General features: G+C 72.9%; 105 protein-coding genes and 2 pseudogenes (1 of these 107 running past the window's edge). 50 read left to right on the top strand and 57 right to left on the bottom strand.

Translation table 11 applies throughout. The features are described from left to right. Positions 1 to 118: 118 nt before the first annotated feature. The 5 genes from DV20_RS11635 to DV20_RS11615 form a co-directional block, all read right to left on the bottom strand. Entirely contained in the window at positions 119 to 406 is a 288-nt protein-coding gene (locus tag DV20_RS11635; protein WP_043779265.1) for a type VII secretion target, read from the bottom strand. After that, positions 403 to 1,641 carry a PPE domain-containing protein gene (locus tag DV20_RS11630; RefSeq protein ID WP_043779263.1) on the bottom strand — a complete coding sequence of 413 codons (1,239 nt, stop codon included), beginning with the start codon at positions 1,639 to 1,641 and terminating at the stop codon, positions 403 to 405. The genes DV20_RS11635 and DV20_RS11630 overlap by 4 nt, the downstream gene beginning before the upstream one ends. After that, complete coding sequence (locus DV20_RS43035) at positions 1,634 to 2,071, bottom strand: hypothetical protein (protein ID WP_152603673.1); 438 nt, start codon at positions 2,069 to 2,071, stop codon at positions 1,634 to 1,636. Before DV20_RS43035 ends, DV20_RS11630 begins: the two co-directional genes overlap by 8 nt. 122 nt (positions 2,072 to 2,193) lie before the next feature. Further along, entirely contained in the window at positions 2,194 to 2,907 is a 714-nt protein-coding gene (locus DV20_RS11620) for an alpha/beta fold hydrolase (protein ID WP_043779260.1), read from the bottom strand. A gap of 23 nt (positions 2,908 to 2,930) precedes the next feature. Continuing rightward, entirely contained in the window at positions 2,931 to 3,896 is a 966-nt protein-coding gene (locus DV20_RS11615) for an alpha/beta hydrolase (protein ID WP_043779259.1), read from the bottom strand. Positions 3,897 to 4,042: 146 nt separating this feature from the next. Between DV20_RS11615 and DV20_RS11610 the strand changes: the two genes are divergently transcribed. Continuing rightward, entirely contained in the window at positions 4,043 to 5,647 is a 1,605-nt protein-coding gene (locus tag DV20_RS11610) for an MFS transporter (RefSeq protein ID WP_051735904.1), read from the top strand. Next, positions 5,644 to 7,392 (top strand): thiamine pyrophosphate-dependent enzyme, encoded by a 1,749-nt coding sequence (locus DV20_RS11605; RefSeq protein WP_043779257.1) that lies wholly within the window; start codon positions 5,644 to 5,646, stop codon positions 7,390 to 7,392. The genes DV20_RS11610 and DV20_RS11605 overlap by 4 nt, the downstream gene beginning before the upstream one ends. A 6-nt stretch (positions 7,393 to 7,398) precedes the next feature. Here the strand turns inward: DV20_RS11605 and DV20_RS11600 are convergent, their stop codons facing one another. Beyond that, positions 7,399 to 10,164 (bottom strand): helix-turn-helix transcriptional regulator, encoded by a 2,766-nt coding sequence (locus tag DV20_RS11600; RefSeq protein ID WP_043779255.1) that lies wholly within the window; start codon positions 10,162 to 10,164, stop codon positions 7,399 to 7,401. Positions 10,165 to 10,282: 118 nt separating this feature from the next. Between DV20_RS11600 and DV20_RS11595 the strand changes: the two genes are divergently transcribed. Further along, positions 10,283 to 11,269, top strand: a complete 987-nt coding sequence (locus tag DV20_RS11595) for an alpha/beta hydrolase (protein WP_043779254.1) — start codon at positions 10,283 to 10,285, stop codon at positions 11,267 to 11,269. Positions 11,270 to 11,473: 204 nt separating this feature from the next. Here the strand turns inward: DV20_RS11595 and DV20_RS11590 are convergent, their stop codons facing one another. The 3 genes from DV20_RS11590 to DV20_RS11580 all read right to left on the bottom strand — a co-directional run bounded on the left by DV20_RS11590 (position 11,474) and on the right by DV20_RS11580 (position 15,169). After that, positions 11,474 to 12,922, bottom strand: coding sequence for an arabinofuranosidase catalytic domain-containing protein (locus DV20_RS11590; protein ID WP_084093425.1), 1,449 nt, complete (start codon positions 12,920 to 12,922; stop codon positions 11,474 to 11,476). Between the two features lie 386 nt (positions 12,923 to 13,308). Further along, a complete protein-coding gene (locus DV20_RS11585; RefSeq protein ID WP_043779468.1) occupies positions 13,309 to 14,097 on the bottom strand; it encodes a hypothetical protein in 789 nt (262 codons plus the stop codon). 73 nt (positions 14,098 to 14,170) lie between these two features. Further along, entirely contained in the window at positions 14,171 to 15,169 is a 999-nt protein-coding gene (locus tag DV20_RS11580) for an Acg family FMN-binding oxidoreductase (RefSeq protein WP_200876397.1), read from the bottom strand. Positions 15,170 to 15,343: 174 nt separating this feature from the next. Between DV20_RS11580 and DV20_RS11575 the strand changes: the two genes are divergently transcribed. Further along, positions 15,344 to 17,038 (top strand): sensor histidine kinase, encoded by a 1,695-nt coding sequence (locus DV20_RS11575; RefSeq protein WP_051735903.1) that lies wholly within the window; start codon positions 15,344 to 15,346, stop codon positions 17,036 to 17,038. A 297-nt stretch (positions 17,039 to 17,335) separates the two neighbouring features. After that, positions 17,336 to 17,971 (top strand): CBS domain-containing protein, encoded by a 636-nt coding sequence (locus DV20_RS11570; protein WP_043779253.1) that lies wholly within the window; start codon positions 17,336 to 17,338, stop codon positions 17,969 to 17,971. Positions 17,972 to 18,153: 182 nt separating this feature from the next. Here DV20_RS11570 and DV20_RS11565 read toward each other — a convergent pair whose 3' ends face one another. The 4 genes from DV20_RS11565 to DV20_RS11550 form a co-directional block, all read right to left on the bottom strand. Beyond that, complete coding sequence (locus DV20_RS11565) at positions 18,154 to 19,806, bottom strand: SulP family inorganic anion transporter (protein WP_043779252.1); 1,653 nt, start codon at positions 19,804 to 19,806, stop codon at positions 18,154 to 18,156. Further along, the gene (locus tag DV20_RS11560) at positions 19,803 to 20,213 is read right to left on the bottom strand and encodes an ArsR/SmtB family transcription factor (RefSeq protein ID WP_043779250.1); all 411 of its coding nucleotides are present in this window, start codon (positions 20,211 to 20,213) and stop codon (positions 19,803 to 19,805) included. Before DV20_RS11560 ends, DV20_RS11565 begins: the two co-directional genes overlap by 4 nt. Positions 20,214 to 20,526: 313 nt before the next feature. Beyond that, entirely contained in the window at positions 20,527 to 21,564 is a 1,038-nt protein-coding gene (locus DV20_RS11555; protein WP_043779249.1) for a zinc-dependent alcohol dehydrogenase family protein, read from the bottom strand. Positions 21,565 to 21,631: 67 nt separating this feature from the next. After that, the gene (locus DV20_RS11550; protein ID WP_043779243.1) at positions 21,632 to 22,228 is read right to left on the bottom strand and encodes a DoxX family membrane protein; all 597 of its coding nucleotides are present in this window, start codon (positions 22,226 to 22,228) and stop codon (positions 21,632 to 21,634) included. Positions 22,229 to 22,440: 212 nt separating this feature from the next. Between DV20_RS11550 and DV20_RS11545 the strand changes: the two genes are divergently transcribed. Then, positions 22,441 to 23,274 (top strand): universal stress protein, encoded by an 834-nt coding sequence (locus DV20_RS11545; RefSeq protein ID WP_043779241.1) that lies wholly within the window; start codon positions 22,441 to 22,443, stop codon positions 23,272 to 23,274. Between the two features lie 177 nt (positions 23,275 to 23,451). Further along, positions 23,452 to 24,201 carry a DUF899 domain-containing protein gene (locus DV20_RS11540; RefSeq protein WP_084093424.1) on the top strand — a complete coding sequence of 250 codons (750 nt, stop codon included), beginning with the start codon at positions 23,452 to 23,454 and terminating at the stop codon, positions 24,199 to 24,201. Positions 24,202 to 24,254: 53 nt separating this feature from the next. On the opposite strand, the gene DV20_RS11535 is transcribed toward DV20_RS11540, so the two are convergent. Further along, positions 24,255 to 25,733 carry a non-reducing end alpha-L-arabinofuranosidase family hydrolase gene (locus DV20_RS11535; RefSeq protein ID WP_043779238.1) on the bottom strand — a complete coding sequence of 493 codons (1,479 nt, stop codon included), beginning with the start codon at positions 25,731 to 25,733 and terminating at the stop codon, positions 24,255 to 24,257. 343 nt (positions 25,734 to 26,076) lie between these two features. Between DV20_RS11535 and DV20_RS11530 the strand changes: the two genes are divergently transcribed. The 4 genes from DV20_RS11530 to DV20_RS11515 all read left to right on the top strand — a co-directional run bounded on the left by DV20_RS11530 (position 26,077) and on the right by DV20_RS11515 (position 28,460). After that, the gene (locus DV20_RS11530; protein WP_043779236.1) at positions 26,077 to 26,283 is read left to right on the top strand and encodes a hypothetical protein; all 207 of its coding nucleotides are present in this window, start codon (positions 26,077 to 26,079) and stop codon (positions 26,281 to 26,283) included. 137 nt (positions 26,284 to 26,420) lie between these two features. Further along, entirely contained in the window at positions 26,421 to 26,951 is a 531-nt protein-coding gene (locus tag DV20_RS11525; RefSeq protein WP_043779235.1) for a SigE family RNA polymerase sigma factor, read from the top strand. Positions 26,952 to 27,101: 150 nt separating this feature from the next. Next, a complete protein-coding gene (locus DV20_RS11520; protein ID WP_235190791.1) occupies positions 27,102 to 27,731 on the top strand; it encodes a hypothetical protein in 630 nt (209 codons plus the stop codon). Positions 27,732 to 27,800: 69 nt separating this feature from the next. Beyond that, positions 27,801 to 28,460, top strand: a complete 660-nt coding sequence (locus DV20_RS11515; RefSeq protein WP_051735902.1) for a TetR/AcrR family transcriptional regulator — start codon at positions 27,801 to 27,803, stop codon at positions 28,458 to 28,460. Here DV20_RS11515 and DV20_RS11510 read toward each other — a convergent pair. Beyond that, on the bottom strand, positions 28,411 to 29,319 hold the full coding sequence (locus DV20_RS11510) for a LysR family transcriptional regulator (protein WP_043779232.1): 909 nt from the start codon (positions 29,317 to 29,319) through the stop codon (positions 28,411 to 28,413). The genes DV20_RS11515 and DV20_RS11510 overlap by 50 nt on opposite strands. A 115-nt stretch (positions 29,320 to 29,434) precedes the next feature. Between DV20_RS11510 and DV20_RS11505 the strand changes: the two genes are divergently transcribed. Then, on the top strand, positions 29,435 to 30,529 hold the full coding sequence (locus DV20_RS11505; RefSeq protein ID WP_043779227.1) for a tartrate dehydrogenase: 1,095 nt from the start codon (positions 29,435 to 29,437) through the stop codon (positions 30,527 to 30,529). A gap of 290 nt (positions 30,530 to 30,819) precedes the next feature. Here DV20_RS11505 and DV20_RS11500 read toward each other — a convergent pair whose 3' ends face one another. Next, positions 30,820 to 31,557, bottom strand: a complete 738-nt coding sequence (locus tag DV20_RS11500; protein WP_043779225.1) for a GntR family transcriptional regulator — start codon at positions 31,555 to 31,557, stop codon at positions 30,820 to 30,822. A gap of 78 nt (positions 31,558 to 31,635) precedes the next feature. Between DV20_RS11500 and DV20_RS11495 the strand changes: the two genes are divergently transcribed. The 5 genes from DV20_RS11495 to DV20_RS11475 are packed head-to-tail and all read left to right on the top strand — an operon-like array spanning position 31,636 to position 36,313. Further along, positions 31,636 to 32,898: an MFS transporter gene (locus DV20_RS11495; RefSeq protein ID WP_043779224.1), complete on the top strand. Its 1,263-nt coding sequence runs from the start codon at positions 31,636 to 31,638 to the stop codon at positions 32,896 to 32,898. After that, complete coding sequence (locus DV20_RS11490; RefSeq protein WP_043779222.1) at positions 32,895 to 33,836, top strand: NAD(P)-dependent oxidoreductase; 942 nt, start codon at positions 32,895 to 32,897, stop codon at positions 33,834 to 33,836. The genes DV20_RS11495 and DV20_RS11490 overlap by 4 nt, the downstream gene beginning before the upstream one ends. 5 nt (positions 33,837 to 33,841) lie before the next feature. Then, positions 33,842 to 35,203 (top strand): acyclic terpene utilization AtuA family protein, encoded by a 1,362-nt coding sequence (locus DV20_RS11485; RefSeq protein WP_043779221.1) that lies wholly within the window; start codon positions 33,842 to 33,844, stop codon positions 35,201 to 35,203. Further along, on the top strand, positions 35,196 to 35,510 hold the full coding sequence (locus DV20_RS11480) for a DUF4387 domain-containing protein (RefSeq protein WP_043779219.1): 315 nt from the start codon (positions 35,196 to 35,198) through the stop codon (positions 35,508 to 35,510). Before DV20_RS11485 ends, DV20_RS11480 begins: the two co-directional genes overlap by 8 nt. After that, entirely contained in the window at positions 35,507 to 36,313 is an 807-nt protein-coding gene (locus DV20_RS11475; protein WP_043779218.1) for a hypothetical protein, read from the top strand. Before DV20_RS11480 ends, DV20_RS11475 begins: the two co-directional genes overlap by 4 nt. 92 nt (positions 36,314 to 36,405) lie before the next feature. On the opposite strand, the gene DV20_RS11470 is transcribed toward DV20_RS11475, so the two are convergent. The 3 genes and pseudogenes from DV20_RS11470 to DV20_RS46145 form a co-directional block, all read right to left on the bottom strand. Beyond that, positions 36,406 to 37,041 carry an isochorismatase family protein gene (locus tag DV20_RS11470; protein ID WP_051735901.1) on the bottom strand — a complete coding sequence of 212 codons (636 nt, stop codon included), beginning with the start codon at positions 37,039 to 37,041 and terminating at the stop codon, positions 36,406 to 36,408. Continuing rightward, a complete protein-coding gene (locus DV20_RS46150) occupies positions 37,038 to 37,235 on the bottom strand; it encodes a hypothetical protein (RefSeq protein WP_200876396.1) in 198 nt (65 codons plus the stop codon). Before DV20_RS46150 ends, DV20_RS11470 begins: the two co-directional genes overlap by 4 nt. Continuing rightward, positions 37,235 to 38,082, bottom strand: a pseudogene (locus DV20_RS46145) (LLM class flavin-dependent oxidoreductase). Before DV20_RS46145 ends, DV20_RS46150 begins: the two are co-directional and overlap by 1 nt. Positions 38,083 to 38,177: 95 nt before the next feature. Between DV20_RS46145 and DV20_RS11455 the strand changes: the two are divergent. Next, positions 38,178 to 38,819, top strand: coding sequence for a TetR/AcrR family transcriptional regulator (locus DV20_RS11455; protein ID WP_043779215.1), 642 nt, complete (start codon positions 38,178 to 38,180; stop codon positions 38,817 to 38,819). Positions 38,820 to 38,848: 29 nt separating this feature from the next. Here DV20_RS11455 and DV20_RS11450 read toward each other — a convergent pair whose 3' ends face one another. From DV20_RS11450 to DV20_RS11405, 10 genes are all read right to left on the bottom strand, one after another. Beyond that, positions 38,849 to 40,303, bottom strand: coding sequence for a PP2C family protein-serine/threonine phosphatase (locus DV20_RS11450; protein WP_051735897.1), 1,455 nt, complete (start codon positions 40,301 to 40,303; stop codon positions 38,849 to 38,851). A 13-nt stretch (positions 40,304 to 40,316) separates the two neighbouring features. Further along, positions 40,317 to 41,072, bottom strand: coding sequence for a GAF domain-containing protein (locus DV20_RS11445; protein ID WP_043779211.1), 756 nt, complete (start codon positions 41,070 to 41,072; stop codon positions 40,317 to 40,319). Between the two features lie 382 nt (positions 41,073 to 41,454). Next, positions 41,455 to 41,868 (bottom strand): STAS domain-containing protein, encoded by a 414-nt coding sequence (locus tag DV20_RS11440; RefSeq protein WP_051735924.1) that lies wholly within the window; start codon positions 41,866 to 41,868, stop codon positions 41,455 to 41,457. Positions 41,869 to 42,075: 207 nt separating this feature from the next. Beyond that, positions 42,076 to 42,951, bottom strand: a complete 876-nt coding sequence (locus DV20_RS11435; protein ID WP_043779208.1) for a fumarylacetoacetate hydrolase family protein — start codon at positions 42,949 to 42,951, stop codon at positions 42,076 to 42,078. Between the two features lie 70 nt (positions 42,952 to 43,021). Then, complete coding sequence (gene melA, locus DV20_RS11430) at positions 43,022 to 44,332, bottom strand: alpha-glucosidase/alpha-galactosidase (RefSeq protein WP_043779205.1); 1,311 nt, start codon at positions 44,330 to 44,332, stop codon at positions 43,022 to 43,024. Positions 44,333 to 44,365: 33 nt separating this feature from the next. Continuing rightward, positions 44,366 to 45,256 (bottom strand): carbohydrate ABC transporter permease, encoded by an 891-nt coding sequence (locus DV20_RS11425; RefSeq protein WP_043779203.1) that lies wholly within the window; start codon positions 45,254 to 45,256, stop codon positions 44,366 to 44,368. Next, the gene (locus DV20_RS11420) at positions 45,253 to 46,167 is read right to left on the bottom strand and encodes a carbohydrate ABC transporter permease (RefSeq protein WP_043779202.1); all 915 of its coding nucleotides are present in this window, start codon (positions 46,165 to 46,167) and stop codon (positions 45,253 to 45,255) included. Before DV20_RS11420 ends, DV20_RS11425 begins: the two co-directional genes overlap by 4 nt. Positions 46,168 to 46,176: 9 nt before the next feature. Next, the gene (locus tag DV20_RS11415; protein ID WP_043779200.1) at positions 46,177 to 47,442 is read right to left on the bottom strand and encodes an ABC transporter substrate-binding protein; all 1,266 of its coding nucleotides are present in this window, start codon (positions 47,440 to 47,442) and stop codon (positions 46,177 to 46,179) included. A gap of 206 nt (positions 47,443 to 47,648) precedes the next feature. Continuing rightward, on the bottom strand, positions 47,649 to 48,464 hold the full coding sequence (locus DV20_RS11410; RefSeq protein WP_043779199.1) for an endo alpha-1,4 polygalactosaminidase: 816 nt from the start codon (positions 48,462 to 48,464) through the stop codon (positions 47,649 to 47,651). A 91-nt stretch (positions 48,465 to 48,555) separates the two neighbouring features. Beyond that, positions 48,556 to 49,362 carry a DeoR/GlpR family DNA-binding transcription regulator gene (locus DV20_RS11405; RefSeq protein ID WP_043779198.1) on the bottom strand — a complete coding sequence of 269 codons (807 nt, stop codon included), beginning with the start codon at positions 49,360 to 49,362 and terminating at the stop codon, positions 48,556 to 48,558. A gap of 127 nt (positions 49,363 to 49,489) precedes the next feature. Between DV20_RS11405 and DV20_RS11400 the strand changes: the two genes are divergently transcribed. The 5 genes from DV20_RS11400 to DV20_RS11380 are packed head-to-tail and all read left to right on the top strand — an operon-like array spanning position 49,490 to position 54,231. Beyond that, positions 49,490 to 50,620: an SIS domain-containing protein gene (locus tag DV20_RS11400; RefSeq protein ID WP_043779196.1), complete on the top strand. Its 1,131-nt coding sequence runs from the start codon at positions 49,490 to 49,492 to the stop codon at positions 50,618 to 50,620. Position 50,621: 1 nt separating this feature from the next. Next, positions 50,622 to 51,578, top strand: coding sequence for an N-acetylglucosamine kinase (locus tag DV20_RS11395; protein ID WP_043779192.1), 957 nt, complete (start codon positions 50,622 to 50,624; stop codon positions 51,576 to 51,578). 9 nt (positions 51,579 to 51,587) lie between these two features. Further along, complete coding sequence (locus tag DV20_RS11390) at positions 51,588 to 52,499, top strand: DMT family transporter (RefSeq protein ID WP_043779190.1); 912 nt, start codon at positions 51,588 to 51,590, stop codon at positions 52,497 to 52,499. Beyond that, positions 52,496 to 53,410 carry a 1-phosphofructokinase family hexose kinase gene (locus DV20_RS11385; RefSeq protein ID WP_043779188.1) on the top strand — a complete coding sequence of 305 codons (915 nt, stop codon included), beginning with the start codon at positions 52,496 to 52,498 and terminating at the stop codon, positions 53,408 to 53,410. Before DV20_RS11390 ends, DV20_RS11385 begins: the two co-directional genes overlap by 4 nt. Continuing rightward, on the top strand, positions 53,407 to 54,231 hold the full coding sequence (locus DV20_RS11380) for a class II fructose-bisphosphate aldolase (RefSeq protein WP_043779185.1): 825 nt from the start codon (positions 53,407 to 53,409) through the stop codon (positions 54,229 to 54,231). Before DV20_RS11385 ends, DV20_RS11380 begins: the two co-directional genes overlap by 4 nt. 283 nt (positions 54,232 to 54,514) lie before the next feature. Here the strand turns inward: DV20_RS11380 and DV20_RS11375 are convergent, their stop codons facing one another. Next, the gene (locus DV20_RS11375; RefSeq protein ID WP_043779183.1) at positions 54,515 to 55,672 is read right to left on the bottom strand and encodes a mandelate racemase/muconate lactonizing enzyme family protein; all 1,158 of its coding nucleotides are present in this window, start codon (positions 55,670 to 55,672) and stop codon (positions 54,515 to 54,517) included. Between the two features lie 72 nt (positions 55,673 to 55,744). Between DV20_RS11375 and DV20_RS11370 the strand changes: the two genes are divergently transcribed. The 4 genes from DV20_RS11370 to DV20_RS11360 all read left to right on the top strand — a co-directional run bounded on the left by DV20_RS11370 (position 55,745) and on the right by DV20_RS11360 (position 60,225). Further along, positions 55,745 to 56,491, top strand: a complete 747-nt coding sequence (locus DV20_RS11370; RefSeq protein ID WP_235190790.1) for a FadR/GntR family transcriptional regulator — start codon at positions 55,745 to 55,747, stop codon at positions 56,489 to 56,491. A gap of 49 nt (positions 56,492 to 56,540) precedes the next feature. Continuing rightward, positions 56,541 to 56,690: a hypothetical protein gene (locus tag DV20_RS45475; protein WP_160169711.1), complete on the top strand. Its 150-nt coding sequence runs from the start codon at positions 56,541 to 56,543 to the stop codon at positions 56,688 to 56,690. Positions 56,691 to 56,782: 92 nt separating this feature from the next. Further along, a complete protein-coding gene (locus DV20_RS11365; RefSeq protein WP_043779448.1) occupies positions 56,783 to 58,207 on the top strand; it encodes an extracellular solute-binding protein in 1,425 nt (474 codons plus the stop codon). Next, positions 58,204 to 60,225, top strand: a complete 2,022-nt coding sequence (locus tag DV20_RS11360; protein ID WP_043779181.1) for an ABC transporter permease — start codon at positions 58,204 to 58,206, stop codon at positions 60,223 to 60,225. The genes DV20_RS11365 and DV20_RS11360 overlap by 4 nt, the downstream gene beginning before the upstream one ends. Positions 60,226 to 60,237: 12 nt before the next feature. Here the strand turns inward: DV20_RS11360 and DV20_RS11355 are convergent, their stop codons facing one another. Continuing rightward, entirely contained in the window at positions 60,238 to 60,978 is a 741-nt protein-coding gene (locus DV20_RS11355; RefSeq protein ID WP_043779178.1) for a ribonuclease activity regulator RraA, read from the bottom strand. Between the two features lie 141 nt (positions 60,979 to 61,119). After that, complete coding sequence (locus DV20_RS11350) at positions 61,120 to 63,801, bottom strand: glycoside hydrolase family 9 protein (protein ID WP_043779176.1); 2,682 nt, start codon at positions 63,799 to 63,801, stop codon at positions 61,120 to 61,122. Between the two features lie 301 nt (positions 63,802 to 64,102). Between DV20_RS11350 and DV20_RS11345 the strand changes: the two genes are divergently transcribed. Continuing rightward, positions 64,103 to 64,681: a hypothetical protein gene (locus DV20_RS11345; protein ID WP_043779174.1), complete on the top strand. Its 579-nt coding sequence runs from the start codon at positions 64,103 to 64,105 to the stop codon at positions 64,679 to 64,681. A 48-nt stretch (positions 64,682 to 64,729) separates the two neighbouring features. On the opposite strand, the gene DV20_RS11340 is transcribed toward DV20_RS11345, so the two are convergent. The 4 genes from DV20_RS11340 to DV20_RS11325 form a co-directional block, all read right to left on the bottom strand. After that, on the bottom strand, positions 64,730 to 64,942 hold the full coding sequence (locus DV20_RS11340) for a three-helix bundle dimerization domain-containing protein (protein ID WP_043779171.1): 213 nt from the start codon (positions 64,940 to 64,942) through the stop codon (positions 64,730 to 64,732). 231 nt (positions 64,943 to 65,173) lie between these two features. Next, positions 65,174 to 65,491 carry a hypothetical protein gene (locus tag DV20_RS11335; protein WP_043779169.1) on the bottom strand — a complete coding sequence of 106 codons (318 nt, stop codon included), beginning with the start codon at positions 65,489 to 65,491 and terminating at the stop codon, positions 65,174 to 65,176. 92 nt (positions 65,492 to 65,583) lie between these two features. Continuing rightward, positions 65,584 to 65,931 (bottom strand): hypothetical protein, encoded by a 348-nt coding sequence (locus tag DV20_RS11330; RefSeq protein WP_043779447.1) that lies wholly within the window; start codon positions 65,929 to 65,931, stop codon positions 65,584 to 65,586. 127 nt (positions 65,932 to 66,058) lie between these two features. Next, positions 66,059 to 66,721: a hypothetical protein gene (locus DV20_RS11325; RefSeq protein ID WP_043779167.1), complete on the bottom strand. Its 663-nt coding sequence runs from the start codon at positions 66,719 to 66,721 to the stop codon at positions 66,059 to 66,061. 76 nt (positions 66,722 to 66,797) lie between these two features. On the opposite strand from DV20_RS11325, the gene DV20_RS11320 reads away from it, so the two are divergent. Then, entirely contained in the window at positions 66,798 to 68,741 is a 1,944-nt protein-coding gene (locus tag DV20_RS11320) for an ATP-binding protein (RefSeq protein ID WP_051735896.1), read from the top strand. 158 nt (positions 68,742 to 68,899) lie between these two features. Here DV20_RS11320 and DV20_RS11315 read toward each other — a convergent pair whose 3' ends face one another. Next, positions 68,900 to 69,730, bottom strand: coding sequence for a MerR family transcriptional regulator (locus DV20_RS11315; protein WP_051735895.1), 831 nt, complete (start codon positions 69,728 to 69,730; stop codon positions 68,900 to 68,902). 166 nt (positions 69,731 to 69,896) lie between these two features. On the opposite strand from DV20_RS11315, the gene DV20_RS11310 reads away from it, so the two are divergent. Then, positions 69,897 to 70,118, top strand: a complete 222-nt coding sequence (locus tag DV20_RS11310; RefSeq protein WP_051735922.1) for a hypothetical protein — start codon at positions 69,897 to 69,899, stop codon at positions 70,116 to 70,118. 163 nt (positions 70,119 to 70,281) lie between these two features. On the opposite strand, the gene DV20_RS11305 is transcribed toward DV20_RS11310, so the two are convergent. Then, the gene (locus tag DV20_RS11305; protein WP_235190789.1) at positions 70,282 to 70,995 is read right to left on the bottom strand and encodes a TetR family transcriptional regulator; all 714 of its coding nucleotides are present in this window, start codon (positions 70,993 to 70,995) and stop codon (positions 70,282 to 70,284) included. A gap of 75 nt (positions 70,996 to 71,070) precedes the next feature. On the opposite strand from DV20_RS11305, the gene DV20_RS11300 reads away from it, so the two are divergent. Continuing rightward, entirely contained in the window at positions 71,071 to 71,556 is a 486-nt protein-coding gene (locus tag DV20_RS11300; protein WP_043779165.1) for an SRPBCC family protein, read from the top strand. Positions 71,557 to 71,665: 109 nt separating this feature from the next. Here DV20_RS11300 and DV20_RS11295 read toward each other — a convergent pair whose 3' ends face one another. Then, positions 71,666 to 72,202 (bottom strand): helix-turn-helix domain-containing protein, encoded by a 537-nt coding sequence (locus DV20_RS11295; protein WP_043779163.1) that lies wholly within the window; start codon positions 72,200 to 72,202, stop codon positions 71,666 to 71,668. Positions 72,203 to 72,257: 55 nt separating this feature from the next. On the opposite strand from DV20_RS11295, the gene DV20_RS11290 reads away from it, so the two are divergent. The 6 genes from DV20_RS11290 to DV20_RS11265 all read left to right on the top strand — a co-directional run bounded on the left by DV20_RS11290 (position 72,258) and on the right by DV20_RS11265 (position 80,734). Then, on the top strand, positions 72,258 to 73,433 hold the full coding sequence (locus tag DV20_RS11290; RefSeq protein WP_043779443.1) for an alpha/beta hydrolase family protein: 1,176 nt from the start codon (positions 72,258 to 72,260) through the stop codon (positions 73,431 to 73,433). Between the two features lie 563 nt (positions 73,434 to 73,996). After that, on the top strand, positions 73,997 to 75,277 hold the full coding sequence (locus DV20_RS11285) for an activator-dependent family glycosyltransferase (RefSeq protein WP_043779162.1): 1,281 nt from the start codon (positions 73,997 to 73,999) through the stop codon (positions 75,275 to 75,277). Between the two features lie 43 nt (positions 75,278 to 75,320). Next, complete coding sequence (gene rfbA, locus DV20_RS11280) at positions 75,321 to 76,202, top strand: glucose-1-phosphate thymidylyltransferase RfbA (RefSeq protein WP_043779159.1); 882 nt, start codon at positions 75,321 to 75,323, stop codon at positions 76,200 to 76,202. Between the two features lie 70 nt (positions 76,203 to 76,272). Beyond that, positions 76,273 to 77,370: a class I adenylate-forming enzyme family protein gene (locus DV20_RS11275; protein WP_043779157.1), complete on the top strand. Its 1,098-nt coding sequence runs from the start codon at positions 76,273 to 76,275 to the stop codon at positions 77,368 to 77,370. 14 nt (positions 77,371 to 77,384) lie between these two features. After that, entirely contained in the window at positions 77,385 to 78,899 is a 1,515-nt protein-coding gene (locus tag DV20_RS11270; protein ID WP_051735894.1) for an aromatic amino acid ammonia-lyase, read from the top strand. Continuing rightward, positions 78,896 to 80,734, top strand: a complete 1,839-nt coding sequence (locus DV20_RS11265) for an ABC transporter ATP-binding protein (protein WP_084093422.1) — start codon at positions 78,896 to 78,898, stop codon at positions 80,732 to 80,734. The genes DV20_RS11270 and DV20_RS11265 overlap by 4 nt, the downstream gene beginning before the upstream one ends. Positions 80,735 to 80,803: 69 nt before the next feature. Here the strand turns inward: DV20_RS11265 and DV20_RS46485 are convergent. The 6 genes and pseudogenes from DV20_RS46485 to DV20_RS46135 all read right to left on the bottom strand — a co-directional run. Then, positions 80,804 to 81,062 (bottom strand): annotated as a pseudogene (locus DV20_RS46485) (transposase); the annotation flags it as partial. Positions 81,063 to 81,206: 144 nt separating this feature from the next. After that, on the bottom strand, positions 81,207 to 82,649 hold the full coding sequence (locus DV20_RS11255; protein ID WP_043779156.1) for a glycoside hydrolase family protein: 1,443 nt from the start codon (positions 82,647 to 82,649) through the stop codon (positions 81,207 to 81,209). A gap of 18 nt (positions 82,650 to 82,667) precedes the next feature. Continuing rightward, on the bottom strand, positions 82,668 to 83,936 hold the full coding sequence (locus DV20_RS11250; protein ID WP_043779155.1) for an activator-dependent family glycosyltransferase: 1,269 nt from the start codon (positions 83,934 to 83,936) through the stop codon (positions 82,668 to 82,670). Between the two features lie 29 nt (positions 83,937 to 83,965). Continuing rightward, positions 83,966 to 85,255: an activator-dependent family glycosyltransferase gene (locus DV20_RS11245; protein ID WP_043779154.1), complete on the bottom strand. Its 1,290-nt coding sequence runs from the start codon at positions 85,253 to 85,255 to the stop codon at positions 83,966 to 83,968. Between the two features lie 58 nt (positions 85,256 to 85,313). Next, positions 85,314 to 86,309 carry an NAD-dependent epimerase/dehydratase family protein gene (locus DV20_RS11240; protein WP_051735893.1) on the bottom strand — a complete coding sequence of 332 codons (996 nt, stop codon included), beginning with the start codon at positions 86,307 to 86,309 and terminating at the stop codon, positions 85,314 to 85,316. A gap of 14 nt (positions 86,310 to 86,323) precedes the next feature. Next, entirely contained in the window at positions 86,324 to 86,608 is a 285-nt protein-coding gene (locus DV20_RS46135) for a hypothetical protein (RefSeq protein ID WP_051735892.1), read from the bottom strand. Positions 86,609 to 86,888: 280 nt separating this feature from the next. On the opposite strand from DV20_RS46135, the gene DV20_RS11235 reads away from it, so the two are divergent. From DV20_RS11235 to rfbB, 5 genes are all read left to right on the top strand, one after another. Then, positions 86,889 to 88,115 carry a class I SAM-dependent methyltransferase gene (locus DV20_RS11235; RefSeq protein ID WP_043779152.1) on the top strand — a complete coding sequence of 409 codons (1,227 nt, stop codon included), beginning with the start codon at positions 86,889 to 86,891 and terminating at the stop codon, positions 88,113 to 88,115. A 63-nt stretch (positions 88,116 to 88,178) separates the two neighbouring features. Continuing rightward, a complete protein-coding gene (locus DV20_RS11230) occupies positions 88,179 to 89,288 on the top strand; it encodes a DegT/DnrJ/EryC1/StrS family aminotransferase (RefSeq protein WP_043779151.1) in 1,110 nt (369 codons plus the stop codon). Between the two features lie 51 nt (positions 89,289 to 89,339). Further along, positions 89,340 to 90,692, top strand: coding sequence for an NDP-hexose 2,3-dehydratase family protein (locus tag DV20_RS11225; protein ID WP_084093420.1), 1,353 nt, complete (start codon positions 89,340 to 89,342; stop codon positions 90,690 to 90,692). Between the two features lie 31 nt (positions 90,693 to 90,723). Continuing rightward, positions 90,724 to 91,335, top strand: coding sequence for a dTDP-4-dehydrorhamnose 3,5-epimerase family protein (locus tag DV20_RS11220; RefSeq protein ID WP_043779150.1), 612 nt, complete (start codon positions 90,724 to 90,726; stop codon positions 91,333 to 91,335). Positions 91,336 to 91,379: 44 nt separating this feature from the next. After that, entirely contained in the window at positions 91,380 to 92,381 is a 1,002-nt protein-coding gene (gene rfbB, locus DV20_RS11215) for a dTDP-glucose 4,6-dehydratase (RefSeq protein WP_043779149.1), read from the top strand. A gap of 91 nt (positions 92,382 to 92,472) precedes the next feature. Here the strand turns inward: rfbB and DV20_RS11210 are convergent, their stop codons facing one another. Further along, entirely contained in the window at positions 92,473 to 93,123 is a 651-nt protein-coding gene (locus DV20_RS11210) for an LmbU family transcriptional regulator (protein WP_326938474.1), read from the bottom strand. 153 nt (positions 93,124 to 93,276) lie between these two features. On the opposite strand from DV20_RS11210, the gene DV20_RS11205 reads away from it, so the two are divergent. The 6 genes from DV20_RS11205 to DV20_RS44830 all read left to right on the top strand — a co-directional run bounded on the left by DV20_RS11205 (position 93,277) and on the right by DV20_RS44830 (position 96,914). After that, a complete protein-coding gene (locus DV20_RS11205) occupies positions 93,277 to 93,720 on the top strand; it encodes a helix-turn-helix domain-containing protein (RefSeq protein ID WP_043779147.1) in 444 nt (147 codons plus the stop codon). An 85-nt stretch (positions 93,721 to 93,805) separates the two neighbouring features. Continuing rightward, positions 93,806 to 94,288, top strand: coding sequence for a hypothetical protein (locus DV20_RS11200; protein WP_043779146.1), 483 nt, complete (start codon positions 93,806 to 93,808; stop codon positions 94,286 to 94,288). 4 nt (positions 94,289 to 94,292) lie between these two features. Then, the gene (locus DV20_RS11195) at positions 94,293 to 95,501 is read left to right on the top strand and encodes an MAB_1171c family putative transporter (RefSeq protein ID WP_043779145.1); all 1,209 of its coding nucleotides are present in this window, start codon (positions 94,293 to 94,295) and stop codon (positions 95,499 to 95,501) included. A gap of 20 nt (positions 95,502 to 95,521) precedes the next feature. Next, on the top strand, positions 95,522 to 96,445 hold the full coding sequence (locus DV20_RS11190; protein WP_235190788.1) for a hypothetical protein: 924 nt from the start codon (positions 95,522 to 95,524) through the stop codon (positions 96,443 to 96,445). Continuing rightward, entirely contained in the window at positions 96,409 to 96,606 is a 198-nt protein-coding gene (locus tag DV20_RS46480) for a helix-turn-helix domain-containing protein (RefSeq protein WP_235190787.1), read from the top strand. Before DV20_RS11190 ends, DV20_RS46480 begins: the two co-directional genes overlap by 37 nt. Then, the gene (locus tag DV20_RS44830; RefSeq protein ID WP_152603671.1) at positions 96,597 to 96,914 is read left to right on the top strand and encodes a hypothetical protein; all 318 of its coding nucleotides are present in this window, start codon (positions 96,597 to 96,599) and stop codon (positions 96,912 to 96,914) included. Before DV20_RS46480 ends, DV20_RS44830 begins: the two co-directional genes overlap by 10 nt. Here the strand turns inward: DV20_RS44830 and DV20_RS11185 are convergent. Beyond that, positions 96,863 to 98,473, bottom strand: a complete 1,611-nt coding sequence (locus DV20_RS11185; RefSeq protein ID WP_051735891.1) for a long-chain-fatty-acid--CoA ligase — start codon at positions 98,471 to 98,473, stop codon at positions 96,863 to 96,865. The genes DV20_RS44830 and DV20_RS11185 overlap by 52 nt on opposite strands. 116 nt (positions 98,474 to 98,589) lie before the next feature. Between DV20_RS11185 and DV20_RS11180 the strand changes: the two genes are divergently transcribed. After that, positions 98,590 to 99,363 (top strand): maleylpyruvate isomerase family mycothiol-dependent enzyme, encoded by a 774-nt coding sequence (locus tag DV20_RS11180; RefSeq protein WP_043779144.1) that lies wholly within the window; start codon positions 98,590 to 98,592, stop codon positions 99,361 to 99,363. A 227-nt stretch (positions 99,364 to 99,590) separates the two neighbouring features. Here DV20_RS11180 and DV20_RS11175 read toward each other — a convergent pair whose 3' ends face one another. Genes DV20_RS11175 through DV20_RS11160 form a run of 4 tightly spaced genes read right to left on the bottom strand, consistent with a single transcriptional unit; the run spans position 99,591 to position 103,812 of the window. Continuing rightward, positions 99,591 to 100,763 (bottom strand): mandelate racemase/muconate lactonizing enzyme family protein, encoded by a 1,173-nt coding sequence (locus DV20_RS11175; RefSeq protein ID WP_043779142.1) that lies wholly within the window; start codon positions 100,761 to 100,763, stop codon positions 99,591 to 99,593. A gap of 1 nt (position 100,764) precedes the next feature. Next, positions 100,765 to 101,592, bottom strand: coding sequence for a carbohydrate ABC transporter permease (locus DV20_RS11170; RefSeq protein WP_043779140.1), 828 nt, complete (start codon positions 101,590 to 101,592; stop codon positions 100,765 to 100,767). Beyond that, positions 101,592 to 102,539 carry a carbohydrate ABC transporter permease gene (locus DV20_RS11165; protein ID WP_235190786.1) on the bottom strand — a complete coding sequence of 316 codons (948 nt, stop codon included), beginning with the start codon at positions 102,537 to 102,539 and terminating at the stop codon, positions 101,592 to 101,594. Before DV20_RS11165 ends, DV20_RS11170 begins: the two co-directional genes overlap by 1 nt. 4 nt (positions 102,540 to 102,543) lie before the next feature. Beyond that, the gene (locus DV20_RS11160; protein ID WP_043779139.1) at positions 102,544 to 103,812 is read right to left on the bottom strand and encodes an ABC transporter substrate-binding protein; all 1,269 of its coding nucleotides are present in this window, start codon (positions 103,810 to 103,812) and stop codon (positions 102,544 to 102,546) included. A gap of 153 nt (positions 103,813 to 103,965) precedes the next feature. Between DV20_RS11160 and DV20_RS11155 the strand changes: the two genes are divergently transcribed. Further along, positions 103,966 to 104,724, top strand: a complete 759-nt coding sequence (locus DV20_RS11155) for a FadR/GntR family transcriptional regulator (protein ID WP_084093419.1) — start codon at positions 103,966 to 103,968, stop codon at positions 104,722 to 104,724. 220 nt (positions 104,725 to 104,944) lie between these two features. Here the strand turns inward: DV20_RS11155 and DV20_RS11150 are convergent, their stop codons facing one another. The 6 genes in view from DV20_RS11150 to DV20_RS11125 are tightly spaced (at most 27 nt apart) and all read right to left on the bottom strand, a layout consistent with a single transcriptional unit that may run on beyond the window. Further along, positions 104,945 to 106,141 (bottom strand): glycosyltransferase, encoded by a 1,197-nt coding sequence (locus DV20_RS11150; protein WP_043779137.1) that lies wholly within the window; start codon positions 106,139 to 106,141, stop codon positions 104,945 to 104,947. Beyond that, a complete protein-coding gene (locus DV20_RS11145) occupies positions 106,138 to 107,601 on the bottom strand; it encodes a serine hydrolase domain-containing protein (RefSeq protein ID WP_200876399.1) in 1,464 nt (487 codons plus the stop codon). Before DV20_RS11145 ends, DV20_RS11150 begins: the two co-directional genes overlap by 4 nt. A gap of 2 nt (positions 107,602 to 107,603) precedes the next feature. Then, positions 107,604 to 108,284, bottom strand: coding sequence for a glycosyltransferase family protein (locus DV20_RS11140; protein ID WP_043779134.1), 681 nt, complete (start codon positions 108,282 to 108,284; stop codon positions 107,604 to 107,606). Beyond that, a complete protein-coding gene (locus tag DV20_RS11135) occupies positions 108,281 to 109,486 on the bottom strand; it encodes a cytochrome P450 family protein (RefSeq protein ID WP_043779132.1) in 1,206 nt (401 codons plus the stop codon). The genes DV20_RS11140 and DV20_RS11135 overlap by 4 nt, the downstream gene beginning before the upstream one ends. Positions 109,487 to 109,513: 27 nt before the next feature. Further along, positions 109,514 to 110,386: a TauD/TfdA dioxygenase family protein gene (locus tag DV20_RS11130; RefSeq protein WP_043779130.1), complete on the bottom strand. Its 873-nt coding sequence runs from the start codon at positions 110,384 to 110,386 to the stop codon at positions 109,514 to 109,516. Positions 110,387 to 110,409: 23 nt separating this feature from the next. Next, positions 110,410 to 112,833: the 3' portion of an AMP-binding protein gene (locus DV20_RS11125; protein ID WP_043779128.1), read on the bottom strand. 6,192 nt of this gene lie beyond the right edge of the window; only the last 2,424 of its 8,616 coding nucleotides appear in the window; its start codon lies off the right edge, out of view — the gene reads right to left on this strand; its stop codon occupies positions 110,410 to 110,412.

Raw genomic sequence — 112,833 nt, 5'->3', positions numbered from 1 at the left:
CGGGCCGGCGATGGCGCGGCCCGGTCGGCCGGAGGTCGGGCGGTTGAGCGCCTGCGTCGGTGCGGCGAGGGCACGCTCCAACTCGAAGAAGGCCGGGCGGCCCGGCTCGTGGTTCCGGTCAGCCATCGGCTCGGCCCAGCTGCTCGGCCGCGGTGGTATCCGTTGTGCGGTAAGCCTTCGCGGCCGTCCGGACGTCCGCGGCCGCGCCGGTGAAGTCCGTTTCCACCGCCCGTATCCTGCCGGACCACTCGGCGGCCAGCGCTGCGAGTGCCGTGGCGATCGGGGGTGGGCCGGGGTTGGCCGGTGCCTCCAGGGAGTCCGCAGCCGCGCGGTACTCGGCCGCCGTGTCCTCCAGGCGGCGCGCCAATGCCTCGAGGGCCGACGGGTCTGCGTGGAAGCCGGTCATTCGCCGAACACCGGGGGGTATGCCGGGGGGAGGTCGTCGAGGAGGTCGTAGCCCTTCGCGTACTTGTCGCGGTGCTCCGTGTCCTCCTCGCGCCGCGTGCCCTGGCCCTGCGGGTACATGCCGTACCCGCCCGCCGTGCCGCGGCCGCCTGGCCCGCCCGGGCCGAAGCCCGGCGCGCCGGGGCCGAACCGTCCCGCTCCGGCTCGGCCGCCTTCGCCGGGCGTGGCGGAGCCCGGCGTTCCGGAGCCCGGCGTTCCGGCCACGGGAACGCCGCCGAAGCCGGGACCGAAGCCAGGACCGAAGCCGGAACCGGCGCCGGCACCGAGACCGGACGGCGAACCCGGCCCGGCGGCGCCGATGACCCCGTCGAGCGCGCCCGGCACCCCGGCGCCGGTGAACGTGGGCGGCAGTGCGGACGCCGTCGCCGTCGAGTCGCCCGGCTCGTCGTGGACGCCTCCGCCCGGCGGGGACGGCTCGGGGGAGCCCCCGTCCGGCGGCGCGGGCGGGGCCGGATCGCCGGGGACCGGCGGCGCGGGCGGGGTCCGGACCACCGGCGGCCGCGGCGCGGGTCCGCCGGTGGTCACCGGCGGAGCCGTGTCGAACTCCGGGGGCAGGCGGTGGCGGACGTCGTGGCTCGCGCTCTCGTACTGTTCCATCACGCGGACGGCCGCGGCCTTGGCGTCGTCGGCTTCCTTCTTCGTCGGCAGCTTGTCGTCGAGGAGCTGGTCCAGCATGTACGTGCCCTCGGGGCCGTCGAGCCGCTTCACCGCGTACCCCTGCCGGAACCACCGCTCGGCCCAGTAGTGCACCGGCTCGGGCATCCGCTGCCGGGCTTCGCTGACCACCGACGTGTACGTGTCGAGGCCGGCGCCGACGCGGTGGGCGTTCTCGCCGACCGTCGCCGCCCAGCCGGTCAGCCGGTCCACCGATTCCGCGGCCTGGTCCGCCGACGGGCCCTGCCACGACTCCCGCAGCTTCCGGACCAGCGCCGACACCTCTTCGGTCGCCGAGCTGACGCCGGCGGCGACTTCCTTCCACCAGGCCGCGTGCTGGTCGAGCTTCGCCGGGACGGCCGACTGCACCATGTCCCACAGTTCGCGGTGCTCGTAGCTGTCCCAGTTGATCCGGCCGAACGTCGCTTCGCGGTTGTTGACGGCCTTCTCCCGCCGGACGCGCCGGGCCCTGGCCCGCTGCCGGGCGGTCGGGGCGTGGTGCGTCGAGTGGAACTCAGGCATCGGCGTCCCCCGCCGGCAGGGCCGCGGCGGCCTCTTCGTCGTGACCCTGGTGCATCGTCACGACCGTGTCGAGCGTCTGCCGCAGGGTCGCGAGCTCGGCCAGGTACGACCGCAGCGCGGCCTGGACGCCGCCGGCCTCGGCGCCGCCGCGCACCGCGAACGAGCGGCGCATCCAGTGGGCGACCGGCCCCTTGCCGTCAGCCAGGCCGGTGTCGAGGGACCGGGCCGTTTCCAGGTGACGGCTCAGCTCGTCGTAGCGCTCGTCGATGGCCCTCTTGACGTCCTCGACCCCGTCGTAGTGGAGTTCGATTCCGCCGCCGCTCGCGGACGAACCGGTCACCGGCCCCGCGATGACCAGCTCGTCCGTCTCGTGCTGCCGCGCCGCGCGCAGCTGCCGCCGCGCGTCGGCCTCGTCGCGCACTGTCGCCATGGAGGTCCTCCCTCGCCACCCAGGCGTCCATCCTCGCCAATGCGCGCCCCGATGAGAAGACCGGCCCACCCGGGTGCACGGGTGGACAGGAAGACTGCACGGGTGGATAGGGCGGGTGGTGCTCAGGACCCGGCCGACCGCACCGCCTCACGGATGACGTCCGCGACCGCCTTCGGGTGGGACAGCATCACCAGGTGCGAGGAGTCCAGCTCGACCTGCTGCATCCCCGCGCGCTGGTAGCCGAACCGCTCCACCTCGGGGTTGATCGTGTGGTCCGCCGTGGACACCACGCCCCAGGCGGGCTTCGTCTTCCACGCCGCGGCCGCGGCGGGCTCGGCGAACGCCGCCGCCGCCAACGGCCGCTGGGAGACCGCGAGGACCTTCGCCAGCTCCGGGTCGACGTCGTGGGCGAAGATCGCCGGGAACTTCGCCACGTCGACCGACACGTCGGTGCCCGGCTCGGCGCCCTCGACCGGGAACGACCTCGTCACCAGGGCCGCGGCCAGGTCGGAGTCGGGGAAGCGGCCCTGCAGCTCGCCGAGGCTTTCGCCTTCTTCGAGGGCGTAGCCGGCCAGGTAGACCAGTGCTCGCACGTTGTCTTCGGCGCCCGCGACCGTGATCACCGCGCCGCCGTAGGAATGTCCGACGAGGACGACCGGGCCGTCGATCTGCCGGACGACCGAGGCGATGTAGGCGGCGTCGCCCGAAAGCGACCGGTTCGGCACCGCCGGGGCGGCCACCGGGATGCCGTCGGCGAGGAGCTCGGGAATCACCTTCGCGAAGCTGGAGGCGTCGGCGAAGGCGCCGTGGACCAGGACGACCGTGGGGGTGGACATGACTGTTCTCCTCGGGGGGCTGTTCAGGGGTGCAGGGCGTCGCGCAGGAATTCGCCCGCCTGACGGGTCGCCGCCTTGGCGGCGTGGGTGTCGCGCAGGGCGTCGAGCATCACGAAGTCGTGGATGATGCCCTGGTAGCGCACGGCCGTGGTGGGGACACCGGCGGCGCGCAGCTTGGCCGCGTAGGCCTCGCCTTCGTCGCGCAGCACGTCGGCCTCGCCGACGATGACCAGCGCCGGCGGCAGCCCGGCCAGCTGCTCGAGCGAGGCGCGCAGGGGGGACGCGGTGATCTCGGCGCGCTCGGCCGGATCGGTCGTGTACTGGTCCCAGAACCAGTGCATGCCTTCGCGGGACAGGAAGTAGCCCTCGGCGAACTGCTCGTAGGACGGCGTGTCGAAGCCCGCGTCGGTGACCGGGTAGAACAGCAGCTGCGCCGCCAGGGCCGGGCCGCCGCGCTGCTTGGCCAGCAGCGTGACGGCGGCGGTCATGTTGCCGCCCACCGAGTCGCCGGCGACGGCGATGCGGCCGGGGTCGATGCCGTGTTCGGCACCGGACGCGGCGATCCACCGCAGCGTGGCGTAGACCTCCTCGATCGCCGTCGGGTACCTGGCTTCGGGGGAGAGGCTGTAGTTCGGGAACACCACGGCCGCGTCCGCGCGGACGGCGAGCTCGCGGATCAGCCGGTCGTGGGTGTGCGCGTTGCCGAAGACCCAGCCGGCGCCGTGGGTGTACAGCACGGCGGGCAGCGTCGCCGCGGCACCACGGGGGCGGACGATCCGCACGGAGAGCTGTCCGCCGGGGCCGCCGGGGATCGTGAGGTCGGTGACGTCGGCGTCGGGGCGTTCGACACCGTCGCCTGCCTGGACGGCGTCGACGGTCTTGCGGCCTTCGACGGGGCCCAGGTCGTAGAGGAACGGGGGCTTGCTCGTCGCTTCCGCGAACTCGCGGGCGGCAGGTTCGAGCACGGGACTGAGGGGGTTTTCCGGCATGGCGCCCACCCTGGTGCACCGGCCCGTCCCGCGGCATCGGTCGGTCGACGCAATCCCGTCCGGCCGCGGCGGACCAGTCGACCGACCGATGCGGGCGCGCCCGGTCCCACGCGACGATCGCCCCCTGCCACCGCGAAGGGAGCCTCATGACCGCGTCCACCGAGACGTCGACCTGGGCGCCGCTGCGCCGGGGCGCGTTCCGGGCGTTGTGGATCGCCTCCTTCGTGAGCAACATCGGCTCCTGGATGCAGACCGTCGGCGCGCAGTGGCTGCTGGTCGACGAACACGGCAGCCCGCTGGTGATCTCGCTCGTGCAAAGCGCTTCGAGCCTGCCGGTGCTCCTGCTCACCCTGCCGGCCGGGGTGGTGGCCGAGTTCGCCGACCGCCGCCGGCTGCTGATCGGCACCCAGGCGTTCCAGGTCGCCACCGGTGCCGCCCTCGCCGTGCTCACGGTCACCGGCACGACGACGCCCGTGCTGCTGCTCGTGTTCACCTTCCTGCTCGGCTGCGGCTCGGCCGCCCAGCTGCCGGCGTACCAGGCGTTCGTCCCCGACCTCGTGCCGCGCGGCGAACTCGCCCAGGCGGCCGCGCTGAGTTCGGTCGGGGTCAACCTGGCCCGTGCCGCCGGGCCCGCGATCGCGGGCCTGCTCGTCACCCGGCTCGGCGTCGGCGGCCTGTTCGCCCTCAACGCCGTGACGTTCGTGGTGTTCGCCCTGGTGCTGCTGCGCTCGCCGTCCCCCGCCCGTGCGCCCGCCGCCCGGCAGGCGTTCCTCGCCGGGATCGAAGCGGGCGGCCGGTACGTCCGGCACGCGCCGGTGGTCCGGCGCATCCTCCTCCGGCTGGTGGTGTTCGCCGTGCCCGCCAACGTGCTGTGGGCGCTGCTGGCCCCGCTGGCGCACGACCGGCTGGGCCTCGGCGCCACCGGCTACGGCCTGCTGCTCGGTGCGGCCGGGATCGGCTCGGTCGGCGGCGCGCTCGTCCTGCCGCGGCTGCGGCGCCGGCTCAGCGCGTCGTGGCTGGTCGCCGGGGCGGGCCTGGTGTTCGGGGTGGCCATGGTCGTGGTCGGCACCGTCCGGTCACCCGCACTCGTGCTGGCCGTGCTCGTGCCCACCGGCGCGGCGTGGATCGCGGTGATCGCCGGGATGAACGCCGCCACGCAGGCGTTCCTGCCCGGCTGGGTTCGCGCCCGGGCGCTGTCGATCTACCAGCTGGTGCTGTTCACCTCGTTCGCCGGGAGCGCGGCGCTGTGGGGCGTGGTGTCGAGCGCGCTCGGGCTGGCCACCACGTTCGTCGTCGCCGGGGTCCTGCTGCTCGCCGGGGCGGCGACCGTGCCCCGGTGGCCGCTGCTCGACGTCGCCACGACCGGCCGGGAGACCGTGTCCTACTGGCCCGACCCCGGTGTCACCCCGGCGCCGGACGTCGAAACCGCACCGGTGCTGGTGTCCCTGCGCTACCGGGTGCGGCCCGAGGAGCGGGCCGGTTTCGTGACCGCGATGGCGGACCTGCGCAACACGCGGCTGCGCACCGGCGGCACCGGCTGGGCGCTCTACCGCGACGCCCGCGACGAAGCCGTCCACGTCGAGCAGTACACCGTCGCGTCCTGGGACGAGCACCGGCGGCAGCACGAGCAGCGCCTCACCGGGCTCGACCAGCGCGTCCAGGAGCGCGTCGAGCAGCACACCGACGGTGCCGCCGAGGTGGCGCACCTGTTCCGCCTGCACCCCGTCAAGAAGGCCGAGGAGCCAACGTGACCCGTACCGCCGCCGACGACCTCGTCGACGTCCTGGTCCAAGCCGGCGTCCGCCGGATCTACGGCCTGGTCGGCGACAGCCTCAACGCGTTCAGCGACGCCATCCGGCGCAGTGGCGGCGCGGCCGCCGGCGGCATCGACTGGGTGCACGTCCACAACGAAGAGGCCGCCGCCTTCGCCGCGTCCGCCGAAGCCCAGCTGACCGGGCGGCTGGCCGTCTGCGCGGGCAGCTGCGGGCCCGGCAACACCCACCTGGTGCAGGGCGTCATGGACGCCCACCGGTCCGGCGCGCCGGTCCTCGTGCTCGCCTCGCACATCGCGTCCCGTCAGATCGGCAGCGGCTACTTCCAGGAGACCGACCCCAAGGCGCTGTTCACGCAGACCGCGCACTACTGCGAGGCCGTGCAGCGGCCGGACCAGCTCGTGCGCGTGTCCCGGCTGGCGATCCAGAACGCCGTCGGCAGGCGCGGGGCCGCGGTCCTGGTGCTGCCGGGTGACGTGCTCGCCGGCCACAGCGCCGGGACCCCGGTGCTCGGGGACCTCGTCCGCGGCCGCCCGGTGCCGGTGCCCGCGCCCGAGGAACTCCGCGTCCTCGCCGGGCACATCGCGGCCGCGGAGAAGGTCGCGATCTTCGCCGGGATCGGCTGTGCCGGCGCCCGCGAAGAGGTGCTCGCCCTGGCCGAGCACCTGCAGGCACCGATCGGGCACACGCTGCGCGGCAAGGACGTGCTCCAGCACGGCAACCCGTTCGACGTCGGCATGACCGGCCTGCTCGGCTACGGCGCCTGCTACCGGGCGCTGCACGAAGCGGACTTGGTGCTGATGCTGGGCACCGACTTCCCCTACGACGACTTCCTGCCCGGTGCCCGCACGATCCAGATCGACATCGACCCCGCCCGTCTCGGCCGCCGGACCCCGCTGGTGCAGGGCGTCGCGGCCGACGTCGGCGCCACCCTGCGCGCCCTGCTGCCGCTGCTCGACCGGCGGACCGACAGCCGGTTCCTGCACGACCTGCTGCACCGCCACGAGCGCGCGCTGGCGCACTCGATCGAGACCTACACCCGCGACCACGGGCAGCGCAGCCCGATCCACCCCGAGTACCTCGCCAGGATCCTCGACGAGACCGCCGCCGACGACGCGGTCTTCACCGTCGACACCGGCATGTGCTGCACCTGGGCCGCCCGCTACCTCACCCCGACCGGGCGGCGCCGGATCCTCGGCTCGTTCGTGCACGGGTCCATGGCCAACGCCCTGCCGATGGCGATCGGCGCGCAGATCGCCGCGCCCGGTCGGCAGGTGGTGTCGCTGTCCGGCGACGGCGGGCTGGCCATGCTGCTGGGCGAGCTGCTCACCGTGAAGACCCACCGGCTACCCGTCAAGGTCGTCGTGTTCGACAACTCCAGCCTCGGCATGGTCCGGCTGGAGATGATGGTCGCGGGCGACCCGCCGTTCGAAACCGACCACGACCCGGTCGACTACGCCGCCCTCGCCGCCGCGGCCGGGTTCCACGCCCGCCGCGTCACCGACCCGGCCGACCTGCGCGCGGCGGTGGCGGACCTGCTCGCCCACGACGGCCCGGCACTGCTGGACGTCGTCACCACACCCGACGCCCTCGAGGTGCCGTCCCACGTCACGCTCGAGGAGGCTCGCGGATTCGCCCTTTCGCTGGGGAAAACCGTGCTCGGCGGCGGCATCGGGCAGGTCTACGAGCTCGCCCGCCGGAACCTCCGCAACATCCCGCGCTGAGCCGGGTCAGCCGTCGAGCAGATCGCGGAGCTGGTGCCGGCCGCTGATCCCGAGCTTGGGGTAGGCGTTGTGCAGGTGGGAGCCGACCGTGCGGGGGGACAGGAACAGCTGCTCGGCGATCTCCCGGTTGCGCAGCCCGCGTGCCGCGAGCCGGACGATCTCCCGCTGCTGTGAGGTCAGGGCCTCCAGGGGATCGGCCTCGACGGGGCCGGCGATCGCGGCCCCGCTGGCCCGCAGCTCGCCGCGCGCCAGGTCGGCGAGCCCGGCGGCCCCGAGCCGGGTGAACGTCTCCAGCGCCGCGGTGAACAGCGGCCGCGCGTCGAGCGGACGGCGTCTCCGGCGCAGCCAGCGGGCGTAGTCCAGCCGGGCCTGGGCCCGCTCGAGCGGCCACTGCTCACCGGCCGGGTCGATGACCGCCAGCCGGTAGCCGCGCTCGACCTCGGCGGCCCGGCCCGCCGTGGCCTCGGCGACCAGCGCGTCGGCGCGGTGCAACAGCAACCGCATCCGGACGCTCGGGTGCTCGCCCAGCCGCGTCCGCACCGCCGCGACCACCTCGGCGGCGTCGGCACCGTGACCGGTGAGCTTGGCGGCGAACGCGAGGTCGGCCACCGAACGGCTGGAGAGGAAGGCGTCGTGCGGGGTCCCGTCCGCGGCGAAGAGCTCGCGCAGGTGCCGGTGGGCGGCCTGGACGTCCCCGGCGTTCAGCGCGGCCAGCCCGGCCGCGCGGCGCAGGCGCAGGTGCGTGAAGAGGTTCTCGGTCAGGTCGATCGACGGCCAGGCCGCGTCCAGCGCCGCGCGGTCCGCCCCCGGCTCTCCGCGCAGGGCGGTCAGTTCGGCGTGCAACGCCTCGGCGTCGACGGCGACGTACCGCAGGTGGTGCACGGCCGCGCACTCCCGCAGCTCCTCGATCAGCTCGCCGGCCTCGGTCCAGCGTCCGGTGGCGATCAGCGCGGAGGTGAACGCCGGACCGCACATCACCACCATGCCGTGCGACCGCCGCGCACCGAGCAAGGTGAACACCTGGCGGAACGCCGTCACGCACCCGTCCGATTCGTCGGCGAACCACGACACGGAACCGAGGCAGAGCAGGCGGACCAGCTCGGCGGGACCGTCGAGCGTCCGGTGCACGGCCGCGCCGGCCCGGCGGAACAGCGCCACGGCCTGTCCGGCGGGGTCGCTCTGCACGAGGATGTTCTCCCGGACCGCGGGCCGCGCGGCGGCGGGCAGGAGCCCGTCCGGGGCACCGTCGTCGCCGGCTTCCGGCCGGGCCAGCAGCTCGGCCACGACGGCGCGGTGCCGCGGCAGGCCGGACTGCACGGCGACGGCGGCCAGAACCGAAAGCAGGGCCAGCGCGGTGCCGCCGTCGCCGGGTCCGTGCTCCAGCAGGGCGGCGTGCAGCAGGTCGAACGCCTCGCGCTGGTGCGCCGACAGCGACAGCGCGTGTCCCGCGCCGGCCGCGGCGACGCCGAGCAGGGCGGGATCATCGGTCAGCCGGACGATCCGGTCGTGCAGCTCTCGGATCCAGACGGGGTCGCCGAAGTTGTCCGCCTCGTGGATGGCCCGCGCGTAGCGGCGAGCCCGATCCCCCGGGTCCGGGGTGCACTCGGCCGCGCGCTCCCACGCCCGGGCGGCCGCGTAGATGCCGCCGCGCTGCCGCGAGAGTTCCGCCGCCTTCTCCAGCTCCGCCGCGACGGACTCGTCCGGCATGATCGCGGCTTCGGCGAGGTGCCAGGCCCGCCGCTCGGGATCGTCGTGCAGCACGGCGGCCAGATCGCGGTGGACGCGGGCCCGCAGCTCGGCGGGCGCGGATTCGTAGGCCGCGGCCCGCACCAGCGGGTGCCGGAACGCCACCCCGCCGGCGGCCACCGTGAGCAGGCCGGCCTCCTCCGCGGGCGTCCAGGCCGACAGGTCGGCGACCCCGGCGGCCGCCATCGTCGTGGCCAGGCCGGCGCCGTCGGCCGCCGCCGCGTACACGGCCAGCCGCCGGGTGCGGTCCGGAAGTCCGTCGAGCCGGCCGGCGTACACGGCCGCCAGGCGCCGATCGCCGCGCAGCGGCCGGCCGGGCAGCACGGAGGTGCCGCCGCGGGCGGCGGCCCGGGCGAGCTCGAGCAACGCCAGTGGGCTGCCGGCCGCCTGCTGCAGCACCTCGAGCCGAACCCGGCCCGTCGGCGCCGAGGGCAGGGAGTCGACGAGCCGGGCCGCCGCGGCGTCGGACAGCGGCTCCAGCGTCAGCGCCGGCACGGCCGCGTCCACACGGACCGGCCGGGCGTGCCCCAGCGCGGCCAGCACCACGGCCAGCCGCTCGGTGGTGAGCCGGCGCAGGACGAACATGAGGACGTCGCAGGAGTCGTCGTCGATCAGCTGGACGTCGTCGACGAGCAGGACGAGCGGCCGCTCCGCGGCCAGCGCGCCGAACAGCGTCAGCACCGCGAGCCGCAGGACAGCGGGGTCCGGGGCGCCCGCGGCGGGCCTGGTGCCCAGCGCGACCTCGACCGCCTCCCGCAGGTGCGCGGCCAGCCCGGCCACCGCGGGCAGCACCGGGCGCAGCAGCTGGTGCAGGCCGGAGAAGGACTGTTCGGCTTCGGCGACGCAGCCCTGCGCGGCCAGCAGCCGGTAGCCGGCTTCCGCGGCGCGGCGGGCCGCCGCGTCCAGCAGCGCGGTCTTCCCCGCGCCGGCGTCGCCGAGCACCAGCAGGGCCCGCGGGCCGGTGCGCGCGTGGACGACGACACCGAGCACCGTGGCGAGTTCGTGGTCCCGGCCGAACAGATCCACCCTTGTCCTCCGAGCTCGCGGTGCCTGCCGCGGCGACTGTAGCCGAGCCGTTCCGCCGTCCCGGCGAGGTGGACGGGCGGTTGTGTCCGATGTCCTAAGATCACCCGGAGGTGAGGCAATGGGAGTCGACCCGCACGACAACGGCGCGGCCGGGCGCGAGGTGGTCCTCGACCCCGTGGTCGAACGCTACGTCCGGGCTTCGGCCACGCCACCGCACCTGCAGCAGCTCGGCCCGGACGACGGGCGGCTCGCCCTGCTGGAAGCCCAGGACGACACGACCGGCGACGAGGCGGTCCCCGCCGAATTCGCGATCGCGCCGATCACGCCCGAGGGCCCGGTCGGCTTCTGGCTCTTCCGGCCCGCCCACCTGACCGGCCTGCTTCCGGTGGTCGTCTACCTGCACGGCGGACGCTGGATGCTGGGCGAGGCCCGCACGCACGGCCGGCTCGTCCGCGACCTCGCCACGATCGCCGGGGCGGCCTTCGTCGTGCCCGAGTACACGCGCACTCCCGAGGCGCGCTATCCCGTGGCCCTCGAAGAGTGCTACGCCCTGGTGGACTGGATCGACGGCAACGCCGGGGGCCTGGACCTCGACGCGTCCCGGCTGGCCGTGGCGGGCGACTGCGCCGGAGCCACCCTCGCCACCGCGCTGACCATGCTCGTCAAGCAGCGCGGCGGACCCCGGATCCGCGCGCAGCTGCTGTACTACCCGCTGACCGATCCGGATTGCGGCAGCGGATCCCACCGCCGGTTCGCCACCGGCTACCTGCTCAGCAGCGGCCAGACGCGCTGGTACTGGCACGAATACGCCGGCCGGCCCGGCGACCTCGACGAACCCACCGCGGCGCCGCTGCGCGCCGACGTGGGTGACCTGTCCGGCCTGCCCCCGGCCCTGGTGATCACCGCCGAGGCGGACGTCGTCCGCGACGAAGCCGAACAGTACGCCCGGCACCTCAGGCGCTCCGGGGTGCCGGTCACCGCCACCCGCTACCTGGGCACCACGCACGACTTCGTCTCACTCAGGGCACTCCGCGACACCCCGGCCGCCCGGGCGGCCGTCCACCAGGGCGGCACTTTCCTCCACGACGCGCTCTGGGGGCGGTGACCACCGGAACCCCCGGTCACCGCGTCGTCGGCGACCGCCCGTACCCCGGAGGCGGCCGGACTCCGGCCACGAGCAACACGCGGCGCCGACGCGGCGGGACCGGCCACTGTGGACTTTACGGGTCGCGTTCCCGCCGCCGCGCCCGGATGGGGTGCCGCATGACGCGCGACCCTTCGTCGACATGACGCGCGGCCCGCTCGGCTGTCACCCGCGCAGGGTCCATTGCTGGTTCGCGCCGCCGTGGCACGGCCAGAGGATGATCTTGGTGCCGGCCGCGGTGCCGCCGCCGTCGGCGTCCAGGCAGAGTCCGGACTGCACGCCGGTGATGGTGCCGTTCGAGCCGACGGTCCACTGCTGGTTCGCCTGGCCGTGGCAGTCCCAGATGATCACCCGCGTGCCGTTGGCGGTGCCCTGGCCGGTGGCGTCGAGGCACTTGGTCCCGTACACCTGGAGCTTCCGGTCGGCGGTGTAGGTCCAGCGCTGCGCGTCGACGCTCCGGCAGTCCGCCAGCTGCACCTGCGTGCCGTTGGCGGTGGACCCGTTCGGCACCTCGACGCACCGGCCGGACCCGCTGCCCGCGATCTGGACGCCCTGCTGCGGGTTGCCGCCTCCGGGCGGGGCGTAGCCGGCGGCGGTGATGTTGGCCTGCACGGTTTCCTCGGTGGCGTTCGACGGGTAGCCGGCGGTCAGGACGCCTTCGTAGAAGGTGCCGGCGCCGGAAACGCTGTTGTCGCCACCGATGCCGAGGAGGATCGCGCCCTGCTTCTTCATCGGGTGGTAGCCGTTGGGCCGCGGCCCGTCGAACACGGTGGACAAGCCACCCGACTGCGCGTTCCCGCTCCGGATGGCCCAGTGGTTCGGCTCGCCCTTGACGACGGCGGTCACGAAGCGGTGGTTGACGCTCGGGTTCGGGTTGTGGCCTGCGTTCACGCCGGAGAACAGGCCCCACTCCAGGTCGGCCATGACCCAGGGACCGGTGCCGTCCCCGTAACCCCACTGCCGGTCGGCTCCGAAGTAGACGGTCTCCATGATGGCGGGCGCGTCGGCCTTGTTGGTCGTTTGCGCGTTGCCGTAGTCGAAGCAGCACCAGTTGTTGTAGTGGACGCCGTCGACGACCGCGTAGATGCCCTCCGGCTGGTCACCGGTCGCGACGCCGTTGGTCTTGTTGTTGCGGTAGCCGGTGCCGGGCGCGATGAAGACGCCGTACGCCTTGTGCCCGCCGACGGTGATCGGGGCCGCGGTCGCGTCGGCGAGGTTGTCCCACCCGCCGGGAGCGGGGCCGGGCCAGGTGCCGGGAGGCGCCTGCGTGAGGTGGTTGCCCCGGCCGGACTGGTCGTAGAGGACGGTGACGAGACACCGGGTGCCGGCGCAGAACGAGTCCTGGGCGGCGGCATCGGCCGCACCGCCAGCGCTGAGCACGCCGATGTCCCGCACGGCGCTGTCGGACGAGCGCTTGACCTGGTAGAGCGGACCGTTGTACGTGCCGTACAGCGCCCGGGTGGTGCTGTGCGCGGCCACGCACGGCGTACCGCCCGCGGCGTAGATGTCGCATGGTCCGGTCGTGGCGGCCTGCGCGGCGGGCGTTCCCCCGCCGACGGCCAGCGCGAAGAGGGTGGCGGCGGCTGCGGCGAGATGGCCGTATCGGCTTGTCATACCCGTCGATACCTTCCGTGCGGTCGGTCGAACCGGTTCGACCGGACGCTACGACTCCGGCGGCGGTCGGTCAACGGCATGGTGCCTCTGTGGCTCCGACCTGCGGCTCGGGCCGGAAAGTTTCACGGCGGGTGCCGGGGCGGGCCCGTCGGCGACCTCAGGAGTGGGTGTGTCGAACCGGTTCGCTGAACTCGGGGTGCGGGGTGTGCGCCCTCCCAGCCGTGGGCCCGGCTCCTTCGCGGCCTCGCTCCGCCCGGCGCCCGGCCCGTCCGGCCGATCGCCTCAGCGCGAGCCCACGCCGGCCACCAGGTCCAAGGTGCGCTCCCGCTCGTTGAGGGACACCACGATCAGGTCGCGCTCGCGTGTCCGGCGGTGGCGCGGTCCGGCTACCGCCGGAACCAGCGCCGCTTCCGCGGGTTCTCCGCGGGGTCGGGGGGCCGCAGTCCCAGATTCCCGGTCAGGAAGAACGTCCCGGTCACGATGTTGCCGGGCGCGGGTGGCCGCTCGAGGACGGTGGGCGCGATCGCGACCCCGAGTTCGATCGCGGCGATGGTGCGGACGCGGATCCGGTGGAACGTCGTGCCGGTCACGGTGTTCACGGGCATTCTGGCTTCGACGACCTCGCCGGCGAACAGCGCGTGGGCGGAGGGCGTCCAGCCGGGGCCGGGGTCCGCGAGCGGGAAACTGCCGGAGGGGATGAAGTGGTCGGCGGCGAACTTCGGCATGTCGTCGTCCTGAGCGGCGTAGAACGCCTCGGCGTCGGCGTGCACGGTGACCTCTTCGGCCAGCGCCGCCAGCACCAGGGATCCGGTCTCGAGCCGTCCGCCGGCGTGGGCGAGGACCGCTCGGTCCTCCAGCTCCACCGCGACGGGACAGACCAGCTGCCCGTCGACGCCGTCGAGGAGCTCGAGCATCGCGGTTTCGTCGTCGACGAGACGGACGTTGCGCACCGGTACCGCGGGCGTCGTGCCGGCCAGGCTCGGCAGGAGGAACTCGACCTCGCCGCCGCGGACCTGCGCGACCAAGCGGGCGCCGGAGGGATCGGTCCAGACGTGCTCGCTGGTCTTCGGGGTGATCGGCCGCGCCGTGCCCGCGCCGATCAGGGAGACCACCCTCTCCGCGAACTCGTCCTCGCTGGTGACACCGATCCCGATCGCCTCGAAGTGGCTGGACACGATCACTCCCCCTGTTTCCCTCGTCCACAGGAGACTAACGGCGGGCGGGAGCGAGGTCATCCGGGTTTGGCGGCTACTCGCCGACCCGCGCATCGACGAGCAGGACGTCCGCCAGGGACCGGCGGGGCGTCCACGGCACCGGCGTGCCCCGGCCCAGCCGCAGCACGATCTGCGGCCACAACCCGCCGCCGAGCAGTTCGCGCAGCTCGGCACGCACCGCGGGGACTTCGACCGGCTGGGAGATGAACGACGCGTCGAGGCCGGCGGCGGTGGCCGTGAGCAGGACCCGCTGCATGGCCTGCCCGGCGCGGAGCTGGTCGAGGCGGGTGTCGTCGAAGGTGCCGATGACCACGACCAGCGGGTCGTCCTCGTCGATCCGGCCGCGCCGGGGGCCGCGCCGGGTGCCGAAGTCCCGGAGGATCCAGCCGCCGTCGTCGGCGGGCATCGCGCCGGCCGCGTAGGCGGGGACGCCGTCGCGGCTGTGGCGGGCGCGTCCGGTCCAGTACCGCCATTCGGCGAGGAACTCCGGATTGCCCAGCTGGACCTGGTGGCTCTTCTGCACCAGTTCGCGGAGCTGCCCGAGCTGATCCGCGTCGAGCCGGGGCAGCCAGGCCTGCTCGGCTTCGGCGGCGTGGCGCAGCTCGGCGACCACGGAGGCGCGGATGGCGGTCGTCTCGAAGGGGGTGCGGTTGGTGTGGCGGCGCGGGATCGCGTCGGCCAGCCGGACGAGCCGCCGGTCGGGTCTGCGGGCGGCGAAGGGCCGGACGAGGGCCAGCTGGGCCGGGTCGTCGCGGCGGGGAAGCAGCGTCGTCGCGGGGTGGGCGCCGAGGGCGTGGATGGCGGTGCGCAGGTTGAACAGCGCGGCCCCGCAGGAGAGCAGCAGTTCCCGGCCGTCCGCGTCCACCACCGGCAGCCCGCGTCCCGGGTCCGCGTGCAGTTCGAGGCCCGCGGGTGTGCAGCGGAACCGCCAGGGCTGCGTGTTGTGCGTCGACGGCGCCAGCGTGGCGGCGCTGATCACCGACTTCACCTGGTCGGAGTCCAGGAGACCGATCGGCCTGATAGCTGATGTCATGTTTTCCCTCGCGCCGCGACACGGCACACTGTGTTCGGAAGGCTCATCGCGACGATCTCTCGGGTCGCCGGGCCTGGGAAAGGGGAAAAGGTCACCAGTGGCGCGAGCGACGCGGAGGTTCCGGGCAGCGTGTCAGTAGGCGAAATCACCGGGGACGGACCCGGCCCCCGGCGGATGGCGGGCACGTTGTCGGGCCTGCGGCTGCGTGAGGTGCTGCGTGACCTGCAGGATCGTATCGAGCTGCTGATCGGTACGCGCGACAAGATGGACGGTCTGCTCGACGCGGTGCTGGCGGTGGCGTCGGGGTTGGAGCTGGATGCGACGTTGCGGCGGATCGTGCAGGCGGCGATGGAGCTGGGCGAGGCCGAGTACGGGGCGCTCGGGGTGCTGGCCGAGGACGGTTCCCTGTCGGAGTTCGTCTACGTCGGCATCGACGACGAGACCCGACGGCTGATCGGTGATCTGCCGACCGGGCACGGGGTGCTGGGCGTGGTGATCGACGAGGCGAAGCCGTTGCGGATGGAGGAGATCTCCGCGCACCCGGCCTCGGTCGGGTTTCCGGCGCACCACCCGCCGATGCATTCGTTCCTCGGGGTGCCGGTGCGGGTGCGGGACGAGGTGTTCGGCCGGCTGTACCTGACCGAGAAGAAGAGCGGGGAGCAGTTCACCGACGACGACGAGGTCGTGGTGCAGGCACTCGCCGCGGCCGCCGGGATCGCGATCGAGAACGCCCACCTCTACGAGCAGGCGCAGGTGCGGCAGCAGTGGCTGGCCGCGACCAGCGAGGTGACCACCGAGCTGCTGGGCGGCGATGACCCGGTCGAGGCGCTGAACCTGATCGCCAGCCGGGCACTCGAGCTGACCGGCTCGGAGATCACGATGCTGGCCCTGCCGAACTCCGGGCGCCTGGACGTCGACGAGGACTGGGGCGAGGACGTCGACGACCTGACGATCACCGTCTGCGCGGGGACCCGCGCGGCGGAGCTGTCGGGAACCCACGTCGACCTCGAAGAAAGCGTCCCCGGGTCGGTGTACCGGGATCGGACGCCGCGCAGCGTGCCCGAGCTGGCGTTGCGTGAGCACCGGTTCGGGCCCGCGCTGGTGGTGCCGTTGCGGGCGGGGGACCGGACGACCGGGGTGCTCATCGCGGCGCGGGAGGTGGGGGCGGGCTCGTTCGAGTCGGCTCAGCTGTCGGTGGTGGCGTCGTTCGCCGATCAGGCGGCGCTGGCGTTGCAGCTGGCGGCGCAGCAGCGGGCGGCCCGGGAGCTGGACGTGCTGGGGGACCGGGACCGGATCGCCCGTGATCTGCACGACCACGTGATCCAGCGGTTGTTCGCGGTCGGGTTGTCGATGCAGAGCACGCAGCGGCGGACGAAGTCCCCGGAGCTGCAGAAGCGGCTCGGTGACAGCATCGAGCAGATGCACGAGATCGTGCAGGAGATCCGCACGGCCATCTTCGACCTGCACGGCGGCGCGGCGGGGGAGACGGGGCTGCGGCTGCGGCACCGGCTGCACGACGCCATCGCCGAGCTCACCGACGACGCGCCGCTCCAGCCCACGGTCAGCATGTCCGGCCCGATCGACACCGTGCCCACCCAGCTGTCGGAGCACGTCGAAGCGGTGGTCCGGGAGGCGGTCAGCAACGCGGTGCGGCACGCGGAGGCCTCGACCGTCTCGGTCTCGGTCGCGGTCAAGGACGATCTGCTGCGGATCCTGGTGGTCGACGACGGCAAGGGACTGGCCGAGGACATCTCGCCGAGCGGACTGGGCAACCTCGGCGACCGCGCCGCGGCGGTCGGCGGCGCGTTCACGCTGGGCAGCGGTCCCGAAGGCGGCCTGAAGGTGGAATGGACGGCGCCGCTGCGCTGAGCCGGAACGACCGGGCGGCTCAGCGAAGACCGGGAAGACGGCGGACGGCGACCGCGGTCACCGCCGAAGTGGTCGCGGCCATCAGCAGGCCGCCGGACGCGCCGATGAGGACCGTCGTGGCGAGGGCTTGCGCCGGTACAACTCCGGGCGGGCCGCGGCGGGGGCCGGGGTGGCTGCCGAAGGTCCCCGGACGCGGGGACGAACGACCGCAGCGACCACCCCTTCGCTGGACCTACCGTCGGGACGCACGGGAACCGCGGAAGTCTGCTCCGCACAGCCCCGACCGGAGGAGTCGACATGACCATCAGCACGGTGTCCGCGGTGATGACCGCCGATCCGATCACCGTCTCCACGAAGACGTCGTTCAAGGACATCGCCCAGCTGCTCACCGGCAACGGGATCAGCGCGGTCGGCGTCCTCGACAAGACGGGCGCGCTCGTCGGCGTCGTCTCCGAAGCCGACCTGCTGCCGCACCTGTGGGACGACCCGAAACCGCGGTGGCGCGACCGCCGGCTGGCCCGCAAGGCGACGGCGTGCACGGCGAAGGACCTGATGACCAGCCCGGCCGTCACCATCGACGCCGAAGAGCCGCTCGCCGTCGCCGCGGCGATGTTCGCCCACACCCGCGTCCGCCGCCTGTTCGTGCTGCGCGACGGCAAGGTGGCCGGCGTACTGGCGCGGCGCGACCTGGTCGGGGTGTTCACCCGGGGCGACGCCGAGCTCGAGCGCGAGGTCACCGAGCGGGTGCTGCGCGACACGCTGAACCTCGGGCCGGACCGCGTGGGCGTCGAGGTGCGGGCCGGTGTGGTGACGGTCGTCGGGCGCGTCGAGCGGCGCAGCGACATCGACCCGGTGACCCGGCTGATCCGCGAGCTGTCCGGGGTGGTCGAGGTCCGCAACCGCCTGGACTACGTCTGGAACGACGTGGCCTGAGCCGAAGCCGGCCACGAGGACCGTGCTGCCCGCGCCGGCGGCGCGAAAGATCGCAGGTCCCCGGCCCCGGACCGAATCCCCTTCGGCTCCGGCGAACAAGGTCGGCTCGTCACCGGCGGCGGCACGGCGTTCGCTGCACCACCGGCTCGGCGTCGCGACCGGGCCTTGCGGGCGAAAGCCGGTCACCCCCGGGCCGCCTCCGTCGCCCACATCACGTGGGATCGGGCGTGGGCGACGGCGTCGTCGAGGTCGGTGAACAGGTGGTTCTCGTGGCGGAGCTTGCCGAGGGCGCCGGTGGCCGTCAGCAGGTGGCGGTGGTGGGGCCGGATTCCCTTGACCAGCACGGTGATGTCGCGGGCTTCCAGTTCTTCGATCGCTTCGCCGAGGGCTCTGGCGCCGGTGGCGTCGAGCAGGTGCAGCCGGGACAGGCGCAGGACGACGACGAGGACGTCGCCGGCCGTTCCGGCGATTTCCGTGAGGAGACGTTCGGAGGCGCCCCAGAACATGGCGCCTTCGAAGCCGAACACCGCGATGTGCTCGTCGCCGGGGGTGGCGGGGCCGGGAAGCGGGTCCCGCCGGGCGTGGGCGGCGCCGGCGAGGTGCCGCAGGGCGAAGAACGCGGCGACGAGCAGGCCGATCTCGACGGCGAGGATGAGGTCCGCGGCGACGGTCACCAGCGCGGTCACGGCGAAGGTAGCCGCGCTGGACCGGCTCGCGTGGACGACCTCGCGGATCGTGGGCAGCGGCACCATCCGCAGGCTGGTGACCATGAGCACCCCCGCCAGCGCGGCCAGCGGGATTCGGGACACGAGCGCGGTGGCGGCGTAGATGACCGCGAGGATCACCAGGGCGTGCGTGACGGCGGCGAGCCGGGTGCGGGCACCGGAACGGACGTTGACCGCGGTGCGGGCGATCGCGCCGGTGGCGGGCATGCCGCCGAAGAGGCCGCTGGCGATCGAGGCCAGCCCCTGGCCGACGAGTTCGCGGTCGGGGCGGGTCGGCCCGACCGGGGGGCCGCCGCGGGTCATCGTCACCGCGACGCGCGCGGACAGCAGGGACTCGATCGCCGCCAGCGCCGCGACCGCGACGACGGCGCCGGTCAGGTCGCCGACGGCGCCGAGGGTGAACGACGGCAGCGTGGGGGTCAGTGTGCTCGGCAGACCGCCGATCCGCGGCAGGGGTGCGTGGACGACCTCGGCGACGACGGTCGCCACGGCGACCGCGAGCAGGGACGCCGGTATCCCGCGGTGCAGCCTGGGCAGCAACAGCATGAGCACCGCCACCAGCGCCACGGTCGCGATCGTCCAGACGGCCGCGGTGCCGCCGGTGACGGCGTGGCCGACGGCGCCGGCCGCCGCCAGGAGCGGGTTCTTCCCCGCCGGCGCGGTCGTGCCGACGGCCGCGGGAACCTGCTGCAGGAAGATGATGCAGGCGATGCCGAGCGTGAAGCCCTCGACGACCGGCCAGGGCAGGAAGCCGACCAGCCGGCCCAGTCGCGCGATCCCCGCGACGAGCACGACCAGGCCGCCGAGGACGGAGACCAGGGCGACCGAGGACGCGCCGTGTGCCGCGACGATCGGGGCGAGGACCACGGCCATCGCGCCGGTCGGCCCGGACACCTGGACCGGTGAGCCGCCGAACACCGCGGCCACGATCCCCGCCACGACGGCGGTGACCAGCCCGGCCGCCGGTCCGGCGCCGGAGCTGACCCCGAAGGCCAGGGCCAGGGGGAGCGCCACGACGCCGACGGTGAGCCCGGCGAGCAGGTCCGCGCGCAGCACGGGCCCGCGCAAGTCGTAGTCGCCGCGGCCCGGCAGCAGATCGCGGGCGTTCACACCCGGGCCGCGATCGCGTCGAGCACGGCCTGGGGACTCGCGCCGGGCAGCGGCGGCAGCTCGCGCGCGGCGCGCAGCTGCTCCGAGCCGGGGCGCAGGCCCGCCATCAGAAACGCCCGTGCCACCACGAGCAGCTCGGCGACCAGGGGTTCGGCGAGCCAGTATTCGACGGCGTTGCCGGTGCGCGACGAGGTGACGACCCGGCTGCGGCGCAGCACGGCGAGGTGCTGGGACAGCTGGGAGGCCTCGCAGCCGGTCACTTCGAGCAGCCGCGTCACCGGCGCGCCCTCGTCCCCGGCGGCGGCGAGCACCTCGAGGACCTGGATCCGCGTGGGGTGGGCCAGGCACTTGAACAGGTCGGCCTTGATCCGGTACAGCGGCTCTGTCGTGCGGGATCTCGCGGGCATGAGCACCTCCTGGATTGATGACTCTATCAATCCATCAATCCACGGCGGCCGGCGGCCCCGCCGTGGTCCGCCGTGGAACCGCGATGCGCGCGCGGCCTGACGACCGGCCCGGCCACCGCCGTGAACACCGGCGCTCAGGACCGTGCACGGGCTCCAGCTCGCCGGCGTGTACTACGGGGTCGGGGTGCTCGGCGCCGGTGCCGACATGCTGCTCGGGGCACGGCGGCCACGGTCATCGCGCACGCGCACTGCCCGGTGGCCGGCCGTCCCCGACGCGATGTCCACACCGGACTGTTTCCTCCGCCGCGTGCGCTCAGCTGCGGAACAGCGCGACCTTCAACGCGTTGCTGTCCTGCGGGTGGGCGAAGACGTCGTAAGCTTCGTCCATGTCGTCGAGCCCGAACCGGTGGGTGACGAACCGGCTGGTGTCCATGCGGCCCGCCGCGAGCATGCGCAGCAGCATCGGCGTGCTGGAGGTGTCGACCAGTCCGGTCGTGATGGTGACGTTCTTGATCCACAGTTCTTCCAGGTGCAGGGTCGCCGGCGCGCCGTGGACGCCGACGTTCGCCACGTGCCCGCCGGGGCGGACCAGTTTTGTGCACAGTTCGAACGTCTCCGGGACGCCGACCGCTTCGATGGCGACGTCCGCGCCGAGCCCGTCGCTCGCTTCGGCGACGGCGGCCGCCGCGTCACGGGGCTGCACGAGCACGTCGGCACCGAAGGACTTCGCCGCGTCCAGCCGGGCGGGTTCCTTGTCCACCACGATGATCCGGCTGGGCGAGAAGAGCTGGGCGTTGGTGATCGCCGCCAGGCCGATCGGTCCGGCGCCGACGAGCACGACGGTGTCGCCCGGCTTGACACCGCCGCTCGAGACGCCGACTTCGTAGGAGGTCGGGACGATGTCGGCCAGCATCAGCGCGGACTCGTCGCTGACCCCGGACGGCAGCACGTACGTCGAGGTGTCGGCGAAGGGGACGCGCGCGTATTCGGCCTGGACGCCGTCGGTGGTGTGGCCGAGGATCCAGCCCCCGCCGCCGAGGCACTGGCCGTAAGCCGCCTGCCGGCAGTACTCGCACCGGCCGCACGCCGAGATGCAGGAGACCAGGACCTTGTCACCGGGTTTGACGGTGGTTACGGCGGTTCCGGTCTCGGTGATCGTGCCGACGGCTTCGTGGCCGAGGATCCGGCCGCGTTCGACCTCGGGGACGTCGCCTTTCAGGATGTGCAGGTCGGTGCCGCAGATGGTGACCGCGTCGATCCGGACGATGGCGTCCGTGGGCGCGGCGAGTTCGGGGTCGGCGTGGTCGGTCCAGCTGCGCCGGCCCGGTCCGTCGTACACGAATGCCTTCATTTTCCTACCTCCCACAGGGGAAAGGGCGCCCGCCGGCCGGCGGGCGCCTGTGGTGCGGGTTCGTTCTTCAGCGCAGCCACGTGCGGTCGCCGACGAGGGTGGCCCAGCGGCGGCCGAGTCCCCAGGTGTTGCCGGCCGCGGTGACGGCGAGGGCGATGAGGACGAGGGCGTAGACGAGGTGGTAGTCGATGATGGGGTTGGTGGAGTGGGTGGCTTCGCCGGTGCTGGTGCTGAGGGCGAAGGGCCATTCGGCGGTCCACATGAGGAGCATCATGAGGGTGCCGGCGGCGGCGCTGAGGCGGAGTCCGATGCCGGCGGTGACGGCGATGCCGATGGCGGCGAGGCCGAGCATGAACAGGGTGTCGGCCCACCAGGTGCCGGCCCAGGCGTGGAACGTCGACTCGAAGGGTCCGACGTGGACGCCGCTGAGGAAGCCTTTGGTGGGGGAGCCGCCGCCGATCCAGGCGCCTTTCGACGGGGTGGCGTAGCCGAGGCCGAAGAGCTTGTCGAGGAACGCCCACAGGAAGACGAACCCGGTGGCGACGCGGAGGACGGCCAGGGACTTCCCGGCGGTGGTGTGCCCGGCGGTGAAGTCGGGGAGTGGGGCCGGCTCGGTGGTGTGGTGACCCGAGGTGGTCTTCTTTTCATCCGGTCGGATGGACATGGGGGAAACCTCCGTTCTTTCGGTGCTGGGCTCAGTCTCGGCCGTCGCGGCGCCGGGGGATGGGGCCGAAGGTCCCCGGTCACGAGGCCCTTGGGCGCCGGTTCGCGAGGATCGGGGGGAAAGGGACCGAAGTCCCCGCGAAGCGGGGCGGAAGCCTCGCGCGGAAAGCGGCGTCCGCCGGTTGACTTCACCGGCGACGAAAGGGGAATCGGATGAGCGAGCCGGTGCTGGTGGTCGGCGTGGACGGCTCGGCGGGAGCGCTCACCGCGCTCCGCTGGGCGGCGGGTGCGGCGCGGGAACGAGGCCGGGGTCTGCGTCTGGTGCACGCGCTGCCGGACCTGCCCGGGCCGTACCCGCGCTCGGACCCGGTGCACGAGCAGCTGCTGGAGGTGGCCGCGGAGGAGGGCGTGCGGATGCTCGCCGATGCCGTCCGGGAAGTTCCGGCGGAGGTCCGGGTGGAGACGGCGCTGCGGCCCGAGCGGCCCGCCGAGGCGCTGCTCGACGAGTCGCACCGCGCGGCGATGGTCGTGCTGGGCACGCCCTTCCTGCGCCCGCTGGGCCGGATCCTGCTCGGATCGGTCTCGGTGGCGCTGGCCGCGCACGCGCGGTGCCCGGTCATCCTCGTGCGGCCGCACGCCGGCGACGACGAGCCACCCGCCGAGGGGCCGGTCGTGGTGGGCGTCGACGGCACGCCGGCGAGCGAAGAGGCGATCGCGATCGCGTTCGAAGAGGCGTCCTGGCGACGGGCCCGGCTGATCGCGCTCCACTGCCGTCCCGGCGTTCGGGGGAAGGCACCCACCGCCGCCGCGGAGGAACTGCTCGCCGAGCGGCTGGCGGGGTGGCCGGAGAAGTACCCGGACGTGGTCGTCGACCGCGTCGTGCGGCCCGGGCGCCCGGCCGAGCGGCTGCTCGACCTCGCCGACCGGGCCCAGCTGCTGGTGGTCGGCAGCCGCGGCTTCGGCGGCCTGGCCCTCGGCTCGACGAGCCAGACGCTGATGTCCTCCGCGCTCTGCCCGGTCGTCGTCGCCCGCGCGCCCGCGAAGTAGCCCCCCATCCGGCGCGGTCAGCCGCGGTCGCCGGAGCGCCGCTCCTGGCCCCGGCGATTCCTTTCGCCCGCCGGCGGAGTCCAAGAGAAGCCCGGACGAGCGGGCCGGTGCGGGCGTCGCTCGGCACCGGCCCCGGCCGCCCGGCCACGAGGATCCGGAATCGAGAGGAAACGCGCGATGAACGTGCCCCCGGTGGTGCCCGCCCCCGAATGGGAGGCCGCCCGGCAGAGGCTGCTGGTCAAGGAAAAAGCCCAGACCCGCGCGCACGACGCGCTGGCCGCCGAGCGGCGCCGGATGCCGTGGATGGCGGTGGAGAAGGACTACCGGTTCGAGGGGCCGGACGGGCCCGTGCGCCTGCTCGACCTGTTCGAAGGGCGCCGCCAGCTGATCGTCTACCGGTTCTTCTTCGAGCCGGGGGTGCACGGCTGGCCCGAGCGGGCCTGTGTCGGTTGCTCGATGATGGCCGACCAGGTCGGCCACCTCGCGCACCTGAACGCCCGGGGCACGACGTACGCGCGCGTGTCGCGGGCGCCGCAGCCGGACATCCGGCGATTGAAGCGGGAAATGGGCTGGGACAGTCCCTGGTACACCCTCACCGACGACTTCGACGCCGATTTCGGGGTGGACCAATGGCACGGCACCAACGCGTTCGTGCGGGACGGCGAGCGGGTGTTCCGCACGTACTTCGTCAACCACCGCGGTGACGAGGCGCTGGGCAGCACCTGGAGCTACCTCGACCTCACCGCGTTCGGGCGGCAGGAGGAGTGGGAGGACTCGCCGGAGGGGTATCCGCGGACCCGGGCGTACGAGTGGTGGCGGCGGCACGACGAGTACGACACGGGGACCGATCCGTGGGAGGGACGCCTCGACGAAAAGGTGGCCGCCACCAAGGCGCACGCCCGCACGTCGGCGGGCGGCGCCTCCTGACGGCGGCGGGCTCGGCCTGGTACCGAGCCCGCCGCGTCATCAGCACGCCACGGTCAGCGCTGCAGCGTCAGCAGGCCGGGGCGGTAAGGCAGGAGGACGTACTCCGTGCCGTCGGAGCGCGGGTCACGCCCCTGGTAGAGCAGCTGCAGGTTGCAGGGGTCGACGGTCTTGGTCTGGTCGGGGTTGGTGCGGACCAGGTCGCCGTGGCTGATGTCGTTGGTCCAGGTGGCGCCGCTGTTGGCCTTGCCCGCGAAGGGATTGCTCTCGGTCGCGGCCTGCGGGGTCCACGAACCGGTCAAGCTGCCGGAGGTGAACGAGCGGAAGTAGCGCCCGTTCCGCCCCTGCGCCTCGACGATCATGAGGTACTGGTTCTGGCCCTGGACCTTGTAGACCTCGACCGCTTCGAACAGGTTCTGCGCCGTGTCGCTCATGATCTTCGTGAAGCTCGAGCCGAAGCTGCCGGGGAAGTTCCCGATCGGCATGGTGGCGCGGTAGATGTTGCCGAGATCGTCGGCGAAGAACAGGTACATGTTCGTGTCGTCGCCGATGATGGTCTGGTCGAGCGGTGCCCCGACCGGGAGGGTGCCGGTGAACAGGGTCTGCGGCGCGGACCAGCCGTTGGGGTTGGTGGGGTCGCTCGAGGTGCGGTAGGAGAAGGTCGGGCCGCCCCACTGGTAGGCCAGGACCCAGACGTTCTTCGGAGCGAAGTAGAACAGCGTCGGCGCGACCGCCCCGATGGTCAACGTGTTCTGGCCGGCGGTGGCCATGTCGGACCAGTTCGTGAAGGGGCTGAAGCTCATCGACTTCCAGCTCTTCGAGGTGTCGGCCGTCGTGGCGTAGACGATGTGCTTGCCGTTGTAGACGACGTTGGTGAAGTCCTTGAGCGCGACCCACCCCGACTTCGGGTTCGCCAGCGGGCCGGTCGACGACCAGCGGTACGTCGACGGCAGCGTGCAGGTGGTGCTGCCCCCGGCGACCTGGACGAGCTGCCACTGCTGGTTGCCGCCGTTCCAGTCGCCGTACTGCACCACACTGGCGCCGTCGGCCGTCGCGGCGCCCTGCACTTCGACCACCTTGGCGCTGGTGCGGTTGACCAGCCGGACGTACCCGCTGCCCGAGTCGGCCAGGCTGAACTGCTGGTTGGTGCCGCCGTTGTCGGTCCACTGCACCACGCTCGCGCCGTCGGCGACCGAGGCGCCCAGCACGTCGGCGAGCTTGCCGGAGTGCCGCGCGCGCAGCTTGTAGTAGCCGCCGCCGGCGTCCACGAACTGGAACTGCTGGTTGGTGGCGTTGGTGCGGGTCCACTGGACGAGGTTGGCGCCGTCGGCGGTGGAGGCGCCGCTGACGTCGAGGGCCTTGCCGCTGTTGCGGTTCAGCAGCACGTACCAGGCGCTGGTGTCCACTGTGGCGGCCGACGCCGACACGGGGGCCATCGTGAGCAGCCCGGCCACGACCGCCACGACCGCCGCCACGGCCGATCCCGGCCGCCACCGGCGGCGCCACCGCGCGGTGCGCGAAAACCCAACCGACATAGCAACTTCCTTTCCTCGACGGGGACCGCCGGCGTGCAGTGTTAGCGTTAACATTTTCCCCCAAGGGGCGGGCTCGAACAGGGGGGTTTGGAGGGGGACGGGGAGCCGACGGGCGGTGCGCCTGAACGCACCAGTGGACTGTGAACGATGGCGTCGACCGCGTCAAGGTGTAACGGGAAGGTTTTCGGAGGAAGTCGCCCGGGAAAACACGGGCCCCGCCGAGGCGTCGCGGAGGGCGGACCGGTCTTCCGGGCCCGGCGGCAACCTTTCCGCGCCCGGCGGCAACTGGGGGGCAGAGCCGAGGCCGGGACGGGCCGGCCCGGCGGACCCGAGGAGTGCTGCGTTGACGAAGACCAGGGCCCGGCACGCCGGTGCCGTGCCACCGGGACGCCGGTACCACCGTGGCCGCCGGGCGGCGATCGCCCTGGCGGTGGGCGTGCCCGCGCTGGTGGTTCCCGCGCTGGTGCTGACGCGGGACGACTCCGATCAGCGGTGGAACCTGGCGAAAGCCGGCAGCGCCGCCGAACCGGCGGCGCCGGGACACGGGTGAATGACGACCGGCAGCAGTACGGCGGGAGTGCCGGCTCCGGCGTCATCACCGGCGTCCGCGCCGGCCGGCCGCGGGTCGCCACTGGTAGGTTGCCGCCTCGGACGGGGGCTCGGGCAGGGAGAGGACAGCCGGGACCGATGCTCCTCGATGACACGTCGGCGGAGTTCCACGACTTCTTCGAACGGCACTACGCCGAGCTGGGGCGGCTGTCCTCCCTGCTGACCGGCGAAGCGGACGTCTCCGACGACCTGGCGGCCGACGCCCTGGTCGCCTTGTGGCAGCGCTGGGACCGGCTGCGCGAGGCCGAGCACCCGCTGGCGTACGCCCGGGGGGTCGTGGCGAACCTGGCCCGGGAACGCGTCCGCGGCGCGACGCGCGAACGCCGCCGGGTCGCGTTGTTCTGGTCGCGGGACCCGCAGCCGGTGGCGGGCCCGGACGTGGCCGCCGTGGTGGACGTGCGGGCGGCCCTGGACCGGCTGCCCTTCGGGAAGCGGGCCTGCGTCGTCCTCCGGCACGCCTTCGACCTGTCGGAAAAGGACACCGCGCGCGCACTGGGCATCTCGGTCGGCGCGGTGAAGGGCCAAACCTCCAAGGGACTGGCCGAACTGGAACGGCTGCTCGGTGCGCGAGCGGCGGGCGACCTGGCCACGGAGAGGGGCACCCGGTGAACGAAGAGATCGGCAGGCGGCTGCGCGAGGCCGCCGGCGCCCACCAGCCCGACCGCGACCGCATGCTGGCCCGGGTGCACCGGGGCATGGCCGGCACCACCGCCCCCCCCCCGGCGGCGGCCGGGCATCGCGAGGTCCTGGCCCAAGGTGGTGCTCGCGGGCTCCGCCGCGGCCGGCGTCCTGGCCGTCGCCGGCTTCGCCGTCGCCGGAAGCGTCCCGGCCGCGCCGGCGCGCCCGGACGGCGAGACCACGCTCGCCGTCCCGAGCCCGGCGCCCAGCTCCCCGCCTTCCGTCACGACCGGTCCGGTGCCGCCGCCCGCCACGGGAAGCCCGAACCGGACGACCACCGGCCGGCCGTCGTCGAGCACCCCGCCCCCGGCCGGCAACCGGGTCTCGGACGGGCCGCTGTCGGCGGAGGGCGCCGTCGACCCGCACAGCACGATCTACTGGGCCCGGAGCACCCTGACCTTCGCCAGCAGCCGGCCCCTGACCGCGCTGGCCGTGGAAGTGCGCATCACGCAGACCGGCGGCGTGCGGAGCACCGGGCAGTGGCAGACCGGGCCCGCCGACGACTTCACCGTCACCGCGCGGGAGAGCGACGGCGCCGTGGTGTACCGCTGGGAGCTCAAGCCGGGCCGGACGATCCCGGCCGCGCAGCAGGTCTTCGCCGTCCAGTACAACCACGCCGCGGGCGTGCGCCGCGCCGAGACCGACAGCTACCGCGTGCGAGCCACCGCCGCCGACGGCGCCCACACGGTCCACGGTGGCTTCACCGCGTAGGCTGCACTAAGCGGAAAGCCATTCCGAAACTTCCGGAAGGCCCTCCCGGTCAGGCGAGCGAGGTGATGTGTGTCCGAGAACGGGGCAGCTCCGGCGCGCCGGCGTCGCGCCGACGCGCGGCGCAACGTCGACGCGTTGATCGAGGCCGCGGGGACCGTCTTCGCCACCTCCGGCGTGGACGCACCGGCGAAGGAGATCACCGACCTGGCCGGGGTGGGGGTCGGCACGCTGTACCGGCACTTCCCGCAGCGCTCCGACCTGGTCAAGGCGGTCGTGGAAAGCGGGATCGACGCCGTCGCCGACGCGGGCCCGGACCTGAGCGCGGCGCACGAGCCGGCGGAGGCGCTCACCCGGTGGATCCACCGCTTCACCGCGCTGCTCGCGACCAAACGCGGACTCGCCGCGGCGCTGCACTCGGGCGATCCGGCCTTCGCGGAACTGCCCGGTTACTTCCTGCGGCGGCTCGGCCCGGCCCTCGCGGTGCTGCTCGACGCCGCGGTGGCCGACGGCACGGTTCGCGACGACATCGGCGCCGAGGACCTCCTGCACGCCCTCGCCCAGCTGTCGCAGCCGGTCCCCGGGCGAGAGCCCGAACTCAACCAGCGCATCGTCGCGGTCTTCATCGACGGTCTGCGCCGCGCAGGCCCGCCACGGCCGCCCGCACGCCGGCCCGGCACGGTCACGGGTGGCCGGCGATCCGGTCCGGCAGCCGTGCGGCGAGGTACCTGAGCAGGTCCGTGATCCGCCGGGGCACGTGGACGTCGCCGGGCAGCAGGGCGTAGATGTCGGCGGGCGGTGTCGGCACGTCGGGCAGGACCCGGACCAGGGTGCCGCCGGCGAGGTGGGACCGGACCTGCCACTCCGAGCGCATGATCACCCCGTGCCCCCGCACCGCCCAGCCGGTCACGACGTCGCCGTCGTTGCTCGACAGGCGGCCGCGCACGCGCACCTGCCGTGGCCTGCGGGCGTCCCCGAACCGCCACAGGGCGAAATCGCCCTCGTTCTCGCGGAGCACGATGCAGTCGTGATCGGTCAGGTCCTCGATCCGCGTCGGCATCCCCCGGCGTTCCACATAGGACGGTGCGGCGCACGGCACGCGGCGGTTCTTCGCCAGCCGGCGCATGCGCAGCGAGGAGTCCGGCGGGGTTCCGACGTGGACGGCCAGGTCGAACTCGCGCCGGTGGGGACGCAGGGGGAGTGCGGACGTGCGGAGCTCGACGCTCAGCTGCGGGTGCCGCGCGCCGAACTCGCCGAGCAGCGGGGCGACGTGGGCGCGGCCGAGGCCGAGGGTGGACTGGACCACGATGGATCCCCGCAGCTCGGCGGAGCGGTGGGTGACGAGGTCCTCGAGCTCGCGCACCTGGTCGAGGATCGTCTCCAGGCGGGCGGCGAACAGCTCGCCCTCGGAGGTCAGCGCGAGCCGGCGCGTGCCGCGGTTCACAAGCCGGGCGTCGAGCCGGCGTTCCAGTGCGCTGAGGCGCTTGCTGACCACCGGGAGCGAGCACTGCAGCTCGCGCGCGGCCGCCGTCAGCGTCTCGCTGGACGCGACGACGTGGAAGAAGCGGAGGTCGTCGATCGGGGTGGTCATCGCGGCACCTGCCTTTCCCTGACCGAAAGGATAGGTTGCCTCAGGCGCTCTTGTCGTGGCGTTCCCCGCGGATCAGGGTGGAAGCGCACCCCCACCGGATCGACAGGAGCACCTCGTGTCCCAGCGTTACCGCATCGCGGTCGTCCCGGGTGACGGCATCGGCCGTGAGGTCGTCCCGGAAGGGCTGCGGTGCCTGGAAGCGGCCGCCGAAGCCCACGGGTTCGAGCTCGAGACCGTCCAGTTCGGATTCGCCTGCGCCGGCTACTGGGCGCGGCACGGCGAGATGCTGCCGCCGGACTGGAAGGACGTGCTCGGCGGCTTCGACGCGATTTTCTTCGGCGCGGTCGGCTGGCCCGAGGTGGTGCCCGACCACGTTTCGCTGTGGGGCAGCCTCCTGCGGTTCCGCCGGGGCTTCGACCAGTACGTCAACCTGCGGCCGGTCCGGCTGCTGCGCGGGGTCCGCGGCCCGTTGCGGGACCACGGGCCCGGGGACATCGACTTCCTGGTCGTCCGCGAGAACACCGAGGGCGAGTACTCCAGCATCGGTGGCCGGATCTTCGAGGGCACCGACCGGGAGACCGTGCTCCAGGAGACGGTGATGACCCGCACCGGCGTCGACCGCGTCCTGCGCTACGCCTTCGACCTCGCCGCCGCCCGGCCGCGCAGGCACCTGACCTGGGCGACCAAGAGCAACGGCATCTCGATCTCCATGCCGTACTGGGACGAGCGCGCGGCCGAGATGGCCACCCGCTACCCCGGAGTCACCGCGGACAAGGACCACATCGACATCCTCGCGGCCAAGTTCGTGCTCCGGCCCCAGGCGTACGACGTCGTCGTGGCCAGCAACCTCTTCGGCGACATCCTGTCCGACCTCGGGCCGGCCTGCACCGGCACGATCGGCATCGCGCCGAGCGCCAACATCAACCCGGACCGCACCTGGCCGAGCCTGTTCGAGCCGGTCCACGGCTCGGCCCCCGACATCGCCGGGCGGGGGATCGCCAACCCGATCGGCCAGATCTGGAGCGGCGCCATGATGCTCGACCACCTCGGCGAGCCGTCCGCCGCCGCCCGGATCGTCGCCGCGATCGAAAGCGTGCTCGACGAGCAGCCCGGCGCCCTCACCCCCGACCTCGGCGGACCGGGAACGACCGAGGGCCTCGGCGCGGCGATCGCCGCGCGGATCGCCGCCGGGCCGCGGGTGACGGCATGAGCGGCTCCGGCCTGGCCGGTTTGGCGGTCCGGCCGGAGCGGTTCCGGGCCGAAGATGGCCGTTGGGTCGCGGGTGGCGGCGCGGCCCGGCTTCGGCCCGGTCGGTCTGGCGGTCCGGCCGGAGCGGTTCCGGGCCGAAGATGGCCGCTGGGTCGCGGGTGGCGGCGTGAGCGGCTTCGGGCTGGCCGGAGCCGGTCCCGGCCGAAGACGGCCGCCGGGACGGCAGCGCGTTCCCCGACACCGGCGGCACCCCGGCGCTGAGCGCCGCCGACCTCGGGCGGGGACGACCGCTCACGTCCGGTCGGCGGTCGCCGGTGTGGCGGGCGCGGCGAGCAGGTCGCTCAGCCCGCCCCGGGCGTCCTCGATGACCAGTGCCTCGGCCGCCGCCGAGTCGCCTGCCCGCAACGCGCGCACGAGCGCCCGGTGGCTCCCGTAGCGATCCAGGCCGAACCGGTCGTCCTCGGCGATGCGCTCGATCAGCCGCGCCCGCCGCTCCGGCCAGGAGAACACCCGCGTCTGGCCGAGCAGGCGCACGAGCACCGGGTTGTGGGCGCACGCCTCGACGCCCTCGTTGAAGCGCTGCATGGCGTCGAGCAGCCGGTCCAGGTGCCGGGCCACCTCCTGCCCGGCCTGCTGCCGTTGCTTGATGACGATCAGCAGGTCGTCGGCTTCGTCGAGCACGGCGTCGAGCTGGTCCAGCTGGGCCGGGGAGGCGTGCCGCGCGGCGAAGCGGGCCACCATGCCCCGCAGGGCCACCTCCACCTCGGCCAGGTCCTGGATCGCGGCGTCCCCGACGGCCGTCACCTGGACCGTCCGCGGTCCGGTGCGCTCGAGGAGGCCGTCCTGCTCGAGGCGCCGGATGGCCTCGCGCACCGGTGTTGGGCTCACCGACAGCCGCTCGGCGAGCCCGCGTTCGGTGACCTTCTGCCCCGGCCGCAGCTCGCCGGTCGTGACCGCGTCGCGGATGGCGCGGTACGCCCGGTCGGCCAGCGTCTCGGCCGTCAGGCCCTTCAACGTCTCACTCGCCATGGCGTCACTGTATCTGCCACAACAAAGCTATTAAGAGTTACTTGACGTTCTTGCTATAGCAAAAGTAGGTTGACCGGCATGACGACGACGTCGAGCACCCGCGCACGGACCGGGCGGATCACGTTCTTCGTCGCTCTGGCGGTCTTCGCGCAGGAGTCGACGTGGAACCTCTACGACTCGCAGGTGCCGCCGCTGCTGCGCGAGCACCTCGGCAGTGCCGCGCTGATCGGCCTGCTGATGGGGATGGACAACGTCCTCGGCATCTTCCTCCAGCCGTGGATGGGCAACCGGTCGGACCGCACGCGGACCTCGTGGGGCCGGCGGATCCCGTACCTCGTCGTCGGCATGCCCGTGGCGGCGCTGCTGTTCCTGCTCATCCCGCACGCCGCGGCGTCGCTCCCGCTGCTGATCCTGACGATGTTCGGCTACGCGCTGGTCGCGAACTCGTTCAAGCCGATCGCCGAATCCCTGCTCCCGGACTTCGTCCCGCCCGAGCGGCGCAGCCGCGCGAACGCGGTCGTCAAGATCGCGGCCAGTCTCACCGTGCTGGTCGCGGCCCTGATCAGCATCTTCCTGATCGACACGTATCCGAAGCTGTCGTTCGCGATCCCCGCGGTCCTGATGGTGGTGTCCCTGGTCGTGCTGGCCGCGAACGTGCGGGACAGCCGGTCGCCGGCCTACCGGAGCGCCGTCGAGGAGGAACGCGAACAGGCCGCACCCACCGCCCGGGTGCGGGACACCGTGCTCGACATCGTCCGGGACCGCGACCGCAGCCGGCTGCTGCTCATCGTGGCGATCCTCCTCTTCGGCGGCGCGTGGGCCGCCTCGCGGGCGCTCATCACGCCCTACGGGATGGAGGTGCTGGGCCTGTCCCGTGGCGAGGCGGGCGGGCTGGCCCTGCCCAGCGGGGTGGCCTTCATCGTGGCCGCCTACCCGGTGGCGAGGCTCGCCGAACGCTTCGGCCGGCTGCGGGTGATGGCCGTCGGGATGACGGTCTTCGCGGCGGGCATGGTGCTCGGCACCGCGGTGGCGACCCCCGCCGGCGTCGTCACCGGCCTCTGCGTGGCCTCCGCGGGAGCCTCCGCGTTCCTGGTCAACGCGGTCGTCGTGCTGTGGAACCTCGCCCCGTCCACCCGCGTGGTCGGGACCTACACCGGGCTCTACACCGTCGGCTGGGTGGGCGGCGGCTTCCTCGGCCCGGCGCTGATCGGCGGCCTGGTCGACCTGACCGGCTGGCCCCTGCTGCTGCTCCACGTCGCGGCCGTCGCGCTCCTCGCCGTGCTGGCGGTCGCGCGCGTCGATGTCCTGCAGCGCCGGTCGGCCACGGGGCGTGCGCTGTGACCGGGCGCGTGCTGATCACCACGGACTACCTGCGTCCCGGCGACGACGTCGACCTGTTCCTGACGCGTGCGGGCCTGGAAACCGTCCACCTGCCCATGACCGGCCGTCGCGATCCCGCGCACCTCGTGACCGCCCTCGCCGGCATCGACGCGGCCCTGGTGGCCAACGAACCGCTGACGGGAGACGTTCTCGCCCGCGCGCCGCGGCTGCGCGTCATCGTGCGGACCGGCGTGGGGTACGACTCCATCGACGTCTCCGCCGCGGCCCGGCTCGGGATCACGGTCAGCACCCTGCCCGGCGTCAACGCCAACGCCGTGGCCGAGTACACCCTCGGCCTGCTGCTCGCGGGGGCCCGGCGGCTCGTGCAGTCCGCTTCCGGGGTGGCGCGGGGGGACTGGCCGCGCGAGGACGGGCACGAACTGCGCGGTTCGACCCTCGGCCTCATCGGCTTCGGGGCCTCGGCGCGGGCGGTGGTCCCGCTGGCACGCGCCTTCCGCATGACCGTCCTCTGCACGTCCCGCCTGCGGGGTCCGGACGTCCGGTTCGTCGAACTGCCCGAGCTACTGTCTACTTCGGACTATGTATCCGTCCACACGGCACTGACCGAGCGGACGCGCGGACTGCTGGACGCTTCGGCGTTCAAGCTGATGAAGCCGGCCGCGTTGCTGGTCAACACCGCCCGAGGCGCGATCGTCGACGAGGATGCGCTGGTCACGGCGGTCCGCACCGGCGAAATCGCGGGCGCGGCGCTCGATGTCGTGCGCGAAGAGCCGCTGCCCGAGGGCAGTCCGCTGCGCGGGGTGCCCGGGATCGTCGTCTATTCCCACCTGGCCGGGCAGACGGCCGAAGCCCGCCGGGCCGCGGGCCGGCGCGGCGCGGAGGAACTGGTCGCCGCCCTCGCGGGCCGGGGCCGGTTCGTGGTCAACGGAGAGAAATGAGGAACATGGAGACAGTGCGCGTCCTGGCGCCGAGCGGCATGCTCGGCGCCGGCTGGGACCACGCGACGGTCGAGCGCGGCATCGCCCTGGGCGCCGACGTCATCAGCATCGACGGCGGGTCCACCGACTCCGGCCCGTACTACCTCGGCGCCGCGACGGCCAAGACGACGGCCAAGGCGGTGGCGCGTGACCTGCGCAGCCTGTTCACGGCCGCCGCGCGCGCGGGGATTCCCGTGATCGTGGGCTCCTGCGGCACGAGCGGGACCGACGCCGGCGTCGACTGGGTCGCCGGGATCGCCGCCGGGGTGCTGGCGGAAGAAGGCCTGGACCTCAGGATCGCCCGGATCTACAGCGAGCAGAACGCCGCCGGCCTAAAGGAGTACCTGGACCGCATCCACCCGTTGCCGCCCCTGGGCGAGCTCGACGCCGAGACCCTCGAAAGCTGCACGCACATCGTCGGGGCGATGGGCCACGAACCGATCGTCGAGGCGCTGCGCGCGGGCGCCCAGGTCGTGCTGGCCGGCCGCGCGACCGACACGGCGGTCGCGGCCGCCTACCCGCTGATGATGGGCATGCCGGCCGGACCCACGTGGCACGCGGCGAAGATCATCGAATGCGGCGGTCAGTGCACGAGCAACCCGCGCGCGGGCGGGGTCCTCGCCACCATCGACGCCGACGGCTTCACCATCGAGCCGCTCGACCCCGCGGTGTCGTGCACGCCGATTTCGGTGGCCGCGCACATGCTCTACGAGACCGCGGACCCGTTCGAAATGCGCGAGCCCGCGGGCACCCTCGACGTCCGGGACGCGCGGTACACGGCGGTCGACGACCGGATCGTCCGCGTCGAGGGTTCGCGGTTCCACGTCGCCGGCCAGTACACGATCAAACTGGAGGGCGCCCGGATCACCGGGTACGAAACGGTGTCGTTCTCGGCGATCCGGGACCCCCGCATCCTCGCGGACGTCGACGCCTGGGCGGAGCTGATGCGCGCGCTGATCGCCCAGCGGGTGCGCCAGACGCTGGAGCTGGCGGACGACGAGTACGCCTTCGACCTCCGGCTCTACGGCCACAACGCGGTGCTGGACGACCTCGAACCCGAGAGCGGGCCACCGCGCGAGGTGGGGGTGATGCTGCTCGTCAACGCCCCGGACCAGGCGACCGCCACGGCGATCGCCAAGGTCGCCAACCCGCTGATGCTGCACCTGCCGGCCCCGGGGATGGACTACCTGCCGAGCCTGGCGTTCCCGTTCTCCCCGGCGGAGATCGAGCGCGGCGCGGCGTACGAGTTCGCGCTGAACCACGTCGTCGACTGCGCCGATCCCGCCGAGCTGTTCCGCACCGAACCGGGGGAGAAGACCCATGCCTGAGCGCACTCTGGCGGATCTCGCCCACGAGGTCCGTTCCAAGAACGCGGGCCCGTTCTGGGTCACCATGGAACTGTTCATGCGCGACGAACAGGGCTACCGCATCGCGGCGGACCTGGTGGACGCGGGGGTGATCGCGCAGCTCTACCGCGTCGACGAAGGCAGCGTCCGGCTGTTCCGGATCCCGTCGCTCAACGTCGTGAAGATCTCCTTCCCGCGCCCGGTCGGCCAGGGCTCGCTCCGGGACCGCGACGTTCATGCGGGACAGCACCACGTTCCGCTCGCCCGCCTGCCGATCGAGCGCTCGTGATCCGGGTCGCGGACCTGCCCGCCACCCACCCCGGCCGCCGGCTGCTGACCAAACGCTCGCCCTTCTTCGCCGCGCCGGGCGAGCCGCGGTGCAGTTACTGCGTCTACGTGCCGACGAGCTGGACCCCGGACGCCGAACTGCCGGTGCTGGTGGCCGTGCACGGCACCGGCCGCAGCGTCGGAGAGCTGCGCGAGGGGTTCATCCCCTTCGCGGAACGCCACCGCCTGATCGTGGTGATCCCGCTGTTCCCGGTCGGCATCGACGATCCGGACGACGTCGACGGCTACAAGCTGCTCGACGCCCACGGCATCCGGTTCGACCTCGTGCTGCTGGACATCCTGGAGCAGGTGCGGTTCCGGTGGAACGCGCGCGTCGGCAGCGTGCTGCTGTGCGGGCACTCCGGCGGTGGCCAGTTCGCCCACCGCTTCCTGTACCTCCACCCGGACCGGGTCGCCGCCGTCGCGGTCGGCGCCCCCGGCGGCGTGACGCTGCTCGACGACTCGCGCGCCTGGCCGGAAGGCACCGGCGACACCCGGCAGCGGTTCGGGGTCACCGTGGATCCCGGCGCGGTCGCCCGGGTGCCGGTCCTGCTCGTCATCGGCGGCGACGACGACGGGCGGGCCGACCTGGCCGCCATGGGCGACCACGGCCACAGCCGGCCGGAACAGCTCGACCGGCTCGCCGAGAGCCTGCGCCGCCACGGCACCGCCGTGGAGAAGGTCGTGGTCCCCGGCGTGGGCCACAGCGCCGCGGGAACACGACCGCCGGTCACCGCTTTCTTCGCCCGTCTTCTGTCCGAATGAGACACCTTGCGAAAGGGGCCCCTGTCCGTACAGCCTGATCTGGAGGGCTTCTCCGACCCCGGATATCGTCCGCCGCCGTACGCCACGACCCGTCAGGAGGCGCTGCGCCCCTGGGCGACGCCGGCGAAGAACGTGCGGCCGCTCATGGTCATCGCGGGCTGGAACTCGCTCATCAGCCGGGTGCGGATCGGCGAGTCCGCGAAGCGGGGTTCCAGCTGGAACTCCGCGGCGATCGACCACCAGGTGACCGGGACGACGCCGGACAGCACCATGCGCTGGATCGCCGTGTCGTGGGCTTCCTTGCTCGTGCTGGCGGTCGCGTCGGCCACCACGTACGTCTCGTAGCCGGCGCGCAGCGCGCCCAGGGCCGTCTGCAGGACACACCCGTCGGTGGCGATCCCGCCGATCAGCAGCCGGCGGCGGCCGGTGGCCTCGACGGCGGCCCGGAAGGCCGGGTCGAGGAACGCGTCGAAGGCGGTCGCGCGCTCGATGACCGGCTGGTCGCCGAGCACGGCGAGCAGCTCGGGGTAGAGCGGCCCGGAGGGCTTGGCCGGCTCGCCGTTGGTGACGACCAGGCCGGCGCCGTAGAGCTTCGCGGTCTTGGCCAGGCCGGCCACGTTGTTCACGTGCTCGCGCAGATCGTGTGAGCGCAGCAGGTTCGCGAAGCCGACGGCGTGGTCGACGAGCACGACGGTCGCGTTGTCGGGAGACAGGGGTTCGAGGTTCATGCCGGTTCCTTCCGGGTGGGATCGATGGCGGCGCGGACGGCGGGGGCGATCTCGCGGCCGAGCCGGTGCACGGACTCGCGCACCCGCCCGGGCGGCAGGCCACCCCAGTCGGCGAGCAGCTGGACGCGGTCGTAGCCGACGACGTCGTGCAGGCGCACGAGCTTCTCCGCCACGTGCTCGGCGGTGCCGATCATCAGCGGCCGGTCCGGTCCGGTGCCGTCGGTGAAGTCCGGCCGCGACACGGCGTACCCGCTCCCGCCGGGCCGCTTGGGCCGCAGGAAGTCGTGGTAGTGGCGGTAGGTCGAGGCCGCCTCCGCCGCGGAGGCCGCGCCGAAGTAGTGCGCGGCGACCCCGACCCGGAGCCGGTCGCCGTGGCCGGCTTGCCGTCCGCGGCGCGGTAGAGGCCGGCCAGCTGCCGCAGGTGGCCGGGGTCGCCGCCCAGGTAGCCGAGGATCAAGGGGAGCCCGAGCGCGCCGGCTCTCGCCACGCTCGACGGTGAGCCGCCCGCGCCGATCCAGACCGGGAGGGACTCGCTGCGCGGCACCACGACCGCCCGGTCCAGCGGCGGCCGATCGCGGCCGCGCCAGGACAGCACGGGTTCCTCGCGCAGCCGCAGCAGCAACGCCAGCTTCTCGGCGAACACTTCGTCGTAGCGCGCGATGTCCACCCCGAACAGCGCGAAGGGTTCCGGGTAGGCGCTGCGCCCGGCGGTGATCTCGGCGCGTCCGCCGCTGAGCAGGTCCAGCGTCGCGAAGTCCTGGTACACCCGGACCGGGTCGTGCACGCTCAGCACCGTCACGCCGCTGGTCAGCCGGATCCGGGTGGCCGCGCGGCCACCGCGGCGAGCACGGGCACGGGCGACGACACGGCGAAGTCCCCGCTGTGGTGCTCGCCGACGCCGAAGACGTCGAGACCTTCCTCGTCGGCCTGCACGCCGAGGTCCACGATCTGCGCGAGGCGGGCGGCTTCGGTCACCTCCCGGCCGTCCACCGTCCGCGGCTGCCGGTCGCCCAGGGTCGCCACGCCGATCTCGACGCTCATCGCCGCTCCCGCCGTCTCGAAAACTGGAAGGGGTCTTCCATTTCCGCTACGGTACGCTATCCGGAAGACCTCTTCCAGATCGGGGTGAGTGAGCCATGGCACCCGGCCCCCGGCGGCCCCGCGCGGACGCGGCGCGCAACCGCCGTCGCCTGCTGGACGCCGCGGCCGCGGCGTTCGGCGAGACCGGCATCGACGTGCCGATGAGCGAGGTGGCCCGGCGCGCCGGCGTCGGCATCGCGACCCTGGCGCGCAACTTCCCGGCGCGCGAAGACCTGATCGCGGCCGTCTTCGGCGCCTCGATGACCGCCTACGCGGACACCGCGGCCGCCGCGGCGGCCGACCCCGACCCGTGGCGGGCGTTCTGCGGCTTCATCGAGTACGTCTGCCGCATCCCGCAGCGGGACCGCGGGTTCGGCCAGGTGCTGACGACGATGTTCCCGGGGGTCGAGGTCCTCGAATCGGAACGCCAGCGCGGCCTGCGCGCGTTCATCCGCCTGGTGCGCCGGGCCAAGGAGGCGGGCGGCCTGCGCCCGGACTTCTCCCCGCACGACCTGCCGTTGATCATGCTGGCCACGGCCGGGGTGACCCGTGCCGGAACCCCGGCACTGGCCGCGGCGGCGGACCGGCTCGTCGGCTTCCTCCTGCAGGCCTGCGCCGCCGGCAACACCGGCCCGCTGCCGGGGCTGCCACCGCCCCGGGAGCTCTACCAGGCCCTGGAAGCCGGCGGACGCGGCTGAGCCAGGCGGGCCGTCGGCCCGCGGAACCGTCAGGGGGTGACGCGGGACGGGCGCGTCCAGCGGGCGAGCAGGACGGTGGCGTCGTCCTGCAGTTCGCCGTTCTGGTGGGCGAGCACGGCTTTCGTGAGCCGGCGGGCGGTTTCCGGTGGCGGGTTGCCCGCGGCGGCCTCGCGGCGCAGGAAGTCCAGCAGGCGCGGTTCGCCGAAGAACTCGCCGGTGTGGTCCCGGGCTTCGGTGATGCCGTCGCTGTAGAGGACCAGCCAGTCCTCCGGTTCCAGCGTCTCCTCGCCGACCCGCAGCTCACCCAGCCCGAGGCCCAGCGGGAGGCACCGGCCCGCGGCCAGCGGCTTGACGATCTTCCCGGCGCGCATGACCAGGGGACGGGGGTGGCCGGCGTTGAGGTAGCGCAGGCGCCCCGTGGTGAGGTCGAGTTCGGCCAGCACGGCCGTCGCGAACGCGGCGTCGCCGAAGTGACCGCCGATGGTCTCGTCGATCAGCCTGGCTTGTTCGAACAGGCCGTGACCGGCCCGGCGGGCGCTGCGGTAGGCGGACAGCGCGGTGGCGGCGATCAGGGCGCTGCGCAGGTCGTGCCCGACCGCGTCCAGCACCAGCAGGCTCGCGGTGGTCTCGGACAGCGCGTAGTCGAAGGCGTCGCCGCTGACGCTGTCCCGGGGTTCGACGACACCGGTCACGACGAAGCTGTCGACGCCGGCGGTCAACGGCGGCAGCAGCGACCACACCAGTTCCGCGTCGACCGTCCGCCGGGTCCGCAGCCGGATCCGGTCCAGTTCGTCCCCGTACTGCGACATCAGCACGACCAGGTGTCCGAGCAGCATGGACAGCCACCGGCACTGGACGCGCAGGCCGGGGTCGTACAGGTCGTCGACCTCGCCGGCCTCGACCTCGAGGACGCCGAGGCGTTCCGCGCCGTCCAGCAGCGGCACCCACAGGCGCGGCCGGCCGGGCGCCTCCGACGGGAGGATCTGGATCTGCCGGAACGCGCGTCCCGCGAGGGTGGTGTCGACGTCGAGCGCCTCGCGTCCCGGCGCGCTGCCGGGGAGGGGGTGCAGGCGGCGCTGGCCGTGATCGACGAGGTAGACGCCGATCCGCACGCCGAGCGCGGTGGCGGCGGCGGCCGTCACGCCGGCCAGCCGGTCGGGTGGGGCGAGTTCGGTGCCCTCCAGCAGCCGCACCAGCGCGGCGAACGGCGCGGTTCTCGGGACGCTGTCCCGGATCTCCCGGCTGAAGCCGGCCCGGTGGGACCAGGTCAGCTCGTCCAGGCGTTCGTTGACGGCGAGGGCGAGGGTGTCGCGTTCCAGCGGTGGCAGGTCGGACAACCCGTGCAGGTAGGCGTCGACGTCGACGAACCCCGTCTCGCCGCCCAGCCCGAAGTACCGCAGCCACAGGTCCTCGACGGACAGCTCGGCCCGGTTGAACGCCAGCGCCAGGCTGCGTTGCTGCTCGGCCTGCCGATCGTCCTTCACGGGAGTCCACCGCTCATCGCAGCCGTCGCACGGTGGACTGGGCCAGGCGCTCGGCGGTGTGGCGGACGGTGGCGCGCTCCTGGCCGGCCAGCTGCGCCAGGGTGAGCAGCGCCGCGCGTTCGTCCACGCGGTCCCGCGCCATGATGATGCCCTTGGCCAGCTCGACGACCTCCCGGCCCCGCAGGGCCTCCGCGACGTGGGCACTGGCGCGCTCGGCGTCCTGGGCGGTCCGCACGTTGCCGATCAGCATGGCCGCCTGCGCCGCGAACATGGTGAGCAGGTGCTCCTCCCGCTCCCCGTAGGCGTGGGGCGGAACGGCGTAGACCTTCAGCGCGCCCAGCGGCTCGGGGCCGGCCACCAGCGGCGCGCTCAACGCCGACCGCAACCCCAGCTCGGCCGCCGGTCGCGACCAGGCAGGCCACCGTTCGTCCACCGCGAGATCGTCGGCTCTGACGACCACCCGGTCCGCCCACGCGGTCAGGCACGGGCCGTGCCCGAGCCGGTACTGCAGCGCGTCGGCCCGCTCGACGACCTCGTCCGTGGCCGCCGCGGTCATCCGCGCACCGTCGCGGTCCAGCAGGCTGAGGCCCGCGCCGGTCGTTCCCGGCACCATCTCGACCGCCAGCGCGGTGATCAGCTTGAGGGCCGTGTCCACCTTCTCGGCCGACAGCAGCAAGCCGGACATCCGCGCGAAGACCGCGGCCAGGTGCCCGGCGGTCAGCTCTTCGATCGCCGGCGGTTCGCTCGCGCGCGGGAGATCCGAGGTCATCGCCGGCGCCTCCCTCCGCGCTCGGGTCTGCTGCCCTGGTCCGGCGCGGCTACCCGGTTTCGCGTCGCTCAACCGGACCAGCTCGGTGCGCGCGGCCGGGCACCGCTGACGGCCGGCTGGGAGGGCCGCGGCCGACGGCGGCACGCGCCCGGTCTCGATGAGGTACGGGGCCTCCAGGCGGCCGACCGGGAAGGGGCACCCGGGTGGACAAGTCGACATGCCGAGCCCCGCGACACCGCCGTGGCAGCCCTGCCGGAAACCGGCCGGGCCGGGCAGCTCGACGACGGCCGCTCGCGGACCCCGTTCCTCGCGGCGCCGCCGTTCGGCCCGACGGCACGTCAGGCCGCGCGCCGTCGACCGCCTTCCGCGCGGGGCGGTGTGGTCAGCCGGCGTTCCAGATGGCCTTCACCTGGCTGACGAATTCGGCCCGGCTGCCCGCGGCGATCGCCCCGACGCGGGTGCGGTAGCAGTCCAGGACCGCGTCGAAGCGGGTGGCGTGCAGGAACTCCCGCACCACCGGCCCGTTGCCGGTGACCACGCGCACGCGCGACGTTCCGGAGCTCTCGTGCACGGTGTGGATCGCCCGCGCACCGGCCACGGACAGGAACGACAGCCCGGACAGGTCCAGGAGCAGCACCTCGGGCGGGTGTTCGGCGGCGAACAGCTGGGCGGCCGCCTGTTCCAGCTTCAGTGCCGTCCCGGCGTCCAGTTCCCCGTAGAGCACCAGGATCACCACGTCGGAATCCCGGTGCGACTGCGCCACTTCCAGACGTTCCGGCCGGAAAGATTCCCTCACGACCGCCACCTCCCCGACCCGCCGCAGGGCCCCTTCGAGAAGTTGTCGGTCATCGCGGACACCGTCCTTGATCAGGGATGCCGGTCGGCCCGATGCGGGCCGTCGTCGGGGGCTACCCGACCCGGCGGCGCGGCAAACCGGCGTTCGCGGGCCGGCTGACCGGCGACGGCCGGCCCGGGACCGGGCGGGCTCGCGGGCGCCGGGCCGTCAGCGGGCGGCGAGCGCGCGGCGCACCTCCTCCGCGCCCAGCACCACGGGGGAGCGCAGCGAGCCGACCTCTTCGATCTCGATCTCGACCACGTCTCCCGGCCGCAGCCCGAGATCGAGGCCCGGGACCACGGATGTGCCCGTCGAGAGCACGGCGCCGTCGGGGAAGTCGTTGTCCCGCCACAGGTATTCGACCAATTCGGCCGGTTTGCGGTTCAGCTGGGCCGTGGCGGATTCGCCGGCGAACACTTCGTGCCCGTCGCGCAGGATGCGCATGCGGAGGGCGAGGGCCAGCGGGTCCGGAACCTCCCACGCCGGCCGCACCCGCGCCGAGACCGCGCACGAACCGGTGTAGATCTTGGCCTGGGGCAGGTAGAGCGGGTTCTCGCCTTCGATGCTGCGGGAGCTGACGTCGTCGACCACCACGTACCCGGCGGTCTCCCCGGCGCCGGTCAGCAGCAGGCCGAGTTCCGGTTCCGGCACGTTGTTGGCCGAATCGGCGCGGATGGCGATCGGCTCGCCGTCGGTGACCACGCGCCACGCGGACGACTTGAAGAACAGCTCCGGCCGCTGGGCGCGGTACACCCGGGCGTAGACGTCCGCGTCGGCGCTCTCCTCACGGCGGGCCTCCTCGGACCGCAGGTACGTCACCCCGGCGGCCCACACCTCCATCCGACCGTCCAGCGGCGGCAGCAGGCGCGCCCCGGCCGCGGACACCGGCTCGCCGGCCGCCTCGACCAGCTCGCGGATCTCCGCCAGAGGGCGGCGCAGCAGGTCGCTCATCGACGGCACCGCGAGCGGCCGCAGCCGCTCGCCGGTGAGCACGCCGACCCGGGCGTCGCCGGTTCCGTCGGTGAATCGCACCAGGTGGCTCATCCCGGACCTCCTCGTTCGGCGGCACTGGACCACGTCCGGTTCCGAACCTACGGAGTGCCCAGCGCGGTGGTCAACGACTGCCGAGGACGGCGTGCAGCCCGGGCTGGAGCCGGTCGCCGTGGGCGCGGACCAGGTCGTCGCACAGCTCGAAGATCCGCTCGACCGGCAGCGCCGCCGCCGTGGCCGGGTCGGTCATCGCCGCGTGGCGGATGTGGTGCGGGTCGTTCTCGACGGCCGCGCGCACCACCAGCTCGTCGACGCTCAGATACGTCCGGTTGAGCGCCGCGAGCTGCGGCGGCAGCGCGCCGATCCGGGTCGGCCGGACGCCGGTGCCGTCGACCAGGCACGGCACCTCGACCACGCCGCCGGACGGCAGGTTCTCGATCAGGCCCCGGTTGACGACGTTGCCGTAGACGGTCCGCGGGGTGCCGGTGACCATGCTGTGGACGATCTGCGGTGCGTATTCGCCCGTGCCTTCCACGGGCAGCGGCTCGTCCGCCGCGAGCGCCCGGCGGGTCCGTTCGTACTCGGCTTCGTTCTCCGCGACGATGCCGAGGTAGTCCCCGATCGGCAACCGCAGGCGCTCGATCTCGGTGTCGTGCTTGAGGTACCAGGGCACGTACTCGGCGGAGTGCTCGCTGGTCTCCGTCGGGTAGTAGCCGAGCCGCCGCAGCATGTCGAACCGGACGCGCCGCCGCAGCTGCCCGTCGGACTCGGCCAGCTCCCGCAGCCGCGGGTAGAGGTCGGCGCCCGCGTGCTCGAACCGCAGCACCCACGCCTGGTGGTTGACGCCGGCCGCGACGTAGGTGACCTCGTCGAACGGCACCCCGACGAGCTCGGCGAGCCCGTGCACGGTCCAGTACACCGAGTGGCACAGCCCGACGACCCGGGTCAGCCCGGTGGCCTCGCTCAGGTACTGGACGTTCATCGCCATCGGGTTCGTGTAGTTCAGCAGCCACGCCCCGGGGCAGACGTCGGCGATGTCGTCCCCGAGCACCTTGAGGAACGGGAACGTCCGCAGCGCGCGGAAGATCCCGCCGATGCCGAGCGTGTCGCCGATGGTCTGGCGCAGGCCGTAGCGCGCCGGGACCTCGAAGTCGGTGCGCGTCGCCGCCGCCATCCCGATCTGGACCATGTTCACGACGAAGTCCGCGCCGGACAGGGCCTCCCGGCGGTCCGCGTGCGCGGTGAGCACCGGTTTGACGCCGCGCGCGGCGGCGATCCGGTGGGCCGCGGCGAGCGCGGTCGCCAGCCGCTCCGGGTCGATGTCGTGCAGGGCGACGCGGACGCCGTCCAGCTCCGGGTAGGCGAACAGGTCGGCCAGGAGGCCCTGGGTGAACACGACGCTGCCCGCGCCGACGAAGGTGATCTTGACAGGCATGGGAATCCGATCGGTGGGGTGCGGGAAAGCGGGTCAGCCCTTGAGCCCGCTGGAGGTGATCGACTGGACGAACGTCTTCTGCGCGCCGAGGAAGGCCAGCAGCACGGGCAGCACGGTGATGACGTTGCCCGCCATCACCGCGGCCCAGTTCGTGTGGTGCTGGCCCTGGAACGTGGTGAGCCCCAGCTGCAGCGTGTAGGTCGTGTCGTGGTTGACCGCGATCAGCGGCCAGGTCAGGTCGTTCCACGTGCTGAGGAACGTCAGCACGGCCACCGTGCTCAGCGCGGGCCGCGACAGCGGCACCACGATGGTGAACAGCACGCGCAGCCGCGAGCAGCCGTCGATCCACGCCGCCTCTTCGAGTTCGCGGGGCAGCGACAGGAAGAACTGGCGCAGCAGGAACACCGCGAACGGCGTCACCAGCGACGGCACGATGAGCGCGCCGAGGGTGTCGATCAGGCCGAGCCGCTTCATCACCAGGAACGTCGGGATCATGGTGAGCTGGAAGGGGATCGCCATCGTCGCGAGCATCAGCGCGAGCAGCGCCCGCGAGCCGGTGAACCGCATCCGCGCGAACGCGTACCCGGCGAGCGTGCCGAACAGCAGGTTCGACACGACGGTCACCGCCGAGACGATCAGCGAGTTCGTGAACCAGCGCAGGAACAGCGCGTTCTCGAGGACGTAGCGGTACCCGGCGAAGTCCACCCGGGACGGCCACAGCGCGGGCGGGAACCGGTTGATCTCGGCGTTGCTCATCACCGAGCTGAGCAGCAGCCACCCCAGGGGCGCCGCGAACACCAGCGCCAGCGGCACGAGCAGCAGGTGCCAGGGGCTGAAGGGCAGCCGGGGCCGGCGCAGCACGGGCAGCGCGGCGCGGGTCGCGGACACGTCGAGCCGGGCGGGCTGGGCCGGCTGTGCCTTCATCGCAGCGCCTTCCCCGGCCGGCGCAGCAGGCGGACGGCGACCACGACCACCAGCAGGGCCAGCGCCAGCACGTAGGCCGACGCCGCGCCGTAGCCGGCGGTGAAGTTCTTGAACGCCTGCTCCCAGACGAAGTAGACGATGACCGTCGTCGAGCCGAGCGGGCCGCCCTTGGTCGTCACGTAGACCAGGTCGAACACCTGCAGCGACGTGATCAGCTGCCACAGCAGCAGGAACACCGTCACCGGGGTGACCGCGGGCAGCGTCACGTGCCGCAGCACGCGCCACGTCCCGGCGCCGTCCAGCCGCGCGGCCTCGACCAGTGACGGCGGGACGTCCTGCAGCGCGGCCAGGTAGACCACGACGCAGAAGCCGGTGCCGCTCCACAGCGTGATGCCGACCAGCACCAGCAGCGCCTGCGCCGGATCGGTCAGGAAGCCCTGCGGCGACACGCCGAGGTGGTGCAGCAGCGCGTTGGCCGCGCCGAACTGCGGGTCGAGGATGAACGAGAAGAGCACGCCCTGGGCCGTGGCCGACAGTACGAACGGGACGAACACGAGCGTCCGGTAGACCCCGACCAGCCGGATGCGCCGGTTCAGCGCCTGCGCCAGCAGGAACCCGAACAGGATGCTGAGCGGGACGTATAACGCCGTATAAAGCGCGGTGTTGCCGACCGCCTGAGCGAAGTGCGGGTCCTGGGCCAGCGCGGCGTAGTTGTCCGGACCGACCCAACGGCTGGGAGTGACGAGGTCATCGGCCTGGAAGGACAGCACCAGCGACCAGGCGACGGGCACCACGCCGAGGCCGAGGATGACGAGCACGGCGGGCGAGATGTAGGCCCAGGCGGTCGCGGTTTCGCGGCGCGGTCCGCGTTGTGTCGGTGGGACGGTGATGGGCCTCGGCAGTCCGGGCATGGCGGCTCCCTATCGCGGAATGATCAGGGCGGCGTTCGCGGCCGCGGCGCAGTCGCGCAGCGCGTCGGCCGGCGTCGCCTGGCCGAGCAGCACGGCGACGATCGCGGTGCCGAGCGCCGCCGACACCTGGGGGTAGGCCGGGTGCACCGGCCGGACGCGGGCGTTCTCCAGCGCGTCGACGAAGACCGGCAGGCCCGGGGTCTCGGTGGTTTTCTCCTGCCACGCGGCCAGTTGCCGCGTCCGGCGGCTCAGCGGCAGGCTGCCCGCGCCGTCGTCCCAGCGGACGTCCTGGGCCGGATCGGCCAGCCAGGCCAGGAAGGTGCGGGCCGCCGCCACGCGTTCCTCGCCGTTGTCGAACAGCGTCCAGGTGTCCGGGCCGGAGACGGTGACCGGACGGCCACTGAAGCTCGGCAGCGGCACGACCGCGTAGTCGATCCCGGCGTCGGTGATGTCGGGCAGCTGCCACGGGCCGGTCGCGACCATCCCGATGTGCCCGGCCTGGAACGCCTGGTACATCTGCTCGCTGCCGGTCTTGGGGTCGAGGTAGACGGCCTTCGCCGCGGCGAGGTCGCGGACGACTTCCAGGGCACGCACGCCCTGGTCGGCGAACCCGATGCCGCGCCCGCCGGCGCCGATCACGTCGCCGCCGAGGTCCCACACCATCGGCCACAGCCGCCAGACGGTGTCCTCGTCACCGGTGGCGGGCCACGCGGTGCCGAAGGTACCGCTGCCCGCGTCGGTGAGCTTCTTCGCCGTTTCGACGAAGGCGGCCCACGTCCAGCCCGCGGCGGGCAGCGGAATCCCGGCCCTCGCGAACAGTTCCTTGTTGCAGACCACGGCCAGGGAGTCGAGCAGCGCCGGGACCGCGCGGACGCGGCCGTTGACGGTGACCGCTTCCCGGGCCGGGGCCCAGAAACCGGGCCCCGCGTCGACGAGGCCGGTGACGTCGACGACGCTCGGGCTGCGCGCCACGCTGGCGAGGTCCGAACCGAACACGTAGGCGATGTCCGGGAACGACCCCGAGGCGAGCGCCGCGGTGATCTTCTGGAGCATCGCGTCGGCGAGGACGCCGCCGCCGAGGTCGACCCGGATCCCGGGGTGGGTCCGGTGGAAGTCCGCGACGAGCTCGTCGAGGACCTTCTTGCCGGTGTCGGTCTGGCCGTGCCAGACCTCGACCGTGACCGGGCCCCCGGCGGACCGCGCCGGGCCGCAGCCGCCCAGCGCGGCACCGAGGGCCAGGCCGCCGGCGCCGCGCAGGAATCCGCGGCGGTCCATCAGCTCGTCTTGCGGGGGAAGGAAAGGATCATCATCGCCGACTCCGGATGATGGTGGGCACGACCCCGCCTCGGACTCTCGCGTCCTGGCGACTCGGTCCGGGCTCGCGGTGGAACCGACATACCGGCTGGGCGTACCTCTGACGTCGGTGCTCCCGACGTGGACAGCAGTAAAGCGAGCGCGATCGAACGTGTCAAGGCGGGCTGTCAGCAGGTCTTGCGGACGTATCCGCTCGTCCCCTGGGGCACAACGTACAGGTCACGCCGGACCATGCTGATCGTGTTCTTCCACTCGGGGCAGCCCTTGCTCATGCCCGAAGCGGTGTACTCGACGTCGACCACGCGGTTGTCGAAGGGACCGGCGTAGTCGGCGCACTCCTCGTACTCGCCGCATTCTTCGGTGACGGCGAAGTCGAGGCCGTTGGCGACCCGGTTGCCGGCCAGCTCTGGGGTGTTCTTCTGGGCGATGGCGAGGTTCTTGCTGTGCGCGCGGGCCGACAGGAGCTTGATGTACTCCTGCGCGTGCGTGGTGGTGAGCAGGTTCCTGGACCGGCTGTAGCTGTCGTAGTTGTCCGGCTCGATCGCCTGGTACCCCTTCGACGCGCACGTGTCGATCCAGCTGCCGACCTTCGCCGCGACCCGGGTGCGCTTGTCGGCGGTACGCAGGTCGAGCAGGGTTTCGTGCCAGTCGGGGTCGACGACCTTGGTGCCGCTGGAATCGCGGAGGAGCAGGTCGCTCGGCCAATCGCCGTCCTGGCCTTCCTGGGCCTGGAAAGCGTTGAGGTAGCAAATGTTGTACTTGCCGCTCGCCGGGGCCGCGGAGACGTCGCGGCTGACGATCTGCACCCCGGACGGCGGGGTGTAGGCGCCGCCGATCTGGTAGTCGAACCCGGCGGCCTTCGGCGGCAGGGTGACCGCGGCCGCGGCCGGGGCGGCGATCGCGGCGAGGGTGCCGGCGGCCAGCGCGCCCGCCGCCGTGAACGAAGCGATGCGGCGGCCGTGGCGGGGGAGAAGACCCTTCATGCGGACTCCATCTTCGTCGGGGCTGTTGTCGGCGAAAGGTAGGCAGCGCGACCACCGCGGTCAACCAAACGCGCATTCCCGATGAGCGTTTTCACCGGTCCTTTCCGGACACCGCTTCGACCACGGTGACCCGGACGCCGGCCCGGCGGATCGCCACAACCGCGTCGGGCGCGGCGGAGGAGTCGGTGATGACTTCGTGCACGTCCTGGATGTCACCCATGCGGGCGAGGGTGGTCCGCCCGAGCTTGCTGCCGTCGGCCAGCACGATCACCCGCCGGGCCCGGCCGAGCATGGCGCGGTTGGTCCGGGCCTCGTTCTCGTCGTGCGTGGTGATGCCCGCCGCCGCGTCGATGCCGTCCACGCCGACGAACGCGGTGCCGACGCTGATCGAGGCCAGCACGTGCTCGGCCCAGGGGCCGACCAGCTCGTAGGACTGGGGCCGGGCGACGCCGCCGACGACGACCAGCTTCAGCCGGGGGTGCAGGGCCAGGTCCATCGCGATGTTCAGCGCGTTCGTGACCACCGTCAGATCCGCGCGACCCGGCAGTTCCCTGGCGAGTTCGCTCGTGGTGGAGCCGCCGGTCAGGGCGATGACGTGCGGTCCGGTCGGCAGCGTGCGGATCGCCGCCTGCACGATGGCGCGTTTGGCGTCCCGGGACCGGCTTTCCCGGTAGGGCGGCGGCACCTCGTTCGTGCGCCCCCGGGGCCGCGCGCCGCCGTGGGTGCGGGTCAGCAGCCGCTGTCCCTCCAGTTTGGCCAGATCGCGCCGCAGCGTGGCGGCGGAGACGCCGAACCGGGCGCTGAGCTCACCCACGTGCAGCTCGCCGGTGTCCGCGAGCACCCGCAGCAGCTCCGAGAGCCGTTCGGCCCGGCTGGTGCGCCTCTTCCGGGTGGACATGGGCCGAGCCTACGACAGCCGGCGAAACGCTCACTCCGAATGCGCGTTTGGACACCGGACCTTGCCCCCGGCCCGGGGCGCGGATGAGTCTCCGGAAGGACGACCCGGAAATCGGAGGCAAGCACCTATGCACAGCAACGGGCGGTTGCCCGGCGACAGCCGGACCGCGCGGGAGATCGAGCAGCAGCCCGCCACCTGGAGCCGGGTGGCCGACGCCGTCCGGCGGGCCCGGCCGGAAATCGAGCAGCTCGTCGGCGGGGCCGACCGGCGGATCGTGCTCACCGGCGCGGGCACCTCCGCGTTCGTCGGCGAGGTCGTGGCCCGCGATCTCGCCCGCCACCTCGGCCGGCCGGTCGAGGCGATTGCGACCACGGAGATCGTCGCCGACCCGCTCGCCGTGGTCGTGGACGACCGGCCGATCCTGCTGGTTTCCTTCGCCCGCAGCGGCAACAGCCCCGAGTCCGTCGCGGCGGCGGACCTGCTGCACCGGCTGGCGCCCGGGCTGCGGCACCTGGTGATCACCTGCGACCCGGGTGGCGAGCTGGCGCGGCGGTGGTCCGGCGCCGGGAACGCCGTCGTGGTCGCCCTGCCGGACGAGGTCAACGACCGCGGGTTCGCGATGACCTCGTCCTTCACCGGGATGGCACTGGCCGCCCTGCTCGCCTTCGGGCTGGAGGTCGACGTCGAGGCCCTGGCGCGCGCCGGGTCCACTGTGATCGGCGCGGCCGCGGAACACGCGGCGGCGATCGCCGGCGCCAAGCCGGCCCGGCTGGTGTTCCTGGGCTCCGGGCCGCTGCGCGGGCTGGCGCGGGAAGCCGCGCTCAAGTGCCTCGAGCTGACCCGGGGCGAGGTGGTCGGCATCGCCGACTCCGCGCTGGGCTTCCGGCACGGGCCGAAGTCGGTGCTCGACGAGCGCACCATCGCCGTGGTCTTCCTCTCCACCGATCCGCACACGCGGCCCTACGACGTCGACATCGCGCGCGAACTGGTGCGGTCACTGGGCGAGGAGCGGGTGGTCGTGGTGGGCGCCGGCGACCCGGGAGAGTTCGACGGCGCCCGGATCTGGCCGGTGCCCGCGCCACCCGGCGTCCCCCTCGCCGGTCACGCGCTGCTCGCCGTCATCGCGGCCCAGACCACGGCGCTCGCGTGCTCGCTCGCGCTGGGCGTCACCCCGGACAACCCGTTCCCCGAAGGGGAAGTGAACCGCGTCGTGCAGGGCGTGGTCATCCACGAGTTCGCGCCTCCGGAGGTGAGCTGACGTGTTCCTCGGTGTCGACGGCGGGGGGACGAAGACGGCCTTCTGCCTGGTCGATCCGGACGGCCGGGTCGTCGCGGAGGCCAGGACCGCGAGCGTGTACTACCTGAGCGAAGGCCTGCGGATCGTGGAACCCCTGTTGCGCCAGGGGATCGGCGAAGTCTGCGCCGCCGGGGGTATCGCGGTCCCGGACATCGCGTACGCGTTCTTCGGCCTGCCGGCCTACGGCGAGATCAGCGCCGACGTGCCGGTGCTCGACGAGGTGCCCGCCCGGATCCTCGGGACGCGGAACTACCGCTGCGGCAACGACATGATCTGCGCCTGGGCCGGATCACTGGGGGCCGTCGACGGCATCAACGTCGTCGCCGGCACCGGTTCGATCGCCTACGGCGAACACGACGGCAGGCAATGGCGGGGTGGCGGCTGGAGCGAGCTGTTCGGGGACGAGGGCTCCGGCTACTGGGTCGCGATCCAGGGCCTGAACGCGTTCAGCCGCATGGTCGACGGGCGGCTGCCCGCCGGGCCGCTCGTCGAAGAGCTGCGCCGGGCGCTCGGCCTCGCCGCCGACTTCGACGCGATCGACGTCGTCGTGAACCGGTGGCACGGCGACCGGGGCCGGATCGCGAGCCTGAGCAAGGTCGTGGTCCGGGCCGCGGACGCCGGCGACGCGGCCGCGGCCGGGGTGCTCCGGGCGGCCGGGCGGGAACTCGCGCTGCTCGTGGACGTCGGCCGGACGGCGCTGGAATTCGAAGCCACGCACCGGGTTCCGGTGTCGTACTCCGGGGGCGTGTTCGGGTCGGCGCACGTGCTGACGTCGTTCCGCGACGCGCTGTCCCTCGAATACGACCTCCGTGCGCCGCTGCTGGAACCGCACATCGGTGCCGCGCTCTACGCGGCGCGTCTGCACGGACACCCGTTGCGGGCCGAGCAGGTCCACTCGATCGCACCCCTGTCCCGCTGAGGAGCCGAGATGTCGTTCAGCCGTGCGAACAGCTGGGTCCCGTACGCGGGACTGCTGGTGGTGTTCTGGGGCGTGTGGGGAGCTTTCTCCAGCCTGCCCACGAAGCTCTACGCCTACCCCGACCCGATGGTCTACGTGGTCTGGGCGCTGACCATGCTCGTGCCCGCGTGGTTTTCGCTGCGGGGGAAGAAGTTCGACCGCGGCCGGGCCGCCGCCGGGTACGGGCTGCTGATCGGGCTCACCGGCGCGGGCGGGCAGCTGGTGCTGTTCAAGGCCCTCACGATCGGACCGGCCTACGTCATCTTCCCCATCGTCGCGCTTTCGCCCGCGGTCACGGTGCTGCTGGCGTTCGCCGCGTTGCGCGAGCGGCTCGGCGGGTGGTCGTGGGCCGGCGTGGTGCTCGCGCTGGTCGCCGTCGTCCTGTTCTCGGTCTCCACCGGCGACGGCGGCGACAGCGGGTGGCTCTACCTGCTGCTGGCGGTCGGCGTCTGCGTGGCGTGGGGTGTCCAGGCGTTCTTCATGCGCAAGGCGGCGCTCGCCGGGGTGGACGACGCTTCGACGTTCGGCTGGATGACCGTCAGCGGGCTGCTGCTGATCCCGGTCGCCGTGCTGATGATGGGCGGTCTGCCGCTGGGGTTCGGGTGGCAGGCGCCCGCGCTCACCGCGGGCACCCAGCTACTCAACGCGGTCGGCGCGCTGTTCCTGGTGATGGCGATGAGCCGCGGCAAGGCCTCGATCGTGGCGCCGGTGACCAACGCGCTCGCCCCGGTGCTGACCATCGTCCTGTCGCTGCTGGTCTTCGGGGCCGCGCCGACCGGGTTCCAGATCGCGGGCATCGTGCTGGCCCTCGCCGGTTCGACCCTGATGGTCCACCGCGCGGAGAAGAGCAGCGAACCGGTACCGAGCAGCACGGCGCCATGACGTCCCGGATCCTCACGATCACCCTCAACCCCGCCATCGACGTGACCTACCGGACCGGCGCGCTGCGCCTGGGCGGGACCACGCGGGTGCCGGACGTCCGGTCCCGCGCCGGCGGCAAGGGCGTCAACGTCGCGGCCGTGGTCCGCGAACTGGGCGGCGAAAGCCTGGTGCTGGCCCTGACCACGACCCGGGCACCCGACGAGTTCCGGGACGGCCTGGACGGGCTGGGTCTCGCGCACCGGCTCGTCCCGGCCCTGCCCGCGGTGCGGCGGACGGTGGCGGTGGTGACCCCCGCCGACGGGACGACGATGCTGCAGGAGAACGGCTTCCCGGCCGGCCCGGCCGGCGAAACCGGCATCCTCGACGCTCTCGGTGACGAGCTCGCGGACGGGGCCGGAGCCGTCGTGATCTCCGGGAGCGTGCCGCCGGGGCTGAGCGCCGACGTCCCCGCGAAGCTGGCTCGGCTGTGCGCCCGGCACGACGTGCCCGTCATCGCCGATGTCTCCGGCGACGCACTCCGCGAGGCCGCCGGCAGCGGCGCGGTGCTCATGCCGAACGAGGACGAACTGGCGGAACTGGCCGGACCCGGAACCTGTCAGGACCTCGTGGCCGCCGGGGCTCCGGCAGTGGTCGCCACCTTCGGCCCCGGAGGCGCGGTCGCCGTGACGGAACGGGGTACCTGGCGCGCCCGGCCCGCCGAAGTCGTCACCGGTAATCCCGCCGGGGCCGGGGACGCGGGGGCCGCCGCGCTGGCGATGCACCTCACCGGGTCCGAAGTGGACTGGCCGGTTGCGCTGGCGGACGTGGTCGCCACGTCGGCCGCCGCGGTGCTGCGGCCGGTCGCCGGCGAGATCGACGTCGCGGCCAGGGACCGGTGGATTCGTGCGGTGGAAGTGGAGAGGATCCGATGAACTGGGCCACCTTGCTGGACGAGCTGCGTGCGCGGCGGTGCGCGATCGGGGCGTTCAACGCGATCCTGATCGAACACGCCGAAGCCGTCGTGGCCGGGGCGGAGCGCAGCGGGCTGCCGGTGGTGCTGCAGATCTCGCAGAACGCCGTCCGCTACCACGGTTCGCTCGCGCCGTTCGCGGTCGCCTGCCTGCGGCTGGCCGAGACCGCGTCGGTGCCCGTGCTGGTCCACCTCGACCACGTCGAGGACGAGGAGCTGATCCGGGAGGGCCTCGACCTGGGCATCACGTCGGTCATGTTCGACGCGGCCGCGTTGCCGTACGCGGAGAACGTGGCCCGGACGAATGCCGTCGTCGAACGCTGCCACGCCGCGGGCTGCCGCGTCGAGGCGGAGCTCGGCGAGATCGGCGGCAAGGACGGTGCCCACGCCCCCGGCGTGCGCACGGACCCGGACGAAGCCGCCGAGTTCGTCGCCGCGACCGGCGTGGACTCGCTCGCGGTGGCCGTCGGCTCGTCGCACGCCATGGCCGACCGCAGCGCGGTGCTCGACGAGGAGCTGATCGCGGCGCTCGCGCACCGGGTTCCGGTGCCGCTGGTGCTGCACGGTTCCTCGGGCGTGCCCGACGAAGGCCTGCGCGGGGCGGTGGCGAGCGGCATCGTCAAGGTCAACATCGGCACGCGCCTGAACCAGGTGCTCACCGAGGCGGTGCGTTCGACGCTCGGGACGCACGCGGCCCTCACCGACCCCCGCCGTTACCTGGCCCCCGGCCGGGACGCCGTCCGGGACGAGGTGGCCCGGCTGCTCACCCTGCTCGCCCGATGAGGCGCCTTTCTTGAACGAGCGATCCAGATAAGTCGTGGGGCGCCGCGTCGGCGACCGGGCGGCGGCAGGTGCTGCGCAGCTCGGGTTCAGGCTGCGATGCGCTGACGGCGCCGGCGGGTGCGGCGGGGCGGACCGCGGAAGTTGTGCGCCGTCCGTCCGGCGTCACGCGGCGGCCGGCGGGTCGTGGTGCGAGTGGACAGCAGTGTGGCTGGGCCGTATCGGAGTGTCGGCGGCGCGTCCGAGCTTCCGTCCGGCGTGGCACCGTGACCCGGGCCCCGCTCCGCTACTCGAACACCCCGTAGCCCGCGACGGCGTGCGCCCGGACGCCGTCCATGTCGAGTTCCACGCCGATGCCGGGCGTGTCGGGGATCGTGATGTAGCCGTCCTTGACGATCGAGCCGCTGCCGTCGGGGGCTCGGACGTAGCTGTCCCACACCGCGCGTTCCTCGAGGGCGTGCCACTCCTGGACGAAGAAGTTCGGGATCGCCGCGCACTGGTGCGAGGTGGCCATCGTGCCCAGCGGCGTCGACACCAGGTGCGGGGCGAACGGGATGTAGTGCAGCTCCGCGAGGTTGGCGATCTTCTTGGCCTCCGCGAGACCGCCGCACTTGGGCACGTCCGGCTCGATGACGTCGACCGCGCCGCGTTCGAGCAGCTCGCGGAAACCCCAGCGCAGGTACAGGTTCTCGCCCGCGCAGATCGGCGTGCGGGTCTGCGCGCGCACCCGCACCAGCGCGTCGACGTTCTCCGCCGGCAGTGGTTCCTCGAGCCACATCAGACCGAACGGCTCGAGCTCCCACGAGATCCGGCACGCGCTCGGCACGTCGTAGCGGGCGTGGAGGTCGATGGCCAGGTCGACGTCCGGTCCGATCGCTTCGCGGACGGCGGCCACGCGCTCGACCATCGAGCGCAGCTCGGCGGCGTTGACCGTGTGGTTGAAGACGTCGAACTTGGCCGGGTGGGACAGGTCGTCGATGTCGAACTTGAGGGCGGTGAAGCCTTCGGCGACCATCCGCTGGGCCCGGTCGACGCACCCGGCGGCCGAGCCCGCCGGGTCGTCGCCGTCGCCGCAGTCGGCGTAGAGCCGGATCCGGTCGCGGAACTTCCCGCCGAGCAGCCGGTGGACCGGCTGGCCCGCGGCCTTGCCCGCGAGGTCCCACAGCGCGATTTCGATCCCCGACAAGGCGATCACGAACACCCCGCCCTGGGAGCCGGCGAAAACGTTGCTGCGGCGGAGTTTTTCCCAGCACCGCTCGACATTGCGCGGATCTTCGCCGATCAGGAGGGGGGTCAGTGACTCGATCATTCCCACGACGGCGCCCGCGCCGGCGTCGGGATTGGCTTCGCCGAACCCGCTGAGCCCCTCGTCGGTGTCGATCCGCACCAGCGTGGCCTGCCCGTGGTAGGCGACCACGGCCGTCGTGACGTTCACGATCCGCATTGCTCTCCCGTCACCGGGTGGTGCGTATGAACGGACTAATGCGACGTCTCACTTGTCCGATAAGCTGATGACATGCCAAGGAGACAAGAGTCTCCGGACGCTGTCAAGGTCCGGACCCTTCCGGTGCAGGTGGCGGCCCACCTGACCCGGCGGATCGTCCGCGGCGGAATCGAGGACGGCCGGGCGCCGTCGGAACTCGACATCTCCCAGGAGTTCGGCGTTTCCCGCGCGGTGGCACGGGAAACGCTCAAGATCCTCGCCTCGCTCGACATCGTCGACGTCGCGCAGGGCCGCCGCGTCGTCGTGCGCCCCCGGGCGGAATGGGACTACCTGAGCCCGTTGCTGATCGAGTGGCTGCCCACGGAGATCGTCGACGAGCTGCTGCAGGAGCTGCACCAGACGCGCGTGCTGCTCGAGCCGGAACTGGCCGCGATGGCCGCGGCGGCCGCCACCGAGGAGACGCTCGGCCGGCTCCGGGACGAGATCGGCCGCATGGCGGCGCTCGAAGCGGATCCCGACGCCTACCTCGCGGTCGACCACGAATTCCACATGGAGATCTGCCGGGCGGCGAACAACCGCATCCTGGACCGGATCATGTACTCCGTCCGCTGGCTCGGCACGGCCAGCCGGCGCGTCACCAACGAGGCACCGGCCGGGCTGCGCCGCGCCACCGCCCAGCACACCGAGATCTACGAGGCGCTCGTGGCGCGCGACCCGGAAGGGGCCCGCGCGGCGATGCGCCGTCACCTGAGCAACAACTACTCCACGCTCCTCGCGGAGAAGGAGCACCGAAGCAAGCGGGCCGCCAAGCGGCGTTAACGCACTGCACGACCGAGTTCCGCCAACCGTTGACGAGGACGGACGAGGCATGGCAGCACCTGTGACGGGACCGGCCGGCACCGGGCGCACGGCCGGAAAGCCGCGCGGGCTCGCCCCGTCGGCCTGCCGCACGATCGACCCCACCGCGGAGCTCGCGCCCGCCCCACGCATCAGCAGTTCGGCGTTCTGCGCCGCCTGAACGACCCACAGCGCGGCGCTCGCCCCGCTGTCCCGCCGGTTGCACCGTCAACGGAGACGGTGAGCGTCCGCCCGGACGCGAGAGGAGTGGTCATGGCAGAGAAAACGGAGTGGTCGAGGCGCACTTTCCTGGGGGTGAGCGCGCTGGGCGCGCTCGGTCTCGCCGGCTGCGCGAGTGGTCCGGCTCCCGCGCCGAAGGTCGACGTCCAAGTGCCCCAGGCCCTGCTCGACCAGGCGGCCGCGCTCCGCGGCGGGTCGGTGGGGATGCTGTCGCAGAAGCTGTACTCGGAGGCCGCGAACAAGGCGCTCGACCGCTCGTTGCAGGTGTTCGCCCAGGCCACCGGCACCACCATCCGCAACGACCTCGTCTCCGGCGACGCCGGGGACATGGTCGCGAAGATGGACGCCGAAGTGAAGGCGGGCACCAACCGCGATCTGGCCTTCATGAGCGACCGGCGGTTCGTCGGCCAGCTCCACAACCTCGGCCACCTCACCGACGTCACCGACGTGGTCGAGGAAATGCGCGCGCTGTACGGGAATCCCGCGACGGAGGCGGACAACTACTGCGTGTTCGACGGACGCTGGTTCGCGATCCCGTACCACTTCATCGCGACCGCGATGTACCTGCGCAAGGACTGGTACACGGAGAAGGGCCTGCCGCTCAAGCCCTTCTACTCGTGGGAAGAGCTGCGCGACAACGCTTTGGCGGTCTCCGACCCGGCGAAGCGGCGCTTCGGCTGGGGGCTCACGGTGAACCGCTCCGGTGACGCCAACGGTTTCATCGCCAACGTCATCAACACCTACGGCGGGGCGATCGCGGACAACACCGGCACGAAGGTGGTGTTCAACTCGCCGGAGACCGTCGCCGCCGTCAGTTTCATCGGCGACATCTACACGAACCCGAAGTACGCGCCGATGCTGCCGCCCGGCATCGGGAGCTGGACCGACTCGAGCAACAACGAGAACTGGCTGGCCGGGATCCTGGGCCTGACCCTCAACCAGTTCAGCGTCTACGCCGACTCGAAGACGAAGAAGAACCCGGTCTACGCCAACACGCACCCGTTCAACGGCGCCACCGGACCGGCGCTCGACCGGCCGCTCGCGTTCGGCGAATCCAACTCCTTCGTCGTGTTCAAGGGGGCGAAGAACCCGGATCTCGCCAAGCTGGTGGCGAAGTTCATGGTCGGCGGGAGCGCGCTGCTCGGCGTCGCCAAGGAAGCACCCTGCCTGGTCAACCCCTCGTGGGACAAGGTGTGGGACTCCGACCCGTACTACACCGGTGGTGACCCGGCCTTCGCCGCGCTGCGGGAGCAGACCCGCACCCCCATCCCGATCAAGACCAAGACCGGCTACGCGTTCCCCCAGAAACCGAGTCCCGGTGAGCAGGCCGCCACCGCCGCCTACCTGCTGACCGACATGATGCAGTCGGTCATCCAGGGCACCCGGCCGGCCGACGCCGTCGCCGCGACCCACGCCCGGATCGTCCAGGTCTTCGAGCAACAGGGCTACCGGCAGTGACCGTCCTGCGTCCGGAAAGGACAGAGCGGCCGGCGCCGGCCCGTCCGGCGCCGCGCGGGTCGTCCTCGCTCACGCGAACGCAGCGGCTGCTCGGGCGCGACTGGCGCCTGGCCGCGGTGTTCATCGGGCCGACGCTGCTGCTGGTCGCCGGCCTGATCCTGGTCCCGATCGTCAGCTCGGTCGTCACCAGTGCCACGGAACGCCACGGTGCGGAGACGGTCTTCGTCGGGCTGGACAACTACGCCGCACTCGCCGGCGACGCCCTCTTCCACCACGGCGTGCTCAACTCGTTCGTCTTCACCGCCTACGCCGAGATCTTCAAGGTGGCCTTCGGGCTCATCGCGGCGATGATGCTGCACCACATGCGCCGCGGCCGGGCGATCATCGCCGCGGTGATCCTGCTGCCGTGGGTGATCCCGACGGTCGTCACGGCGTTCACCTGGCGATCGCTGCTGGACCCGGTCTTCGGCAGCGTCAACGTCCTGCTCACCGATTCCGGCATCGGGCCCGGCCTCGCCGCGATCGGGCTCGTCGACTCCTGGCCCGCGGAGTGGCTGTCCGATCCCGCGCTCGCGATGCCGTCGGTGATCCTGGTCAACGTCTGGAAGGGCATCCCGTTCTTCACGGTGACGTTCCTCGCCGGGCTCAAGGCCATCGACGGCAACCTCCACGAGGCGGCGATGGTCGACGGCGCCTCGCCGTGGCAGCGCTTCGTGCACATCACGCTCCCGGGGCTGCGCCCCGTCATGATCGTGACGGTGCTGCTGTCGTCGATCTGGACGTTCAACAACTTCGACCTGATCTGGCTGATGACCCAGGGCGGCCCGGGGGACGCCACCGCCCCGTACGTGATGGTGGCCTACTCGAAGGCCATCCAGCAGCTCCAGCTGGGCGCGGGCGCCGCGGTCACCCTGGTGATGCTGCCGGTCATCGCCGTCCTCGTGGTGATCCTCGTGCGGATGATGCGCCGCAGCGACCTGCCCGGCGCCGGCGACCTGGGGCGCAGGCGGCTGACTCCCGGTCAGCGCCGGGCGCTGCCGTGGGTGATCGTCGTGGCCTCGGTGCTCGTGCTGGTCTGGGCGTCGCCGCGGATCGTCTGGAAAGCCGCGCTCGTGCTGGGGGTGTTCGTGCTGCTCGCGGCCGCCGTCGGCCGGGTCGTGTCCGCCCTCGCCGCGCGGAGCAGACGGGTGGCCGCCCGCCTGGTCGGCGGCACCGGCTCGGGAGTCGCGCTCGTCGGGCTGCTGGGCTTCGTGCTCGCCCCGCTCTACTGGATGACCGTCACGGCCTTCAAGTCCGACGACCAGATCGTCGCCCGCACCGACGACCTCTGGCCGACCCCGTGGAGCACCGAGCAGTTCACCAACCTGTTCACGAGCAAGGCGTTCGGCACCTGGTACGTCAACACGATCCTCGTGTCGGTGGCCTCCACGGTGATCGCCCTGGTCTGCGCGGCGCTGGCCGGCTACGCGCTGGCGCGGCTGAAGTTCCGGGGCTCGGAGAGCTTCACGGTGACGATCCTGCTCACCTACGTGATGCCGGGCGCGCTGCTGTTCATCCCGCTGTACCAGCTGATGAGCGGGATCGGGCTCAACGACTCGTTGTGGTCGCTCGTGCTCGCCTACCCGACCTTCACCCTGCCGTTCGCGACGTGGCTGCTCGTCGGCTACTTCAAGTCGATCCCGGCCGACCTCGAGGAGGCCGCGCTGGTCGACGGCTGCACGCGGTTCGGCGCGTTCCTCCGGATCGTGCTGCCGCTGGCCAAACCCGGCCTGCTCGCGGTCGCGCTGTTCACGCTGACCAACGCGTGGAACGAGTTCCTGTTCGCCTTCGTGTTCATCACCAAGGACGACCACAAGACGCTGCCCGTCGGCATGCAGTCGATGATCTTCGGCGACGTCGTGCCGCAGGGGCAGCTGGCCGCGGCCTCGCTGCTGATCAGCATCCCGGTCGTGCTCATGTACGGGTTCGGGCAACGGTTCCTGACCGAGGGCCTCACCGCGGGGGCGGTGAAGGGATGAGCGCCCCCGCCGTCAGCCGCGGCCCTGCTCGGCCCGCCACCGCTCGTATTCGGGCCGGGCCTCGTCGGACAGCGGGTAGTAGCGGCGGAGGTCACCGCCCTCGGCCAGCCGCATGCGGGAGAACTCCTCCCACTCGGCGTGCTCCCGGGCGACCGCCACGAGGGCGGGGGCGAGCTTGACCGGCACCACGACCGCCCCGTCGTCGTCGGCGACGACGATGTCGCCCGGCTCGACGAGGGTGCCGCCGCAGGCCACCGGCACGTTGACCGCGACGGGGACGATGTCGGTCTGGGCGTGGAAGTTCGGGGTGGCGCCCCGGATCCACAGCCCGAGCCCGAGCTGCTTGGCCTCGCCGATGTCCCGCAGGCACCCGTCGACCACGACGCCGGCCCCGCCGCGGCCCTTGAAGTAGGTCAGCATCATCTCGCCGAACACCCCGCTGCCCATGTCCCCGCGCGCGTCGACGACGATCAGGTCGCCGGCCCGCGCGTGGTACATGACGTGCCGGTGCAGCTGCTTTTCCGGTTCGGCGTATTCGTCGGCGGGGTAGAGGTCTTCGCGTTTCGGCATGAACTGCAGCGTCAGCGCCGGACCGGCCACGCGCACGCCGGGCGTCACCGAAACCGGCCCGCGGATGAAGGCGCTGCGGATGCCCATGCGGCTGAGCTCGGCGCTGGCCGTCGCACTGCCGATGGCCGCGAGGGCCGCACTGAGCTCGGCGGGCGGGCGGGCGATGTCGTGCGTCTCGACCACGTCGGTGAGCTCCCTCGGGTCCGCGCTGAACCGTGACTGCCGGAGATCTTCCAGCCTAGTCGGGCGAGCCCGCTTCCGCGATGGGTTCCGGCACCGGCCGACGTGGCGGGACCACGTCGGCCGGTGCCCGAACGAGCCCGGTCAGGGTTCGGTGCCCCAGTCGAGGGTGCCGGACCGGTAGGCCGTGGCCGTGGCGAGATCGGTGAACGACGCCGCCGTGCGGTAGCTGTAGTCGTCGGTCTGGACGAACGGGCCCCAGTCCGCCTTGGCCACCCTGACCTGGATCTCGCCGGTGGTGGCGCCGGCGGCGAGGGTGCCGCCGGTGAACGCGGCTTCGACGTAGGCGTCGGCACCCGGTCGTGGGGTGCTGAGCTTCACCACGCGCAAGGTCACGTTGGCGCACCCGAGAACCGCGTAGTCGCACCAGACCTGGTAACCCGGGTTGGTGGCGTCGCCGGTGAACCAGTACCGCGCGGTGACGCCGTTCAGCGCGATCGGCGCGCTGCCCCGGTTGACGATCTGGAGACCGGTGCGGATCTGGTTGCCGGTGGCCGCGTCGCTGCCGCGCTGCTGCACGGCGAGCGAGCCGGTGCCGGTGTTGCCGCCGCCGGTCGTCGTGGTGACCGAGACCGGGCCGCCGGCCGGGGACCGGTTGCCGGCCGCGTCCCGGGCGCGCACCGAGAACGTGTACGTCGTGGCGGGCGTGAGGCCGGTGACCTGGTAGCTGGTGCTCGTGGTGCTGCCGATCGTCGCACCGGCGGCATCCACCACGTCGTACCCGGCGACGCCGACGTCGTCGGTGGCGGCGGTCCAGGTGAGCCCGACGGCGGTGCTGCCGGGGGTGGCGGTGAGCCCCGTCGGCGCCGACGGCGGGGTGGTGTCCGCTGTGGACGGTCCCGGCGGGGTGCCCCACAGCACCGTGGAACCCTGGGCGAGCACCAGCCGCGAGGCGTTGGCGGGCGCGGTCCCGCTGGGCGCGAGGCCGGTGTGCGACCAGTCGTCGGCGGGGTCCCAGGTACCGGTGCTGGAGATCCGGAACTGCACCTCCTTGCGGTAGCGGGACTGCCCGCCCGGGGCGACGCCGCCGGAGCAGGTCACCTCGACGTAGTAGATCCGGCCGGAGAACGGGCGCACGGCCGGCGCGTCGCACTGGTTGTACGCGGAGCTGACCGAGATCTGGCCGGGGGTGGTCGTGCCGTCGAGGGTGAAGTAGTAGCGCAGCGAGCCGGTGAACGAGCGCGCCGGCCACGCCGACTTGTTGAGCACGTACGCCTTGACCTCGGTGAAAGTGCCGCCGTCGGGCTGGTTGAGGGCACCCTGGGCCAGGATTTCCGGCCCGTCCGGGGTTTCCACCGGCGGGAAGGAGGCCAGTGGCGTGCCGCCGTACTCGCCGTAGAGGCGGGCCAAGGCGCCGGTGAAGCCGGCGTTGTAGTCGAGGGCCACCTCGTTGTTGGTGTAGTTGCTCCGGTCGTCGGTGTACGCGTCGTTGGCCGAGCTCGGACCGCCGACGAGCGCGCCGTAGAGGACGTGCCGGCTCTGCGCGGGCTCGGTGATGCTGTCGGCCCAGGAGCCGTGCGCGGTGCGGTGGTGCGGGTTGCGGGGCGGGTTGACGCCGAACCCGACCTCGAAGCTCGCGCCGCGCGGGTTGTCGCCGAGCGCGTAGTCGATCTGCCGCACGGCGAAGTCGTGGTAGGTGCCGGCGCGGGTCGGATCGTTGGCCCGCAGCCAGTCCGAGTAGACGAGGGCCACGAACGCGGTGTTCGCCGCGTACCGCAGCGAACCCCACTGGTCGAGCACGGCCTGGCCGCCGGGGGAGTAGGGCACGCGCTGGCCGTTGACGCCGGTGGTCCACCAGTCGAGCCAGCGGTTGGCGTCGGCGACGTACTCGGGGTCGCGGGTGAGCTGGGCGAGCAGGACGTAGGCGCCGTAGGACTTGTCGTCCCAGGCCAGCGTCCAGCGGTAGGAGCGGGTGGTGGTCTGCGGCTCGGTGGCCAGCTTCGCGTACTCGGTGCGCGCCTTGGTCAGGTAGGTGCTGTCGCCGGTGGCCTTGTAGAGCCAGATCGCCCCCCACACCAGCTCGTCCTGGTAGCCGCTCCAGGACTTGTAGAAGCTCTGGGCGTCGGTGATGCAGTTGGAGTACGCGCCCCGGCGCTCGTCGGCGAACGAGTACAGCTGCTTGGCGTGGGTGAGCAGGGTGGCCGCGTAGGTGGGGTCGCCGGACTGGAAGACCATCGAGCCGGCGGCCAGCTGAGCGGCCGCCTCGCCGGCGAGGTCGGAGCCGGGGCAGGAGTCGTCGATGCGGTAGGCGGGCCGCGCCATGGCCATCGTCTCGGCGGGGCCCCACCACTTGTGGTCGTCGTCGCCCTTGCCGACCTGGCCGTAGAGCACGTGGGGCTGCGGGTGCGCCTTGATCAGCCAGTCGGCCCCCCAGCGCAGGTTCGACAGCAGGTACGGCCACTGGCCGGACCCCTGGTAGGCGGCGCGGTTCTCCAGCGCGCCCCAGGCGAGCATGGTCATGCTGAACTCGAACGGCAACCCGAACTTGACGTGGTCACCGGCGTCGTAGAACCCGCCGGTGAGGTCCACGCCGACGTCCTTGCCGTCGTCGAGGGCGGACGGGCCGCGCCAGGACACCCGGTTGCCGTCGGGCAGCGCCCCGGAGCGCTGGGCGTCGTAGAACCAGACGGCCTTCTGCAGTGCCTCGCCGTAGTTGAACTTCCCGGCGGCGGCGCGGGCGGACACGGCCGGAACCACGAGGGTGAGGCCAAGGACGAGCAGCGCCACGAACGCCTGGGACATCGACTTCGTCGTCGAAGTGCGCACTCCGCCTCCTTGTGTCTGGGAGCGCTTCCAGAGGGAGGGTAAGGAGCCGGATCGCCGGGTGTAAAGGAGCAGCGGCGGTAGTACGCGGTTCGGCGGTGTCGTGCGGGACTGTTCGGCGTAACGCCCGAAGGGGCGTTCTGGGAGCGCTCTCAAAACGGTGCGCCTTCGGGTGATTGACGCCGTGGCCCGTTTGCGTCGCCGGAAACATCGAAAGCGCACTATTCCCCCGAAAGTGCGCCGCGAGCACGCGGACCGGTGGTTCCGGATTGCCGGTCGTCGCGATCTTGCCGACACTCGGGGCATGGAGAACACGGTTTCCGAACCCGAGGCAGTGCCGGAGTCCGACATCCGGTTCCCGATCGTCCTGCGGGGGTACGACCGCCGTCAGGTGGACGAGTACGTGCGGCTCGCCGAGAAGCGCGTGGACCGGCACGAGAAGGCGCGGCGGGTGGCGGAGCGCCGGCTGGCCAAGGCCCAGGTCCCCGCGCCCCGCGCCCCGGAGCCGGACGGCGCCGCCGGGCTGGGCAGGCGGATCGAGAAGATCCTCCAGGTCGCGAAGTCCGAAGCCGCGGAGATCAAGGAGCAGGCCCGCAAGGAGAGCGAGGAGCTCCTGGCGGCCGCCGAGAAGACGGCCGCCGAGGCGCAGCGTGCTCGCGAGGAGACCGAACGCGCCGCGGAGCAGGAGGCGCAGCTCATCATTTCGCGGGCGGAAGAGGAAGCCGCGGCCATCCGGGCGGCACACCAGGCGGTGCTGAGCCAGCTGAGCCACATCGCGGACGGCGTCGAGGAGCTGCGGATCCGGTATGCCGGTGAGGCCGGGGCCGAGGCCGGGGACCCGGCCGAGCCGGAGACCGTGGACTCCGTACCTTCTCCCGCCTGACCGGGCTCTCGCCGGAGGCCCGCGGGGTGCGGGCTACTCCGGCTGTGTTCAGGCAGCCGACAGCGCCGCCCGGACCGCCCGCTCGACCAGGATCGGCACGAAGGCGCGGATGCGGGCGCCGGCGAACCGGGCGCGTTCCCGATCGATCATCGCGTGCAGGCGGGGGCGGGCCACGTTCGTGTAGTCCCGGCCCAAGCGGTCCTCCACCTGGGCGAGGTGGGTGTCGAGCTGCTCCGAAGCCATGGTGTCCAACGTGCTCATCGCTCACCTTCCGGTCGGCCGTGTACGGGGAACATGCCCCGTGAGACGAACCTCAGGTGAACCCGAGGTGAACAAGAAGGATTCCCGTGCCGGCCGGGGACTCCGGTACCCGCCGACGGTGACGATCGCCGCCGGTTCCCAGGGCACCGGCATCGTGATCCACCTCGGCTAGGGTCGCGCGTCCGAGATCCGTTGACGGCGCCGTACGTCAGAAACCGGGGACGCGCGACACTAGCGGCCGGCTGCCCCGTCCCGCGGCTGCTCGCCGGCGAGGAACTCGGCGGTGCGGCGGTGGGCGGTCGCGCAGACCTCGGCTTCGGTGCCGCGCAGGTGCTCGACGACCTCGCCGCCGGACCAGACCATGAGGGCGACCGCGCCGGGCCGGATCGGGGTCAGCCCGATGAGCCGGTGCTGCCCGTCGCGCTCGACGACCCGCTCGGCGGTGAGCCACTGACCGGTGGTGCCGGTGCGGGTGATCGTCCAGGCCGGATCCGCGGCCAGGTCGGCCACCGACCGGGGCACGAGCTGTTCGGGCTGTTCGTGGTGCACCCGGTCAGCCTCGCACGGCGGCCCGCCTCCGGTGATCCACGGGTGAATATCGGATGAACAACAGTACTCGTCAGTGGGTGTGACCCCGCGGCTCAGCGGAGGACGGTCCAGTAGAGGACGGCGGGGACGACGATCAGCAGGGCCACCGCGATCCAGTAACCACCCGCCCGCAGCCCGGGTGCGCGGGAGGTGACCAAGGCGTTCACGCCGAACACCACCAGCCCGGCGAACAACGCCGAGACCACGCCGAGCCCGATCACGATTTCCGCGCCGTCGTCGACCAGCGTGGGGTCGACCTCGCCCCACCCGAGCTCGCCGGCGATGACCTGCGCCGCCAGCATCGCGAAGGCGACCGGGTAGGCGCACGGGACGGCCAGCAGGAGGTTGAGCGGGACGCCGATCAGCCAGACCTGACCGGGGCGGAGCTCGCGGCGGGGCACCCGGTCATCATGCCGGATCACCCGGGCGAGGCGGCGATCGGTTTCCACGCCGGGGAACGGGAAAGCCGGAGAAATCCCCTCGGCCACGGTTCCCCGGCGCGGCCGGCCGGCGGATCCCGCGCGGAAGCTACGCGACCGGGTAGCCGGTCGCGGCGACGCCGCCGGCGACGGCGGCCAGGGTGGTGGCGGGGTTGAGCGCGGTCACGACGCTCGCGGTCACCGGGCGCCCGGCGTAGACGTGCCGCACCGCGTCGAGGTCGATCGGCGTTGCGTAGTAGTCCCGCGCCCAGTCCTGGAACGCCTCGGGCGTGGGATCGGTCAGCAGGGCGAACAGCCAGTCGGCGCCGTCGTCGCCGTGCTCGGGGAAGTCGACGACCCCGTGCCGCCAACCGGTGTCGTGGTTTTCACGCCACAGGCACGCCGTGACGTGCGGCGTGCCGAATTCGCCGGAGAACGCCGGTTCGCGCGCCCAGTCGCGGAACACCTCGGGCACGGAATCGAGCACACCGGGCCAGGGCTCTTCGTCGTCGGCGGCGTAGGGACTCATCGGCGATTCGTGGTCGAAACCGCGCACGAAGGCCCCCGCGGCGGTGAACGTGATGGAGTACTCGTTGCCCGAGCCGTCCCGCATGGACCCCAGCTCCGCACCGGGCGCCCAAGCCGGGTCGTAGCGGTGGTGCCGCTCCTCGCTGCCGGGATCCAGCACGACGTCCAAGGCGGCCAGCGCCCGGCACAGCACGCGCAGCTCCGCGACGGCGGGCAGGCGACGAGCGACGTCGTACACGGTCACGCCGGTATCCAAGCAGACGGCCCGGACGTGCCGGCCTGCCTGGTGGTCCCGCGCCGGCCGGGGCATCCTGGTCGGCATGCCCGATCGGTTCGAGGTGCACAACGTCGTCGACGGCGAGGTGACGGGGACCGTCGTGCAGGCCGGGCAGGTCGTCGTCGCGCGGGTGCGCCCGCCACCCCGGCAGCTGCCCGCCTGGCCGGCCCGCTTCGTGGGCCGCGCCGATGACCTGGCCGGGCTGGCCGGCGAACCCGGGGTGCACGCGATCATCGGGACCGGCGGCATCGGCAAGACGTGGCTGGCGGTGCGCTGGGCCCAGGCGAACCGGCACCGGTTCCCGGACGGTCAGCTGTTCGTCGACCTGCGTGGCTTTTCGCCGGATCAGCCGATGGTTCCCGCAGCCGCGGTACGCGGGTTCCTCGACGCTCTCGGAGCCGTCGACATCCCCGCCGATCCCCACGCCCAAGTCGCGCTCTACCGGAGCCTGACCGCGGACAAGCGGCTGCTGGTGGTCCTCGACAACGCCGCCGATGCGGCCCAGGTGGAGCCGCTGCTGCCCGGTGGGTCCCGCGGCACCGTCCTGGTGACCAGCCGCCGTCAGCTCACCTCGCTGACCACCCGGCACGGCGCCCGGCACCTGCGGCTCGGCGTGCTCCGCGACGCCGAGTCCCACGACCTGCTGGTCGCGCGCCTCGGACCCGGCCGGATCGCGGCGGATCCCGTGGCCGTGCGGCGGATCGTGGCGCACTGCGCGGGGCTGCCGCTCGCGCTGGCGATCGTGGCCAGCCGCGGTCAGCTGAGCCCGGGGCTGCCCCTGTCCCGGATCGCCGACGAGCTCGGCCGGCTCGACGACGAGGACCCGGCCAACAGCGTGCCCGCGGCGCTGTCGTGGTCGTTGCGCGCGTTGACCGGGGCGCAGTCGCGTGTCCTGGGGCTGCTCGCCGCCGCACCGGGCCCGGACATCGGCCTCGCGGCCGTGCGCAGCCTCATCGGATCGGTGTCGGAGCTGCCCGCCTTGGAGCGCCTCTGCCTGCTGGAAAGCGCGGCCGGCGAGCGCTACCGCATGCACGACCTGATCCGGGCCCAGGTCCGCGCCGAGGACGCCGAGGCCACGCGGCGGGTGATCGACCACTACCTGTACACCGCGCACTCGGCCGACCGCCACCTCCAGCCGTACGGTGCGCCGGCGGTGCTGCCGCCGATGTCACGGGGATGCCGTCCCGAACCGCCCACCGGCCTCGACGCGGCGCTGGCCTGGTTCGACGCGGAACACCGGTGCCTGCTCGCCGCGGTCGGCACCGCCGCGGAGCACGGGTGGCACGACGTCGTCTGGCACCTGGCCCGGACGCTGACGACCTACCACCACCGGCGGGATCACGCCGACGCCGACATCCGCACCTGGGGTCTCGCCCTGCGCGTGCGGGACCCGGTTTCGGCACTGGTCACCTCCCACCGGCGCCTGGGTGAAGCCCTGACCCGGGCCCACCGCGACGCCGAGGGGCTGGCCCGGCTGCGGGAAGCGAGCGCCCTCGCCCGGCAGTCGGGGGATCGGGACCAGCTCTCGCACACCCACCGCGCCCTGGCTTGGGCGCTCGGCCGCCGGGACGAGAACGCCGAAGCCCTGGACCACGCCCGGGAAAACCTGCGGCTGTCGCGAGAACTGCACGACACGATCAGCGAAGCCCACGCCCTGAACGCGGTCGCGTGGTTCACCGCCCGCCTCGGCGACCTCGACCGGGCCCGCTCGTCCGGCGAGGCGGCGCTCGCCCTGCGTCCCAACCCGGAGGGCGAGGCGTCCTGCCGCGAGACCCTCGCCTACATCGAGTACCACGCCGGCCGGCCGGCCGAGTCGGTCGAGCACTACGAACGGGCGCTCGCCCTGCGCCGCGCCCACGGCTACCTCAGGCACGTGGCCAACACCCTGGACAGGTTGGTCACCCCGCTGCGCGCCCTGGGCCGGGACGAAGAAGCCGAAGCCCGATCACTGGAGGCGAGGGAACTGTTCGCCCGGCTTCGGGAATGACCCGCGGCCCGGCCTGCGGCGGCACCGCCGGAGGCCGGTGCCGCCGGTCAGGAGCGCACGAACGTCCCGGTGACCGGGATGTTCCCCAGCCCGGGTGGTCCGGCCACGGCGGATCGTCGTTGCCGATATGGCGGGGGAGTGCCCGACCCGCGGCCGGCTCAGCTCAGCGGCAGGGCGAATTCGACGTAAGGCCCGGTGCCCGGGGTGCCGGTGGCCGGGACCAGCACGCCCCGCACGCCGCCGGACGGGTGGCGCTTCTGCTCGGCAGCCCAGGCGAAGAGGGCGCCCACCGCGACCTCGACCTGGGTTGCGGCGGCCCACCGGCCGGGCGTCTCCTGGCGCACGAATGCTTCCTGGTGCGCGGGTTCCGTGCGCAGGGTCAGATCGGGGAACCCGGCCGCGATCTCGGCGGCGCGGTCCTCGGGCACCGGCCAGCACCATTCCACCGGGCCGTCGCTGTCGCCGCTCACCTCCCCGTGGTAGATCGTGAACGGCGCGCCGGCGATCCCCTCGGCGCGCGGGACACCGCCGCGGCGCAACCGGTGGATGAACAGCTCCCGCGTCAGGGATTCCAGCTCGTCCTGGTGCACCCTGCCGACCCGGCTGAGCATCCGGCGCCGCGGGATTTCGCGGACAGTGACTTCGTACATGGCGGACTTCTTCCCTTGAAGGCGATCGACGAGCCGGCCCACCAGGACGCGCCGGGCGGCGTGCTCGGCTTCGGCGTCGGCCCAGCGGGCCCGGATCTCCTCGGCGGCCGAGGCCGGGTCCAGGGCCAGGATGTCCTTGATCCGGGCGAGCGGGACTCCGGCCCGGCGCAGCGCGGCCACGAGGCGGGCGTGGTCCAGCTGGGTGGCCGCGTACCAACGATATCCGGTTTCCGCGTCGACGCGGGCCGGCACCAGGAGTCCGAGTTCGTCGTACAGCCGCAGTGCCTTGGGCGACAGCCGTGACAGCCGCGAGAACTCGCCGATGCTGACCAGGTTCATGGAGGGCTCCTCGTCACCGGGCGGGCGCCCGGTGACGACCACTCTGCGGCTTCCCCGAAGGTGAAGGTCAACCCCGGCTCGCGCGACCTCGACGGACGCGAAGTTTCGGGAGATCGTCCAGGGGGTAGCCGAGAGCCACGAAACTGCCGACTGGGGAGTGGTGCTCGTGTACCGGATCAAGCCGTCCAAGCCCTCCGCCGTGTTCAGCGCGGTCGTCGGGGTCGCGATGATCGTTTTCGTCCTGGTGCGGTTCCCCTTGCGCGAGCCGTTCGTCTGGCTGTGGCTGGCCGTCGCGGCGGGCGCCGTGGGCTTCAGCCTGTGGGCGGCGTTCGCCAAGCGCGGCGCCGAAAAGGTGGTCGAGAAGGACCGTTCCCCGCTGGGGCACTGAGAATCAACGTTTCCGGCGTCAGGCGCGCGCGAGGATGCCGTCGATGTCGGACCACAAGTACATCGGCGGGCACACCATCGCGTACGGCTGCGGCTTGCGCCTCCCCGAGAACCGGGTCGCCGACAGGGAGCATGCCCGTTGGTTCCCGCTGACCGCAGCGCGCTCAGTGGTGTTCGGAGCGGCCGGCGGTTGACGGTTCCGCTGCTGCTGCGGGAAACGCGGCCAGTCCGGCTTCGGCCAGGCGGGCGGCGCGGCGGACGTCGCGGGTCACGGCGTCGATCGCGGCCGGCAGGGGGTGGCCGGGGCGCACGTGGGTGCGGAGGGCGCGGAACTGGACCCGCCAGAGGCCGAGGAGCGTCGCCGCGGCGATCTGGGGTTCGGGGTCGCCCGGGTGCAGTCCGGTCCGGACGGCGAGTGCCTCGGCGGCGATGTCGACGAACCGGTCGGCGGTGTCGCTTCGGTAGGCGCGCAGGGAAGGGGTGTTCCGGATCAGGTCGCCGAACTGCCGGTACCGCGCCAGCGCGCCGTCCTGGTCGGGGTCGGCGGCGAGGGCCGTGGCGAGGTCGTCCCGTTCCCGCTCGAGAATTGCCAGCATCGCGCCGACCGGGGTGTGCGCCGGGTCCGGCAGGTGGGTGCGCAACGCGTCGGCCGTGGCCTCGATCCGGTCCAGGAGCAGCGCTTCCTTGCTCGGGAAGTAGTTGAAGACGGTTTTTTCCGACACCCCGCACGCTTCGCCGACGTCGGCCACCCGGACGGCGTCGAAGCCGCGTTCGAGGAACATCCGCGCGGCGGTGTCGGACAGTTGCCGGCGCATCGCGCGCTTCTTGCGTTCCCGCAGCCCCTCGGCGGCCGGCCGGCCGGTTCCCGTCGTCGTCACGCCGTCATCCTACTTCAGCCACCGGAAAAGTTCTGCTACAGTAATTTTATAGCCACTGAACTTAAGGAGCCGGTCGTGTCCGAGATCCACATCGTGCGGGACTACCCGCACTCGCCCGCGAAGGTCTGGCGGGCCATGACCGACCCGGAGCTGATCCCGTACTGGACCTCGACCGGCAAAGGGGCCCGCGCCGAGGGATTCGCGCCCGTGGCCGGCACCCGGTTCCGGTTCGTCGCCAAGCCGATGCCCGGCTGGCGGGGGATCGTCGACTGCGAGGTGCTGGAGGTCCGCGAGCGGGAACTGCTGCACTACACCTGGGTGGGTGCGGAGGGGGAGACGCCCAGCCATGTCCGCTACCGGCTCGAGCCGACCGCCGGAGGAACCCGCTTCGCCTACCACCACACCGGGTTCACCGGAATCGGCGGGTTCGCCATGGCCAAGCTGCTCGGCGCGGTCCGGACCAAGATGCTCACCGCCGGAGTCCCCGCCCTGCTCGCCGAACTGGACGACACCGGCGCCCTCCTTCCGGACGCGCCCCTGCGGCTGACCCGCCCCCGATGAGCACCGCGGCTCGCGGCCGGGCCGAGCGCCTTCCGGCCCGGCCGGGTGCTGATCAAGGAGGATTCCCGTACGCCGGGCCAGAGTCTCACGGGAAGCCGGACGCCGGGCGCTACCCGGTGGGTGGTTCGCTCGGGAACAGGATCGGGCTGAGCAGGTACCGCGTCCGCCCGGGCCGCGGTTCGTTCGCCAGCCGCGGCGCGATCGCCGCGCGCAGCTGCCCGATCAGCGTTTCCAGCTCCGCGGGGTCGAGCCAGACCGCGTGCTGCCGGTAGCCGACGAGGTCGGCCACCGGGTCCGCGGTCTCGCGGTCGAGGTAGGCGTGGAACTCGGCGACCAGCGCGGCGACCGCGCTCGCGAACGCCCGCCGGTGGTCCTCGGGTGTCATCTTCCGGGCCGCTTCGAGGTCGATCACCGCGCGGTCCTGCCGCAGGCGGTAGTGGCGCTCGACGGCGCCGCGGACGCGCTGCTCCTCGGCCACTTCGAGCACGCCGGCCTGGGCGAGGAGATCGACGTGCCGGTAGACGGACGCCTGCGACACGTCCGGCAGCCGGGTGGCCAGCTCGGCCGTGGTGAGGATCCGGTCGCCGCGCAGCGCGTTCACGATCCGCACCCGGACCGGGTGGGCGAGGAGTTTCAAGATGTCCACACCGAACGTTCTCACAACCTGCTATCGTTCGCAAAAAATGAGAAAGGTGGCGGCGATGAGCCGGGATCCGGTGGCGACCGCGACAGCGGTGGTGGCGATGCTGATCGACGGGCGGTTCGGCGAGGTGGCCGGCCGCTTCGCGCCCGGCCTGCGGGCGGCCGTCCCGCCCGGCGACCTGCGGAGTGCGTGGGCCACCGTGGCCGCGGCGCCGGTGGCCGTCACCGGCCCGGCCGAGAGCGAGCCGGGGCAGGCGGGGCTGGTGCGGGTGCGCGTCCCGGTCGGCGGCTGCACCGTCGTGATGTCCGTCGACGACCGCGGCGTGCTGCACGGCCTCCGGTTCGCGCCCGCCTCCGCTCCACAGTGGGCACCGCCGTCCTATGCGGACCCGCGGTCGTTCGCCGAACGGGAGATCACGCTCGGCGGGGGGCCGGGCGCCACCGTCACCGCCCCGTCGGCCGCCGGGGGAGCGGGCGTGGTGCTGCTCGCCGGGGGTGGCCCGTTCGACCGCGACGGGAGCAGCGGCCCCAACAAGCCGCTCAAGGACCTCGCCTGGGGCCTCGCGACCCGCGGCGTGACGGTCGTGCGGTTCGACAAGGCGCCGGCGCCGACGATGACCGAGGAGTACGTACCGGCCGCCCTCGCGGCCCTCGACGTCCTGCGGCGCGAACCGGGCGTCGAGCGGTTGTTCGTCGCCGGGCACAGCATGGGCGGGAAGGTCGCGCCGCGCGTGGCCGAGGCGGACGGCGCGGTGGCCGGGCTGGTGATCCTGGCCGGCGACGCGCAGCCGATGCACCACGCCGCCGTCCGCGTCGCCCGGCACCTGGGGCTCGATCCGTCCACAGTGGAGGGGTTCGGACGGCGGGCCGCGCTCGTCGACGGCCCCGGGCTGACGCCGGAGACCCCCGCGGCCGAGCTGCCCTTCGGCCTCCCCGCCTCCTACTGGCTCGACCTGCGCGGCTACGACCCGGTCGCGGCCGCCGTGGCCCTGCCGGTGCCGGTCTTCCTCGGGCAGGGTGGCCGCGACTACCAGGTGACGGTGGCCGACGACCTCACCCGCTGGCGTACCGGGCTCGCCGGGCGCGCCGACGTGACGGTCCGGGTCTACGAACGCCTCGACCACCTCTTCCGGCCCGGTGCCGGGCCGTCGACCCCGGCGGACTACGCCCGGCCCGGCCACGTCGACGCCGCGGTGATTTCGGATGTGGCCGAGTGGGTGGCTCGCGTAGGCTGAGCCCCGGCGCGCCGGGAAGTCTGGTCGGCATCCGGATTCGTTTTCGGGAGGACCGGCTGATGCGCGGGGTGGAAACCGTCCTTTGCCTGCTCCGGTAGCGGCGGCGGGCCTCGCTCATGCCGGCGGCTTCCTCGGAGGTCCCCCGAACCGCGCGCCAGCGAGCGCAGGAAGTCCTGCAGCGAACGCGCATCCCCGGACGAGGACTCCACGGCCGCGCGGGCGCCGGGCCGAACTCCGGCCGCGTCGGTCGGCACGGGTCCGGCGTGCGCCATGCTGGTGTACAGCGCCGCGCGCGCAGGCGATCCGCGACGAGCCCGGACCGCCGGGCGACGGTGGCCGCCCGCGCCGCGCGTTCCATGAGTTCCGTCACCACCCATCCGCCGCCGCCGGTTCGGCGAGCGGACTCCGGTCATCGCCGCCCGTGTCTCGCCGGCGAGACACGGGCGAAGCCGTTTTCCGGATCCCGCAATGGATTCCTTGAAGCGCGCCGCGCGCCCGGGCTATAAAGAAATCGTCTCCGTGATGGAGGCCTTTCCGGCTGGCATATCCGTGAGAGGAAATCCATGCGGGTTCTTTTCGTCACCTACGCGGCGAGGTCCCATTTCTATCCGATGGTCCCGCTCGCGTGGGCATTGCGTTCGGCCGGGCACGAAGTCCGGGTCGCCGGCCAGCCCGAGCTGGCCGGCGTCGTCGCCGGGGCCGGGCTGACCGCCGTCCCCGTCGGGCGGGACCACCGGTTGTGGCGCAGCGTCGGCCGTTTTCTCAGCGGGCGGTTCGCCGAGGTCGACCCGGATACCCACGCCGCCGTCCGCGGGACCCGGATCCTGCCGTTCGACCTGGTCGAGCACGCGCCGGAGCGGCTCGGCTGGGACGATCTCGACACGATGTACGACCGCCTCGTGCGCACCTGGTACAAACTCGTCAACAACACCATGGTCGACGACCTGGCCGGGTTCGCCGGGTGGTGGCAGCCGGACCTGGTCCTCTGGGAGCCCAACAGTTACGCGGGCGCCGTCGCGGCCAAGCTGTGCGGCGCGGCGCACGGCCGCCTTCTGTCCGGAATGGACATCTTCGGCGTCACCCGTGACCGGTACCGGGAAACGCGGCCGCCGGGGGAGGGTTCCGACCCGCTCGCCGAGTGGCTCGACGCGCGGATCGGCAAGCACGGCGGCCGGTTCAGCGAGGACCTGGCCGTCGGGCAGTTCACCGTCGACCAGCTGCCCGACACCCTGCGGATGACCGCCGACCTGCACTACCTGCGCCTGCGTTTCCTGCCGTACAACGGTCCTTCGGTCGTGCCCTCCTGGCTGCGGCGCGCGCCGGACCGGCCGCGGGTGGCGGTCACCCTCGGCGTGACCGCCGGCGAGCACTTCGGGGGACACGGCCTCGGCATGCAGGAACTCGTCGACTCGCTCGCCGGTCTCGACGTCGAAGTGGTGGCGACGGCGGGGGAACCGGGCCACCGGGACCTCCGGGTCCCCGCCAACACCACCGTGGTGCCGTCCGTGCCGCTGCACGCGCTGCTGCCGAGCTGCGCGGCGGCCGTGCACCACGCCGGGTTCGGCACGCTGTGCACGACGCTCTACTACGGCGTCCCGCCGCTGTCGGTGCCGGAGCGGTTCGACGAACCGCCGTTCGCCGCCCGGATCGCCGACCGCGGTGCCGGGCTCGCGGTGCCGATGGCCGAGGCCACCGGGGACCGGGTGCGCGAGCTGGTGACGCGGCTGCTGGACGAGCCGTCCTTCCGGCGGGGCGCACACCGGGTGCGGGACGAGATGACCGCGCTGCCGTCACCCGCCGAACTGGTGCCGGACCTGGAAAAGGTCGTGGCCGGCTACCGCTGACGGATTCACCGAGCCGGCGACGCCGGCCGAAGGGAGCTTTCCGATGAAAGGCATCGTCCTGGCGGGCGGCAGTGGCACCCGCCTGCACCCGCTCACCCTCGCCACCTCGAAACAGCTGCTCCCGGTCTACGACAAGCCGATGGTGTACTACCCGCTGTCGGTGCTGATGCTGGCCGGGATCCAGGACATCCTGATCATCTCGACGCCGGGCAGCCTGCCGTCGTTGCACGCCCTGTTCGGCGACGGCGCGCAGCTCGGGCTCAACCTGAGCTACGCCGAGCAGCCGGAGCCGCGGGGCATCGCCGACGCGTTCCTCGTCGGCGCCGGCCACCTCGCCGGCGACGATTGCGCGCTCGTGCTCGGCGACAACATCTTCCACGGCGCCGGGTTCGGCAGCCTGCTGCGCGACACGCGCAAGAACCTGGACGGCTGCACGCTGTTCGGCTATCCCGTTTCCGACCCCGAACGCTACGGGATCGCCGAGGTCGACGAACGCGGCCGGCTCGTTTCGATCGAAGAGAAACCGGCGCGGCCGCGGTCGGACAACGCGGTCACCGGCCTGTATTTCCACGACGCGGACGTCGTCGAAATCGCGCGGGGTATCCGGCCTTCGGCGCGCGGCGAACTGGAGATCACCGACGTCAACCGGGTCTACCTGGAAGCGGGGCGGGCGCGCCTGGCCACGCTCGGCCGCGGGTTCACCTGGCTCGACGCGGGCACGCCCCAGTCGCTGCTCGAAGCGGGGCAGTACGTCCAGGTGCTGGAAAACCGCCAGGGCGTCCGCGTGGCCTGCCTCGAGGAAATCGCGCTGCGCATGGGGTTCATCACCGCCGACGAATGCCACGAGCTGGGCCGCAGAATGGAAAAGACCCAGTATGGTCGCTACGTGATGGACGTCGCGAGATCGTCCGCCGGCCGCGCGTAGGACGTCGTCCCGCCGGCGGGACGCCGGAATCCGCGCCCGCCGAACCTTCCCCCCCGCCGAGGAGTGCCCCATGTGGACCGAACTGACGCCGGCCGAGCTGCTCTCGGCGGACCTGGCCGCGCCGCGGATCGCGGACCGGCCCTGGCTCGTCCGCTGGGACTCGCCCGGACTCGACGCCGAAGCCCTCGCGCGGCGGGTGTTCCCGGACCCGGTGGACCTGCGCACCTCCGGCACCACCGGCCCCGGCCGGGTCTGGCGCCGGTCCTTCGCCCAGGTGTGGGCCGAAGCGGGCCTGCTGGCGGACCTGCTGCGGCCGCGCCGTCCGGAGGCGGTGCTGTCCTTCGTCCCGCCACAGCACATCTTCGGCCTGCTGGCGACCGTGCTCGTGCCGGCCCGGCTCGGGATTCCGGTGTGGTACCGGCCGGACCTGTTCGGGCCGATGCCGGACGAGGGGCACACGCGGTGGGCGGTGCCGGCGATCCCGTGGGTGTTCGCCCTGCTGCGCCGCAACGTTTCCTGGGTCCGTTCGATGGACCACGTCGCCGTCCTGCACAGCACGGCGACGCTGCCCGCCTCCGCCGCCGGTTTCCTCGCCGCGGCGGGCCCGGACCGCGTCAGCGTCACCGAGGTCTTCGGCTCGACGGAGACCGGAGGGGTCGCCCAACGCGGGTGGACGGGCGGGAACCCGCCGTGGGAACTGTTCGGCGACGTCCGTCTGCTGTCCGAAAAGGACACCGCGGCCGAGGTGCCGCTCCGGATCGCCGGACCGCGGCTGGCCGCCGTCCCGGGCCAACCACCGCCGGCCGTGCTGACGATGGACGACTTCGTGCGGCCGGTCGGCGACCGGGCGTTCGCCTTCGTGGGCAGGCGGAGCAGCCTGGTCAAGGTCAACGGCCGCCGGCTGGACCTCGACGAGCTCGAGCGGTCCCTGCGGGCCGTGGTGCGGTGCGCGGATCTGGCGCTCGTCCCGGTGGCGGACGACCTGACCGGGGAGCACGTCGACGTGCACGTCGTGCCGGAAGCCGGGCACGACGTCGACGTCCAGGCGGTGCGCCGGCACCTGGGGGTGCAGCCGCGGAAGGTGCTCGTGCGCGACCGGATCGACCGCACGGACACCGGCAAGACGCGGCGGGTGCGCCCGGCCGGCACCGACGGACCGGCCAGGTGAGAGCGGTCCGGGGGATGAGCGCGCAGCGGCGGCTGGCCGAGCTGGTCCGTGGGACGCACCCGGGAGCCCGGCTCGACGAGTGCGACGAGGCCGACCTCGAGCGGATGCGGGCGAGTGCGGACACCGTCGGCAAAGCGCTCGCGGCGGGGCAGTCGATCTACGGCCTCACCCAGGGATTCGGGCCACTGGTGTGGTTTTCCGCGGAGTCCGAAGCGGAGCAGGGCAGCAGCCTGCTCGCCCACCTCGGCACCGGCCAGGGGCGCCCGCTGGCGCCCGAGGCCTGCCGGCTGATCGTCCGGCTGCGGCTGGAGAGCATGCGCAAGGGCTACTCCGCCGTTTCGCCGGAGTTCTGGCGGCGGCTCGCGAACCTGTGGAACCGGGGCTTCGTCCCGGCGATCCCCCGGGAAGGCACCGTGAGCGCGAGCGGTGACCTGCAGCCGCTCGCGTACGCCGCGCAGACCTTCGCGGGGGCGGGTGAGGCCTGGGTGCGGGACGGCGAAGGCGACTGGTCGGTGAAGCCGGCCGAGCTGGTGCTCGCGGACCTGGGCGCCGAGCCCGTCCAGTGGCCGGTCCGCGAGGCGCTCGCGTTCGTCAACGGTACCGGGGCGAGCCTCGCCGTCGCCCTCCTCAACCAGGACTCGACGGTGCGGCTCGTGCGGGCCGTGGCGCTGCTGACCGGCCGGGTGGCGGAGCTGCTCGGGGTGAACCCCGAGCCGTACCACCCCGGTGTCGCGGTGGCCCGCGGCCAGCGGGGGCAGGCCGAGGTGGCCGGCTGGGTGCGCCGCGAGCTGTCCGAAGGCGCCGGACGGTCCCCGCACCGGCCGCTGCAGGAGCCCTACAGCCTGCGCTGCGCCCCGCAGGTGCTCGGGGCGGCGCTGGACCAGCTCCGGTTCGCCGGCGAGGTGCTGCTGCGCGAAGCCGAGGGCTGCACCGACAACCCGCTCACCTACGAAGGAGCCGTCCTGCACGGCGGCAACTTCCACGCGATGCCGGTCGGCTTCTGCTCCGACCAGACCGGGCTGGTGCTGCACCAGGTGGCCTACCTCGCCGAGCGCCAGCTCGCCATGCTCTGCGACCCGGCGACCAACGGCGGGCTGCCGCCGATGCTCACCCCGCGTCCCGGCCGGGGCTGCGGCCTCGCCGGCGTGCAGCTGAGCGCGACGTCGTTCGTCGCCAGGATCCGGCAGCACGTCTACCCGGCCTCGCTGACGAGCCTGCCCACCAACGGCTGGAACCAGGACCACGTGCCGATGGCGCTCAACGGCGCCAACGCGGTCGCCGAAGCCGCCGAGCTGGCCTGGCTGGCCGTCGGTTCGCTCGCGGTCGGCGTCGCCCAGCTGACCGCGGCGCTGGGCCGGGACGCGGGAACCGCGCCGCCGTGGGCGGCGCTGGCGGAGCTTTCCCCGCCCCTGGGGGCCGACCGGCCGATGGCCGGTGAGGTGCGCGCCGCGGCGCGGCTGCTGTCCCGGGCCGCGGCGGCTCCGCCGGATCGGACGACCACGTCGGCAACGCCAGGAGGTGCCAGGTGACAACGAGCAAGACGGCGGCGGGGACCGGAACCGAGGGCGGTGCGGTGCTCAAGCTGTCGGCGTGGCGGGAGCTGCTGTCCTACATCCGGCCCTACCGCGGGCTGGTGGTGGCGGGCGGGGTGCTCAGCACGATCGGCAGCCTGATCGGGCTGGTCCAGCCGGTGGTGACCAAGCAGCTCATCGACTCGCTGTCCGACGGCCGCGCCGTGACCGGCCCGATCATCCTGCTGACCGGCGCCGTGCTGCTCGGCGCCCTGATCACCACCGTCGGCTCGTACCTGCTCGGGCGCAGTGCCGAATCGGTGGTCCGGGACTCCCGGCGCCGTCTGGTCAGCCGGATCCTGTGGCTGCGCCTCCCGCAGACGGCCAAGTTCGCGCCCGGTGACCTGATGTCCCGCGTCACCGCGGACACGACGCTGCTGCGGGAGGTGGCGAGCCAGGCGCTGGTCGACTCGGGCCGCGGCCTGCTGATGTTCATCGCCATCCTCACCATGATGTTCCTGATGGACCCGGTCCTGGTGCTGGTGACGCTGGGGGTGCTGGTCTTCGCCGGCATCCTCATCGGACTGGTGGTGCCGTTCTTCTCGCGGTACAACGAGCGGGTCCAGAAGGCCGTCGGCGAGATCAGCAGCACCCTGGAGCGGTCGCTCGGCGCCTTCCGGATGATCAAGGCGGCCGGGCTGGAGCCGCGGGAGGAGGCCCGGGCCGTCGACGCGACGACCACGGCGTGGAAGTACGGCGTGCGGCTCGCGTGGCTGCACGGGCTGGTCGGGGCGTGCGCCACGCTGGCGATCCACGTGTCGTTCCTGGCCGTGCTGGGCATCGGGGGCGCCCGGGTCGCGACCGGCGAGATCGAGATCGGCACCCTGGTGGCCTTCCTGCTGTACCTGTTCTACCTCCTGGAACCGGTCGGGTCGCTGCTCGAGGCGGCGTCCAACCTCAGCGCGGGGCTGGCGTCCGCGCGGCGCATCCACGAGGTGCAGCAGCTGGAGGTCGAGCCGAAACCGGAGGCGGAGCTGGCCCGGATCGCGGGCGGCAACGGCTTCGCGGGCGGCGACCCGGCGGACAAGACGCCGGCGTCGGTCAGCTTCCGCGAGGTGGCCTTCCGGTACCCGGGCACCGAGCCGCTGGTGCACCACGAGGTGACGTTCGACGTTCCCGCCGGCGGCATCACCGCGCTGGTGGGCCCCTCGGGCGCGGGCAAGTCCACGGTCTTCGCGCTGCTGGAACGGTTCTACGAGCCGGACGGCGGGCGGATCCTGCTGGACGGCCACGACGTCCGCGACTGGCCGCTGTACCTGCTGCGCGCGTCCATCGGCTACGTCGAGCAGGACGCCCCGGTGCTGGCCGGCACGCTGCGCGAGAACCTGCTGATCGGCGTCCCGCACGCCGACGAGGCGGACATCGAGCGCGTGCTGCGGCAGACCCGCCTCGACAGCCTGGTCGACAAGCTCCCGGACGGCGTCGACACGGCGGTCGGCCACCGCGGCAACACCCTGTCCGGCGGCGAGCGGCAGCGGGTCGCGGTGGCACGGGCGTTGCTGCGCCGCCCGCGGCTGCTGCTGCTCGACGAGGTGACCTCACAGCTGGACGCGGTCAACGAGCTGGCCCTGCGGGAGACGGTCGCCGAGGCGGCGCGCGAGCTCACGGTGGTCGTCGTCGCGCACCGGCTGTCCACGGTGGTCCAGGCGGACCGGATCGTCGTGCTGGACGCGGGAAAGGTGCGCGCGGTAGGGACGCACCACGAGCTGGTCAAGACCGACCCGCTGTACAACGAGCTGGCCACCACGCAGCTGCTGGTCTCCGACGATGCCGAGCAGACCGCCGTGGGGTGAGCGGGCAACGCCGAAAACCCACCGGGGTGCGCCTCGGTGGGTTTCCGGTGTGTCCGGCGGGCTCAGGGGTCAGTTCAGAGTGAGTTCGCGGAGGCGGATGACGAAGCAGGCCAGGCTGAGGATGGCTTGGTGCACGCGGCTCGTCGTTCGGTGCGGATGCGCGGGCGGCGGAAGTTCGTGAACCACGCGAAGGTGCGTTCGACCGGCCAGCGGACAGTGCCGAACCCGGAGCCGTGCTCGACGCCGGCGGGCGATGACCGGGGTGATGCCGCGGGCGGGTGCCGTGGGCGTCGGTGATCAGGTGGTGCTTCGAACCAAGCTTGCGGCGGCAGGCGGTTCCAGCCGATGCCGGTGCGGATCACGGACAGGTTGCCTTCCAGCGCAGCGCGGTCGTCGGCGCGCCTGCGGCCCGGGTAGCGGAAACGCCGCCGGCCGGGCAACGACGACACGCCGACTCGTTCTCACCGACCGCTTACTCGACGAAGACCGGAGTCAGCGACACCGGAACGCGGAGACGGCCGGCCCGCACTTCGACGGGGACCGGCCGGCCCAGAGCGTCCGTCGCCCGCGCGTCGGACGCGGTCCAGGCGCACTCGAACGGGGTCGGCGGTTCGTCCTCGCCGTCGAAGTCGTCGCCTCGGCGCCAGGCGACCAGCAGCGGGCCGCGGCCGGTGCGGTCCACTTCGAACACGTACAGGTTCGCGTCGCCGGGCACGTCGACCTCGGCGACGTGCCGGACGTCGCCGAGGCGGCCGGTCAGCAGCGCCAAGGTCTCACCGGCCGGGTGGCGGCGGCCGAGGCGGCCGTTCTCGTAGCCCACCAGGTCGAACTTGCCGAACAGCAGCTCCATCACCTGGTACGGGTTGCGCGGACCGGGGTGGTCCGGGCCGAGCTGCCAGCACACCGTGCGGCGCACGCCGGCCGCCAGGGCCAGCAGGTTGCGCACCACCAGGTCGCGGCAGTTCCAGCGGTGGCGCTTGTCCGCCAGCTCCGGGGCACAGCCGGCCATGAACATCTGCAGCAACGGCGGCATCACCGCCATCCGCCGGTAGAGCGCGACCATCGCGGGCTCGCCCGTCGCCTGCCACTCCTGCTCGCGGTCGTCGGCCGGCCCGGCCGCCGCCTCGGCCGCCTCGGCGGCCCCGACACCCGACCAGAGACCCACCAGGCGGGGCCGGAGCTGGGGGAGCGCGAACGGGAAAGGGCCGTTGTACTCGCCGAGCACGACCGGCTTGGCCGAGCCGTGCTCGGCCAGCAGCCGGTGCGCGGCGGCCACGACCGCCGGGATGAGGTAGGGGTCGCCGTAGGGGTGGACGTCGAACACGTCGAAGCAGGCGCCGCCGCCGGAGACGATCGTCTCGAAGCAGGCCACGGCCTCGTCGTCGACCTCCTCGCCCTCGACCGGCAGCGCGTCCGGCGGGACACCGCCGACGACGACCAGCGCCCGGGGGTCGGTCTCGCGCACGACCTCGGCGAAGACCTCGAGGTGCGCGAGGTAGTCCTCGGCGGAGCCGTTCCAGAGGAACTCCACGCACGGCTCGTTGTCGCACTGCCAGAACCGGACCCGGCCGCGGCACCGCGCGACCAGCGCCCGCAGGAACCGCCGGTACCGGGCCGGGTCCCGGGCGGGGGAGGCGGGCAGCGTCGGGTTCGGGTGCCGCGTCGCCCAGGTGGACGTGGTGTACACGGTGACCCAGACCTCGTCCGCGTCGGTCATCTGCGCCAGCATGGCGTCGACGGCGGCCCAGGTGAACCGGTCCGGCTCGGGCTCGATCTGCGACCAGTACAGGTACACGCGGATGGTGCGGGCACCCAGCTCCCGCACGACCGGCATGAACACCTCCGGCTCGGTGTGGATCCCGTAGGTGAGCCCGCGGGACACCCCGAGCCGGACGTCCGGCAGTTCTCCGGTCATCGTCGCTTCCTCCGCCGTTCATCTCCGGTGCTCGGACACGAGTTCCTCCAGCTCGCCGACGAAGTCGCCCGGGGCGGGCATGGCCAGCATTTCGTCGCGCAGCCGGACGCTGCCCTCGCGGAAGGCCGGGTCTTCGAGCAGCCGGACGAGGTGGTCGCGGACCCGCGCCCCGGTGGCCTCGTCCGAATGGATCGTCAGCCCGGCGCCCTGCCGGGCGAGCGAGGCGGCCAGCCGCGGTTCGTCGAAGTGGACCGGCAGGGCCAGCTGCGGGACCGCGTTGAGCGCGGTGGTGCACAGCGTGCCGAACCCGGCGTGGTTGATCACCGCCGAGCAGGTCGGGAGCAGCGCGGGCAGCGGCACGAACGAGACCGCCCGGACGTTGCCCGGCAGGGTGCCCAGCTCGTCCCGCACCCGGTCGGCGATGGTGGCGACGATCTCGATGTCCAATGTGGACAGGGAGTTGAAGATGTCCTTCAGGTCGACGGTGTAGCCGCTGAAGCGTTCGACGGCGCTCAACCCGAGGGTGAGCAGCACGCGCGGCCGCTCGGGCGGCCGCCGGAGCCAGTCCGGCACGGTGGCCGGCCCGCCGTACGGGACGTACCGCAGGTCGACGTAGCGGAGCCCGGGGGCGGGCATCCGCAGCGAGGGCGGGATCTGCTCGACGGTGAACTGGCCGGTGACCATGTCCTCGGAGAAGTCCGCGCCGAACCGCCGGGCCTGGCCGCCGAGCCAGGCGGCCAGCGGGTCGTCGCGGTGCTCCGCCGGCTGCCGGTGCATCACCTCGAGGTAGTGGTGCCGGGCCACGCCGAAGACGTCGAGGCCCCAGCTGATCCGGCCGTGCGCGGCGCCGGTGGCCTTGGCCGCGATCGCGCCCGCGAAACTGGTGGGCTCCCACAGCACCAGGTCCGGCTGCCACTGCCGGGCGAACCGGACCAGCGGGTTGACCATCGGCACGTTCTCCATCTTGTGCCACCAGGTGACGGCGAAGTCGTACCCCTTGTTCAGGTAGGTCCAGATGCGTTTCCTGGGCACGTCGACCACGTCGTAGGGCCGCGGGAACCCGGCGCGGGCGGCGGCGAGCTTCTCGGGCTGGATGCCGAGGACGCGGTACAGGCCGTGGTCCCGGCCGACCGGGACCGCCGTCAGCCCGGCCGTGGTGACGACGTCGTTCAGCCCGGGCTGGCTGGCCACCCGCACCTCGTGGCCCGCGGCGCGCAGGGCCCAGGCCAGCGGGACCATGCCCAGGAACATGATCTTCTCGGGATAGGTCACGAAGAGCACGCGCACTGGTGTGTCCTTTGTGGTCGGGACCGTGGTCAGCCGTGGTACTTCTCGGTGAGCTCGGCGAGCTCGCCGACGATCTCGGCCGGGGTGGGCGTCGCGAGCATCTCCGCGCGCAGCCGTTCGATGCCGTCCCGGTAGGACGGTTCGCTCAGCAGGGCGGCGACCGCCTCGCGGACCGCCGGACCGGTGGCTTCGGCGGGCTGGATCACCAGGCCGCCGCCCAGCTCGGCGATCCGGCGCGCGGTGTACCACCCGTCCTGCTGGTCGGGCAGGATCAGCTGCGGCACCCCGGACGCGGTGGCGGTGGCCATGGTGCCCGCACCGGCGTGGTGCACGATCACCGAGCAGGTCGGGGCGAGCGCGTGCAGCGGCGCATAGGGGACCACCCGCGCGTTGTCCGGGACGCGGGCCAGTTTCTCCTGCTCCTTCTCGGCGACGGTGGCCACCACCTCGACGTCGAGATCGGCCAGCGAGTCCAGGATGGACTGGACGTCGACCATGTACCCGCCGAAGCTCTCGGACGAGGTCAGCCCGAGCGTGATGGCGACCCGCCGCCGGGCGGGCGGCTCCCACAGCCAGGACGGCACGACCGCGGGACCGCCGTAGGGCAGGTAGCGGACGGACACCGAGTGCAGGCCGGTCGGCACGCGCTGCGACACCGGGAGCTGTTCGACGGTGAACTGGCCGGTGGTCATGTCCTCGGAGAACCCGGCCCCGGCTTTCTCCGCTTCCGCGCCGAGCCAGGCGCCGAGCGCGTCGCGGCCTCCCCCGTCCGGGCGGGCGGCGCGTTCCCGCAGGTACCGGGTCCGCCAGCGGCCGTAGAAGTCCAGGCCCCAGAGGAACCGGCCGTGCGCCGCCTCGCACGCCTTCGCCGCGATCGGGCCGGCGAAGGTGGCCTGTTCCCAGAGGATCAGGTCCGGCTGCCAGTACTTCGCGAAGTCCACCAGTTCGTCGATCATCGAGGAGTTGGTGTTCCTGGCCGCCTTGACGATGTCGCGGTCGGCCGTCGCCAGGTACTCCCAGGTGACCTCGCCCGGATCGTCCGGCATGTCGAACGGCGGGAAGACGCCGCGGCGGATGCGTTCGTGGACCTCCGGGTTCAGTTCGGCGAACCGCTTCGTCAGGAACCTGCTCGCCGACGACCAGAGGGTGTGGTCGGTGCCGACCGGCACCGCGGTGAGGCCGGCCTGGGTGATCACGTCGGTCAGCTTGGGCTGGCTGGCGACCCGGACTTCGTGGCCCGCTGCCCGCAGCGCCCACGCCAGCGGCACCATGCCGAGGAAATGGGTTTTCTCGGCGTAGCAGGTGAACAGAACGCGCATGGCTTTCCTCTCGGGACGGCCCGGGCGGGCCGGGCGCGGAACCGGCGGGTGCCGCCGGTCAGGCCGGTGGTGTGGCGGGTTCGCGGGTCAGGGCGGCGGCCAGGTCGGTGAGCACCGCGCGCAGCGGGACGCGGGGGAACCAGCCGGTGACGTCGTGGAACGGGGCCGGGTCGCCGACGAAGTCGACCGCGTCGGTCGGGACCGCACCACCCGGGGTCCCGACCGACGCGATCTCCACCGGGGGTTTTCCGGTGTGTTCGGCGGCCACGCCGGCGATGAGGCCGAACAGCTCCGCGATGCTGGTCCCGGTCCCGCTGCCGAGGAGCCAGTGCCGCCCGGCGAGCCGGTCCGCGTGCTCCAGCGCCGCGACGAAAGCGCGGGCGGCGTCGTCGACGCAGACGAGGTCGCGGCGGGCCGTGCCGCCGAACCACAGCGTCAGCGGCTCGCCGGCGAGGGCCCGGCGCAGCATGGCGGCCGCCACCCCGCGGTCGAGGGACGGGTCGTCCGTTCCCCGGCTCACCAGGGTGGGCAGCCGGAGGGTGGTGGCGCGCACGACGCCCGCCGCGGTCGCGGCCTCGAGCGCGAGCTCGGCCGCGAGCTTGTGGCGGTCGTACGCGGTTTGCGGCGCGTCCCGCTCGGTGCCGTCCAGCAGGCCGGAGCCGCCGGTGCCCACCTGCGACGTCGAGCCGGCGAACACCACCACCGGCGGCCGGGCCGGGCGCTGCCGCCGGAACACGTCGACCAGGTCGCGGACCAGGCCGGTGTTCACCCGCTCCGCGGCGTCGCCGTCGTCGGCCGAGCGCCAGGTGCGGGCCCCGGTGATGTAGGCGACCAGGTGCACCACCGCGTCCGCGCCCGCCACGGCCCGGGCGAGCTCGCCCGGCGCGGTGAGGTCGGCGGTCCGCACCTCGATCTCGGCCACCGCGTCAGGGGGCACGGTGGCCGGTCGCCGCGCCACGGCCCGCACCCGCACCGGGCGCGCGGCCAGTTCCCGGGTCACCGCCGTCCCCAGCAGCCCGGAGGCACCGAGCACGACGACCAGCGGCTTCGTCACGGCTGTCCCGCCCTTCAGTTCTCCGCGCCGGTATTCTGTTTCGCCGCGATGGTGACGATGATTTCGGCGAATTCCTCGAAATCGCCGTTCCGGTAGCCTTCGCCCGACCGGTACGGCTGCAGGTCTTCGAACAGCTTGACGTTGTAGATGTTCTCCAGTTCCAGCACGATCTGGACCAGGTTGAACGAGTCGAGATCCCGGATCGACGCCGGTGCTTTTCCGTCGTCGGCCTGCTCCTCGTGAATCATCCTGGCCGTCTCGATGAGCGTCCTGGTCACCTCGTCCTTCTGCAACAACACGGCTTGCGGCCCTTTCCGGTCGGAGGATCGTCCCGCCGGCGGGACAGGGGCAGCCCGCCGCGAGGAGGATTCGGTGCGAAGGTAGCACCGCGGCGAAGCCGTCGACAATCATTCGCGGACGGTGCCGCGGACGGCAATTGCCGCTTGTTGAATCCAGGGCGCACTTCGGGGAAGATTGCCGAAGAATCGGTGGTCTTCCACCGGTGTCACGGCACCCGCGAGAGAAGCCGTGCCACCTCCGCATTCCGCACCGTCCCGGTCCGAGGGCAAGGAGAACGAAATGCCGGCCACGTCCCGGTGCCGCATCTGCGACGGCACCGTCCACGAGTTTTTCGACTTCGGGCGCCAGCCGCTGTCCGACGCGTTCGTCGATCCCGCCGCGCCCGGCGAGGAGTTCTTCTTCCGGCTCGCGACCGGGATCTGCGAGACGTGCTCGATGGTGCAGCTCATGGCGGAAGTGCCGCGGGACAGGATGTTCCACGAAGACTACCCGTACCTGTCCTCCGGTTCGACGTTCATGCGCGAGCACTTCGGGAAGCTGGCCGAGCGGTTCCGCACCACCGAGCTCACCGGCGAAGACCCGTTCGTGGTCGAGCTCGGCTGCAACGACGGCGTCATGCTGAAGGCGCTGGCCGACGCCGGGATCCGGCACCTGGGCGTCGAGCCCTCGGGCGGCGTCGCCAAGCTGGCCGCGGCCAAGGGCATCAACGTCCGCAACGCCTTCTTCGAGGAAGCGACGGCCGAGGAGATCGCCGCCGGCGAAGGGAAAGCCGACGTCATCTACGCGGCGAACACCCTCTGCCACATCCCGTACATGGCGTCGATCCTGCGCGGGGTCACCACGTTGCTGGCGCCGGACGGGGTGTTCGTGTTCGAAGACCCCTACTTCGCCGACATCGTCGAGCGCACCTCGTTCGACCAGATCTACGACGAGCATTTCTTCTTCTTCACCGTGCGGTCCGTGCGGGCGATGGCCGAGCACCACGGGCTCGAGCTGGTGGACGCCGAGCGGCTGCCGGTGCACGGCGGCGAGGTGCGCTACACCCTCGCGCTCCCCGGCGCCCGGACGCCCACGCCCGCCGTCGCGCGGCTGCGCGACGAGGAAGAGGCGCGGAAGCTGGCGGACTTCGAAACCCTCCGGCGGTTCGGCGACCGCGTCCGGCAGAACTGCGACGATCTGGTGGGCCTGCTGGAGAAACTGCGCGACGAGGGCAAGCGCGTCGTCGGCTACGGCGCCACGGCGAAGAGCGCCACGGTGCTGAACCACTGCGGGATCGGACCCGACCTGCTCGCCTTCGTCAGCGACACCAGCCCCACCAAGCAGGGCAGGCTGACGCCGGGCTCGCACATCCCGGTCCGCCCGCCCGCCGAGTTCGCCGACCCGTACCCGGACTACGCGCTCCTGCTCGCCTGGAACCACGCCGAGGAAATCATGGCGAAGGAGCAGCAGTTCCGCGACGCGGGCGGGAAGTGGATCCACTACGTCCCCGAGGTGCGCGTTGCCTGACCGAAATCCGTTCCGGACAGCCGAAAACCCGAAGACGACACACCGTGGAGGTGGGGCGCGACCATGACGCAATACGTGTGGGGATATCTCCGGGAGTACGAGGACGAACGCGACGACATCCTCGCCGCGGTCGACTCCGTCTTCCGGTCCGGACGGCTCGTCCTCGGCCCGAGCGTCGAGGCGTTCGAGCGCGAGTTCGCCCGCTACCACGGCGTGGCGCACAGCGTGGGGGTCGACAACGGGACCAACGCGCTCGTCCTCGGCCTGCGCGCGCTCGGGGTGGGCGCGGGCGACGAGGTGATCACCGTGTCGAACACCGCCGCGCCGACCGTGGTCGCGATCGACGCGGTGGGCGCGACCCCGGTGTTCGTGGACGTCCGCGAGGAGGACTACCTCATGGACGTCGGCCAGGTGGAGCCGGCCATCACCGAGCGCACGAAATGCCTGCTGCCGGTGCACCTGTACGGCCAGTGCGCCGACATGGCCCCGCTGGAGGCGCTCGCGGCCCGGTACGGCCTGCCGATCCTGGAGGACTGCGCGCAGGCCCACGGCGCCCGCCACCACGGCCGGATCGCCGGGTCGATGGGCAAGGCGGCCGCGTTCTCGTTCTACCCGACGAAGGTGCTCGGCGCCTACGGCGACGGCGGGGCCGTCGTCACCGGCGCCGCCGACGTCGACGCCGCCCTGCGCCGGCTGCGCTACTACGGCATGGAAGACGTCTACCACGTCGAGCAGACGCCCGGGTACAACAGCAGGCTCGACGAGGTGCAGGCCGAGATCCTGCGCCGGAAGCTGGGGCGGCTGGACGGCTACCTCGCCCGGCGGCGGGAGATCGCGGCCCGGTACGCCGAAGCGCTCGAGGGCACCGATCTGGTGCTGCCGGCCGTGGCCGAGGGCAACGAGCACGTGTACTACGTCTACGTGGTCCGGCACCCGCGCCGCGACGACGTGCTGGCCGCGCTGAGGGACCACGACGTGGCCCTCAACATCAGCTACCCCTGGCCGGTGCACACCCAGCGCGGCTTCGCCCACCTCGGGTACCGGGAGGGCGCCCTGCCGATCACGGAGAAGCTGGCGGGCGAGATCTTCTCGCTGCCGATGTACGCGTCCTTCACGCCCGAGGACCAGGAGAAGTTCATCGCGGTGCTGCTCGATGTGCTGGCGCGGCTCTGACGATCGAGGCGCCCGGCACCCGGGCGCCTCCCGGAACGAAGGAGGGACCCGGTGAGCGAGCGAGCCATCACCGCGCCGCCACCGGTGTCCCGGCGGCTCGCGGCCACCGATCCGGCCACCGTCGTGTCCACCCTCGAGGAGTTCGAGCGGTGGTGGGCGGAGCGGCACCGGGCCGGCCGGTTCGAAGTGGACCGGATCCCGCTCACGGAGCTGGACAGCTGGCACTTCGACCCGGCGACCGGGAACCTCGGGCACGAGAGCGGCCGGTTCTTCACCGTCGAAGGGCTGCAGGTCCGGTTCGGCGGGGTGGTCGAACGGTCGCAGCCGGTCATCCACCAGCCCGAGATCGGGGTGCTCGGCATCCTCGTCAAGGAGATCGACGGCGTCCCGCACGCCCTGATGCAGGCGAAGATGGAGCCGGGGAACGTCAACGTCCTCCAGCTCTCGCCCACCGTGCAGGCGACCCGGAGCAACTACACGCAGGTCCACCGCGGCGCGCAGACCCGGTACCTGGAGTACTTCACCGGGCTCGCGCGCGGGGAGGTCCTGGTCGACGTCCTGCAGTCCGAGCAGGGGGCCTGGTTCTGGCACAAGCGCAACCGCAACCTGGTCGTCAAGGTCGACGGCGAAGTGCCGGCCGCGCCGGACTTCCGGTGGCTGCCGCTGCCGCTGGTGCACCGGCTGCTGCGGATCGACAACCTGGTCAACATGGACGCGCGCACGGTGCTGGCCTGCCTGCCCCCGGCCGGCGCCGGCGACGCGGCGGGCGGCGCCCGGCACGCCACCGCGGACATCCTCAGCTGGTTCACCGAGGCGAAGACGCGGTGCGACTGGCACGCCCGGCTGATCCCGCTGGCGGACGTCGGCGGCCGGACCGTCGCCGGCGGCGAGGTCGTGGACGACGAGCGGCGCCGGTTCCGGATCATCGGGGCGCGGGTCACGGCGGGGAACCGGGAGGTGTCCCGGTGGACGCAACCGCTGCTGGAGCCACGCGGCCAGGGGCTGGCCGTGTTCGTCACGAAGCTGATCGGCGGCGTGCGGCACCTGCTCGTGCAGGCGCGGCCGGAGATCGGCCTGCTCGACCTGGTGGAGCTCGGGCCGACCGTCCAGCTCTCGCCCGGCGAGGACGTCTCCGGGATCGAGGACCCGCTGATCCGGGAAGTCGCGCGGGGGAAGCTGGGCCGGACGCGCTTTTCCGCCGTCCTGTCCGAGGAGGGCGGCCGGTTCTTCCACGCCCTCACGCGGTACCGCGTCGTCGAGGTCGACGAGGACTTCGTCACCGAGCCGTCGCGGGACTACTGCTGGGTGGCCGGCTGGCAGCTCACCGAACTGCTGCGGCACGGCCACTACGTCAACATCGAGGCGCGCAGCCTGCTCGCTTGCCTGCGCAGCCTGCCGTCCTGACCGAACGCGGGTTCATCCCGGGAGGAACGCCATGTGGTCGCGAGAGCTGGCCGTCGAAGGCGCGATCGAGTTCACGGCACGGAGGTTCCCCGACGACCGGGGCTTCTTCGTCTCGCCCTACCAGCAGCCGGCCTTCGTCGAGGCGGCCGGCAAGCCGCTCGCGACGGTGGCCCAGGCCAGTTACAGCTGCTCACGCCGCGGGGTGCTCCGGGGCGTCCACTTCACCAGAACCCCGCCCGGCTGCGCGAAGTACGTGTACTGCCCGCAGGGAGCCGTCCTCGACTTCGTGGTCGACCTGCGGGTGGGTTCGCCGACCTTCCGCCGCTGGGACTCGGTCGTGCTCGACCCGGTCGACTGCCGGTCGGTCTACCTGCCGGTGGGGGTGGGGCACGCGTTCTTCGCGCTGGAGGACGGAAGCGTGATGACCTACCTGCTCTCGGAAAGCTACGTCCCGGAGCAGGAACTGGGCCTGGCCGTCCTCGACGCGGACCTGGGCCTGCCGATCCCGGCCGGGCCCCTGGTCCTGTCCGAACGGGACCGGACCGCGCCCACCCTGGCCGAGGCGACGAAGGCCGGGATCCTGCCCGATTACCCGACGTGCCTGGCTCTGGAAAAGCAGCCGGCCGGCGTCCTGGATTCCTGACCGCTTCGCCGCGGTTTTCGCGGCGACAACCCCGCCGAGGAGAAATGTCCACCATTCTGGTCACCGGCGCCGCCGGATTCATCGGATCGAACTTCGTGCGCCACTGGCGGGCCGGTCACCCCGGCGACACCGTCGTCGCGCTCGACGCCCTCACCTACGCCGGCAACCGGGAGACCCTCGCCGACGTGGCGGACGTCCCGTTCGTGCACGGCGACATCCGCAACGAGCAGCTGGTCGAGCACGTGCTGCGCGCGTACCGGGTCGACGTCGTGGTCAACTTCGCCGCCGAATCCCACAACAGCCTGGCGATCCTGCGCCCGAGCGAGTTCTTCTCCGCCAACGTGATCGGCACCCAGCAGCTGCTGGAGGCGTGCCGCAGGACCGGGATCACCCGGTTCCACCACGTGTCCACCTGCGAGGTGTACGGGGACATGGAGCTCGACGAGACGGCGGCGTTCACCGAGGAATCGCCGTACCGGCCGCGGACCCCGTACAACGCCTCGAAAGCCGGCGCGGACCACGCGGTGCGCGCCTACCACCTGGCCTACGGGCTGCCGGTGACGATCACCAACTGCGCCAACAACTACGGCCCGTACCAGTTCCCGGAGAAGGTCATCCCGCTGTTCGTCACCCGGGCGCTGCGCGGCCAGGAGATGCCGCTCTACGCGTCGACGAAGAACCGGCGCGAGTGGCTCCACGTGGCCGACCACTGCCGGGCCATCGAGGCGGTGCTCGACCGCGGGCGGGTGGGGGAGACCTATCACGTGGGCAGCGGGTTCGAGGCCGACATCGAGGCGATCGCCGATCTGATCATCGCCGAGCTGGGACTGGACGAGTCGATCAAGACGATCGTGCCGGACCGGCCGGCCCACGACCGGCGGTACCTGCTGGACTCGGCGAAGCTCCGGACCGAGCTCGGCTGGGCACCGGCCGTGGACTTCGGCACCGGGCTCCGCGAAACGATTTCCTGGTACCGCGAGCACGAGTCGTGGTGGGCGCCGCTGCTGGACCGGTCCCCGGTCGACGAAGCCGCGTGGGCGGGCTGACGAACCGGTCCGCGACCGGCGTGATCAGGGCCGTATCCCCGTGAGCGAAGCCGGAACTCCCGAGTTCCGGCTTCGCTCACGGGAGTTCCGGTCAGCCGTTCCCGGCCGCGACCGCGGACGCCGCCGCGCCGTCCAGCACCGCGACGACCCAGGCCATGAAATCCGTTTCGGACGTCGATTCCGCCGCGCGCATCCAGCGTTGTTTCTGGCTGAGCGGCACGACCATCTGGATCCGCAGCGTCGGGTCCGTGGTGTCGCCGTCCCGGGAGCCGATCCGGCGGCTGGCCCGGACGCGGTTGCGCAGTTCGTTGCGCGACCAGCCGAACCGTTCCGCCCGTTCGAGCCACTGGTCCTGCTCCGCGGGGGCGAGGGCGGCGAGTTCGGCGTGGTGCTGGAAACTCAGCCCCGGCCGCCGCCGGTGGACCGCGTACTGGCGGGCGACCCAGGCGTAGTTGCGCAGGGTCTGGTAGTCGAGCGACGTTTCTTCGATGGCTTTCTTGTAGAGGTTCGGGTACTTGTCCTGGCCGTAGATCAACCAATCGCCCAGCCACCAGGAAGACGACTCCGACAGGGCGTTGATCTGGTGGCCGATCCGGCTCCACTCCTGGATCGGTGTGTCCGGTGGCAGGCTGAAACTGGTCCGTCTCGTCATCGCCGTCGGCGGCAATGGCGGCTTCGGGGCGCCGGGTTCCCGGCGCTCGGCTCTGCCTTCGGTGAGTTGCTGTCCACTTGCTGTCCCCATGATGGACTCCCCAGTAGCGAATCGCCCGTGGTTCACGTGAGTTCATGTTCGCTGCCCGCAGCATAAACTGGGCCCGGAAGCAACGTCAACTGAGGTGGAGGAGCCGCGCGTGCTTGTTACCACGTCAGTTGGTGGATCAGTTAAACTGAGCGCGTGCAAGAGGAGCCGGAGCCGCAGTCACCCGCGGGTGACGAACGAACCCTTGCCGCGAAGATCGACCACCTCTTCCGCACGGTGCGGCCCCGCAGCGGCAAGGAGTACAGCTTCGAGGAAGTCGCGGAAGCCATCCGCGGCGGTGACGGCGCGACCATCTCCGCCACCTACCTCTGGCAGCTGCGCAAGGGCGTGCGCGACAACCCGACCCGACGGCACCTCGAAGCGCTGGCCCGGTTTTTCGGTGTGCCGCCCGCCTATTTCTTCGACGAGTCGACGGCCACGCAGGTCGACGCCGAACTGGCGCTGCTCGCCGCGTTGCGCGACGCGTCGGTGCGGCAGATCGCGTTGCGGGCTTCGGGCCTGTCACCCAAGACGTTGAACGCTATAACCCAGATGGTCGAGCGCGCGCGGGAAATCGAGGGACTGCCCGACGATCGGTGACGAAAGACCAGTGCCATTACGGCACACGGAGCACTGTCATTCGGGCACTATGGGGGCCAGGACCATTTCGTCCTGGGGAGGTTTGATGGTGTGGACCCTCCGGCGGCTGCGTCGCCGGTGCGAGGCCATCGCGGCGGATCTGCCGCTGACGAACCCCTTCGACGTGCACGACCTGTGCCAGCGGGTGGCGCTGCGCCGGGGCCGCCCGATCCACCTCGTGCCGATCACCGGCATGGGGGAGGCCCACGGCCTGCTGATGTCCACCGACTCGGCCGATCTGATCTTCCACGAGGTCGCCACCTCGTGGCCCCACCAGGAACACATCGTCCTGCACGAGCTGAGCCACCTGCTGTGCGGCCACTACTGCGAGGACCTGACCGCCGCCGGCGAGATCCGCGCGCTGATCCCGCACCTGGACGCCAAGGTCGTCCGCAGCATGCTGGCGCGCACGTCCTACCAGGCCCCGGAAGAACTCGAAGCCGAGCTGCTGGCTTCGGTCGTGCGGCAACAGGCGGAACTCGTCATCCCCGACACCATCAACAGCCGGATCAGAGCCGCGTTCGACTGAGCCGATGGCCTCCCCCACCGAGTGGCTCCCCGCGTACGGGCCGGCGTTCCTGGCTTGCCTGGCCGTCGTCATCCGGATCGTCCGCCACCGCCACCGCCGCCGGGCCCGCAACGAGGTGACGATCTGGGTCGTCTCGGTGTGCCTCGCGTCGTCCCTGGTGCTGCAGGGACCCGCGGTGTACGGCGCGGTGGGCCACCTCACCGGCGTCCCCAACATCGCCCGGCTGGTCAACCACGGCTGCATCCTCGTGGCCGTGGTGGCCGGCCAGGACTTCCTGCGGCAGATCAACCGGCCCGACCGGGCGCGGCGGTGGCTGGTCCCGCACACGATCTGGGCGGCGACCGCGTTCGCCGCGATGTGCCTGCTGTTCGTGCTGAGCCGCACGGGCGTGAACGACATCAGGTTCGCGGCCCGCTACGGGCGGACGCCGGGCGTGCTGGAGTACTGGCTGGTGTACGTCGCCGGCCTGCTGCCCGGCCTCGTCGATTCGGCCCGGCTCTCGGTGTGGTACGCGAGGAGGTCGACCGAAGCCGTGATCCGGCTGGGGTTGCGCCTGATCGCGACCGGTCTCGTCATATCGGTCGGGTACCACGTGCAGAAGGCGGTGTACTTCGCGGCGCGGCGCTTCGACCTGAACTACCCCCGGGCGATCGGCGGTCCGCTCGACCGGTACCTGCCGGCCCTCTCGGCGTTGCTCGTGATCGTCGGCATCGTCCTGCCGGCGTGGCGCACCCCGGTCGCCGTCAGCGAATACGTGACGTACCTGCGGCTGCGTCCGCTGTGGCTCGCGTTCTGCACGGTCGTCCCGGGGATCGCGTTCGTCCCGCCGAGATCCCTGCCGCGGGAGGTGCTCGACGTCCGGGACATCGGCCTGCGGCTGTACCGCCGGGTGGTGGAAATCCGCGACGGCAGGCTGGCCCTGCGCGCCCACCTCGATCCCGAAATCGCCGCGGCCGCAAGGGAATCGGGGCTCGGCGCCGGGTTGTCCGGGCAGAAGCTCGACGCGCACGTCGAAGCGGTCACCTTGGCGGCGGCGATCCGTGCGGCGGCGGACGGCGCGGAGCCACCGGCCGAGCCGGTGGCGTCGGCGGTACCCGGTGGCCGGGACCTCGACAGCGACATCGCGTTCCTCGAAGCCGTCGCCGCCGCGTACCGGCGCCTCGGTTCCCGGCCGCCCGTGCGCGCGAAACCCGTTGAACAGCAGGGCAGGTAACGGAACCGGCGCGGCGGTCGATGGACGGGCGGGGGACCGGGGATCGTGCGCATCGAGCCGGTGTCCACGCCCGCGCCGAGCTGGAGGCCTACGAACGCGAGCTGCCGGAATACCGCGCTCGTGCCGGCGATCCACGGTCCTGGGCCGAAACACCGGACATCGGCCGGAAACGGGCCGAGGACGGGTTTTCCGCCGGGGCGGCGCAACGCGTTCTCGCCCTGCACGCCACGTTGATGCTGCGCGAGATCAACGAGGTGGCCGAGGGCGGCGACCTCGCGGAGCTGCTGCGGCTCACGGCCTGGTTCGGCGAGCAGGGGGCCCGGGGGAGCGGCCGCTACCTCGACGGGTACCTGGCTGCGCAGCGGCTGCGGCTTTCGCTGCGGAAGCGGCTGCACGACCTCGTCGACCTGCTGCTGGCCGGCGACCTGTCGGCTCCCGGTCTCGCGCGCGACCTCGGTGTGCGCCTGCCCGGGCACTACCTCGCGGTGGTGATGGGCTTTCCCGGCCGCCCACCCGGCCGCGCGGACGCCGCCGACGACCTCGTCGAGTCGGTGTTCAAGCTGCACGCGGCGCCGGTCGCCTGGCGGCGGCCGGACGAGCTCCTCGCGCTGCTGCCCGCTTGTCCCGAGCGGGAGACGGCGGTGGACGACGCGCTGCCGGTGGTGCGCGACATCGCGGAGGCGGTGGCGCGGCCTGCCGCGCCGGCGTCGCGATCGGCCCGGCCGACCGGCTGGCCGAGACGGTGTCCGTGGCGGGCCAGGTGGCCGAGGCCGCCCCGGTGCAGCGGATCCCGCAGGTGCTGCCGGGGATCGGGGACGTTTTCGTCGAGCTCGGCGTCCGGCGGGTGCCGGAGGTGGACCGGTGGCTCCGCGACGTCGCCCGGCGGCTCGCGAACGGCCCGGACCTGGTGGCGACCCTCGACGTCTACTACCGCGGCGACATGAACCGGCTCGCCGCCGCCGTCGCGCTGCACATCCACCCCCGGACCCTGGACTACCGCCTCCGGCGGGTGCGGGAGGTGACCGGCCTCGACCCCGCCTCGACGAAGGGCATCCGCGTCCTGACCGCGGCCGTCGCCCGGCTGCTGGCCGGTGCGTGGGACTGATTGCGCGTCGTGCCAACGCGGCCGCCGACGGCGGGTGTGGATTTGCGCGGTGTGACAACGAAAGGACGCTCACGGGGAGCGCCACGGCCGCGCCCGCGCTGCCCGCCACCGCGCTCGCGTCCTGCCCCGCCGGTTCGGTGTGCCTCTACGAGCACGAGAACTTGGTCAACAACACGGGCCAGGTGTACTGCCGGTACTGGCACGAGGGCCACGTCGGCCGCGACGCCACCCTCATGAACGCCGGCACCGCCCTGAGCTACGTCGGCCAGGACCCGAACGACCAGGCTTCCTCCATCGGCCCCTGCTGAGCCGCCGCCGGGGTGTAGGCGATTTCCCGCCCTTCGCGTTCCCAGAGCACGCCGGCGCACGCCACGCCCTCGGCGGACAGCTGCCGCTTGAGGACCTTGAACGTCGACGTCCGCGGGAGTTCCCGGACCGTGCGCACGTACCGGGGCACCTGCTTGGGCCCGAGATCGGGCTGGCCGGCGAGGAACCGGCCGAACCCGGCGGGGTCCAGGGGCGTGCCGTCGGTGACGATGGCGGCCATCACCTGGTCGCCGGTCACCGGGTCGGGCACCGCGTACACGGCGGCGTCGGTGATCGCCGGGTGGCGCAGCAGGATGCGCTCGATCGGGGCCGTGCCGAGGTTCTCCCCGTCGACGCGGAGCCAGTCACCGAGCCGTCCGGCGAAGTAGCAGAAGCCGTCGGCGTCGGCGTAGGCCAGGTCGCCGGTGTGGTAGCGGCCGTCGCGCAGCCGCTCGGCGTCGGCTCGCGCGTCGCGGTAGTAGCCGGCGAACCAGCCGGCGCCCGTGGTGTTGACCAGTTCGCCGACGGCTTCCGCGGCGTTGACCAGCCGGCCGGCGGCGTCGAACTCGGCGGGAGGACACGGGCGCCCGGTGTCCGGGTGCAGGATGGCCACGTCACCGGCCGGACGCCCCAGCGAGCCGGGCGGGGTGTCGCCGGTCCGGGCGAACCCCACGCCGCCCTCGGTGGAGCCGAACGCGTCGACCACCTCGCAGCCGAAGCGGTTCCCGAACGCGACCAGGTCGGCGGCCGCCCCTTCGTTCCCGTAGACCAGGCGCAGGGGGTTGTCCGCGTCGTCCGGGCGCGGCGGCGTGGCGACCACGTAGGACAGTGGCTTGCCGACGTAGCAGGCGTAGGTCGCCCCGAACTTCCGCACGTCGGGCAGGAAACCGGAGGCGGAGAACCGGCGGCGCAGGGCGATGGTCGCGCCGGCCGCCAGCCCGACGGCCCAGCCGGCCATGACGGCGTTGGAGTGGAACATCGGCATCGTCACGTACGCGGTGTCCGAAGAGGACAGCCGGAACCGCTCGGCGAGCATCGCGCCGGGGAACGCGATCTTGCCGTGGGTGCAGCGGACCGCCTTCGGGTCGCCGCTGGTGCCGGAGGTGAAGATGAGCATCAGCAGGTCGTCCGGGGCGGCGGGGACCGGTTCGGCCGGGTCGTCCGCCGGTGCCCAGGACTCGAGGTCCCGCACGGCGGTCCCGCCGAGGTCCAGCCCGGCGAGCAGGGGCCGGTACTTCCGTTCGGTGAGCACGAGCCGGCAGTCGGCGAGCCGGACGTCCCGCGCGAGGGCGGCTCCGCGCCGGGTGGGGTTGAGCCCGACCAGGACCGCTCCGGCGAACGCGCAGGCGCCGAGCAGGAAGGAGAACGCCGGGACGTTGTCGGCCAGGACGCCGACGTGGGGCGGTTCGCCCGGATCCAGCGTCTCGCGCAGGCCGCCCGCCCAGCGCGCGGACGTCCGGACGTGCTCGGCCCACGACCACGTCCGGTCCTCGAACCGCAGGCCGGGACGCTCGTCGCCGGCGCGGGCCAGCAGCAGCTCGGTCACCGTCGGGACGCTCATCCGCACCTCCGGGCGCCGTCGGCCAGAAACTGCAACAGGTTCTACTTTTAGCACGGTGACGGCCACCGGGTCCACCGCGCCGGAACACCGGCGCCCCTTCCGGAGTTGACGTGGGCATGAGCCCCCTCGTGGACCGCACGATCACCGCCCTGCGCGCCGAGCACGACACGCTCGCCGGCCTTGTCCGCACCCTCACCGACGACCAGCTCGCCGCCCCCAGCGGGGCCGACGAGTGGACCGTCGCCCAAGCCCTTTCGCACCTCGGCAGCGGTGCCGAGATCGGCCGCGCGCCCCTCGCGCGGGCCGCCGGCGAGACCGTCGCCGCCGAAGACAACCCGACGATCTGGGCCCGCTGGGACGCCTCCGCGCCGCGCGCGCAGGCCGAGGGCTTCCTCGAGCACAACAGCCGCTGGCTCGACACGGTGGAAGCGCTCACGCCCGAGCAGCGTGCGTCGCTGACCGTCGACCTCGGCTTCCTGCCGGAGCCGGTCCCGCTGGTGACGGCGGTGGGCATGCGGCTCAGCGAGGTGGCCAACCACTCGTGGGACGTGCGCGTCGCCTTCGACCCCGACGCCGGGGTGGACGCCGGCTCGGCCGAGGTCCTGGTCGACCTCCTGGCCGGACCGGTGGGATTCATGCTGAGCTTCCTCGCGAAGCCGGCCGAGCTGACGAACCCGGTGTCCCTCGCGGTGCCGGGCGCCGGCCTGGTGATCGACGACGCGGTCACGGTGGTCGACCACCTCGAGGCACCGTCGGCGACGTTCACCGGGCCCGCGGAGGCGTTCATCCGCCTGCTGAGCGGCCGGCTCAAGGCACCGTACGACAAGAACGTCACCGTCGACGGCGAAGTCACCCTCGACGACCTGCGCCGGGTGTTCCCCGGTTTCTGACGTCGCGGTGCAGGCCCGCGCCTGAGGTGGGGCGGGCCATGCCTCCTGTCCGGCGGGCTCGGTAGGGCGACTCCCGACTGGCCCGCGCGCGGGGGAGCTGGCTTTGCTCCCACTCGCACGGGGGCTCCCGACCGGCCCCGCGCGCGGGGAGCCGGCGTTGCACCCACCCGTCCGGCGGGCTTGGCACGGCGGCTCCCGACCGGCCCCACGCCCGGGGATACCGGGCGTCAGGCCTCCACCGCCGTGCGGTGGCCGTTGCCGGAGGCCGGGAGGAGGTGGAAGCCCGCGCGGTCCGGGCGGATGTGCGAACCGCCGGACGACGGGTCCGGCAGGCGGTGGCCGACGGCCGCGATGGCCGCTTCGTCCAGGTGGATGCCCAGGCCCGGCTCCTCGCCGAGGATGAACGCGCCGTCGCCGATTTCGTGGCTCAGCGTCATCCCGACCGGTGGCCGGAGGTCCTGCAGCTCGGCGACCAGGTGGTTGGGTACCGCGGTCGCCGCGTGGATCAGGCCGATCGGGGTGGTGCCGATCGGGCTGATCGGGAGGTCGTGGGCGTGGGCGAGGGCGGCGACCCGCAGGAAGTGGGTGATGCCCCAGCCCGCGGCCGTCTGGACGACGTCGACCGCGCCGGCCGCGATCAGGGGCCGGTGCTGCTCCAGGCCCGTGAGGTTCTCGCCGGTGGCGATCGAGGCGCGGACCCCGCGGCCGACGGCCGCGTGGCCGTCCACGTCCCAGCGCCGCACGGGTTCCTCGATCCAGGTCAGGTCGAAGGTCTGCTCGAGCTCGGCCACGTGCCGGACCGCCTGCTTGCGCGTCCAGTTCTCGTTGACGTCCAGCATCAGGCCCGGCCGGGTGGCGCCGGCTTCGGCGAGGACGTCGCGGACCAGGCCGAGGCGGCGGCGGTCGCGGTCGATGTCGAGGCCGCCCTTGAGCTTCGCCGCGCGCAGCCCGTGGCCGGCGTAGGTCCGGTACAGCTCGGCGAGCTCGTCGTCGGCCAGTGCGATGTCGAGACCGGAGGCGTAGGCGGGCACCCGGCGGTCCCGTCCGCCGAGCAGCCGCCAGAGCGGTTCGCCCGCCAGCTGCGCCTTGATGTCCCACAACGCCGTGTCGAAGCCGCCGATCGTGCCGAACACCGCGCCGGCGTGCCCCGCCTTGAACGTCCGCCGCAGCATGCGGTCGTAGAGGGCGGTCACGCCGCGCGGGTCTTCGCCCTCGATCGCGGCGAACACGGTCTCGGCCTCGACGTGGGAACCCAGCCCGACGCCGGTGACGCCTTCGTCGGTCTCGACCACGACGATCGGCATCCGGAGGACACCGCCGGCGTGGACGCCGTTGGCGTCGCCGACCGGGCGGCCCCAGTCCTGGACGGTCGTGAGGGCCCGGAAACCAGTGATGCGCATGTCATCCCTTCGTGGACCCGGCGGTGACCCCGTCGGCGATCTGGCGTTGCAGGAACAGGTAGACGAGCAGCACCGGCACCGCGGCGATCAGCACCCCGGCGGCGAACGTCGGGATGTCGGCCGAGTACTGCCCGCGCAGCGCGGTCACCCCGACCATGAGCGTGCGGTGCTCCGCCGACGGCATCACCAGCAGCGAGATCAGGACGTCGTTCCAGCAGAAGAGCGCGTCGAGCACCCCGACCGACAGCAGCGCCGGGGCGCCCAGTGGCAGCATGATCCGCCAGTAGACGCCGTAGACGGTGGTGCCGTCGACCCGCGCGGCGTCGACGATCTCCGCCGGCACGGCCGAGTAGAAGCTGGTCATCAGGAACACGGTGAACGGCAGGAACTGCGCCACGTAGGCGAGCACCAGCCCCGGGTAGGTGTCGATCAGCCCGGTGTCCGCCATGATCCGCGCCAGCGGGACCATGATCACCTGGAACGGCACGAACAGCGCGGCGAGGATGCCCAGGAAGACCGCGGAAGACCCGCGGAAGCGCAGGCGCCCGAGCGCGAAGCCTGCCATCGAGCCGAGCAGCAGCAGGACCGCGACCGAGCACACCACGACGACGACCGAGTTGAAGAAGTACCGGGACATCCCGACGCTCGTCCACGCCCGGGTGATGTTGTCCCAGCGGAGTGAACCGGCCGGAGAGAACCGGTCGAGGGTGTATTCGCGGCGGTCCTTCATGGCGACGTTCGCGGTGAACAGCAGGGGGTAGATCGTCGCCAGGGCCAGCGCGGCCATGGGGATCGCGGCGAGCCACTTCGTGAGCCGGGAGCCGGACATCAGTCCTCCTTTCCGGTGCGGCGCAGGATGCCGATCTGGGCCAGCCCGACCACGAGCATGATCAGGAACAGCACCGTGGACGCCGCGGAGGCGAGCGCGGGGGAGTTCAGCTGGCCCTGCTGGATCCAGACGTAGTACTCGGGCAGGTAGGTGGAGCCGGCCGGCCCGCCGCTGGTCATCACGTACAGCAGGCCGAACATCGAGGTCAACATGCCGATCATGGTGGTGACGAAGACGAACTGGATGGTGCGGGACAGGCCGGGGACGATCACGTGCCGGATGGTCTGCGCCAGCGACGCACCGTCCACTTTGGCCGCGTCCAGCAACGAGGAGTCCAAAGTGGAGAAGCCGGCGAGGAAGACGACCAGCGCCATGCCGAACGTCGCCCAGACGTGCACCCCGACGACGGTGAAGATCGCCACGCCGGGATCCCCGAGCCAGTCCACCGGGCCGAGGCCGACCGCGCCGAGGGCCGCGTTGACCGGCCCGTCGAAGGCCAGCAGCAGGTTGAAGATCGCCCCGACGATCACCGGGGACAGCACCGCCGGGAAGAAGTAGACGCCGCGGTGGATCCGGTGTCCCGGCACCTTCAGGTGGATGAAGGTGGCGAGCAGGCCGGGGATGGCGACGGCGACCGGGAGCAGGAGCACGAGCAGCCCGACGTTGCGCAGCGCGGTGCGGAACAGCGGATCGCCGAAGAGCGTCACGTAGTTGTCGAGGCCGACGGCCGTGCCGTTGCGGTCGCCGTCCCCGGTGAAGGAGAAGTTGACGCCGAGCAGCAGCGGCCACAGCCGCAGCAGGAGGACGACCAGCACGGCCGGGGCGACCAGGACGAGCGGCGCGAGGCGTTCCAGCCGCGTGCCGCGGGGCGCGCGCCGGGCCGGCGCGGGCCCTCCGGTGGGCCGGGCCGGGGCCCGGTCCACCGGAGCGGGGGAGTACCCGGTCACGCCGTCAGCCCTTGTCCGACGCGGCCAGCTGCTGCAGCACCTCGTCGACGCCGATCGACCCGCTGAGCAGCTGCTGCGAGAGCCGTCCCATGAGGTCGAGCGTCTTCGAGGAGAGGGCGACGTGCAGGGCGGGCTTGCCGCTCTTGACGTCCGAGACGATCTTCGCCACGGCCGGGCCGGCCGCCGAGACGTCGATCGACGTGTCCGCGGCGATCGCGCCGCTGTCGGTGAAGAAGGACTTCAGCGCGTCGGTCGAGCTCAGCGACCGGACCAGGTCCGCGGCCAGCTTGGGGTCCTTCGTCCCCTTCGCGACCGCGTAGCCGATGCCGCCGTCGTACGGGAGGCTCGGGGTGGCGGCCGGGTTGACCTGCGGCGCGGTCATCACGCCGACCTTGTCCGCGCCCAGGAACTCGGCGAAGTCCTTCCAGTGCCCGACGTCGGACATCAGGCCGATGACGTTCGCGGCCTTGCCGGACTGGAAGAGCGCGAACGCGTCGTTGAACATCGCGGTGGAGTTCGGCCCGTCGGTGTTCAGCCCGGTGTCTCCCGCCTGCTTCCAGAGCTCGAAGATCCGCTTGACGTCCGGTGCGGTCCAGGTGCGCTTGCCGGCGATCCAGTCGGTGTACTCCTGGGGCGTCAGGCTCGCCGAACCCAGGGCCGACAGGAAGAACTGGATCCCCGCGCCCTCCTTGTTGCCCAGTGCGAGGCACTTCGCGCCCGTCTTGGCGGCGATGGTGCCGCAGTCGCCGACGAACTCGTCCCAGGTCCGGGGCGGGGCTTCCGGGTTCAGCCCGGCCTTCTGGTAGAGCCCCTTGTCGAAGTAGATGGGGTGTCCCTGCAGGGTGACCGGCTCCGCGTAGACCTTCCCGTCCTTGCTGAACGCGTCCCAGCCGCTGAGGCGTGACCGGTCGTCGGCCACGTAGGGGTCCAGGGGCAGGAGGTCGCCGACCCGGTCGCGGATCTGGCCGCCGCCGTTGAAGAGCATGACGTCCGGCCCTCTCCCGGCCTGGACCGCCGCGCCCAGCAGTGTGTAGTACTGGTCGTAGGGCTGGGCCACGAACTCCACGGTGACGCCGGGGTGCTGCTTGGCGAACTCGGCCTTGGCCTTCGCGACGTACCCCGCGGCCTTGGCGTCGCCGGACTTCCAGTCCCAGACCACGAGCTTGCCGCTCGCGTCCCCGGACGGGGCGGCCGGGCCGGCGGCGCTTCCGCAGCCCGCGGTCAACGCCAACGCCACGGTCAGGACGGCCGAGAATAGTGTGCGCTGCTTCATCGCTGCTCACTTCTCCAGACGGTGGCCGGACGGGGAGTGGCCCGGCGCAGTGCGGGAAAACGTAACTCGTATGACGTATGACGTCAACGATGGCGCTGTGTAAGCTTCACGCGTGCGCTCGACGGACGTCGGCGCGTGCGCTTCGGAGGAACGATGACGGCATCAGACCCGCAGCCCGCGGCCCCCGGGTGGGTGCGCCGCCCCGCGAACCTGGCGAGCGCGGTCACTGCCGAGCTGGTGGAACGGATCGTGCGCGGGGTCCACGCGCCCGGGACGTCGCTGCCCCCCGAACCGGTGCTGTGCGAGAGCTTCTCGGTGAGCCGGACGGTGGTCCGCGAGGCGGTGAAGCTGCTGCAGGCCAAAGGCCTGGTGCAGGTCCGGCAGGGCGCGGGCACGGTGGTGAACCCGGCCTCGACGTGGAACATGCTCGACGAACTCGTGCTGGCCGCGGTGATCGCCGAGGACGAGACCTCGGCCGTCCTCGACGACCTGGTGGTGACCCGGCGGCTGCTCGAATCCGACATGGCGCTGGTCGCCGCCCGGACCGCCGACCCGGAGGTGGTCGACCGGCTCGGCGCGCTGGTGGACAGCATGGACGAGCTCGTCGGCGATCCCGTCGCCTACCGCGAGCTGGACATCGCCTTCCACGACACGATCATGCAGGTCTCGGGCAACCGCCTCGCCCGCGGTGTGGTGCGCGCCCTGGAGAGCCAGGTCGTCAACACGGCCCGGTACGTGGGCCGCGCCGAGCGCGCCCTGTGCGTGGCGTCCAACCGGGGACACCGCCGGGTCTACGAACGGATCGCGGCCGGGGACTCCGGCGGCGCCGCGAAGGCGATGTACGACCACATCACCGAGGCGTGGCTCGCGCGCCGTCCCGAGTCCGGGGACCCCGGCCGCCTGGCGCGGTGACCGTCCGGAGTCGGGCGGTCCGCCGGGTCGAGCCGAACACGACCACCGCGCAGGCGTCGTGCGTCGCCGCGGCCGGGGCCACGGCGGCCGGCAGCGCCGCTCCGGCGAGGGTGGGCAACCGGTGGTCCTTCCGGGATCCGCGGTACGCACCGTCCACCCGGGACTTCCGAGGGCGGTTGAGGCCCGGCTCCGGGAATGACCGAACGGCGGGGCGCCCGGCTCACCGGAGCTCGTCGAGCAGCCGGCGGGCGGCCGTCGCGGCGCCGTCGGTGCGGATCTTCGCGCCCAGGACCTTCGCCCGCTCGCGGATTTCGGGGGCCAGGGCCGTGTCGAACGCGGCGGCGAGGGACTCTCGCGTCGCCGTCGGGCCGTCGAGGGCCGCGCCGGTCCGGTGGGCGGCCACCCGGCCGGCCCAGTACGGGTTGTCCGCCACCCGGACGGGCACCACCACCTGCGGCACCCCCGCCCGGGCCGCCGTCTGCGTCGTGCCCGCGCCGCCGTGGTGGACGACCGCGGCCAGCCGGGGGAACAGGCGCTGGTGGTTGACGTCGCCGATGGCGAAGCAGCCGTCCACGGCCAGCTCGGCCCAGCCGCGCGAGACGAGCACCCGGTACCCGCGGACCCGGCTCACCTCGACCGACCAGCGGGCGATGTCCGGTGCCGGGCCGATGCTGCCGAAGCCCACGTACACCGGCGGCGGGCCCGCGGCCAGGAACTCCGCCAGCTCGGCGGGCAGCGGCCGCTCGTCCGCCCGCGTCCACGCACCGGTCTGGACCACTTCGGGACCCGGGCCGCCCGGCCACGGCCCCAGCACCGGGTCCGCCGCCAGCCACGGCCGGTCCGAGCAGACGTGGTCGCGCACGTTGCCCACCGGCGGCAGGCCGAGCGCGGCCCGGTGGGCGTTGAGCGGCTCGCGGAACTGGGCGTTCACCCGCTGGGCGTCCCGCTCCCACCGTGCCGCGTGGTCCGGCCCCGACGGCTCCGGCCAGCCCGGCCGCGGCGGCGGCGCGTGGTGCGGCGAGGGCAGGTTGACCGCCGCATAGGTCGCGTAGACGTAAGGGATGCCCGCGGCTTCGGCCACCGACCGCGCGGCGACCTGCGCCAGGCCGGCGGCCACCAGCGCGGCGCAGCCGCGGGCCGCGGCGGGCAGGACGGCGAACTGCGTCTCGAGCAGTTCGGCCCGGTACCGGGCCAGCTCCGCCGCCGTCGGGGGAGCCGCCGGTCGCATCAACGCCCGCACCGGCGGGCCGGCCGGTACCGCCTCGATCCCGAGACCCGCCAGCCGGTCGGTGAACTCCTCGTCCGGCGGCGTGCACATCCGCACGTCCGCGCCGAGGGCCTGGAGTTCGGCGGCGAGGGCCACCAGCGGTTCGACGTCGCCCCGCGTCCCGTAGGTGGACAGCAGCACCCGCGTCACCGCGGTGCCCCGGCGTAGAAGCCGACCGGCATCGTGACGTCGGCGGCGGCCGCCCCGCACTCCAGCATCCACAGCGCCGCGGCCGGGCCCAGTTCCCGCCCCAGCACGCCGAGCGCGGCCGGGTCCGGCGCCACCGCGCGCGCCTGGTCCACGCCGCGCCCGAACGCGTCCGGGTCCCAGCCGTCCGCGTCGCCGCCGCCGAGGGAACGCGCGCCGGCGGCCATCGCCGTGACCGGCAGCCGGCCGGGTACGCCGAGCAGGCCGTGGGTCCGCTCGCCGACCAGGACCCCCATCCAGTGCGAGCTTTCCGGCGTCGGCCGGGGACCGGTCCACCGGGGCCGCCCGTCCATGTCCGGCAGCTTCGACGGCGGGCCGGACACCGCCCAGCGGCCCGCCCACTCCACGGCCAGCCCGGGCGCACTGCGGGTCGCCGGGTTGTGGAACCGGGCCATGTCCCACCGGTTGCCCACCGCGACCGCGGCCAGGTCGCGGTGCGGCCAGACCCGCGCTTCCCACCAGAAGCCCCACGGGAACGCCGCGGTGTGCCCCCACCACCAGTCCTCGCCCAGCTCCGGATCGGCGAGTTCGAGGGTCAGCCCGGAAAAGGACCGGACGCCGTGCGGGCTCGGGCGCGCCACGCGCGGGCGCACCATCGCCGCGAGCGAATCCGGGGCGACCAGGCCGGGCTCGCCGCGGGTAGTGCGCAGCAAGGATTGCAGCAGCCGCGCGAAGTCCGCGGCGCTGGTGTGCATCCCGACGCCCGGAAAGGCCGCGGTACGCAGGGGCGGGCTCGGCAGGCACCAGTCGCCGAACGCGGCGTAACCGGTGGCGCCACCGGTGTTCCCGGTGCCGTCGTCGATGCCCGTGTCCGCCATCCCGGCCGCCGCGAACACTTCCCGGCCGACGCGGGCCGCGTACGGTTCGCCGGCCAGGTGCTCGACCACACCGCCGAGCACCCCGACCCCGAAGCTGGAGTACGAGTAGTCCCCGGGAGCCGTCACCAGCGGCCGCGTCCCGCCGTACTCGACGGCGCGGCCGGTCTCGTGCCGTCGCCGGACGTAGCCGAGGATCGGCTCGGCCGGCGCCGTGGGCGCGACCGCGGTGATGATGTCGCCGGAGTAGCCGCCCTGGTGGGCGGCCAGCATGGCGGTGGTGGCCGGGGCCGCACTCCGACCGCGCAGTCCCGCGGGCAGCACCTGGTCGACCGGCGTGTCCAGCCCGGCCATCCCCGCCTCGGCGAGCTGCATGAAGGCCAGGCCGGTGACGGGTTTGGTGAGCGAGCCCGCGGGCGCGACGGTGCCGGCGGTCATCGGCGTGCGCGCGGCCAGGTCCGCGAACCCGGTGGCGGCCGTCCGCAGGTCGTCGCTCGTCGCCACGGCGACGGCGACGCCGGGTGTGCCGGTGACCGCGGCCAGCCGGGGCAGGACGGTGTCCAGCGCCGCCATCACGTCGTCGAGCATGCTCATCCCTCGGTGGTGTTGTAGTTGACGATCCGCGCCACCATCCGGGCCCGCGCCCCGGCCAGCGGGCTGTCCGCGTCGCGGCGCGCCACGTCCGGCAGCCGGTGGGCCTGGTCCTCGGTGACCGCCACCATGCCCCAGAGCGCGTTGAAGCCCGCGGGATCGACCGGCTTCTCGGCGGCGGCCTCGACGGTCACGACGCCGTCCCCGCCGGCCACGCTCAGCGCGCCCATCTGCCGCAGCACGCCGGGATCCCGCTCTTCGGCGGCCACCACGCTCCAGCCCGTCACGCCGGTCTGCCGCAGCGCCGCGAGCAGGCTGTCGGCGCCGCTGACGACGATGTCGGGCAGGACGAGCGCCACCGGTCCCCGGGTCAGCGGCAGGGCGCACCGGATCGCTCCGTCGAGCCCCGGCTCGGCCACGTCGTCCTGGTAGACGAAGACCAGCTGGAAGGTCCCGGCGTAGCGCGCCAGGTACTTCACGGTGTCCAGCTTGTGCGGGCCGAACACGACGACCACGCGCACGCCGAGCCCGCTCTTCACCAGCTCCACCACGGCTTCGAGGCTGCGGTCCAGCACGGTGACGCCGGGCGCCAGGCAGTGCAGTTCCTTCGCGTACGGCGCTCCGAACCGCGTTCCCAGCCCGGCGCACGGCAGGATGACCGAGACGTCGGGGTCGTTCACCGCAGCCGCACCTTCAGCGCGACCCGGTGCCGGGCGCGCGGCAGCGGCACCCACGCCGGCTCGGCCACCGGCGTCACCCCGGGAAACCGGTCGAACAAGCTCCGCAGCGCGACCTCCGCCTCCAGCTTCGCCAGCGCGACGCCCAGGCAGAAGTGCGGCCCCCAGCCGAATCCGACGTTGCCTTCGCGGCCGCCGTGCTCGGCCTGCCACCGCACGTCCGCGGCGTGCGGGTGGGCGAACTGCGCCGGGTCGCGGTTGGCCGCGCCGAGGACCGCCTGCACCGCGTCCCCGGCCTTGATCCGCACGCCACCGACCTCCAGGTCCGTGGCTGCGTACCGCAGGCGGGCCAGCTGGACCGGGCCGTCCGTGCGCACCAGCTCGCGCACCGCCGCCGGCCACAGCTGCGGCTCGCCGCGCAGCAGTTCTCGCTGAGCGGGGTCGCGCATCAGCGCGTACGCCGCGTTGGCCAGCATGTTCGCCATCGTCTCGTGCCCGGCGAGCACCAGGAACACCACGAGCGCGACCGCGTCGACGTCGGTCAGGTCGTCCTGGGCGACGACCTCGCTGAGCAGGTCTTCCCGCGGGTCGGCGCGGCGGCGGTCCACCAGCGCGTGGCAGTAGGCGAACATCTCGCCCAGCGTCGGCGTGATCCGCGCCGGGTCGCCGTCGACCAGCACCTTGCCCCAGCGCCACCAGGCCGCCCAGTCTTCTTCGGGCACCCCGACCAGCTCGCACACCACCGCCATGGCCAGCGGGTACGCGTACTCGTCGAGCAGGTTCACCGTCCCGCTCAGCCCGTCGAGGAGCTCGTCGACGATCTGCTGCACCCGCGGGCGCAGCGTCGCGACCCGCGACGCGCCGAACGCGTGGCTGATGCTGCGACGCAGCCGCGTGTGCTCGGCGCCGTCGAGGCTCAGCAGGCTCGCGCGCAGGTAGGGCAGGTGCTCCCGCGGCGTGCCCAGTGCGAGGAACGCCTCTTCCTGCGTCTGCGCGCCCTGGCCCGGCAGGCCCGCCGGGTCGTTGCGCACGGCCGGGTCCGCCAGCACGGCGCGGACCTCGGCGCTGCCGGTCACCAGCCAGCCCTCCTCGCCGTTCGCCAGCCGGGCCCGGCAGACCGGTGCCGCGGCGAGGACGCGGTCGTAGCCGCGCATCGGGTCGTCGAGGACGGCCGGATCGCGGACGTCCACCACGGGTTCGGACATGGGACTCCCAGCTCCTCGGAGGACGGGTCAGCCTTTGAGCGGGCCGCCGTTGATCGCGACGCGGTGACCGAAGCGGGTGTGCGGGTAGTAGTCGTAGGTCGCGTGGTGCTGGACGCAGCGGTTGTCCCAGAACACCAGCGTGTCCGGCTCCCACCGCACCCGGCAGGCGAGCATCGGCCGGTTCGGCACGACCGAGAACAGCAGGTCGAGCACCGCCTGGCTCTCGTCGGCCGACAGCTGCGGGATGCGCGAGGTGTAGGCCGGGTTGACGTACAGCAGCGGCCGGTCGGTTTCCGGGTGCCGCACGACGACCGGGTGCTCGCTGACCGGCGGCTCGTAGCCCGCGGGGATCTTGTGGCCGCGGAAGGCGTGCGCGCCGTCGTGGATCGCGGTCAGCCCGGCCAGCAGCTCCTTCAGCTTCGGCGACAGCATGTCGTAGGCGAGGTGCATGTTCGCGAAGAGCGTGTCGCCGCCGCTGCCCGGCTCGGGCACCCGCGTGATGTGCAGCATCGAGCCCAGCGACGGCTCGGTGTCGGCGGTGCCGTCGGCGTGCCAGCCGTTGCCGAACACGGTGGCCGACTCCGGCGCGGTCGCGACCTCGAGGATGTACGGGTCGCCGTGCTCGGGCGGCGGGTTCACCGGGCGCAGCTCGCCGAAGGCCGCGGCGAGGCGCTTGTGGTCCTCCACGGTGATGTCCTGGTCGCGGAACACCAGCACGTGGTGGTCCAGGAAGGCCGTCTTCAGCTCGGTGAGCTGCTCCTCGGTGAGTTCCCGCGTCAGGTCGAGGCCGGTGACCTCGGCGCCGATCACCGGGGTGAGGCCCCGCACCCGCAGCGTCCGGTAGCCGCGCGCCGGCCGCGTCGTGATCCGCTTGACGGCGTCGAGTTCGTACTGCTCCATGGTTTCCTTTCCTCCTGCGGGTCTCACCGGCCGATGGCGGTCGCCACGGCGGTGACGTGCGGGGCGCGCACGATGCCGTAGTGGGTGGTCGGCAGTGCGTGCCAGTGGCTCGGCCCGGCCAGCAGTTCGCGCCAGCCGTCGCGGCCGGCGGTGGGCAGGCCGGGCTCGGGTTCGGTGGCGAGCCAGACGTGGCCGGGCGTCACGGCCAGGCGGGGCAGTGCGTGCCCGGCCATGCTGCGCAGGTTGGCCCGGCACGCGCGGGCGAGCCGCCGGGCGTGTTCGCCCGCGGTGCCGGCGGAGGCGCCGAGCTCGCGCTCGAACACCGTCTCCAGCTGGGCGTCGCTGTAGTCCTCGGCGCTCGCGCCGGGCGGCGGCGGGTCGATCAGGTGCAGCGCCCGCACCGGCTGCCCGGCCCGTTCCGCTTCGGCGGCCATGCCGGCCGCGACCCAGGCGCCGAACGACCACCCGGCCAGCCGCCAGGTGCGGCCGGGGACCTGCGTGCGCAACGCCGTGGCGTAGCGGCGGGCCCGGTCTTCGAGCGACCACCCGGGTGGTTCCGGCCGGTTCAGCGCCGGATCCGCGATGACGCAGACGCCGAGTTCGGGCGGGAGGGCCTCGACGAGGGGGCGGTAGGCGTGGACGTCTCCGCCGACCGGGTGCACGAGGCAGACGGCCTCCCGGGTCGTCCCTTCGCGCCAGACCTGGACGGCGACTTCGCCGGTGCCGGCGGCGGCGTCGAGCTTCGCCAGCAACGCCGCCATCGTCACCTCCGGGCCGAGCCACGCGAGGTCGAGGTCGACGCCGTAGAGGCGTTTCACCGAGTCGACGACGTCGAGCAGGGTCAGGGAGTCGGCGCCGAGGTCGTAGAGCGGGACGTCCGGGTCGAGTTCGGCCACCCCCAGGAGGGCGCGGACCTCCTCGGTCAGGTCCGCTTCGGCCGGTTTCGCGGTGGGCGTGGTCTCGCGTTCGTGGAAGGTGCGGGCGGTGTCGAGGCCGGTCGTGGCCACCAGGAGCTGGGGGAGCCCGGTCCCCAGCGCGCGGGCGAACGTGCGCCGGCCCTCGTCGTCGCTCAGGCCGACGGCGAGGTGGGCCTGGTGCCGGGCGTCGGTCTCCAGTGCCGTGACGGCCATGCCGCTGTCGCGCCAGACGTCCCAGGCGATCGACAGGAGGGCGGTGGCGCCTTCGCGGTGGGCGAGGGCGTCGAGGAACCCGTTGGCGGCGGCGTAGTCGAGCTGGCCGGTGCCGCCGAACTGCGCGGACAGCGACGAGCAGTAGACGGCGAAGGCCGGCCGGTCGCGTTCGATGAGCTCTTCGGTGAGCAGCGCGCCGGCGAGTTTGACGTCTTGGGTGCCTTCGCCGCGGGTGGCGATGAGGCCGCCGCCGGGGGACCCGGCCGCGTGGACGATCCCGGTGAGGGGACCGGGAATCTCGTCGGCGGTCGTCTTCGTGAGGTCGGCGGCGAGCAGGTCGACGCGGTCCGCCCACGGCTCGAGCGGTTCGGGCAGGCGGGGGTCGCGCGCGAGCAGGATGACGCGGCTGGTCGTGCGGGTCAGCAGCTCTTCGGCGACCGCCGTGCCGATGCCGCCGGTGCCGCCGAGGACCAGGACGGTGCCGTCCATCGTGGAGGGTTCGGCGGCGGTGACGGGCGCGCTTTCTTGCGTCCACCAGAACCCGGCCCGCAGGGCGACGCGCTCCGGCGGGGTCGGCCCGGTCAGGAGGTCGGCGAGCCCGTCCAGGCCGGGGGTGGGGAGGTCGACCCAGTGCCCGGGGATCCCGCTTTCCTGCGGGCCGACGGCGGTGATCCCGGCGAGCAGCCCGGCTTCCGGCCGCGTGACGGGGGTGTTCGCGGGCGCGGCACCGGCGGAGACCCACCACGTCCGCAGTGGACGGTCGTGGGCGGCGCGCAGGAGGGCGGCCGGGGTGTCGAGGCAGGCCCACTGCGCCTGCCGCAAGGACGCTTCGCCCAGGGGACCGGTGATGCCGAGGGGAAGGGTGTGCAGCCAGTCGATCCCGGTGTCCGGCAGGGCGTCCAGGACCCGACGCAGGTGCGCGGTATCGGCGGGATCGGCTTCGAAGGTGTCGGTGTCCCGGCGGGCGAAGTGATCGGAGGCGTGCACCCGCACGACACGGGCGTAGGCGGCGTCCAGGGCGGGGGCGGTGAGCGGACCCTCGCCGGAGAGGACGAGGGTGCGGCCGCTGGAAACGGCGTCTCCCGCCCGCCGGAGCCGGACCCAGGTGGGCTGGTGCAGCCACTGCGCTTCGGGCAGCCGCGCGGCGGCCTTCCGCGGGAAGTCGAAGTCCCGCGCGGCGAAGGCGGGCGGCGGGAAGTCCCACGGCGCCGGGGCGGAGAACGGCCCCCACTCGACAACGTCACCCGCCACCCACGCACCGGCCAGGTCGGAGGCGGCACTTTCCCGTGAAAGCGCCCGGTCGGAGGCGTCACTTTC

The sequence above is a fragment of the Amycolatopsis rifamycinica genome, from assembly GCF_000695625.1.
Taxonomy (GTDB): Bacteria; Actinomycetota; Actinomycetes; order Mycobacteriales; family Pseudonocardiaceae; genus Amycolatopsis; species Amycolatopsis rifamycinica.
Note: the sequence above shows the minus strand (reverse complement) of the source record. Positions and strands in the feature narration are given on the sequence as shown.

Bases quoted from the DNA above. Each gene is read 5' to 3' on its own strand.
- DV20_RS11635 (WP_043779265.1), bottom strand. From the start codon at position 406: ATGACCGGCTTCCACGCAGACCCGTCGGCCCTCGAGGCATTGGCGCGC.
- DV20_RS11630 (WP_043779263.1), bottom strand. From the start codon at position 1,641: ATGCCTGAGTTCCACTCGACGCACCACGCCCCGACCGCCCGGCAGCGG.
- DV20_RS43035 (WP_152603673.1), bottom strand. From the start codon at position 2,071: ATGGCGACAGTGCGCGACGAGGCCGACGCGCGGCGGCAGCTGCGCGCG.
- DV20_RS11620 (WP_043779260.1), bottom strand. From the start codon at position 2,907: ATGTCCACCCCCACGGTCGTCCTGGTCCACGGCGCCTTCGCCGACGCC.
- DV20_RS11615 (WP_043779259.1), bottom strand. From the start codon at position 3,896: ATGCCGGAAAACCCCCTCAGTCCCGTGCTCGAACCTGCCGCCCGCGAG.
- DV20_RS11610 (WP_051735904.1), top strand. From the start codon at position 4,043: ATGACCGCGTCCACCGAGACGTCGACCTGGGCGCCGCTGCGCCGGGGC.
- DV20_RS11595 (WP_043779254.1), top strand. From the start codon at position 10,283: ATGGGAGTCGACCCGCACGACAACGGCGCGGCCGGGCGCGAGGTGGTC.
- DV20_RS11590 (WP_084093425.1), bottom strand. From the start codon at position 12,922: ATGACAAGCCGATACGGCCATCTCGCCGCAGCCGCCGCCACCCTCTTC.
- DV20_RS11580 (WP_200876397.1), bottom strand. From the start codon at position 15,169: ATGACATCAGCTATCAGGCCGATCGGTCTCCTGGACTCCGACCAGGTG.
- DV20_RS11575 (WP_051735903.1), top strand. From the start codon at position 15,344: ATGGCGGGCACGTTGTCGGGCCTGCGGCTGCGTGAGGTGCTGCGTGAC.
- DV20_RS11570 (WP_043779253.1), top strand. From the start codon at position 17,336: ATGACCATCAGCACGGTGTCCGCGGTGATGACCGCCGATCCGATCACC.
- DV20_RS11560 (WP_043779250.1), bottom strand. From the start codon at position 20,213: ATGCCCGCGAGATCCCGCACGACAGAGCCGCTGTACCGGATCAAGGCC.
- DV20_RS11555 (WP_043779249.1), bottom strand. From the start codon at position 21,564: ATGAAGGCATTCGTGTACGACGGACCGGGCCGGCGCAGCTGGACCGAC.
- DV20_RS11550 (WP_043779243.1), bottom strand. From the start codon at position 22,228: ATGTCCATCCGACCGGATGAAAAGAAGACCACCTCGGGTCACCACACC.
- DV20_RS11545 (WP_043779241.1), top strand. From the start codon at position 22,441: ATGAGCGAGCCGGTGCTGGTGGTCGGCGTGGACGGCTCGGCGGGAGCG.
- DV20_RS11540 (WP_084093424.1), top strand. From the start codon at position 23,452: ATGAACGTGCCCCCGGTGGTGCCCGCCCCCGAATGGGAGGCCGCCCGG.
- DV20_RS11535 (WP_043779238.1), bottom strand. From the start codon at position 25,733: ATGTCGGTTGGGTTTTCGCGCACCGCGCGGTGGCGCCGCCGGTGGCGG.
- DV20_RS11525 (WP_043779235.1), top strand. From the start codon at position 26,421: ATGCTCCTCGATGACACGTCGGCGGAGTTCCACGACTTCTTCGAACGG.
- DV20_RS11510 (WP_043779232.1), bottom strand. From the start codon at position 29,319: ATGACCACCCCGATCGACGACCTCCGCTTCTTCCACGTCGTCGCGTCC.
- DV20_RS11500 (WP_043779225.1), bottom strand. From the start codon at position 31,557: ATGGCGAGTGAGACGTTGAAGGGCCTGACGGCCGAGACGCTGGCCGAC.
- DV20_RS11495 (WP_043779224.1), top strand. From the start codon at position 31,636: ATGACGACGACGTCGAGCACCCGCGCACGGACCGGGCGGATCACGTTC.
- DV20_RS11485 (WP_043779221.1), top strand. From the start codon at position 33,842: ATGGAGACAGTGCGCGTCCTGGCGCCGAGCGGCATGCTCGGCGCCGGC.
- DV20_RS11480 (WP_043779219.1), top strand. From the start codon at position 35,196: ATGCCTGAGCGCACTCTGGCGGATCTCGCCCACGAGGTCCGTTCCAAG.
- DV20_RS11470 (WP_051735901.1), bottom strand. From the start codon at position 37,041: ATGAACCTCGAACCCCTGTCTCCCGACAACGCGACCGTCGTGCTCGTC.
- DV20_RS46150 (WP_200876396.1), bottom strand. From the start codon at position 37,235: ATGATCGGCACCGCCGAGCACGTGGCGGAGAAGCTCGTGCGCCTGCAC.
- DV20_RS11455 (WP_043779215.1), top strand. From the start codon at position 38,178: ATGGCACCCGGCCCCCGGCGGCCCCGCGCGGACGCGGCGCGCAACCGC.
- DV20_RS11445 (WP_043779211.1), bottom strand. From the start codon at position 41,072: ATGACCTCGGATCTCCCGCGCGCGAGCGAACCGCCGGCGATCGAAGAG.
- DV20_RS11435 (WP_043779208.1), bottom strand. From the start codon at position 42,951: ATGAGCCACCTGGTGCGATTCACCGACGGAACCGGCGACGCCCGGGTC.
- melA (WP_043779205.1), bottom strand. From the start codon at position 44,332: ATGCCTGTCAAGATCACCTTCGTCGGCGCGGGCAGCGTCGTGTTCACC.
- DV20_RS11425 (WP_043779203.1), bottom strand. From the start codon at position 45,256: ATGAAGGCACAGCCGGCCCAGCCCGCCCGGCTCGACGTGTCCGCGACC.
- DV20_RS11420 (WP_043779202.1), bottom strand. From the start codon at position 46,167: ATGCCCGGACTGCCGAGGCCCATCACCGTCCCACCGACACAACGCGGA.
- DV20_RS11415 (WP_043779200.1), bottom strand. From the start codon at position 47,442: ATGGACCGCCGCGGATTCCTGCGCGGCGCCGGCGGCCTGGCCCTCGGT.
- DV20_RS11410 (WP_043779199.1), bottom strand. From the start codon at position 48,464: ATGAAGGGTCTTCTCCCCCGCCACGGCCGCCGCATCGCTTCGTTCACG.
- DV20_RS11405 (WP_043779198.1), bottom strand. From the start codon at position 49,362: ATGTCCACCCGGAAGAGGCGCACCAGCCGGGCCGAACGGCTCTCGGAG.
- DV20_RS11400 (WP_043779196.1), top strand. From the start codon at position 49,490: ATGCACAGCAACGGGCGGTTGCCCGGCGACAGCCGGACCGCGCGGGAG.
- DV20_RS11390 (WP_043779190.1), top strand. From the start codon at position 51,588: ATGTCGTTCAGCCGTGCGAACAGCTGGGTCCCGTACGCGGGACTGCTG.
- DV20_RS11385 (WP_043779188.1), top strand. From the start codon at position 52,496: ATGACGTCCCGGATCCTCACGATCACCCTCAACCCCGCCATCGACGTG.
- DV20_RS11380 (WP_043779185.1), top strand. From the start codon at position 53,407: ATGAACTGGGCCACCTTGCTGGACGAGCTGCGTGCGCGGCGGTGCGCG.
- DV20_RS11375 (WP_043779183.1), bottom strand. From the start codon at position 55,672: ATGCGGATCGTGAACGTCACGACGGCCGTGGTCGCCTACCACGGGCAG.
- DV20_RS11370 (WP_235190790.1), top strand. From the start codon at position 55,745: ATGCCAAGGAGACAAGAGTCTCCGGACGCTGTCAAGGTCCGGACCCTT.
- DV20_RS45475 (WP_160169711.1), top strand. From the start codon at position 56,541: ATGGCAGCACCTGTGACGGGACCGGCCGGCACCGGGCGCACGGCCGGA.
- DV20_RS11365 (WP_043779448.1), top strand. From the start codon at position 56,783: ATGGCAGAGAAAACGGAGTGGTCGAGGCGCACTTTCCTGGGGGTGAGC.
- DV20_RS11345 (WP_043779174.1), top strand. From the start codon at position 64,103: ATGGAGAACACGGTTTCCGAACCCGAGGCAGTGCCGGAGTCCGACATC.
- DV20_RS11340 (WP_043779171.1), bottom strand. From the start codon at position 64,942: ATGAGCACGTTGGACACCATGGCTTCGGAGCAGCTCGACACCCACCTC.
- DV20_RS11320 (WP_051735896.1), top strand. From the start codon at position 66,798: ATGCCCGATCGGTTCGAGGTGCACAACGTCGTCGACGGCGAGGTGACG.
- DV20_RS11315 (WP_051735895.1), bottom strand. From the start codon at position 69,730: ATGAACCTGGTCAGCATCGGCGAGTTCTCGCGGCTGTCACGGCTGTCG.
- DV20_RS11290 (WP_043779443.1), top strand. From the start codon at position 72,258: ATGAGCCGGGATCCGGTGGCGACCGCGACAGCGGTGGTGGCGATGCTG.
- DV20_RS11285 (WP_043779162.1), top strand. From the start codon at position 73,997: ATGCGGGTTCTTTTCGTCACCTACGCGGCGAGGTCCCATTTCTATCCG.
- rfbA (WP_043779159.1), top strand. From the start codon at position 75,321: ATGAAAGGCATCGTCCTGGCGGGCGGCAGTGGCACCCGCCTGCACCCG.
- DV20_RS11275 (WP_043779157.1), top strand. From the start codon at position 76,273: ATGTGGACCGAACTGACGCCGGCCGAGCTGCTCTCGGCGGACCTGGCC.
- DV20_RS11270 (WP_051735894.1), top strand. From the start codon at position 77,385: ATGAGCGCGCAGCGGCGGCTGGCCGAGCTGGTCCGTGGGACGCACCCG.
- DV20_RS11255 (WP_043779156.1), bottom strand. From the start codon at position 82,649: ATGACCGGAGAACTGCCGGACGTCCGGCTCGGGGTGTCCCGCGGGCTC.
- DV20_RS11245 (WP_043779154.1), bottom strand. From the start codon at position 85,255: ATGCGCGTTCTGTTCACCTGCTACGCCGAGAAAACCCATTTCCTCGGC.
- DV20_RS11235 (WP_043779152.1), top strand. From the start codon at position 86,889: ATGCCGGCCACGTCCCGGTGCCGCATCTGCGACGGCACCGTCCACGAG.
- DV20_RS11230 (WP_043779151.1), top strand. From the start codon at position 88,179: ATGACGCAATACGTGTGGGGATATCTCCGGGAGTACGAGGACGAACGC.
- DV20_RS11220 (WP_043779150.1), top strand. From the start codon at position 90,724: ATGTGGTCGCGAGAGCTGGCCGTCGAAGGCGCGATCGAGTTCACGGCA.
- rfbB (WP_043779149.1), top strand. From the start codon at position 91,380: ATGTCCACCATTCTGGTCACCGGCGCCGCCGGATTCATCGGATCGAAC.
- DV20_RS11210 (WP_326938474.1), bottom strand. From the start codon at position 93,123: ATGGGGACAGCAAGTGGACAGCAACTCACCGAAGGCAGAGCCGAGCGC.
- DV20_RS11200 (WP_043779146.1), top strand. From the start codon at position 93,806: ATGGTGTGGACCCTCCGGCGGCTGCGTCGCCGGTGCGAGGCCATCGCG.
- DV20_RS11195 (WP_043779145.1), top strand. From the start codon at position 94,293: ATGGCCTCCCCCACCGAGTGGCTCCCCGCGTACGGGCCGGCGTTCCTG.
- DV20_RS11190 (WP_235190788.1), top strand. From the start codon at position 95,522: ATGGACGGGCGGGGGACCGGGGATCGTGCGCATCGAGCCGGTGTCCAC.
- DV20_RS11185 (WP_051735891.1), bottom strand. From the start codon at position 98,473: ATGAGCGTCCCGACGGTGACCGAGCTGCTGCTGGCCCGCGCCGGCGAC.
- DV20_RS11180 (WP_043779144.1), top strand. From the start codon at position 98,590: ATGAGCCCCCTCGTGGACCGCACGATCACCGCCCTGCGCGCCGAGCAC.
- DV20_RS11175 (WP_043779142.1), bottom strand. From the start codon at position 100,763: ATGCGCATCACTGGTTTCCGGGCCCTCACGACCGTCCAGGACTGGGGC.
- DV20_RS11170 (WP_043779140.1), bottom strand. From the start codon at position 101,592: ATGTCCGGCTCCCGGCTCACGAAGTGGCTCGCCGCGATCCCCATGGCC.
- DV20_RS11160 (WP_043779139.1), bottom strand. From the start codon at position 103,812: ATGAAGCAGCGCACACTATTCTCGGCCGTCCTGACCGTGGCGTTGGCG.
- DV20_RS11155 (WP_084093419.1), top strand. From the start codon at position 103,966: ATGACGGCATCAGACCCGCAGCCCGCGGCCCCCGGGTGGGTGCGCCGC.
- DV20_RS11145 (WP_200876399.1), bottom strand. From the start codon at position 107,601: ATGCTCGACGACGTGATGGCGGCGCTGGACACCGTCCTGCCCCGGCTG.
- DV20_RS11135 (WP_043779132.1), bottom strand. From the start codon at position 109,486: ATGTCCGAACCCGTGGTGGACGTCCGCGATCCGGCCGTCCTCGACGAC.
- DV20_RS11130 (WP_043779130.1), bottom strand. From the start codon at position 110,386: ATGGAGCAGTACGAACTCGACGCCGTCAAGCGGATCACGACGCGGCCG.